Annotated in this window: 107 protein-coding genes, 1 pseudogene and 1 riboswitch (2 of these 109 running past the window's edge); of the genes and pseudogenes, 65 read left to right on the top strand and 43 right to left on the bottom strand. The window is 63.2% G+C overall.

Annotated elements, in window-relative coordinates:
* The 3 genes from OGV19_RS07275 to OGV19_RS07265 form a co-directional block, all read right to left on the bottom strand.
* On the bottom strand, positions 1-1,102 hold the 5' portion of the coding sequence (locus OGV19_RS07275) for an LLM class flavin-dependent oxidoreductase (RefSeq protein ID WP_264312755.1). The gene continues 86 nt to the left of window position 1, outside the view; only the first 1,102 of its 1,188 coding nucleotides appear in the window; the start codon lies at positions 1,100-1,102; its stop codon lies beyond the left edge, outside the window.
* A gap of 75 nt (positions 1,103-1,177) precedes the next feature.
* Positions 1,178-1,909 carry a class II aldolase/adducin family protein gene (locus OGV19_RS07270; RefSeq protein WP_264312754.1) on the bottom strand — a complete coding sequence of 244 codons (732 nt, stop codon included), beginning with the start codon at positions 1,907-1,909 and terminating at the stop codon, positions 1,178-1,180.
* Positions 1,910-1,936: 27 nt separating this feature from the next.
* Positions 1,937-2,992 (bottom strand): ABC transporter substrate-binding protein, encoded by a 1,056-nt coding sequence (locus OGV19_RS07265; protein ID WP_264312753.1) that lies wholly within the window; start codon positions 2,990-2,992, stop codon positions 1,937-1,939.
* Positions 2,993-3,371: 379 nt separating this feature from the next.
* Between OGV19_RS07265 and OGV19_RS07260 the strand changes: the two genes are divergently transcribed.
* From OGV19_RS07260 to OGV19_RS07240, 5 genes are all read left to right on the top strand, one after another.
* Positions 3,372-4,604, top strand: a complete 1,233-nt coding sequence (locus tag OGV19_RS07260; RefSeq protein ID WP_264312752.1) for an acyl-CoA dehydrogenase family protein — start codon at positions 3,372-3,374, stop codon at positions 4,602-4,604.
* A 126-nt stretch (positions 4,605-4,730) separates the two neighbouring features.
* Positions 4,731-6,506 carry an ABC transporter ATP-binding protein gene (locus OGV19_RS07255; protein ID WP_264312751.1) on the top strand — a complete coding sequence of 592 codons (1,776 nt, stop codon included), beginning with the start codon at positions 4,731-4,733 and terminating at the stop codon, positions 6,504-6,506.
* Complete coding sequence (locus OGV19_RS07250; protein ID WP_264312750.1) at positions 6,499-8,349, top strand: ABC transporter ATP-binding protein; 1,851 nt, start codon at positions 6,499-6,501, stop codon at positions 8,347-8,349. Before OGV19_RS07255 ends, OGV19_RS07250 begins: the two co-directional genes overlap by 8 nt.
* Before the next feature lie 129 nt (positions 8,350-8,478).
* On the top strand, positions 8,479-8,817 hold the full coding sequence (locus OGV19_RS07245) for a hypothetical protein (RefSeq protein WP_264312749.1): 339 nt from the start codon (positions 8,479-8,481) through the stop codon (positions 8,815-8,817).
* Between the two features lie 72 nt (positions 8,818-8,889).
* The gene (locus OGV19_RS07240) at positions 8,890-10,323 is read left to right on the top strand and encodes a MocR-like pyridoxine biosynthesis transcription factor PdxR (protein ID WP_264312748.1); all 1,434 of its coding nucleotides are present in this window, start codon (positions 8,890-8,892) and stop codon (positions 10,321-10,323) included.
* Here the strand turns inward: OGV19_RS07240 and OGV19_RS07235 are convergent.
* Both OGV19_RS07235 and OGV19_RS07230 read right to left on the bottom strand, forming a co-directional pair.
* Positions 10,316-11,512 (bottom strand): cyanate transporter, encoded by a 1,197-nt coding sequence (locus OGV19_RS07235; RefSeq protein ID WP_264312747.1) that lies wholly within the window; start codon positions 11,510-11,512, stop codon positions 10,316-10,318. The two genes, OGV19_RS07240 and OGV19_RS07235, sit on opposite strands and share 8 nt — an antisense overlap.
* Positions 11,509-11,967 carry a nucleoside deaminase gene (locus OGV19_RS07230; RefSeq protein WP_264312746.1) on the bottom strand — a complete coding sequence of 153 codons (459 nt, stop codon included), beginning with the start codon at positions 11,965-11,967 and terminating at the stop codon, positions 11,509-11,511. Before OGV19_RS07230 ends, OGV19_RS07235 begins: the two co-directional genes overlap by 4 nt.
* Positions 11,968-12,166: 199 nt before the next feature.
* Between OGV19_RS07230 and OGV19_RS07225 the strand changes: the two genes are divergently transcribed.
* Both OGV19_RS07225 and OGV19_RS07220 read left to right on the top strand, forming a co-directional pair.
* Positions 12,167-12,604 (top strand): carboxymuconolactone decarboxylase family protein, encoded by a 438-nt coding sequence (locus OGV19_RS07225; protein ID WP_264312745.1) that lies wholly within the window; start codon positions 12,167-12,169, stop codon positions 12,602-12,604.
* A gap of 123 nt (positions 12,605-12,727) precedes the next feature.
* The gene (locus OGV19_RS07220; protein WP_264313905.1) at positions 12,728-14,236 is read left to right on the top strand and encodes a catalase; all 1,509 of its coding nucleotides are present in this window, start codon (positions 12,728-12,730) and stop codon (positions 14,234-14,236) included.
* Here the strand turns inward: OGV19_RS07220 and OGV19_RS07215 are convergent.
* Positions 14,205-15,284, bottom strand: coding sequence for an AraC family transcriptional regulator (locus OGV19_RS07215; RefSeq protein ID WP_264312744.1), 1,080 nt, complete (start codon positions 15,282-15,284; stop codon positions 14,205-14,207). The genes OGV19_RS07220 and OGV19_RS07215 overlap by 32 nt on opposite strands.
* A gap of 168 nt (positions 15,285-15,452) precedes the next feature.
* On the opposite strand from OGV19_RS07215, the gene OGV19_RS07210 reads away from it, so the two are divergent.
* From OGV19_RS07210 to OGV19_RS07195, 4 genes are all read left to right on the top strand, one after another.
* Positions 15,453-16,637, top strand: coding sequence for an acetyl-CoA C-acyltransferase family protein (locus OGV19_RS07210; RefSeq protein ID WP_264312743.1), 1,185 nt, complete (start codon positions 15,453-15,455; stop codon positions 16,635-16,637).
* 13 nt (positions 16,638-16,650) lie between these two features.
* A complete protein-coding gene (locus tag OGV19_RS07205; protein ID WP_264312742.1) occupies positions 16,651-17,499 on the top strand; it encodes a 3-hydroxybutyryl-CoA dehydrogenase in 849 nt (282 codons plus the stop codon).
* A 12-nt stretch (positions 17,500-17,511) separates the two neighbouring features.
* Complete coding sequence (locus OGV19_RS07200) at positions 17,512-18,099, top strand: TetR/AcrR family transcriptional regulator (RefSeq protein WP_264312741.1); 588 nt, start codon at positions 17,512-17,514, stop codon at positions 18,097-18,099.
* 545 nt (positions 18,100-18,644) lie between these two features.
* Positions 18,645-19,580, top strand: coding sequence for an IS110 family transposase (locus OGV19_RS07195; RefSeq protein ID WP_264312740.1), 936 nt, complete (start codon positions 18,645-18,647; stop codon positions 19,578-19,580).
* Between the two features lie 163 nt (positions 19,581-19,743).
* Here OGV19_RS07195 and OGV19_RS07190 read toward each other — a convergent pair whose 3' ends face one another.
* From OGV19_RS07190 to OGV19_RS07170, 5 genes are read right to left on the bottom strand one after another with little or no spacing between them, the layout of a single operon-like run.
* Positions 19,744-20,121 carry a response regulator gene (locus OGV19_RS07190; protein WP_264312739.1) on the bottom strand — a complete coding sequence of 126 codons (378 nt, stop codon included), beginning with the start codon at positions 20,119-20,121 and terminating at the stop codon, positions 19,744-19,746.
* Between the two features lie 44 nt (positions 20,122-20,165).
* Positions 20,166-21,392 (bottom strand): hybrid sensor histidine kinase/response regulator, encoded by a 1,227-nt coding sequence (locus OGV19_RS07185; protein WP_264312738.1) that lies wholly within the window; start codon positions 21,390-21,392, stop codon positions 20,166-20,168.
* Positions 21,386-21,961: a chemotaxis protein CheB gene (locus OGV19_RS07180; protein WP_264312737.1), complete on the bottom strand. Its 576-nt coding sequence runs from the start codon at positions 21,959-21,961 to the stop codon at positions 21,386-21,388. Before OGV19_RS07180 ends, OGV19_RS07185 begins: the two co-directional genes overlap by 7 nt.
* Positions 21,958-22,779: a CheR family methyltransferase gene (locus tag OGV19_RS07175; RefSeq protein ID WP_264312736.1), complete on the bottom strand. Its 822-nt coding sequence runs from the start codon at positions 22,777-22,779 to the stop codon at positions 21,958-21,960. Before OGV19_RS07175 ends, OGV19_RS07180 begins: the two co-directional genes overlap by 4 nt.
* Positions 22,776-26,243: a response regulator gene (locus OGV19_RS07170; RefSeq protein ID WP_264312735.1), complete on the bottom strand. Its 3,468-nt coding sequence runs from the start codon at positions 26,241-26,243 to the stop codon at positions 22,776-22,778. Before OGV19_RS07170 ends, OGV19_RS07175 begins: the two co-directional genes overlap by 4 nt.
* Before the next feature lie 249 nt (positions 26,244-26,492).
* Here OGV19_RS07170 and OGV19_RS07165 point away from each other — a divergent pair, with 249 nt between their 5' ends.
* A complete protein-coding gene (locus tag OGV19_RS07165; RefSeq protein ID WP_264312734.1) occupies positions 26,493-26,843 on the top strand; it encodes a response regulator in 351 nt (116 codons plus the stop codon).
* 132 nt (positions 26,844-26,975) lie between these two features.
* Here OGV19_RS07165 and cobF read toward each other — a convergent pair whose 3' ends face one another.
* The gene (cobF, locus tag OGV19_RS07160) at positions 26,976-27,725 is read right to left on the bottom strand and encodes a precorrin-6A synthase (deacetylating) (protein WP_264312733.1); all 750 of its coding nucleotides are present in this window, start codon (positions 27,723-27,725) and stop codon (positions 26,976-26,978) included.
* A gap of 67 nt (positions 27,726-27,792) precedes the next feature.
* The gene (locus tag OGV19_RS07155; RefSeq protein ID WP_264312732.1) at positions 27,793-29,082 is read right to left on the bottom strand and encodes an OprD family porin; all 1,290 of its coding nucleotides are present in this window, start codon (positions 29,080-29,082) and stop codon (positions 27,793-27,795) included.
* 360 nt (positions 29,083-29,442) lie between these two features.
* On the opposite strand from OGV19_RS07155, the gene OGV19_RS07150 reads away from it, so the two are divergent.
* From OGV19_RS07150 to OGV19_RS07140, 3 genes are all read left to right on the top strand, one after another.
* The gene (locus OGV19_RS07150; RefSeq protein WP_264313904.1) at positions 29,443-29,802 is read left to right on the top strand and encodes a histone-like nucleoid-structuring protein, MvaT/MvaU family; all 360 of its coding nucleotides are present in this window, start codon (positions 29,443-29,445) and stop codon (positions 29,800-29,802) included.
* 221 nt (positions 29,803-30,023) lie between these two features.
* Positions 30,024-30,551, top strand: coding sequence for a lactoylglutathione lyase (gene gloA / locus OGV19_RS07145; protein WP_264312731.1), 528 nt, complete (start codon positions 30,024-30,026; stop codon positions 30,549-30,551).
* Positions 30,552-30,646: 95 nt separating this feature from the next.
* Positions 30,647-30,889, top strand: coding sequence for a hypothetical protein (locus OGV19_RS07140; RefSeq protein ID WP_264312730.1), 243 nt, complete (start codon positions 30,647-30,649; stop codon positions 30,887-30,889).
* An 83-nt stretch (positions 30,890-30,972) separates the two neighbouring features.
* On the opposite strand, the gene OGV19_RS07135 is transcribed toward OGV19_RS07140, so the two are convergent.
* On the bottom strand, positions 30,973-31,794 hold the full coding sequence (locus OGV19_RS07135; protein ID WP_264312729.1) for a shikimate 5-dehydrogenase: 822 nt from the start codon (positions 31,792-31,794) through the stop codon (positions 30,973-30,975).
* A gap of 163 nt (positions 31,795-31,957) precedes the next feature.
* Here OGV19_RS07135 and OGV19_RS07130 point away from each other — a divergent pair, with 163 nt between their 5' ends.
* The 3 genes from OGV19_RS07130 to pbpG all read left to right on the top strand — a co-directional run bounded on the left by OGV19_RS07130 (position 31,958) and on the right by pbpG (position 33,750).
* Positions 31,958-32,305 carry a hypothetical protein gene (locus tag OGV19_RS07130; protein WP_264312728.1) on the top strand — a complete coding sequence of 116 codons (348 nt, stop codon included), beginning with the start codon at positions 31,958-31,960 and terminating at the stop codon, positions 32,303-32,305.
* A 94-nt stretch (positions 32,306-32,399) separates the two neighbouring features.
* Positions 32,400-32,582, top strand: a complete 183-nt coding sequence (locus OGV19_RS07125; RefSeq protein ID WP_264312727.1) for a hypothetical protein — start codon at positions 32,400-32,402, stop codon at positions 32,580-32,582.
* Positions 32,583-32,823: 241 nt separating this feature from the next.
* A complete protein-coding gene (gene pbpG, locus OGV19_RS07120; RefSeq protein WP_264312726.1) occupies positions 32,824-33,750 on the top strand; it encodes a D-alanyl-D-alanine endopeptidase in 927 nt (308 codons plus the stop codon).
* 59 nt (positions 33,751-33,809) lie between these two features.
* Here pbpG and OGV19_RS07115 read toward each other — a convergent pair whose 3' ends face one another.
* A complete protein-coding gene (locus tag OGV19_RS07115; RefSeq protein WP_264312725.1) occupies positions 33,810-34,265 on the bottom strand; it encodes a hypothetical protein in 456 nt (151 codons plus the stop codon).
* Positions 34,266-34,462: 197 nt separating this feature from the next.
* Here OGV19_RS07115 and OGV19_RS07110 point away from each other — a divergent pair, with 197 nt between their 5' ends.
* The 9 genes from OGV19_RS07110 (at position 34,463) to OGV19_RS07070 (ending at position 42,035) form a co-directional block, all read left to right on the top strand.
* Positions 34,463-35,797, top strand: coding sequence for a lysine N(6)-hydroxylase/L-ornithine N(5)-oxygenase family protein (locus tag OGV19_RS07110; protein ID WP_264312724.1), 1,335 nt, complete (start codon positions 34,463-34,465; stop codon positions 35,795-35,797).
* Positions 35,798-35,965: 168 nt separating this feature from the next.
* On the top strand, positions 35,966-37,159 hold the full coding sequence (locus tag OGV19_RS07105) for a PepSY-associated TM helix domain-containing protein (RefSeq protein ID WP_264312723.1): 1,194 nt from the start codon (positions 35,966-35,968) through the stop codon (positions 37,157-37,159).
* On the top strand, positions 37,156-37,695 hold the full coding sequence (locus tag OGV19_RS07100; RefSeq protein WP_264312722.1) for a PA2404 family protein: 540 nt from the start codon (positions 37,156-37,158) through the stop codon (positions 37,693-37,695). Before OGV19_RS07105 ends, OGV19_RS07100 begins: the two co-directional genes overlap by 4 nt.
* Positions 37,692-38,009 (top strand): hypothetical protein, encoded by a 318-nt coding sequence (locus tag OGV19_RS07095; protein ID WP_264312721.1) that lies wholly within the window; start codon positions 37,692-37,694, stop codon positions 38,007-38,009. Before OGV19_RS07100 ends, OGV19_RS07095 begins: the two co-directional genes overlap by 4 nt.
* Before the next feature lie 29 nt (positions 38,010-38,038).
* A complete protein-coding gene (locus OGV19_RS07090; protein WP_264313903.1) occupies positions 38,039-38,608 on the top strand; it encodes a DUF6162 family protein in 570 nt (189 codons plus the stop codon).
* A 16-nt stretch (positions 38,609-38,624) separates the two neighbouring features.
* Positions 38,625-39,527, top strand: a complete 903-nt coding sequence (locus OGV19_RS07085) for a metal ABC transporter substrate-binding protein (RefSeq protein WP_264312720.1) — start codon at positions 38,625-38,627, stop codon at positions 39,525-39,527.
* Positions 39,524-40,270, top strand: a complete 747-nt coding sequence (locus tag OGV19_RS07080; RefSeq protein ID WP_264312719.1) for a metal ABC transporter ATP-binding protein — start codon at positions 39,524-39,526, stop codon at positions 40,268-40,270. The genes OGV19_RS07085 and OGV19_RS07080 overlap by 4 nt, the downstream gene beginning before the upstream one ends.
* On the top strand, positions 40,270-41,169 hold the full coding sequence (locus OGV19_RS07075) for a metal ABC transporter permease (protein ID WP_264312718.1): 900 nt from the start codon (positions 40,270-40,272) through the stop codon (positions 41,167-41,169). The genes OGV19_RS07080 and OGV19_RS07075 overlap by 1 nt, the downstream gene beginning before the upstream one ends.
* Positions 41,166-42,035, top strand: coding sequence for a metal ABC transporter substrate-binding protein (locus tag OGV19_RS07070; protein WP_264312717.1), 870 nt, complete (start codon positions 41,166-41,168; stop codon positions 42,033-42,035). Before OGV19_RS07075 ends, OGV19_RS07070 begins: the two co-directional genes overlap by 4 nt.
* A gap of 91 nt (positions 42,036-42,126) precedes the next feature.
* On the opposite strand, the gene OGV19_RS07065 is transcribed toward OGV19_RS07070, so the two are convergent.
* From OGV19_RS07065 to OGV19_RS07035, 7 genes are all read right to left on the bottom strand, one after another.
* Entirely contained in the window at positions 42,127-43,209 is a 1,083-nt protein-coding gene (locus OGV19_RS07065) for a DUF1615 domain-containing protein (protein WP_319026079.1), read from the bottom strand.
* Positions 43,206-43,757, bottom strand: a complete 552-nt coding sequence (locus OGV19_RS07060; RefSeq protein WP_264312716.1) for a hydrolase — start codon at positions 43,755-43,757, stop codon at positions 43,206-43,208. Before OGV19_RS07060 ends, OGV19_RS07065 begins: the two co-directional genes overlap by 4 nt.
* 57 nt (positions 43,758-43,814) lie before the next feature.
* A complete protein-coding gene (locus OGV19_RS07055; protein ID WP_264312715.1) occupies positions 43,815-44,534 on the bottom strand; it encodes a thioesterase II family protein in 720 nt (239 codons plus the stop codon).
* Entirely contained in the window at positions 44,531-44,752 is a 222-nt protein-coding gene (locus OGV19_RS07050; RefSeq protein WP_033698884.1) for an MbtH family protein, read from the bottom strand. The genes OGV19_RS07055 and OGV19_RS07050 overlap by 4 nt, the downstream gene beginning before the upstream one ends.
* 152 nt (positions 44,753-44,904) lie before the next feature.
* Positions 44,905-45,474 carry a DJ-1/PfpI family protein gene (locus OGV19_RS07045; protein ID WP_264312714.1) on the bottom strand — a complete coding sequence of 190 codons (570 nt, stop codon included), beginning with the start codon at positions 45,472-45,474 and terminating at the stop codon, positions 44,905-44,907.
* Between the two features lie 171 nt (positions 45,475-45,645).
* Positions 45,646-46,047 carry a hypothetical protein gene (locus OGV19_RS07040; RefSeq protein ID WP_264312713.1) on the bottom strand — a complete coding sequence of 134 codons (402 nt, stop codon included), beginning with the start codon at positions 46,045-46,047 and terminating at the stop codon, positions 45,646-45,648.
* A 124-nt stretch (positions 46,048-46,171) separates the two neighbouring features.
* A complete protein-coding gene (locus OGV19_RS07035; protein WP_264312712.1) occupies positions 46,172-46,465 on the bottom strand; it encodes a DUF1330 domain-containing protein in 294 nt (97 codons plus the stop codon).
* A 78-nt stretch (positions 46,466-46,543) separates the two neighbouring features.
* Here OGV19_RS07035 and ribBA point away from each other — a divergent pair, with 78 nt between their 5' ends.
* From ribBA to OGV19_RS07000, 7 genes are all read left to right on the top strand, one after another.
* A complete protein-coding gene (gene ribBA, locus OGV19_RS07030; RefSeq protein ID WP_264312711.1) occupies positions 46,544-47,665 on the top strand; it encodes a bifunctional 3,4-dihydroxy-2-butanone-4-phosphate synthase/GTP cyclohydrolase II in 1,122 nt (373 codons plus the stop codon).
* A gap of 235 nt (positions 47,666-47,900) precedes the next feature.
* On the top strand, positions 47,901-48,926 hold the full coding sequence (locus OGV19_RS07025) for a polyamine ABC transporter substrate-binding protein (RefSeq protein ID WP_264312710.1): 1,026 nt from the start codon (positions 47,901-47,903) through the stop codon (positions 48,924-48,926).
* Positions 48,923-49,840: an ABC transporter permease gene (locus tag OGV19_RS07020; RefSeq protein ID WP_264312709.1), complete on the top strand. Its 918-nt coding sequence runs from the start codon at positions 48,923-48,925 to the stop codon at positions 49,838-49,840. The genes OGV19_RS07025 and OGV19_RS07020 overlap by 4 nt, the downstream gene beginning before the upstream one ends.
* 6 nt (positions 49,841-49,846) lie before the next feature.
* Complete coding sequence (locus OGV19_RS07015) at positions 49,847-50,656, top strand: ABC transporter permease (protein ID WP_047581016.1); 810 nt, start codon at positions 49,847-49,849, stop codon at positions 50,654-50,656.
* Between the two features lie 17 nt (positions 50,657-50,673).
* Positions 50,674-51,822 (top strand): ABC transporter ATP-binding protein, encoded by a 1,149-nt coding sequence (locus OGV19_RS07010; RefSeq protein WP_264312708.1) that lies wholly within the window; start codon positions 50,674-50,676, stop codon positions 51,820-51,822.
* 113 nt (positions 51,823-51,935) lie between these two features.
* The gene (locus OGV19_RS07005; protein WP_264312707.1) at positions 51,936-53,243 is read left to right on the top strand and encodes a substrate-binding domain-containing protein; all 1,308 of its coding nucleotides are present in this window, start codon (positions 51,936-51,938) and stop codon (positions 53,241-53,243) included.
* A gap of 163 nt (positions 53,244-53,406) precedes the next feature.
* Complete coding sequence (locus tag OGV19_RS07000) at positions 53,407-54,474, top strand: TerC family protein (RefSeq protein WP_264312706.1); 1,068 nt, start codon at positions 53,407-53,409, stop codon at positions 54,472-54,474.
* 58 nt (positions 54,475-54,532) lie between these two features.
* Here OGV19_RS07000 and OGV19_RS06995 read toward each other — a convergent pair whose 3' ends face one another.
* Together OGV19_RS06995 and OGV19_RS06990 are read right to left on the bottom strand one after the other, a co-directional pair.
* Positions 54,533-54,931: a hypothetical protein gene (locus OGV19_RS06995; RefSeq protein WP_264312705.1), complete on the bottom strand. Its 399-nt coding sequence runs from the start codon at positions 54,929-54,931 to the stop codon at positions 54,533-54,535.
* Positions 54,924-56,321: a PAAR domain-containing protein gene (locus OGV19_RS06990; RefSeq protein WP_264312704.1), complete on the bottom strand. Its 1,398-nt coding sequence runs from the start codon at positions 56,319-56,321 to the stop codon at positions 54,924-54,926. Before OGV19_RS06990 ends, OGV19_RS06995 begins: the two co-directional genes overlap by 8 nt.
* 240 nt (positions 56,322-56,561) lie before the next feature.
* Between OGV19_RS06990 and OGV19_RS06985 the strand changes: the two genes are divergently transcribed.
* Positions 56,562-57,926, top strand: a complete 1,365-nt coding sequence (locus OGV19_RS06985; RefSeq protein WP_264312703.1) for an SPFH domain-containing protein — start codon at positions 56,562-56,564, stop codon at positions 57,924-57,926.
* 48 nt (positions 57,927-57,974) lie between these two features.
* Here OGV19_RS06985 and OGV19_RS06980 read toward each other — a convergent pair whose 3' ends face one another.
* A complete protein-coding gene (locus OGV19_RS06980; RefSeq protein WP_264312702.1) occupies positions 57,975-59,204 on the bottom strand; it encodes an acyl-CoA dehydrogenase in 1,230 nt (409 codons plus the stop codon).
* A 141-nt stretch (positions 59,205-59,345) separates the two neighbouring features.
* On the opposite strand from OGV19_RS06980, the gene OGV19_RS06975 reads away from it, so the two are divergent.
* Together OGV19_RS06975 and OGV19_RS06970 are read left to right on the top strand one after the other, a co-directional pair.
* Positions 59,346-60,272: a LysR family transcriptional regulator gene (locus tag OGV19_RS06975; protein ID WP_264312701.1), complete on the top strand. Its 927-nt coding sequence runs from the start codon at positions 59,346-59,348 to the stop codon at positions 60,270-60,272.
* Between the two features lie 185 nt (positions 60,273-60,457).
* Entirely contained in the window at positions 60,458-61,612 is a 1,155-nt protein-coding gene (locus OGV19_RS06970; RefSeq protein ID WP_264312700.1) for a cysteine desulfurase family protein, read from the top strand.
* Positions 61,613-61,646: 34 nt separating this feature from the next.
* On the opposite strand, the gene nfsB is transcribed toward OGV19_RS06970, so the two are convergent.
* Complete coding sequence (gene nfsB, locus OGV19_RS06965; RefSeq protein ID WP_264312699.1) at positions 61,647-62,300, bottom strand: oxygen-insensitive NAD(P)H nitroreductase; 654 nt, start codon at positions 62,298-62,300, stop codon at positions 61,647-61,649.
* A 103-nt stretch (positions 62,301-62,403) separates the two neighbouring features.
* Between nfsB and OGV19_RS06960 the strand changes: the two genes are divergently transcribed.
* Positions 62,404-63,327, top strand: coding sequence for a LysR family transcriptional regulator (locus tag OGV19_RS06960; RefSeq protein ID WP_264312698.1), 924 nt, complete (start codon positions 62,404-62,406; stop codon positions 63,325-63,327).
* A gap of 210 nt (positions 63,328-63,537) precedes the next feature.
* Here the strand turns inward: OGV19_RS06960 and OGV19_RS06955 are convergent, their stop codons facing one another.
* Positions 63,538-64,737, bottom strand: a complete 1,200-nt coding sequence (locus OGV19_RS06955) for a sugar transporter (protein ID WP_264312697.1) — start codon at positions 64,735-64,737, stop codon at positions 63,538-63,540.
* Between the two features lie 202 nt (positions 64,738-64,939).
* Between OGV19_RS06955 and OGV19_RS06950 the strand changes: the two genes are divergently transcribed.
* Entirely contained in the window at positions 64,940-66,256 is a 1,317-nt protein-coding gene (locus OGV19_RS06950) for a YncE family protein (protein ID WP_264312696.1), read from the top strand.
* 174 nt (positions 66,257-66,430) lie between these two features.
* On the opposite strand, the gene OGV19_RS06945 is transcribed toward OGV19_RS06950, so the two are convergent.
* Together OGV19_RS06945 and calA are read right to left on the bottom strand one after the other, a co-directional pair.
* Positions 66,431-67,366: an IS110 family transposase gene (locus OGV19_RS06945; protein WP_264309399.1), complete on the bottom strand. Its 936-nt coding sequence runs from the start codon at positions 67,364-67,366 to the stop codon at positions 66,431-66,433.
* 256 nt (positions 67,367-67,622) lie between these two features.
* Complete coding sequence (gene calA / locus OGV19_RS06940) at positions 67,623-68,675, bottom strand: vanillin reductase (RefSeq protein ID WP_264313901.1); 1,053 nt, start codon at positions 68,673-68,675, stop codon at positions 67,623-67,625.
* Between the two features lie 181 nt (positions 68,676-68,856).
* On the opposite strand from calA, the gene OGV19_RS06935 reads away from it, so the two are divergent.
* The 4 genes from OGV19_RS06935 (at position 68,857) to OGV19_RS06920 (ending at position 73,875) form a co-directional block, all read left to right on the top strand.
* Positions 68,857-69,762: an AraC family transcriptional regulator gene (locus OGV19_RS06935; protein WP_264312695.1), complete on the top strand. Its 906-nt coding sequence runs from the start codon at positions 68,857-68,859 to the stop codon at positions 69,760-69,762.
* Positions 69,763-69,868: 106 nt separating this feature from the next.
* Complete coding sequence (locus OGV19_RS06930; protein ID WP_264312694.1) at positions 69,869-70,375, top strand: sigma-70 family RNA polymerase sigma factor; 507 nt, start codon at positions 69,869-69,871, stop codon at positions 70,373-70,375.
* Positions 70,372-71,346, top strand: a complete 975-nt coding sequence (locus tag OGV19_RS06925) for a FecR family protein (RefSeq protein WP_264312693.1) — start codon at positions 70,372-70,374, stop codon at positions 71,344-71,346. Before OGV19_RS06930 ends, OGV19_RS06925 begins: the two co-directional genes overlap by 4 nt.
* Before the next feature lie 93 nt (positions 71,347-71,439).
* Positions 71,440-73,875: a TonB-dependent siderophore receptor gene (locus tag OGV19_RS06920; RefSeq protein ID WP_264312692.1), complete on the top strand. Its 2,436-nt coding sequence runs from the start codon at positions 71,440-71,442 to the stop codon at positions 73,873-73,875.
* 13 nt (positions 73,876-73,888) lie between these two features.
* On the opposite strand, the gene thpR is transcribed toward OGV19_RS06920, so the two are convergent.
* On the bottom strand, positions 73,889-74,434 hold the full coding sequence (thpR, locus tag OGV19_RS06915; protein ID WP_264312691.1) for an RNA 2',3'-cyclic phosphodiesterase: 546 nt from the start codon (positions 74,432-74,434) through the stop codon (positions 73,889-73,891).
* 158 nt (positions 74,435-74,592) lie between these two features.
* On the opposite strand from thpR, the gene lpxO reads away from it, so the two are divergent.
* The 9 genes from lpxO to OGV19_RS06870 all read left to right on the top strand — a co-directional run bounded on the left by lpxO (position 74,593) and on the right by OGV19_RS06870 (position 83,100).
* Positions 74,593-75,492: a lipid A hydroxylase LpxO gene (lpxO, locus tag OGV19_RS06910; RefSeq protein ID WP_264312690.1), complete on the top strand. Its 900-nt coding sequence runs from the start codon at positions 74,593-74,595 to the stop codon at positions 75,490-75,492.
* 97 nt (positions 75,493-75,589) lie between these two features.
* Entirely contained in the window at positions 75,590-75,934 is a 345-nt protein-coding gene (locus OGV19_RS06905) for a carboxymuconolactone decarboxylase family protein (protein WP_013973174.1), read from the top strand.
* A 77-nt stretch (positions 75,935-76,011) separates the two neighbouring features.
* Complete coding sequence (locus tag OGV19_RS06900) at positions 76,012-76,581, top strand: GNAT family N-acetyltransferase (RefSeq protein WP_264312689.1); 570 nt, start codon at positions 76,012-76,014, stop codon at positions 76,579-76,581.
* A gap of 403 nt (positions 76,582-76,984) precedes the next feature.
* Complete coding sequence (locus tag OGV19_RS06895) at positions 76,985-78,151, top strand: acetyltransferase domain-containing protein (protein WP_264312688.1); 1,167 nt, start codon at positions 76,985-76,987, stop codon at positions 78,149-78,151.
* Between the two features lie 28 nt (positions 78,152-78,179).
* Positions 78,180-78,379, top strand: a riboswitch (cobalamin riboswitch).
* A 125-nt stretch (positions 78,380-78,504) separates the two neighbouring features.
* Complete coding sequence (locus OGV19_RS06890) at positions 78,505-79,515, top strand: ABC transporter substrate-binding protein (protein ID WP_264312687.1); 1,011 nt, start codon at positions 78,505-78,507, stop codon at positions 79,513-79,515.
* Positions 79,515-80,531 (top strand): FecCD family ABC transporter permease, encoded by a 1,017-nt coding sequence (locus tag OGV19_RS06885; RefSeq protein WP_264312686.1) that lies wholly within the window; start codon positions 79,515-79,517, stop codon positions 80,529-80,531. The genes OGV19_RS06890 and OGV19_RS06885 overlap by 1 nt, the downstream gene beginning before the upstream one ends.
* Positions 80,528-81,316, top strand: a complete 789-nt coding sequence (locus OGV19_RS06880) for an ABC transporter ATP-binding protein (RefSeq protein WP_264312685.1) — start codon at positions 80,528-80,530, stop codon at positions 81,314-81,316. The genes OGV19_RS06885 and OGV19_RS06880 overlap by 4 nt, the downstream gene beginning before the upstream one ends.
* Positions 81,317-81,331: 15 nt before the next feature.
* Complete coding sequence (locus tag OGV19_RS06875; RefSeq protein ID WP_264312684.1) at positions 81,332-81,766, top strand: pseudoazurin; 435 nt, start codon at positions 81,332-81,334, stop codon at positions 81,764-81,766.
* Entirely contained in the window at positions 81,763-83,100 is a 1,338-nt protein-coding gene (locus OGV19_RS06870) for an OprD family porin (protein ID WP_264312683.1), read from the top strand. Before OGV19_RS06875 ends, OGV19_RS06870 begins: the two co-directional genes overlap by 4 nt.
* A gap of 49 nt (positions 83,101-83,149) precedes the next feature.
* Here the strand turns inward: OGV19_RS06870 and OGV19_RS06865 are convergent, their stop codons facing one another.
* Positions 83,150-83,473: a hypothetical protein gene (locus tag OGV19_RS06865; protein WP_264312682.1), complete on the bottom strand. Its 324-nt coding sequence runs from the start codon at positions 83,471-83,473 to the stop codon at positions 83,150-83,152.
* 132 nt (positions 83,474-83,605) lie between these two features.
* Complete coding sequence (locus tag OGV19_RS06860) at positions 83,606-84,103, bottom strand: GNAT family N-acetyltransferase (protein ID WP_264312681.1); 498 nt, start codon at positions 84,101-84,103, stop codon at positions 83,606-83,608.
* Between the two features lie 131 nt (positions 84,104-84,234).
* Between OGV19_RS06860 and OGV19_RS06855 the strand changes: the two genes are divergently transcribed.
* From OGV19_RS06855 to OGV19_RS06825, 7 genes are all read left to right on the top strand, one after another.
* Positions 84,235-84,714 carry a hypothetical protein gene (locus tag OGV19_RS06855; RefSeq protein WP_264312680.1) on the top strand — a complete coding sequence of 160 codons (480 nt, stop codon included), beginning with the start codon at positions 84,235-84,237 and terminating at the stop codon, positions 84,712-84,714.
* A gap of 87 nt (positions 84,715-84,801) precedes the next feature.
* A complete protein-coding gene (locus tag OGV19_RS06850; protein ID WP_264312679.1) occupies positions 84,802-86,379 on the top strand; it encodes a sensor domain-containing diguanylate cyclase in 1,578 nt (525 codons plus the stop codon).
* 136 nt (positions 86,380-86,515) lie between these two features.
* Entirely contained in the window at positions 86,516-87,292 is a 777-nt protein-coding gene (locus OGV19_RS06845) for a ParA family protein (RefSeq protein WP_264312678.1), read from the top strand.
* Between the two features lie 80 nt (positions 87,293-87,372).
* The gene (locus tag OGV19_RS06840; protein ID WP_264312677.1) at positions 87,373-87,780 is read left to right on the top strand and encodes a DUF2946 family protein; all 408 of its coding nucleotides are present in this window, start codon (positions 87,373-87,375) and stop codon (positions 87,778-87,780) included.
* Positions 87,781-87,848: 68 nt separating this feature from the next.
* On the top strand, positions 87,849-89,999 hold the full coding sequence (locus tag OGV19_RS06835) for a TonB-dependent receptor (RefSeq protein ID WP_264312676.1): 2,151 nt from the start codon (positions 87,849-87,851) through the stop codon (positions 89,997-89,999).
* A gap of 117 nt (positions 90,000-90,116) precedes the next feature.
* Complete coding sequence (locus OGV19_RS06830; protein ID WP_264312675.1) at positions 90,117-90,887, top strand: hypothetical protein; 771 nt, start codon at positions 90,117-90,119, stop codon at positions 90,885-90,887.
* Positions 90,888-91,034: 147 nt separating this feature from the next.
* Positions 91,035-92,372: an MFS transporter gene (locus OGV19_RS06825; protein ID WP_264312674.1), complete on the top strand. Its 1,338-nt coding sequence runs from the start codon at positions 91,035-91,037 to the stop codon at positions 92,370-92,372.
* Positions 92,373-92,491: 119 nt separating this feature from the next.
* Here OGV19_RS06825 and OGV19_RS06820 read toward each other — a convergent pair whose 3' ends face one another.
* The 3 genes from OGV19_RS06820 to OGV19_RS06810 form a co-directional block, all read right to left on the bottom strand.
* Positions 92,492-95,638: a CusA/CzcA family heavy metal efflux RND transporter gene (locus OGV19_RS06820; RefSeq protein WP_264312673.1), complete on the bottom strand. Its 3,147-nt coding sequence runs from the start codon at positions 95,636-95,638 to the stop codon at positions 92,492-92,494.
* Positions 95,639-95,654: 16 nt separating this feature from the next.
* Complete coding sequence (locus tag OGV19_RS06815) at positions 95,655-96,854, bottom strand: efflux RND transporter periplasmic adaptor subunit (RefSeq protein ID WP_264312672.1); 1,200 nt, start codon at positions 96,852-96,854, stop codon at positions 95,655-95,657.
* 73 nt (positions 96,855-96,927) lie between these two features.
* On the bottom strand, positions 96,928-98,163 hold the full coding sequence (locus OGV19_RS06810) for a TolC family protein (protein WP_413470113.1): 1,236 nt from the start codon (positions 98,161-98,163) through the stop codon (positions 96,928-96,930).
* Between the two features lie 222 nt (positions 98,164-98,385).
* Here OGV19_RS06810 and aroQ point away from each other — a divergent pair, with 222 nt between their 5' ends.
* Both aroQ and OGV19_RS06800 read left to right on the top strand, forming a co-directional pair.
* Positions 98,386-98,835, top strand: a complete 450-nt coding sequence (gene aroQ / locus OGV19_RS06805) for a type II 3-dehydroquinate dehydratase (RefSeq protein WP_264312671.1) — start codon at positions 98,386-98,388, stop codon at positions 98,833-98,835.
* Entirely contained in the window at positions 98,832-99,680 is an 849-nt protein-coding gene (locus OGV19_RS06800; protein ID WP_264312670.1) for a shikimate dehydrogenase, read from the top strand. The genes aroQ and OGV19_RS06800 overlap by 4 nt, the downstream gene beginning before the upstream one ends.
* Before the next feature lie 116 nt (positions 99,681-99,796).
* Here the strand turns inward: OGV19_RS06800 and OGV19_RS06795 are convergent, their stop codons facing one another.
* On the bottom strand, positions 99,797-100,312 hold the full coding sequence (locus tag OGV19_RS06795; protein WP_264313899.1) for a thioredoxin family protein: 516 nt from the start codon (positions 100,310-100,312) through the stop codon (positions 99,797-99,799).
* A 10-nt stretch (positions 100,313-100,322) separates the two neighbouring features.
* Complete coding sequence (locus OGV19_RS06790; RefSeq protein ID WP_264312669.1) at positions 100,323-100,598, bottom strand: DUF2790 domain-containing protein; 276 nt, start codon at positions 100,596-100,598, stop codon at positions 100,323-100,325.
* A 219-nt stretch (positions 100,599-100,817) separates the two neighbouring features.
* On the opposite strand from OGV19_RS06790, the gene OGV19_RS06785 reads away from it, so the two are divergent.
* The 4 genes from OGV19_RS06785 (at position 100,818) to OGV19_RS06770 (ending at position 104,158) form a co-directional block, all read left to right on the top strand.
* On the top strand, positions 100,818-101,558 hold the full coding sequence (locus tag OGV19_RS06785; RefSeq protein ID WP_264312668.1) for a response regulator: 741 nt from the start codon (positions 100,818-100,820) through the stop codon (positions 101,556-101,558).
* Positions 101,555-102,841, top strand: a complete 1,287-nt coding sequence (locus tag OGV19_RS06780; protein WP_264312667.1) for a sensor histidine kinase — start codon at positions 101,555-101,557, stop codon at positions 102,839-102,841. The genes OGV19_RS06785 and OGV19_RS06780 overlap by 4 nt, the downstream gene beginning before the upstream one ends.
* A 186-nt stretch (positions 102,842-103,027) precedes the next feature.
* Complete coding sequence (locus tag OGV19_RS06775; RefSeq protein ID WP_264312666.1) at positions 103,028-103,648, top strand: ferric reductase-like transmembrane domain-containing protein; 621 nt, start codon at positions 103,028-103,030, stop codon at positions 103,646-103,648.
* 15 nt (positions 103,649-103,663) lie between these two features.
* Positions 103,664-104,158 carry an HvfX family Cu-binding RiPP maturation protein gene (locus OGV19_RS06770; RefSeq protein WP_264312665.1) on the top strand — a complete coding sequence of 165 codons (495 nt, stop codon included), beginning with the start codon at positions 103,664-103,666 and terminating at the stop codon, positions 104,156-104,158.
* Between the two features lie 50 nt (positions 104,159-104,208).
* On the opposite strand, the gene OGV19_RS06765 is transcribed toward OGV19_RS06770, so the two are convergent.
* The 6 genes and pseudogenes from OGV19_RS06765 to OGV19_RS06740 form a co-directional block, all read right to left on the bottom strand.
* Positions 104,209-104,907, bottom strand: a complete 699-nt coding sequence (locus OGV19_RS06765; protein WP_264312664.1) for an HvfC family RiPP maturation protein — start codon at positions 104,905-104,907, stop codon at positions 104,209-104,211.
* Positions 104,888-105,724, bottom strand: coding sequence for an HvfB family MNIO-type RiPP peptide maturase (locus tag OGV19_RS06760; RefSeq protein WP_264312663.1), 837 nt, complete (start codon positions 105,722-105,724; stop codon positions 104,888-104,890). Before OGV19_RS06760 ends, OGV19_RS06765 begins: the two co-directional genes overlap by 20 nt.
* Positions 105,725-105,805: 81 nt before the next feature.
* A pseudogene (locus OGV19_RS27645) lies at positions 105,806-106,282 on the bottom strand (calcium sensor EFh); the annotation flags it as partial.
* The gene (locus OGV19_RS06750) at positions 106,279-106,839 is read right to left on the bottom strand and encodes a DUF4174 domain-containing protein (RefSeq protein WP_264312662.1); all 561 of its coding nucleotides are present in this window, start codon (positions 106,837-106,839) and stop codon (positions 106,279-106,281) included. The pseudogene OGV19_RS27645 and the gene OGV19_RS06750, both read right to left, overlap by 4 nt.
* 233 nt (positions 106,840-107,072) lie before the next feature.
* A complete protein-coding gene (locus tag OGV19_RS06745) occupies positions 107,073-111,584 on the bottom strand; it encodes an NEL-type E3 ubiquitin ligase domain-containing protein (protein WP_264312661.1) in 4,512 nt (1,503 codons plus the stop codon).
* Between the two features lie 81 nt (positions 111,585-111,665).
* Positions 111,666-112,232, bottom strand: the 3' portion of a protein-coding gene (locus OGV19_RS06740; RefSeq protein ID WP_264312660.1) for a DNA polymerase II. It continues 1,794 nt past the right edge of the window; the window shows 567 of its 2,361 coding nt (coding positions 1,795-2,361); its start codon lies off the right edge, out of view; its stop codon occupies positions 111,666-111,668.

The following is a 112,232-nucleotide window of genomic DNA, read 5'->3' as shown; positions in this document are numbered from 1 at the left end:
GCAGATCGGCCACCCGGTGGGCTTCGTCGATCAGCGGGAAGCCCGACAGGATGAACGCCGAAGTGCCCTGAGCTTCGTATTCGCGAATGCGCTCGGCCACCTGTTCGGCGCTGCCGACCAGGTAAGTGCCAGCCGCCGGGCCGAGGATGTTGAAACCGAACAGGCTCGGGCCCAGCCATACGTTGGGGTAGATCTCCAGCTCACGGGCGGTGGGCAGGCGCCCGGCGCGAATGCTGTCGAGGTTGCGCTGGATGCGCGGGTCGTCGCTGACGTAGGTGTCCAGGGTCTGCCCCGCAGGCAGCTGGCGCTCGATGGCCGCCCGAGCGGTGGCCAGCGAGGTGCGCTGCAGCAGGCGTTCGGCGTGGGCCCAGGCTTCTTCTTCGGTCTCGCGCACGATGACTTGCAGGCGCGTGCCATAGGTCAGCTCGCGGCCGATTTTTGCAGCTTCGGCAGCCACCCGGCGGAACTTGTCGCCGAGTTTTTGCGGGGTATCGGCAAAGCTTAAGTAGACGTCGAGCAACTGCACCGAATGGGCCACGCCGGGTGCCGAGGTGCCTGCGCCCCACAGCGGGATACCGGGCTTCTGCTTAGGCGGGTGCCAACCGCCCAAGGGGTGGCTGGCCGCCGTGGGCGACCGTGGCGAAAGTTTGACGTAACGACCGTCGTAGCCCGCCGTTTCGCCGGCGTAGAAGCCCTGGAATGCTCGCCAGTATTCCAGGCTGAAGTCGTAGCGTTCATCGTGCGGGTAATGTACGCCCAGCGTGGCCAGGCCGGCGTCGTTGCCGTTGACCACATTGAACAGCAGGCGGCCGTTGGAGAACTGGTCGAAGGTCAGTGCCCACTTGGCCAGCACCGCAGGGGACAATTCGCCCGGGTGCTGGGCGACCAGAAAGCGCAGGCGCGACGTGGCGTCGATCAGGGCGGCCGACACGGCGAGGCTTTCGTTGGGGCTGGAGCCGAGCAGCGAGCCGTAGAAGCCCAGGCGATCGGCGGCGATCGCCAATTGCTTGAGGTGCTCGAAGTCGGTTTTCCAGCGGCCTTCGGGCTCCCAGGGATAGGGGCCGTCGGGGGTGGTGAGGTACCAGAGGATTTTTACTGCCATGGGGGGATTCCTTGAGCTGGGTGAGGTGTTGCCCTTTAGGCCTCTGGGGCTGCTGCGCAGCCCCCAACTATCGAATCAGCTACGCCGATCAATGCCAGGTACCAGCCCCAGTTCGATAGCGCGCTCATACAACCCACTCATCTTCCACTGCTGCGTCAGCACCCCTGGCCCATAGGGCCGCGAACCGCCCAACGCGTCGGCCAACAGTTGAATCTGCGCGCCCTCTTCCAGCAACAGGATGAACTCGGCCGTCGCACGCAGCCCCTGCTTGCCCCAGACGGTGGACCCACCATTGGCTTCAAGAATCGCCAGGTTGAACGGGTTTTCGGCAATCTTGTCGAGGATGAAGTCCACCTCGGCCTGGCGCCGGTCGATGTACACCGGCAGCTCCCGCGCCAGCTGATAGCGCTGCACCGGCACGTAGTGAAACGGCAAGGTACGGTGGGTCTGCGCCCAGGCGCCGAGGTAGGGGCTGTGCACGTGCGAGATCGTGGTGATGTCGGCGTGGGTCTGGAACAGCTTGGTGTAGCGCCCTAGCCCGCCTTTGCCCTTGCCGACGATGACGTTGCCGGAAAAGTCGGTCACGGTGGGTTGCAGCGGTTTGCGGTGGTTCCACGGGCCGCCGTAGTTCACCGACACCAGCAGCTCTTCACCGGGCACACGCTCGATGAAGCCGACGGTGCCATTGGCGGTGATGGTGTTGGTCTCGCGGAACACGGTAAACGCGGCTTCGGCTTCGGCGACCACCTGGTCGATGAAGGCTTGCAGTTCGGCAGTGACGGGGCGTTCGTTGATCAGTACGGTCATGTTCAATCTCCGGGTGCGGATGCAAGGTCAGGCGCGGCGCTGGGCCAGCAGTTCATGGGCAGCCTGCAAAGGCCGTGGGTCGACCCAGTCGGCGATGCTGAAATCGGCTTCGAGGAAGCCATGCAGGTAGAGAAAATCCTTTTGCGTGCCGAGGAAAGCCAGGCGCTGCTCGGACAGGTCCGGCGCCAAGGTGGTGTGGAACGCACCTCGGTAGGCTTCGGCCACGCCCTGGCTACCGGCGCGGGTCTCGTCTTCGAGGAAGCTGTTGAGCGCATCGCGGTTGCCGGCCGCCCATTCGGCAGCGCGCAGGGTTTGGGCCAGGAAGCGCGCCACCAGCTCGAAATGATTGTCGAGCAGGCTCTGGTGCACGGTGATCGGCCTTGGCGTGCCGTTGTTGATGCGGTGGCGCGGGTCGGGCAGCAGGTCGAGGTCGACGCCCACCACCAGGCCCAGGCGCCGCGCCGCATCGGCAGCGGCCGCGCCCTTCACGTAGACGGCATCGACTTCGCCGCGCACCAGGTAGTCAAGGCCGGACCACAAACGCTGCAGGCCCAGTTGCGGGGTGGCGGCGCTGGCCTGGTCGAGCAGCGCCACTTCCACCAGTTGCACGTCGTCCAGGTGCAGGCCGGCCGAAGCCAGCGCGCCTTTGTAGCCGTGCAGGCTCATGGCGCGGGCGATGCTGCCGGGGCGGCTGTCGCCCCAGGCCGGCAGGGCCAGGCGTTTGCCGCGCAGGTCGGCAGCGCTGCGAATGCCTGCGTCCGGGCGCACCAGGATGGTTTGCCATTCTTCGATCCAGGTCAGGCCGATCAGCCGGCTCGGCGAGCCTGCGGCACGGGCGGCCAGGGCCGGTACGTTGCCGCCTTCGCGAAACAGCCCCGGCAGTTGGTGATCGTAGTGGTGATGGCCGAGCTGACGGGTTTCCTGCAGGGTCGAGACCGGCAGGCCATCGCGGGCGAATTCTTCATCCAGCCAGCCCAGCTTGTAGGCGATGCCCGAAGCGGTGGGCACCGGGCAGCGGGTAAACCAGATGCGCTCCAGGGCGGTGGGATCGTCTGTTGGCGTTGCGGCAGTAGCGAGTGTCATGGGGTGGCTCCTTGGGCGTCGTGAAAGCACCATTGCAGCGTGCGTGCCAACCGCTGGAGGCCTTGATTTACGGCGCTTTCGTAGTCGCCCGCAGGTGCTGGGTGCTGGGCACGGAGCAGGATTGCGTGCGAGGTGCTGCCAGATCAGCAGGCGGGCTGCTGCTGGGGCAGCACGTTCGGCGCAAAGCAGCGCAGCATGGGGCCTGGCGACTCATGGCAAAGAACTTGCTCAAGGCTGTGGGACCGCGGTGTAGCCATTCGCGGGCAAGCCCGCTCCCACAGGGCCTTTCACTGCCGTTGAAAACGGCACCGAACCGGAGGGAGCGGGCTTGCCCGCGAAGCAGGCGCACTGGCCCTTGAAGACCTTTGCGAGACGACCCATGAGCGCCATCGAACCCAGCCCCACCCACCGCCTGACCAGCGAAGCCGAAGCCATCGCCGCCGCCCGCGAGGTCGCCGCACAGATCGCCGTGCTCGCCGCCGACCCCGGCAACAACGGCCAGCTGCCACGCCGCCAAGCCGACCTGCTGTCGAGCAGCGGCCTCACCGCCATCGCTGTACCGGCCGAATTCGGCGGCCTCGGCGCCTCGGTGCAGACCATCGTCGAAACCGTGCGCCTGATCTCCACCGCCGATGGCGGCGTTGGCCAGTTGCTGCAAATTCACAACGTGATGCTGCGTGGCATCTACACCAGCTACGCCACCGAGGTGCGCGACCGCCTGATCGCCGACGTGCTGGCCGGCAAGCGCTTTGGCAATGCCCTGGCCGAAGTCGGCGGCAAGAACAAGTTCGCCCTGAAAACCCGGGTCGAGCGCCGCGCCGATGGCGAGCTGGTGCTCAATGGCAGCAAGTTCTACTCCACAGGCTCGTACCTCGCCGACTGGATCTCGCTGACGGCTGCCAGCGAAGACGGCGGTGTTGGTGTGCTGTTGCACCGTGACACCCCTGGGCTGACCCTGGTCGATGACTGGCAGGCCTTCGGCCAACAGAACTCGGTGAGTGGCACGGTGAACTTCGACGACATCGTGCTCGACGAGCGCTACCTGTCGCGGCGCAACGGACCGATGAAACGCACGGGGCTGACCTTCCCGCAGATACTTCACGCCGCCATCGACACCGGCATCGCCGCCGGCGCCCTGCAGGCAGGTGTGGACTACCTGCGCGAGCATGCCCGGGCCTGGGTGGAAAGTGGCGTGGAGCGCGCCAGCGATGAGCCGCACGTCATTCGCCAGATTGGCGAGTACGCGGTGGCCCTGCGCGGTGCCGAGTCGGTACTGCGCGATGCCGCGCGGGTGTTCGATGCGCACGAAGGCGACCCGGAGGACAAAGCCCTGCAGGACGAGCTGATTCTCTCGGTGGCCACCGCCCGCGCGCACTCCGATGCGGCGTCGCTGAAGATTTCCAGCGACCTGTTTTCGCTGCTCGGGGCCAGTGCCTCGTTGAGCAAGTGGAACCTCGACCGCTTCTGGCGCAACGCCCGGGTGCACACCACCCATGACCCCATTCGCTGGCGGCTGCACAACGTCGGCAACTACTACCTCAACGGCGCCGACCCAGGGGAGTACACCGCCGTGCTCAATGCCAAGGAAACCCAGGGCGCAACGCGCCGTTGAACCTAGTCCAGGGGCCGCTGCGCGGCCCATCGCAGGCAAGCCAGCTCCCACAAGTCTTACACCTTACCTGTGGGAGCTGGCTTGCCTGCGATGGGCTGCGTAGCAGCCCCAGTACCGAGCCTCTACATGAATCACCCTCTTCTTCGCGCCTTGGCCATCTACCGTGAAATGCCCTGGCGCTTCGCGCTCGTCACCGCTTTGTACATCGCTGGCAACCTTGGTCTGGTCTGGCAGCAGTGGCTGATCGGCCATGCGGTGGACGATGTCAGCGCCGGCCGCGCCGTAGTACGCCTGCCCGAGGGCGGCCTGGATGCCACCGTGGCCTGGCACTGGCTGTGGCTGCTGCTGGCCATCGCCTTCGGCCGTGGCGTGCTGCAATACGCTGCGGCGGTGCTGTCGTTGGTGCTCAGCCAGGCCCTATTGACGCGCTTGCGCGAACGCATCCTCATCCAGGTCCAGCGCCTGCACCTGGGCTACCACTGGCGCCATGGCATGGGTGAACTGGTCACCCGCACCACGCGCGATGCCGACAAGGTGCGCGATGCGCTGATCACCTTCTGGCGGCAGATCATCGAAACGCCCCTGGTGGTGATGGCCGCCGTGGGGCTGCTGAGCTGGTACGACCCCCTGCTCGGCCTGGTCCCGCTGCTGCTGACCGGGGCCGGGCTGTGGCTGTTCGTGGTGCAGACCGATCGCCTGGTCACGCTTGATCGCGCCGTGGGCGCCGCCTACGACCAGGTCAGCCAGGATCTGGCCGAAGGCATCGGTGGTGTGCGGGTGATCAAGGCGTTCGGCCTGGAGGGCCAGCGTATCGAGCGCTTCGCCCGCCAGGTCGGTGTGTTCACCGGCCACGCGCGCGCGGCCCTGGCCTATGCCAGCTCGCGCATCCCGCTGCCCCAGGCGGTAGTCGCGCTGGGGCATGTGTGGATCCTGGTGTACGGCGCCCATCGCGTGGCAGCGGGCACGCTGGGCATCGGTGAGTTGGTCACTTCGCTGTTGGTCGCGACCACGCTGGTGTTCCGTATCGAAGGCATCGGCCGGGTCATGCAGACCTTCGCCGATGCCCGCGCCAGTGCCGAGCGCATCTGGCAACTGTTGGACGAGCGGCCGGCGATTATTAGCGGCAAGGCGACCCTGCCGCCAGGGCCTCTGGGGCTGAAACTGGCCCAGGTGCGCGTCGGCTCGCCAGCGGGTGAACGCGACATCCTGCACAACTGCTCGCTGACCTTGCAGCCCGGCGAGGTGGTGGCACTGGTGGGTGCCACAGGCACCGGCAAGAGCCTGCTGGCCAGCCTGCTGCCGCGCCTGGCCGACGTGCAAGGCGGCGCCGTGCTGGTCGGCAGTGATGCGGCGGGTTGGCAGGATGTGCGCGCGCTTGACCTGGCCGACCTGCGCCGGCGCGTGCAGGTATTGGCGCAAGAAAGCTTTCTGTTCTCTGACAGCCTGGCCGCCAACCTGCGCCTGGCGGCCGCCGATGCCAGCGCTGCACAGCTACGCGAAGGGCTGCGCCTGGCCGCGGCAGAAGATGTACTCGAACGCCTGCCCCACGGCCTGGACACCCCGCTGGGCGACCGTGGCGTGACCCTCTCCGGCGGCCAGCGCCAGCGCCTGTGCCTGGCCCGCGCGTTGCTCGGCGCACCGGACATCCTCTGCCTGGACGACGCCACCAGCGCGCTGGATGCCCTGGGCGAGCGCCAGGTGCTGGACAACATCCGCCGCCTGCGCGGCGGTGCAGGCCAGGGGCCGACTTTGCTGCTGATCACCAGCCGCCTGTCGACCCTGCTGTTGGCCGACCGGGTGCTGATGCTGGAAAACGGCTGCATCAGCGCCAGTGGCAGCCATGCCGAATTGAGCGCGAACAATGCCCACTACCGCGACCTGCTGGGGATCGACCATGAGTAATGCACCCAACAAGACCCCCAGCGATATCGAGATCGAGCAGCACCTGGCGCGCCAGGCCCTGGACCGTGGCATGTTCCACCGTCTGCTGCCGCTGCTGCGGCCCATTCGCCGGCAGATCCTGGCGGTGATCGGCATCGAACTGCTGCTGGTGTTCACTGTGTTCCTGCGGCCCTGGTTCGTGCGCGAGCTGCTCGACAAGGGTTTGGTAGCCAGCGCCGATCACTGGTTGCTGGACGAACGCCTGGTGCTGTGGCTGGGCCTGGGTTTGGCGGCCAGCTGGCTGGGGCGCTTCTTGCTGGCGGGCGTGTCGCAGTTCATTGCCGGGCGTGCGGCGATCCGCGTGCTCAACGACCTGCGGGTGAAGGTATTTGCCCATGTGCAGGCGCTGTCGGTGAGCTACTTCGACCAGACGCGCGCCGGGCGTATCATTTCTCGCGCCGACCGTGATGTCGATGCGCTCGAGCCGTTGTTGGTGCAAGGCCCGCCAGAGCTGCTCGGTGCCTTGCTGCGCTGCGGCCTGGCGGCGGTGATGCTGTGGCGCATCGAGCCGAGTTTCTTCTACAGCCTGGCCGCCACGGTGCCGTTGCTGGCCATCGCTACCTGGCGTTTCAAACGGGTTTCGCAACGCAACTGGGCCAAGGTCGCCGAACAACGCAGCCGTTTCACCGCGCACCTGGTCGAGAGCGTCAGCGGGGTGCGGCTGATTCAGCAATGCGGCCAGGAGCAGAACAACCAGGCGCGCTACCGGCGCCTGCTGGAAGACTTCAACCAGGCACTGATCCACGGCAGCCTGCGCGCCGGCTGGTTTGCACCGTTCACCGCACTGCTGAGCACCGCGGGCATGGCGGTATTGCTGCTGGTAGGCGCCCATGGCCTGGCCGAAGGCAAGGTCAGTGTCGGCCAGGTGGCCGAGAGCCTGTTCTACGTGTTTCTGTTCCTGGGGCCGTTGCAGGAGCTGTCGGACCTGTTCGAGCGCTATGCCACCGGCAGTGCGTCGGCGCAGCGCATCTTCCTGCTGCTTGACACGCGCCCGCAGGTGCTCGACCCCGCGTCACCCCGCCCGCTGGCCAGGGCACACGGCCAGGTGGACTTCGAGCGGGTGGGTTTTGCCTATGCCCCGAACAGCCCGCGCCCGGTGATTGATGGGCTGGACCTGCATATCCGCGCCGGGGAAGTGTTGGCCATCGTCGGCCCGTCCGGGCATGGCAAGAGCACCCTGGTGCAATTGCTGACGCGCTTCTACGAGGTGCAAAGCGGCGCCGTGAAACTGGACGGCATCGACCTGCGTGAACTGGCCCAGCATGACCTGCGGCGCAACGTCGGCGTGGTGCTGCAGGACAACGTGCTGTTCAGCGGCAGCATCCTCGACAACCTGCGCCTGGCCGCGCCGGACGCCGACGATGCGCGGCTGGTGGCGGCGGCCCGCGAGCTGGGGGCCGACGAAGTGCTCGAACGCCTGCCCGAGGGCTATTACACCGAAGTCGGCCCGCTGGGCGCGCACCTCAGTCACGGCCAGCGCCAGCTGGTGTGCCTGGTGCGCGCCTACCTGGCCGACCCGGCGGTGCTGGTGCTCGACGAGGCCACCTCGGCGGTCGATGTGCACACCGAACGGCGTATCCAGCAGGCATTGCGGCGGCTGTGCCAGGGGCGCACGGCGATCATCATCGCGCACCGTCTGGCGACCATCCGCGACGCGGATCGGATCGCCGTGGTCCGCCATGGGCGGGTGGTGGAGCAAGGGGCGCATGCCGAGCTGATTGGCTGCGCAGGGGCTTATGCGGCGCTGTATGACGCCTACCTGCGCAGTGCCGGGGAGGTTGTGGCCGAAATGGCCGAGGGATGATGGGCTGCGAGATCGAGGGGTTAAGCCGACTGCTTCGGAAATATCCCACAACATCCTCAGAAACACCCTACTTGTGGCGATTAACAGGGGAAAACATGATCGGCACTGGATGACCCTGAGGAAGCCCCCATGCACCTGAGCGCGCGTACCACTGCCGAACTGCGCCACACCCTGCGCGAACTGCTGGCCCACGAAGTCTGCAACCCCGATGACGACCCGCACCTGTCGGGGGTGCTGTTCTTCTGCGCCACCGATGAGCGCACCCGCCAGTTGATCGAACGCATCGAACTGCTGGCCAGCGAGGTGTTCTTCGATGCCAGTGGGCGTGCCATCAGCCACAGGATGCGGGCCGTTGCGGTCGAAGGGGTACGTATCAAGCAAAAGCACAAGGCGCAGGCCGATGAGACGGTGATACGCATTGCACTGCCCGACAAGGGCTACATCACCGTGAGCACAGCACGCCTGTAACGGCGTTGCATTTGCACTGTGCGTCGAGTTGCGATCCGCTATCCTCAGCATTCCCCTGCTCCGGATCGTTTCATGGAACTGCATATCCGCCTGGAAGGCCGCAAACGCCTGGCCGACCAGCTCTACCAGCAACTGCGCGCGGGCATCGACAGCGGCCACCTGGCCGCTGGCACCCAGCTGCCACCCACCCGCTTGCTGGCCGAACAACTGGGCGTGTCACGCAAGACCGTGGCCGAGGCCTATTCGCGGCTGACCTACGACAACCTGCTCAGTGGCGTGGTCGGCCGCGGCACGTTCATCACCCCCAACCAACCCTTGCGCGCCAATGACGTGCCCGCCATCCCCCTGGCCGCTGCCGCATCCCTCGAACGCTGGCAGCAGCGCGCTACCGTGCTCGGCAGGCGGCAACTGCAAGCACCGTCGCGCTATGACTTCGTCGGCGGCGCTTCGAGCAAGGCGCAGTTCCCCTTCGACCAATGGCGCAGCTGCCTGAACTACGCCTTGCGCCGCAGCCAGCGGCATCCCGAGCGGCAATTCTCCGCCCAAGGCCTGCCTGAGCTGCGCGAAGCCATCGCCCACCACATCGCCTACGCCCGCGGCGTGCATTGCAGCGCAGCGGACGTGCTGGTGTGCAATGGCGCGCAACAGGCACTGGACCTGATTGCCCGGGTGCTGATCGAACCGGGTTGCCCGGTGGCCATGGAAGACCCGGGTTATCCACCAGCACGTCAACTGTTCCAGGCCTTGGGCGCACACCTGCAGTCGGTACCGGTGGATGATGAAGGGATGTGCGTCGAGCAGATCGCCGACGGCACACGGCTGATCTACGTGACCCCCTCGCACCAGTTTCCGTTGGGCATGCCGATGAGCGAACCGCGCAGGCGGGCCTTGCTGGCACGCGCCGCCGAGCTGGGGGCGTTGATCATCGAAGACGATTACGACTGCGAGTTTCGCTACCAGGGGCCGCCCGCCGACGCCCTGCAGCGCCTCGACCGGCATGGCCTGGTGGCCTACGTCGGGACCTTCTCGAAAACCCTGCTGCAGGAGTTGCGCCTGGGCTATGCCGTATTGCCGCCCGCCGTGCTGCAGGCCGCCTGCGTGGCCAAGCACCTGAGCGACTGGCACAGCCCGACCTTGCTGCAATGGGCGCTGGCGCGCTTCATCAGCGAAGGGCACCTGAACAAGCACATCCGCCGCTGCCACGACGTCTACAGTGCCCGCCGCGAGCGCATCCTCGCCCGCCTGGACGACGATCTGGCGCCTTGGTTCAGCGCCGTGCCGGCCAGTGCGGGTTTTCATCTGAGCGCGCTGGCCAAACCTGGGGTCGATGTCGAACTGCTGGCCAACCTCGCTCGCAAGGTGGAGGTCGGCCTCTATTCGCTGGCACCGTTCTTCAGTGACGTGCCCGTGCGCTCCGGGCTGCTGCTGGGCTTCGGCGCCATCGAGTTGCTCGATATCGACCCCGCGCTCGACCGCGTTCGCGATACCCTGCAACGCCTCAGCTGACGGGCGCCGCCTGGCCGTTTGGCGCCCGCCGCGCCAGGGCGGTGGCGTAACCGCGTGGTGCAAAACACGCCGTCACCAGCAGCATCGCCAGCACGGTAAGGGTCAACAGCGCCCACGACGCCTGAAAATCGCCACTGACGTCGCGCAGCCAGCCGGTGATGTACGGCACGATGCCGGTGATGATAAAGCCGACCCCCTGGACAAACGCTGCCAGGCTGCCGGCCTCGGCCGGCGTTTTCAGGTGCTCCAGGGTCAGGGTCAGGCTCTGGCTGAAACAGGCGCCCAGGCCAAAGCCGATCATCGCCACCCACAGCCCCATGGACAGCGTGGGCGCCAGCAACAAGCCAAGGAACCCTGCCAGCTGGATCGACAGCGCCAGCCACAAACCAGGCCGGCGATCCACCCAACGCCGCAGCAACAACGGCAAACCCAGCGCGCCCGCCACCTGGAAGATCGTCATCAACCCTACCAGGTCGCCGCCGCCCTGGGCGGTACCGCCATGCTCCAGATGATAGGCAGGCAGCCAGGCAACCATGCTGGTGTAGCCGCCATTGATCAGGCCGAAGTACACCGCCAACAACCAGGCACGCCGCGTGCCGAACCAATGCCCGCCAGCGGCACCTGCCAGCTTCGGCGCGTCCTGCCGTGGCCGCAGCAGCGTCCAGGCCAGCACCGCCAGCAGCGCCGGTATTGCCCAAACGCCCAACCCTGCCTGCCAATGGCCGAAGTACCCGCTGATATGCGGCCCAAGCACCGCCGCCAGGCCGCCGCCACTCATCAGCGCCGCAGCATATATGCCCATGGCACCCGCCAGGCGGCCGGGGAACCAACGATTGACCAGCCCCGGCATCATGCCCTGGACCACCGCTACGCCTAGCCCGGCAACCACCGCGCTGGCAATCAGTGCCCAGGCGCTGTCCAGTTGCAAGCGCCACAGGCAAGCCAACGCAATGGCCACAAGGCCGCCTAGCATGCCGCCATGTTCGCTGATCCAGCGCCGCAGCCAGGGTTGCAACAACGGCACCAGGCCCATGCACAGCACCGGCAGCGCGGTCAGCAACGCCGCCTGCTGGTACCCAAGGCCCGTGCTGGCGCGCATGGGTTCGAGCAGCGGCCCGATGCTGGTAAGAATCGGCCGCAGGTTCAATGCCAGCAGCATCACCAGCAACAGATTCAAGGCAGCACTCATTGCGCGTTAGCCTGTTGCCACTCAAGGTACAGGTCGGCTTCGCCGCTCGGCTTCAGCGCCCGCAAAGGCAGACTCTGCTGTTGCGGCGGGCGCGCCATCTGCGCATACACTGCAGCCGTGGACAACCCGTAAGGCTCGCCTTCATCGTTCCCATAGGCAAACCAGGCACGCTCAATACCGCACAGGTGCATGGCCGCCAGGCACATTGGGCACGGGTGACCGCTGGCATAGATCTCGGCGCCGTCCAGGCGAGCCTGGCCCAGGGCCTGGGCCGCCTTGCGGATGGCCTGCAACTCGGCATGGGCAGTCGGGTCCTGGGTGCTGTGGATCTCGTTGACCGCGCGCGCCAGCACACGCCCCTGATGCACCAGCACGGCACCAAAGGGCCGGCCACCGGCCTGAATGTTGGCGCGGGCCAGATCGAGCGCTTCGCGCATGTAGCGTTCTTCGGACATGAATCGGTTCTCCTGTTGCAAGACCTGGCCATTATCCCGGCTTACCGGCCTTGGCAGAAATGAAGAGATTGGATGCACGTCAGTGGACACCTGAATGGCCCTATTGGCCCCCCGGTAAACGATGCGATTGGCTATCGGGGCGGTCGATGGAAAGCGCTAAGGTAGCGCCCTGTCCGCCTCACACTTTCTGGAGATCACCATGAACACGCGCATCGAATGGGCCAAACACGCACCGGAAGCCTACAAAGCCATGGTCGGCCTGGAACAGGCCCTGGCCAAGAGCGGCCTGGAAAATTCACTGCTCGAACTGGTACGCCTGCGCGCATCGCAAATCAACGGCTGCGCTTACTGCGTCAACATGCATGCCAATGACGCACGCCAGGCCGGCGAAACCGAAGCCCGGTTGCAGACACTGAGCGTATGGCAGGAAACCGCCTATTTCACCCCCCGCGAACGCGCCGCGCTGGCGTGGGTAGAGAACCTGACCCGCCTGCCAGAGCGCGGTGCCCCACAGCCGGAATACGAGGCGCTGCAAGCGCATTTCGAACCGCAGGAAGTGGTCAACCTGACACTGGCCATCGCCACCATCAATGCCTGGAACCGCTTCGGCGTCGGCTTTGCGATGGTGCCGGTCTGAGCAAGCGGTGAAAGGTCCCACAGGACGAAGTGAGCTCCCCTACTGCGTCCTACCTGTGGCGTTACTAGTATCGGGCACTCGAACAACAACCGAGTAGCCCCGATGAGAGTAACCCGCCCACCCATGCGCAGCCTGCCCCTGCTGTGCGCAGCATTTTTTGCCAGTGCTCATCTGCAAGCCGCACCGCTGACCCGCGACAACGGCGCGGCCGTTGGCGAGAACCAGCATTCACAGACCGCCGGTGCTACCGGGCCCACGCTGCTGCAGGATGTGCAGTTGATCCAGAAGCTGCAACGGTTCGACCGTGAGCGCATTCCTGAACGTGTGGTACATGCTCGCGGTACCGGCGCTCACGGTGAGTTCACCGCCTCCGAGGACCTACGCGCATTGACGCAGGCCCCGTTATTCACCTCAGGCGAGAAGACCCCGGTATTCGTACGTTTCTCTTCCGTGGTACACGGCCTGCATTCTCCGGAAACCCTGCGCGACCCACGTGGGTTCGCCACGCGCTTCTACACCAGTACCGGCAACTGGGACCTGGTGGGTAACAACTTCCCGACCTTCTTCATCCGTGACGCGATCAAGTTCCCGGACATGGTCCACGCCTTCAAGCCAGACCCGCGCACCAACCTCGGCAACGATGCGCGGCGCTTCGATCTGTTCTCGCACATGCCCGAGGCTACACGCACTCTCACCCTGCTCTACTCCAACGAAGGTACGCCGAAAAGCTATCGGCATATGGATGGCAACAGTGTGCATGCCTACAAGTTCGTCAATGCCGAGGGTGAAGCCACTTACGTGAAGTTTCGCTGGAAAAGCCTGCAAGGTCGGGAAAACCTCGACCCCAAGGCCGTCGAACAGATTCAGGGCAAGGACTTCAACCACATGACACAAGACCTGGTCACCGCTATCGGCCGTGGCGAGTTTCCCAAATGGGACCTCTATATTCAAACCCTGCACCCCAATCAACTGGCTGGCTTTGACTTCGACCCGCTGGACCCTACCAAAGTCTGGCCGGATGTACCCGAGCGTCGGGTCGGCCAGATGGTGCTCAACCGCAACGTTGGCAACTTCTTCCAAGAAACCGAACAGGTGGCCCTGGCCCCGTCCAACCTGATCCCAGGCATCGAGCCGTCCGAAGACCGGTTGTTGCAAGGCCGACTGTTCTCCTACGCCGATACCCAGATGTATCGGGTTGGGGCCAACGCCAATAGCCTGCCCATCAACCAGCCGCGAGCTGCCGTCAACAACAGCAATCAGGATGGCGCGCTCAACCCTGGTCGGTCCAATGACATGGTCAATTACCAGCCAAGCCGGCTGCAGCCGCGCAGCACCAGCGACCTGGCCCGGACAAGCCAATTACCGCTAAGCGGCACGACCCAGCAGCAGGGCATCGCCCGCGAACAGAATTTCAAGCAGGCCGGCGAGCTGTATCGCGCCTATTCCAAAAGCGAGCAGCGTGACCTGATCAATAGCTTTGGCCAGTCGCTGGCAGCGGCCGATGATCAGAGCAAGCACATTATCCTGTCCTTCCTGTACAAGGCCGATGCCGCGTATGGCGCCGGAGTCACCAAGGTGGCAAACGGCGATCTGAAGCGGGTCAAGGCACTGGCGGCGAACCTGCAGGATTGATGGCTTTTACAGGCCCTGTGGCCGGCTTGCCGGCAGCAGGGCTGCTTGCCAACCGTACTCTGTAACTCCCGGGGCTTTGCCCAGTCCATTTCTTGAACGCCCGGTGAAACGCGCTGGGCTCCTGAAACCCGGCCTGCTCGGCCACCTCGGCGATGCTCAGTAGCCCTTCGCGCAGGTGCTCGAAGGCCATCGCCCGGCGCACTTCGTCCTTGATCTGCTGGTACGAACGCCCTTCCCGCTCCAACTGGCGGCGGAAGGTACTGGCGCTGATACCCTGCAACTGCGCCAACGCCGCCAACGTCGGCCATTGCCCGTAACGCCGTGCGCGCAGGTGGCGGTAGACGTCGGCCACCAGGCCGTTCTGGTTGCGAAAGCGAATCACCAGGCCTTGGGGGGCGCTGCGCAGGAAGGCCTTCAAGGCCGGCAGGTCCTGCACCACCGGCAGGCGCAGGTAGGCACTGTCGAACTCCACTTCGGTGCGCCCACTGCCCAGGCGCAGGTCCGGCCCCCACAGCAACAGGTCATCGTCCTGGGCCGGGCGCGACACCGCAAGCTCAGTGCGGTCGATGCCGATACGCCGCCCCGCCAGCCAGCACAGCAGGCCGATCATCAACACCAGGTAGGTTTCCTCGGCATACACCCGGGTCAACGGGTCGGCAATGCTCGACTGCACGCTGATCACCGCCCTGGCGCCACGTACCGTAAGGCTGCCGCGCAGGTCGCGCAGGAACAGGCCAAAGCCACCCATGCACTGACGCAAGGCTTTTTCCAGGTTCGGTTCGTGAATCACGCCACGACAGATCAAGGCAAAACTGCCCGGCGGCATACCGTGGCTGTCGAGGCGGAAGAACTCGTCGTCCAGCAGCTCGATCAGGGCCAGCCACAGCTGGGCGAATGCCTTGGCCGGCACGCGGGCCTGGGGCTGTTCGAGCAGCTGTGGATCGATGCCGACCGCACGCAGGTGCGCATCGCGCACGTTCGGGCGTTCGCGCAGGGCATGAAGCATGGCCTCAAGGAAGTACACGGCGACTGTATCGCTATCGCGCATGGCGGATTTCGCTGTCTATGCTGAGTGGCAAAAAGTGCCAGGTTGATTGAACAGATCCGGCATAGGCTCTGGCAGTGCCTTTGCCTAGACTCGGATGATCGAAGGGATCGCCGGCCATTCTCGCAGAGCCGGGCCCGGTCCCGCCACGCCTTCGCAATCGGAGCCCTTATGAGCAGCGCAGAAATCTACGTCGTCAGTGCCGTCCGTTCAGCCATTGGTGGCTTTGGTGGTTCTCTCAAGGACCTGCCACTGGCCGACCTCGCCACCGCCGTGGCCCGTGCCGCCATCGAGCGTTCGGGCGTGGATGCCGGGCAAATCGGCCATGTGGTGATGGGTAGCGTGATCCCCACCGAGCCCCGTGATGCCTACCTGGCCCGGGTGGCGGCGATGAACGCTGGCATCCCCAAGGAAACCCCTGCCTTCAACGTCAACCGCCTGTGCGGCTCGGGCTTGCAGGCCATCGTCTCAGCCGCCCAATGCCTGCTGCTGGGCGACACCGACGTGGCCCTGGCGGCCGGCGCCGAGTCCATGAGCCGCGGCCCTTACTTGCTGCCACAGGCACGTTGGGGCGCGCGCATGGGCGACCTGCAAGGCATCGACTACACGGTCGGCGTGCTGCAGGACCCCTTCGAACACTTCCACATGGGCATCACAGCCGAAAACGTCTCGGCCAAACACGGTATTACCCGTGAAATGCAGGACGAACTGGCCCTGACCAGCCAGCGCCGCGCCGCGCGCGCCATTGCCGAAGGCCGCTTCACCAGCCAGATCGTCCCGCTGGAACTGAAAACCCGCAAAGGCAGTGTGCAGTTCAGCGTCGACGAACACGTGCGTGGCGATGTCACCGCAGAGCAGTTGGCCGCGATGAAGACCGTGTTCAAGAAAGATGGCACCGTCACCGCCGGCAACGCCAGCGGTATCAACGACGGCGCTGCCGGCCTGGTGCTGGCCAGCGGTGACGCCGTGCGCCGCCTGGGCCTGAAGCCGCTGGCACGCCTGGTGGCCTACGCCCATGCCGGCGTCGAACCCGAACTGATGGGCCTGGGCCCGATCCCTGCGACCCGCAAGGTGTTGGAAAAAGCCGGCCTCAACGTCCACGACCTGGACGTGATCGAGTCCAACGAGGCCTTCGCCTCCCAAGCCTGCGCCGTGGCCCGTGAGCTCGGCTTCGACCCGGAAAAGGTCAACCCGAACGGTTCGGGCATCTCCCTCGGCCACCCGGTCGGCGCCACGGGCGCGATCATCGCTACCAAGGCCATCCATGAGCTGCACCGCATTCAGGGCCGTTACGCCCTGGCCACCATGTGCATCGGCGGCGGCCAAGGCATCGCCGTGGTCTTCGAGCGCGTCTGAGGGAAACTGACACATGAACATTGAACACATTGCCGTAATCGGCGCAGGCACCATGGGCAACGGCATCGCCCAAGTGTGCGCGGTGGCGGGTTATCAGGTGCTACTGGTGGACGTGTCCGATGCTGCGCTGGAGCGTGGCGTGGCGACCTTGAGCAAAAACCTCGAGCGCCAGGTCAGCAAAGGCACACTCGACGCCGACAAAGCACAAGCCGCAAGAGCTCGTATCCGCACCAGCACCGACTATGCCCAGCTCAATGGCGCGCAGCTGGTGATCGAGGCGGCTACCGAAAACCTGCAGCTCAAGCAGCGCATTCTTCAGCAAGTGGCGGCCAACGTTACCGCCGACTGCCTGATTGCCACCAATACCTCGTCGCTGTCAGTCACCCAACTGGCCGCGAGCATCGAGCACCCTGAGCGCTTCATCGGCGTGCACTTCTTCAACCCGGTGCCAATGATGGCTCTGGTCGAGATCATCCGTGGTCTGCAGACCAGCGACAGTACCTATGCCCAGGCCTTGCTGGTGACCGAGAAGGTGGGCAAGACACCGATTACCGCCGGCAATCGCCCGGGTTTCGTGGTCAACCGCATTCTGGTGCCGATGATCAACGAAGCGGTCTTCGTGCGCCAGGAAGGCCTGGCCAGTGCCGAGGACATCGACACCGGCATGCGCCTGGGCTGCAACCAGCCGATTGGCCCGCTGGCACTGGCCGACCTGATTGGCCTGGATACCCTGCTGGCGATCATGGAGGCCTTCCATGAAGGCTTCAATGACAGCAAGTACCGCCCTGCCCCGTTGCTCAAGGAAATGGTCGCGGCCGGTTGGCTGGGGCGCAAGAGCGGCCGCGGTTTCTTCACCTATTGAGGAGCGAGTGCCATGCCCCCGGTCAACGCTGCAATGCGCTGTGCCAGCTTTGAAGAGCGACGTGACCAGGCCATGGCGCTGTTTGCCGAAAAGGGCTTCGGCCAGGTCAGCATGCGTGAACTGGCAGCCCATATAGGGTTGACCGCGGGCTCGCTGTATCACCATTTCCCCAGCAAACAGGACCTGTTGTACGACTTGATCGAGGAGTTGTATGAAGAGCTGCAGGCAACGCTAGACCAAGGCCGCCGCGCCATGGCCCGTGGCACATCGGCGTTGTCTTGCCTGATCGCGGCGCACTGGCAGTTGCATGCCGAGCGGCCTTTGCAGTTTCGTCTGGCAGAGCGTGACTTTTGCTGTTTGAGCGAGGCGCAACAGGCGCGCCTGATGCTACTGCGTAGGCGTTACGAAACGGGGGTGCTGCACCTGATTGCACCGCGGGCAAGCCTTAAAGGCGAAGCGCTGGCGGCGACCGCGCATGTACTGGCGACGTTGCTCAACCAGTTGCCAGGGCTGCTGCAGGCACGGCGCCTGCCGGAAGGCGAAGGGCTGGGACTGATGGAGAGCCTGCTGCTGGGGGGCATTGAGCGAACCCTACGCTGACCTTCGCGCTTTTGGAGCAGCCTTGTGCTGCTCCCATAGAACAAAACTTGACGCATTGATTCAGCAGCAACTCTGTGGGAGCGGGCTTGCCCCGCGAACACCGGCGAAGCCGGTGCCATGCTCCGCGTGGCCTCATTCGCGGGGCAAGCCCGCTCCCACAATGACCCCTGTTCTCTGCGTGACAGCGCAACCCCAAGAGGCGGGGCAATCTCTCATAGAAGAAAAGTTAACGCTTTGATTTAGCAGCAAACCTGTGGGAGCGGGCTTGCCCCGCGAACACCGGCGAAGCCGGTGCCATGCTCCGCGCGGCCTCATTGGCGGGGCAAGCCCGCTTGTGTCTTGGAGAGGGAATAGAATCTGAAGTGAGAGCGGTGAATGGCAAGCTGATAGCCCGAGGTGCCCAGAGCACGTGTGGGAGCAAAAGCTGCCATCCACCGTTCCACTTTGGCGAGAGCCCGAACAGTTGGATGAGGGGCGTAATCTCGAATCACAAGCGTGGGCCAAGCCAAAGCGCTCTCACTCCTTGAGTTTAAGAGGGTTTGGCCATGTCTTCCTCTGTCGGCATCGATGTTTCCAGTGCCACACTTGCTGTTCACATCCGCCCTGAGGGGGTGAACTTCAGTGTTTCCAATGACTTGAAGGGATTCCAACTGCTCGTCGAAAAGCTTGGCGGGTATGCAGTTTCAATGGTCTTGCTCGAAGCTACCGGTGGCTACGAGTGCAATGTCCTCAAAGCGCTGCAGGATGCCGATTTTCCGGTTTGCCGGATCAATCCCAGTCGTGCCCGGGACTTTGCCAAGTCGATGGGTAAACGCGCCAAGACCGATCCCATTGACGCAGCTGTTTTGGCTCACCTGGCTGAAGTTATGCCCCCACGGCCTTGCCAGGTGATGACACCCGAGCGGGCCTTGCTGCGCGAACTGCTTATGCAGCGGGATCGCTTCGTCCAACAGCGCGACGATGACAAGCGGCGCCTGAAGCAGGCGCGGGCTCCCAGTGTTTGTTTGCGGTTGGAACAACACATCGCCTATCTGAAGGGTGAAATTCAAGCGCTGGAACAAGAGATCGCACAGCAGGCAGCAGCTTTGCCTGATGATCGGGTTAAACAGCTCACTCAAGTCAAAGGAATTGGTCTGATTACTGCCGGAAAGCTGATGGCCTTGCTGCCAGAGCTGGGCCAGGTGGATAAGAAGGAAATTGCCGCCTTGGTCGGTGTTGCGCCGTTCAATCAGGACAGCGGCAAGCAGTCGGGCAAGCGTTCAATCTGGGGGGGACGCTCACAAGTCAGGCGGGCGCTCTATATGGCCTGCTGGGTGGTGATACGGCACAACAAGGACTTCTGCGAGCGCTACAAAGCACTGCGAGCCCAGGGGAAGTGCGCGAAAGTATCGGTGGTGGCGTGTATGCGAGTATTGATAGTGAGGCTAAATGCGATGCTCAAGACCGGAACGCCCTGGAAGGAGCAAATAGCTCATTCGTAGGAGCAAGCCTTGCTGGCGATGCCCGGCACAGCCGGGCCTGGGGCGCTACGCGCCCCATCGCCGGCAAGGCCAGCTTCCACAAGAAGACAGTTGCTCCCACATGACCACTGTTACCCCAAGGGCCTGGGCAATCGCCTACACAAAGACGGCGTATGGGCCAGCCTCAGCGCAGCAGCGCCTGGATCTGCTCATGCAGGGTATCCAGGTCGAACGGCTTGGCCAGGATCGGCGCCTTGCGCGCGATCGGGCTGCCCGATTCAAGAATCTCCGCCGGGTAGCCACTGATGAAGATCACCTTCAGCTCCGGTCGCAGCTTCACCGCAGGTTCAGCGATCTCTACCCCGGAAATGCCCCCTGGCAAACGAAAATCGGTGACCATCAAGTCCAGATGTGGCTTGCTTGCCAGGATCTTGAACGCTTGCTCACCGTCTTCAGCCACCAGTACGTGATAGCCCTCACCGGCCAGGTAATCGCGCAGGATCATGCGAATAACCGGTTCATCCTCGACCACCAGCACCACATCTTGTGCATCTTCACTCATGATAACGCCTTGAAATGCTTACAGTTGGCCATCTGACCCCAGGCTTACGCGGAGGTTGCCCGCACCTGGTCGTTTTGTTCTTCGTACGTTGCAAGCGGCAATTGCAGGGTGAATGTGGCACCCTCGCCTTCCTCGCTGTCCACCAGAATCCGCCCACCGTGGGCGTGGACGATCTGCTCGGAGATGTACAGCCCCAACCCTAACCCACCACTGGCCTGCTGGGCAGCGACCCGCTCGAACTGCTGGAAGATCCGCTGCTGGTTGGCCGCGCTGATGCCGATACCGTGATCCTGCACCTGCACCCAGGCCATGCCGTCCTGGGCGAACACACGCACCTGCACCGCTTTGCGCTCGCCGTAACGCAACGCATTGGACAACAGGTTGGCTACCACTTGTTCAATCCGAAATTCATCCCACTCGCCGCGCAACGCCTCGCAGCGCTGCAGCGCGATATGGGTGTCCAGCGCCGTTGCCTGGGCCGTGAAGTTTTCCACCAGGCCACGCACCAGTTGGCCGATATCGAACACCCGGGGCCGCAGCGACAACTTGCCGGTGCGAATGCGCGAGACGTCGAGCATGTCCTCGATCAGGCGTATCAGGCTGTTGATCTGCCGCTCGTCACGCTCGACCATGGCCTGCAGCTTGTCCGCGCTGAAGGCGTCCAGGTTGCCCCGTGCCAGGTGCATCTTGCGCAGCTGGGTTTCCAGGATCAGGCCGTTGAGTGGCGTACGCACCTCGTGGGACACGATCGACATGAAATCGTCACGCATGCGCACTGCATGCTCCAGCTCGCCCCGCGCCAGCTGCAGCTGGCCCAGCAATACCTCCTGCTCCTGGCGACTGCGCTCCAGGGCTTCCAATTGCCGGCCAAGGACCTTGCGCTGGCGGAACAGGTCGACGAATACCGAGACCTTGCTTTTCACCGCCAGGGTATCGAGCGGCTTGTGCAAAAAGTCCACGGCCCCGCTCTCATAGCCTTTGAAGGCGTAATTCATCTCGCGCCCCGCCGCACTGACGAAAACGATGGGGATGTTCTTGGTCTTGTCGGTGCCACGCATCAATTCGGCCAGCTCGAAGCCATTCATGCCGGGCATTTGCACATCAAGGATGGCCAGCGCAAATTCGTGCTCGAGCAGCAGCGACAATGCGGCTTCGGCAGACTGCGCCTGGTGCACCTCGCGGTCTTCGCCCTGGATCAGGGCATCGAGCGCCAGCAGGTTTTCCGGCAGGTCGTCGACGATCAGCAGTTTGGCGATGGTGTGGCTTAGCATGCGCTGGTTTCCAGGGTCGCGAGCAACTGCCCGATACCACTCAGAGTAAGGATATGGTCAGGCTGGTGCAGGGCCAAAGCGGCTTCCGGCATCAGCGCGACCTGTGCGTCGCGAGGGTCCTGGACAATCGTGCGGCCCCCATTGTTGTTGATGTAAGCCAAGCCCGCGGCGCCGTCTTCGTTGGCGCCGGTAAGCAGTACGCCCAGCAGGCCGCTGCCGTAGGCATCGGCCGCCGACATGAACAAAAAGTCGATGGCCGGGCGCGAGAAATGCACCGGTGCTTCCTGGCTCAGCGACAGCGTCAGGTCGTGCTCCACCGAGAGGTGATAGCCCGGCCCCGCGACATAGATCTGCCCGGCGCTGATCCGTTCCTTGTCACAGGCCTCGTGCACGGGTCGATGCAAGCGCCGCTGCAACACCTCAGCCAGCTGGCTGTGACGGCTGTCCGGCAAGTGCAGCACACATAGCACCGGGAGGGTGAACGCCGTCGGCAGTGCACCCAGCACCTGGAACAATGCCGCCACCCCGCCAGCCGAGGCGCCAATCACCACCGCACGGACGCCGTTCATGATTTGCGGTAGATCCGTTCGGGCTTGACCAGCGGCTCGAAGCGCTCGCAGTAGGCCGAAAAATCTACCGATTCCTTGCTGCCCAACACCAGGAACCCCCGGTGGCAGAGGGACTCATGGAACAGCCCCAGGGCTCGATCCTGCAGGTCCTTGTTGAAGTAGATCAGGACATTGCGGCATGACACCAGTTGGGTTTCGGAAAACACGCTGTCGGTGGCCAGGCTGTGGTCGGCGAAGGTCACGTTATCCCTCAGGGTACTGTCCATGATGGCGTTGCCATAAGCGGCCGTGTAGTACTCGGAGAAGTCGCGGCGGCCACCGGCCTTGCGGTAGTTGTCTGCGTACTCACGCATGCTCTGCATCGAGTAGATGCCCTGCTTGGCCCTGTCCAGCGAATGCGGGTTGATGTCGGTAGCGTAGATGATGGTGCGTTCGAGCAGGCCTTCCTCACGCAGCAGGATGGCCATGGAGTACACCTCTTCACCGGTGCTGCAACCGGCGATCCAGATCTTGATCGACGGCCAGGTCCGCAGCAGCGGCACCACCTCGTTGCGCAGGGCAAGGAAGTGGCTCGGGTCGCGGAACATCTCGCTGACCGGGATCGTCAGGAACTGCAGCAACTGCATGAACATGCCCGGGTCGTGCAGCACGCGCTCCTGCAGCGCCGATACCGTGAGGCAGTCGAACTGGCGCAGCGCATGAAGAATCCGGCGCTTGATCGACGCGCCGGAGTAATTGCGAAAATCGTAGCTGTACTTGAGGTAGATCGCCTCAATCAGTAGCCGGATCTCGATGTCGGTATTACGTTCGCTAGTCAAATTCGCTCCAGTTGCGGCAGCCAGACGCGGATCAGCGAAAACAGCCGGTCCAGGTCGATCGGTTTGGCCAGGTAGTCATTGGCGCCAGCCTGCAGGCATCGCTGCTGGTCATCCTTCATCGCCTTGGCGGTCACGGCAATGATCGGCAGCTTGCGCCAGCGCGCTTGCTGGCGGATCAGACGGGTCGCCTCGAAACCGTCCATCTCCGGCATCATCACGTCCATCAGCACCAGGTCGATATCGTCGTGCTGCTCCAGACGCTCGATGGCTTCGCGCCCGTTGCGGCCAATCTCGACAATCGCGCCCTTGTGCTCCAGGGCGCTGGTAAGGGCGAAGATGTTGCGAACATCGTCGTCCACCAGCAACACCTTGCGGCCTTCGAACACTTTGTCGCGGCTGCGCGCGGTCTTGAGCATGCGCTGACGCTCGTTGGACAGCTGCGATTCGACCTTGTGCAGGAACAGCGTCACCTCGTCGAGCAGGCGCTCCGGTGAGCGGGCGCCCTTGATGATGATCGAGCGCGAGTACTTGAGCAGGTCGGTTTCTTCTTCGCGGGTGAGGTTGCGCCCGGTGTAGACGATCACCGGCGGGAATGAACGGATATCCTCGGCAGTCATGCGTTTGAGCAGCTCGTTGCCGAGCATGTCGGGCAACTTGAGGTCGATGATCATGCAGTCGTAGATGTTCTCGCGCAGCAGTGCCAGGGCGTCCTGGGCCATGGCCACGGCGGTGATCTCGACGTCATCGTCGCCAATCAGCCGGGCGATGCTCTCGCGCTGCAGGTCATCATCCTCCACCAGCAGGATGTGCTTGAGCTTCTGAGTCAATTTGGCTTCCAGGCGCGCGAATACCTCCTTGAGCTCTTCGCGGCTGGTGGGCTTGACGGCGTAACCCACAGCGCCCATGTGCATGGCCGCCTCGACGCGGTCTTCCACCGAAATGATGTGCACCGGGATATGACGGGTACCGGGCAGCGCCTTGAGCCGCTGCAACACGGTCAGCCCGGAGTGGTCGGGCAGGCGCATGTCCAGCAGGATCGCATCCGGAATGTACTGGGACGCCAGCTCGAAGCCTTCGTCCGCGCCCTGGGCCACCAGGCAGCTGTAACCCAGCTCGTGCGCCAGGTCGAAGAGGATGCGGGCAAAGTTCGGCTCGTCTTCGATCACCAGGATGCAGCGGTTGTCGAAGGGGGCACGCTCGCGGTCGTCGCTGAAGGCCGGTGTCGGGCGTTTGGGCGCTGGCGCTGCGGTAGCCTGCGGTGCCGGCGGCAACGCATCGACTGCGGGGCGCAGGCTGTGCTGCTCGACTTCATCGGTTTCGGCTTCGTAACGTTCCGGCAAGATCAGGCTGAACACACTGCCCTGGCCGGGGCTGCTGTCGACGCTGATCTGCCCGCCAAGCAAATGCGCGAGGTCACGGGAGATGGACAGGCCCAGACCGGTACCGCCGTAGCGGCGATTGCTGGTGCCATCAACCTGATGGAAGGCGCCAAAGATCGCCTGCTGCTGATCAGCGGCAATACCGATACCGGTATCGCGTACGGAGAACACGATACCGGTGCCGGCCTGGAAGCTGACGTTCATGCTGACTTCGCCACGTTCGGTGAACTTGATGGCGTTGGACAGCAGGTTCTTGAGGATCTGCTCCAGGCGCTGGCGGTCGGTGAACAGGGTGACCGGCACCCGCGGCTCGACCTTGACCTCGAAGGCCAGGCCCTTGTGCCCGGCCAGGGGCTGGAACATGCCACGCAAGCCTTCGGCCAGGCGCTCGACCTGGGTGGTCTCGGGCCGCACTTCGAGTTTGCCGGCTTCGACCTTGGCGATGTCGAGAATATCGTTGATCAGGTTCAGCAGGTCGTTACCGGCCGAATAGATGGACTCGGCGAACTTCACCTGCTCTTCGCTGAGGTTGCCCTCGCCGTTTTCCGCCAGCAGCTTGGCCAAAATCAGCGAGCTGTTGAGTGGCGTGCGCAGCTCGTGGGACATGTTGGCGAGGAATTCGGACTTGTACTTGCTGGAGCGCTGCAAGTCGTCGGCGCGAGCCTGCAGCTCTTGCTGGGCCTGGCTCAGCTCGTCGTTCTTGCGGTTCAGAGCGTCGGTGCGATCAGACAACTGCTCGTTGGTCTGCTCGAGTTCAGCCTGCTGGGTCTCCAGGTGGGCCTGAGACTCCTTGAGTACGCGTGATTGCTCTTCAAGCTCTTCGTTGGCGGTTTTCAGCTCTTCCTGCTGCACTTGCAGCTCTTCGTTCAACTGTTGGGTCTCGGCCAGCACTTCCTGCAGACGCTGGCGATAACGCGCACTTTCGATGGACATGCCAAGGTTGCCACCGACCCGTTCCAGGAACTCATCATCGCGCTCCTGCAAGGGGCGCAGGAAGCCCAGTTCGATCACGCCGTTGATCTGCCCGTCGTCTGTGGCGGGCATCAGCAATGCGCTGCGCGGCAGGCCGCTGCCAAGGCCAGAGCTCAGGCGATAGTAGTCTTCGGGCAAATCATCGAGGCGCAACAGCCGCCCTTCGCGCATGGCCTGGGCCAACAAGCCATCGTGGTCGCCCTTGATCTGCTCGCGGGCCTGCTCCTCGGCACTCAGGCCATAGCTGGCCACACGCACCAGTCGGCCGTGTTCGTCGCGCACATACATGGCGCCCACTACACAGCCCAGGTAGGTGGCGAAAAAGCGCAGGATGTTGTCGCCGAGCATGGGCAGGGTCAGTTGCCCCAGCACCTGCTGGGCCAGCTGGGTCTGGCCGTTGCGCAACCAAGCCTGATGCTCCAGGCGCTGGGCCGCACGTTGCTGGGCCTGAAGGTTTTCGTCGTAGCTGGCCGACAGCGCCAGCAGGTCCCGGCGCCCAAGGTAGGCCAGCAAGGCGCTGAGGCCGACGATGAACAGCACGAAGGCCGAGATCGCGGTCACAGTAACCGAGCTTACTTTCTCGTTACGGGCCATGCGCAGTTGCTGTTCCGTGCTGATCAGGCCGTCGAACTCCTTGCGGATCTCGTCGGTGATGCGCTTGCCCCGCCCGTTGCCGATCGATTCCTGGTAGTTACCCTGACTACGGCGCAGGGTGATCATCTCGTTACCGAAGTCGTTCCAAGCCTTCTGCAGGGCCATCAGCCGGTCGATACGATCGACCTGCTGCGGGTTGTCTTCGACCATGCCGCGCAGGCTCTGCAAGCTGCCGAGCACTTTCGGCTTGGCCACCTCGTAGGGGTCGAGAAAGCGTTCGTCGCCGGTGATCAGAAAACCGCGCATGCCGGTTTCCATGTCGATCGACAGCTTGACCGTTTCGTTGGCGTTGCCGATTACCCGATCAGTATGCTCGACCCACTGCATCGCCGAGAGCAGGTAGTTGATCACCGCGACAAAAGCCACTGCGCCCAAAAGGCCCACCCCAAGGGGAAGGCCGACGTTGCGGCTCAACAGCTTGCGGAAGCTTCGTTGGTCCATCGAGGCTGCTTGAATCATGAGATAACGCCCGAGCGAAGAAAGTCCATTAAGAAGTGTGGCGGAAAGACCCTTGTAATTGTCTGCCGCTGCGCTCACCGGTAATAGCGAGTCTAACCAGCTTTACCGGGTCTGGCAGGGCATTTAGCCAGCATTTGAAGGCTGGGTTTGCCAATCGTTCCATCTGATTGCAAGGATCGGTATCCTCGGGAACTTCTGCCGTCGACGGGCGTACAGAATAAAGACATTCATTTTCACAGGATCCGAACCATGTATCTTCTGGTAGTCGAAGACGACGACATCGTACGCATGCTGATGGTCGAAGTGCTCGACGAGTTGGGCTACAAGGTGATCGAGGCAGAAGACGCCGGCGCAGCACTGCGGGTGCTCGAAGACGCGTCGCAGAGCTTGGCGCTGATGATGACAGATGTAGGCCTGCCCGACATGCGCGGCGAAGAGCTGGCGCAACGCGCACGCGAACTCCGTCCGCTGCTGCCGGTGCTGTTTGCCAGTGGCTATGCCGAGAATGTCAGTGTGCCAGATGGCATGCACCTGATTGGCAAGCCATTTAGCATCGAACAGTTACGCAACAAGATGACCGAGGTATTAGGTAAGGCCTGATATCAGTGTGGCGCCTTTCGCGGGCAAGCCCGCTCCCACACTGTTCTCTGCATGACAGCGCAACCCCAAGATTTGTGGAGTTCCTGTGGGAGCGGGCTTGCCCGCGAAGTGGCCAGTACACGTTCCGCCCAACTACAGCTCCCTGCGCAACAGGTAGGTATCCATGATCCACCCCTTGCGCAACCGCTCACGCTCACGCACTTCTAGGATCTGTGCCTTCACCGCCTGCAACGGCCCAGCAATCAGTACCTCATCCTCGGTGCCCAGGTACGCACCCCAGTAAATCATCAACGCCGGGTCATCGAGCTGGGCAAACGCGCACTGCCCGTCAAGCATCACCACCACGTTGTCGATGCGGCCCTGCCCGGCCAGGCGTCGCCCCGGCAGCACGGTCAGTGGCTCGCCGATACGGTTGAGCGGCACCTGATGACGAGCCGCCAGGGCCTGCACACTGCTGATGCCGGGAATCACCTCCAGGCGCAATGCCAGGCCGCCTGCGCGGACAAGGTCGAGGACGCGCAAAGTGCTGTCGTACAGGCCAGGTTCGCCCCACAACAGAAAGGCGCCAATATCGCCGACACCCATCTCATCCTCGATCATGTAGGCATAAAGTGCGGAGCGCTGCCGGTGCCAGTCCTGAACCGCGCCCACATAATCCACCGCCTGGCCATCCCGGGAAGGGTCAGCCACCTGCACCAGCCGGTAGCCGCCTTCGGGTCGATAGCGTTCGAGAATCATCTTGCGCAAGCGCACCAGTTCGTCCTTCTCCATGCCCTTGTCGAGCACGAAGAACACGCTGGCGCGGCGTAGCGCCTCGACCGCTTCGTAAGTGATCTGACGCGGATCACCCGGGCCGATGCCAATCAACAACAGGTCTTTCATTGCCCTGCCCTTTGCCGCTACCGGTGGTCATTGTCGACCAGCCACCACTGTTTGGCAAAGCCACCCGCTATAAGAGGGAGAAGTTGTAACTAACAATGACCCGGGTCTCGTCCATGTCACGCGCCCACTTCTCATAGTTGCTGCGATAGGTGGAGTTACGCAAACGCACGCTAACATCCTTGAAGGTGCCACTTTGCACCTGGTACTTGAACTCGGTGTCGCGCTCCCATTCCTTACCTTCGGCCGTGCTGCCCGGGACCTTGATATGGTCGCCATTGATGTAACGGGTGAAGAAGGTCAGGCCGGGCACACCCAGTGCCTTGAAGTCATAGTCATAGCGCACTTGCCAGGAACGCTCTTGGGCGGCGGCGAAGTCGTTGACCTGAGCGTAGTTGACCAGGTACGGGTTGCTGCCATCCAAGTAAGGCATGGCACTGTCGCCATACATGCGCTGCCAGCCGGCGCTGACCTTGTGGCCACCCAGGCTGTAACCGAGCATGCCGCTAAAGGCGCGGTGGTCGATTTCACCGGCACGGGCATTGCCGATGTCATCACTCTTGATCAGGCGCAAGTCAGCCGACAGGCTGCCCACCGTCAGCGGCTGGCTGGCCACCAGGCCGAGGAAATGCTGGCGATAGATGTTTTCCAGCTTGGCCACCTGGTACTGGCCGCTGACACGGTCGTTGAAGCGGTAATCGAGGCCTGCCAAGTCAAAGTGGTCGGCTTCGATGTCGCAGGCATAGCGCTTGTTCTTGCAGTGCACGCGAATGTCCTGGCGATCGGTGGAATCACGCGCGGTGTACTTGTTCAGGCGGGCCAGGGTGAACTTCAGGTCACGCACTTCTTCGGACGTGAGCATGGCGCCATGAAACATCGTCGGCAACAGGCGGCCATCGTTGTATTTCAACAACGGTACATCGGGCATCATCGATCCATATTTGAGCACGGTGTTGGACACCTTGACCTTCGCCGCCAGGCCCATCTTTGCGTACTGATCGGCCGAGTGCCGCGGGTCATGGCCAGAAGAAGGCAGCAAGCCGCTGTTACTGTCCGCCGGGCTGGAGTCGAGCTTGACGCCAAACATGCCCAGGGCATCCACACCAAACCCTACTGGCCCCTGGGTAAACCCGGACTGCACATTGAGGATGAAGCCTTGCGCCCACTCTTCGCGCTTGGATGCGCCCTGGCTGGAACTGCTGTGGCCATCACGAAAGTCCCGGTTGAAGTAGACAGTGCGCGCCTCGACCTTGGCGCTGCTGTCTTCAAGAAAACCGGCGGCCTGGGCATTGACGCCGGCAGACAAAAGGAACAAGCCGGCAACACGGCGCCCAAGGGCGTGAGGAAGGGGGGCAAACATGCGTGGAAATATCCAGAAAGAAAGGCAAAAAACAACCTGCAGCAATCACCTGCTGCGGTACTGCGACACGCTCGAACAGTGGCCAAGCATCATCTGAAATGATCGCGCAAAGGCTCTACAACGGGCTATTGGACCTTGGTCTAGACCGAGACGCCACGGCCTTCGCAATCGCTAAAAAATACCGCCCGAAAAACGCGTAAAGTTCCGCGCTTACTTATAAAAAGTTTGCAGTTTACCCAGTAGCAACGAATGACTACACTCGATATCAGCGAACAGCGGAACCCACCCCCGTGGCCGGCGTTTTGTTCTACTTCAATGTTCGTCACGCCCTGCCACGAAAGACGTACAGGAGTGATTACAGTGTCCAGACTTGCAGAGTTTCGTGCTGCCGAAAAAGCGCTTCAGGAACAAATGGCTCAACTGGAAGCGCTGAAAAAGGATGCCGGCCTGAAACGCGAAATCGAATTCGAGCAGAAACTAGTCGGCCTGATGAAAAGCTATGACAAGGGTCTGCGCGATATCATCGCCATCCTCGATCCCAAGGCTGCAACCCGTGCCACCAGCACAGCCCCCAAACAACAGCGGCGCCCGCGCGTGGTCAAGGTTTACGAAAACCCACACACCGGCGAACTGATCGAAACCAAAGGCGGCAACCATCGTGGGCTGAAGGCCTGGAAAGAAGAGTACGGCCCCGCCACGGTAGAAAGTTGGGTACGCTGATGAAACGTCCACATGGGCTTCACACTTTTTTCACAAGCGCTGGCTCAGTATCGAGACAGCTAAAGGACTAGCGACCCCACGCGCCCGCACATGCGGGCCTCTATTCAAGCGCCCTGCCTCGTGCAGGGCGCTTTCATTTGCGCAATCGCTTCACTGCCGTATCATGGCCAGCCTGTCCGTTTCGCCGGCGCCTCGCGCCCGGCCCCGTCTCAGGAGTTCCCATGAGCCTGCACGATCTGCAAACCCTGCCTGGCGTCACCGCGCAGCCGGATGCCGCCACCTCCACATTCGTTTTCAACCACACCATGCTGCGGGTCAAGGACATCGAGAAGTCGCTGGACTTCTACACCCGCGTGCTGGGTTTTCGCCTGGTAGACAAGCGCGACTTCCCGCAAGCCGCCTTCAGCCTGTACTTCCTGGCCCTGGTCGACCCGGCGCAGATTCCTGCCGATGATGCCGAGCGTCACCAGTGGATGAAGTCGATCCCAGGTGTACTGGAGCTGACCCACAACCACGGCACCGAAAACGACGCCGATTTTGCCTACCACAATGGCAACACCGACCCGCGTGGTTTCGGCCATATCTGCATTTCGGTACCGGACGTGCGCGAAGCCTGCGCGCGCTTCGAAGCACTCGACGTCCCCTTCCAGAAACGCCTGGCGGATGGACGCATGAATCACCTGGCCTTCATCAAGGACCCGGACGGTTACTGGGTCGAAGTGATTCAGCCGACCGAACTCAAAGGCTGAAGCTCAACGCTATGCGCTCGTCGGGCCGGGAACTCCCGGCCCCTTGCTGTGGTATATGAAAGTAACGGTTTCATAAGCACAGCGAGGTAAGGACGATGCAATCTCTTTACTGTGAACACCGCAAGTACACGATCACCGCCAGCGTGATGCCCCACCCCGACTCCCCCCTGCCCTATGCCGCCGGGTGCCTGATCACCGATCCTGAAGGGCATACCAGCAAGCGTATCTCGATGCCGATGACATTTTTCTCAGACCTTGAGAACGCCCAGCACGTGTCGCTGGCCCATGGCCGTGCGCTGGTGGATGAACAACTGGACAAGGGCCACAAGGCGTTCTGATTTCCATCAGCACTAGGCTTTTGCGTGTACCCCACGGCTTCTAGGGGCAGTGGGGTCCCCGCGAAGAGGCCAGTAAAGACGACCTAGACATCCCGGGCATAAGCCACCGCAGCCTCCACCTGCCCCCGCGTCGGCCGCACGCCGGTATACAGCACGAACTGTTCCAACGCCTGCAACGCAATCACCTCCAGGCCCGTGATTACGGGTTTGCCCAATGCCTGCGCGCGGCGAATCAACGGCGTCTGCGCCGGCATCGCCACCACATCGATTACCCGCTCGGCTGCTGCGATGGCGTGTTCGGAAAACGCCAGCACGTTGGCCTCTGGCCCTCCCGCCATGCCGATCGGCGTCACGTTCACCAGCATCGGCGGGCACAGCTCACCGAGCTCGGCCACCCACCGATAACCACAGACATCCGCCAATTGCCGCCCCGCCTGCTCATTGCGCGCCACGATCATGCCCTGGGTGAACCCCGCGTCACGCAAGGCGCTGGCAACCGCCTTGGCCATGCCGCCACTGCCGCGCAGGGCAAAGGCGGTGGCCGGGGCCACCCGATGCTGTTCCAGCAATTGGCGCACGGCCAGGTAATCGGTGTTGTACGCCTTCAGATGGCCAGCGGTATTGACCAGCGTGTTGACCGACTCGATTGCCGCAGCGGACGAGTCAACCTCGTCGACCAGGGCCATGCAGGCCTCCTTGTAAGGCATCGACACCCCACACCCGCGAATACCCAAGGCACGAATGCCTGCCACCGCCGCGGGCAGATCGTCAGTGCTCATGGCCTTGTAATAGAAGTCCAGGCCCAACTGCTGGTAGAGGTGGTTGTGGAAACGCACGCCGAAGGTACCGGGCCGCCCGGCCAGAGAAATGCACAGCACCGTGTCTTTGCTGGGAGTTGTCGACATAACCTGCTCCGTTTTCAGAACTGAACCGTTTATGCAGCGTAACAGACACCACCACTGGTCGTCCCTTACACAACCTTTACCATTCCCCTGTGCTCAGCTGACAGAGACAACGGTCATAGTAATTAGGACCCCACCTGAGGGGCTGCCTTGCGAGGACGTTTTCATGAACCGTCACATTCCCGTAATCGCCCTGCTGGTCGGTGCCCTGGCCATCAGCGGACAAGCTGCTGCCCATGGTGGCCATGGTGGTGGCGGAGGCTGGTATGGCCCAGGCCCGCTGTTTGGCGCGGCGGTCGTGGGTGCCGTCGTGGGGGCAACGGTTTATGGCGGGCGCGATCGCACCGTCTATGTGGAGCGTCAGCCCGTCTACTACGCGCCACCACCGGTCTATGTGCAACCGCCACCCGCACCGGTGTATTACCAGCCCTATTACGCGCCGGCCCCGCCACCCCCAGGGTATCGCACCTACTACGGCCCGCCCCCGGTGTATTACGGCCCGCCACGCTGGTGATCGTTGATAAAACTAATGAGCACTATCGAGCACATTGATTTCAAACCGCTGAGGCTGCTGCGTAAGGTAGAGCCATGTTTCACAGGAGGTCCCCATGGCCACTTTCCAGATCATGTCCGTTGTCGGCAGCGCCGTCCCCCCTTCACTGCGTCAGCAGGGCCTGCTGGCGTGCTGGTACCTGATGCGCAACGGTGAAGCCGTAAGCGGCCCACTGATGACTCGCGCCTCGGCCCAGGCCCTGGCCGATCAGTTGCAGCCAGATACCCTGGTCGCTTGACCGTATTTGTTGTGCGTTGCTCCCTACGCCCCTTCTGGCCCGCCGTTTGGCGGGTCTTTTTTGTCCGCACAATCCGACGAGTGGGTCTTGGAGAACCGATCCAGCATGAAGCTTTTTTCATTTCGACAGGTCGGTTAAACAAGCAATCGACAGCTGTTAAGCCATACTCCAGAATGCAGCGGTTTTTTGGGGGAAAACCCTTGCACAGCCAACGACATACCAACCTTTAGTGAGCCTCAACGTGAAAACATCCCTGTCCATCCTCAGCCTGCTGCTGTTGCTCACAGGTACCGCGACCCTCCCGTCGACTGCTGCTGCACAACCCCCGGCCCAGGTGCAACGCGACCCGGCCAAACTGCACCTGGCCTCCGGCAGCGCGCTGTTGATCGACCTGAACACCAATCAGGAGCTGTATTCCAGCCACGCCGACCGCGTGGTACCCATTGCATCGGTCACCAAACTGATGACAGCGATGGTGGTACTGGACGCCAAGTTGCCGATGAATGAAATGCTCACCATGACCATCGCCAACAACCCGGAGATGAAAGGCGTGTATTCGCGCGTGCGTCTGGGCAGCCAGCTGGACCGCCGCGAGACGTTGCTGATCACCTTGATGTCTTCGGAGAACCGTGCGGCCAACACCTTGGCCAACCACTACCCAGGCGGTTACCCGGCGTTCATCAAGGCCATGAACGCCAAGGCCCGCAGCCTGGGCATGGCGCACACCCGCTATGTCGAGCCGACTGGCCTCTCGACGCAAAACGTCTCTTCCGCCCGCGACCTGTCCAAACTGCTGATGGCGTCGCGCAAGTATCCGATGCTGAGCGAGCTGTCGACCACGCGTGAGAAGACTGTGGCCTTCCGCAAACCCAACTACACCTTGGGCTTCCGTAACACCGACCACCTGGTGAACAAGAGCAACTGGGACATCAAACTGACCAAGACCGGTTTCACCAATGAGGCTGGCCATTGCCTGGTGCTGTTGACCCGCATGGACAACCGCCCGGTGGCCATGGTGATCCTCGATGCCTTCGGCAAATACACCCACTTCGCCGATGCCAGCCGCATGCGCCAGTGGCTGGAAACCGGGGCAGCCAAACCGGCGCCGGCGGTGGCCATGCAGTACAAGGCTGACCGGCAGATCAAGGGGCGCCTGGCGGCCGAGTAAGCCAGCGCTTGTAGGAGCAGCCTTGTGCTGCTCCTATGTCAATAAACAGCGCCGGTCAGCTAGGCCTGGGTACTGACCATCCCGCCCGCACTGCTGCCACCGCTTTCTTGCAACGCTGTGAGCAACTGCGCAGTCGCTTGCATGATTTGCCCGGTAAGCGCGGCGATGCTCGCCTGCTTGGCGCTCACCGCTGCAGCCTTGGTTGTCTCATCCATCTTCGTCGCCATCACAGCCGCCAGCTGTTTCTGCTCTTCAGCCAGCTGCTTTTGCAGCTCTTTGATCATTTCGCGCAACTGCTGGACAGCCGCCGACTCGCCGCTGCTCTCGCCACCCTGCGCGGGCTGCGCCTGGCCTCCACCGCCAACCTTAAAGGTATCGCCGCTGATGCTCACCGGCCCGCCTTTCTCGCTTTGCTCGGCCTGTTTTGCCTGCTCGCGCTCAGCGGCTGCCGTGGCGCTCAGCGCCTGGGCGGACACACCATTGATATGTAGGTTGCTCAAAGATATTGCTGTCATGCCGATTCCCTGCCTTAGGTGAGTCCCTGCCTTGACCCCCTATCGGCCGCCTGCCGCAGTTCTTTAACCAGCGGCGACAAAACCCGCTACCCCTACCAGTAAATTCCCCCCCGCTTGGCTCGTTCCAACACATGTACTTGCGCAGGAGCCGGAGCCCCGGCGGGCGTCCACATTCGACCATTCAGGGAATCGCAGCCATGAGCCAGTCCTCAAACCAGGAAACAATCAAAGATCTGATCGGCGTGGGCTTCGGTCCTTCCAACCTGGCCTTGGCCATCGCCCTGGAAGAGCTCGCACAGTCCCAGGGCCACGCCCTGGACGCGCTGTTCATCGACAAGCAGAAAGACTACCGCTGGCACGGCGAAACCCTGGCCACCCAGAGCGAGCTGCAGATTTCGTTCCTCAAGGACCTGGTCTCCCTGCGCAACCCGACCAGCCCTTACAGCTTCGTCAATTACCTGCACCAGAAGCAGCGCCTGGCCGACTTCATCAACCTCGGCACCTTCTACCCCTGCCGCCTGGAGTACAACGACTACCTGCGCTGGGCCGCCGAACACTTCGCCACCCAGGCGGTGTATGGCGAGGAGGTGGTGCGCATCGAGCCGGAAGTGAGCGCCGGCCGGGTCGAGCACCTGCGCTTGGTCTCGCGCGATCAGCAAGGCCGCGAATACAGCCGTCGCACCCGCTCGGTGGTGGTCGGCAGCGGCGGCACGCCGAAAATCCCGGAAAAGTTCGGCGCTTTCAAGGATGACCCGCGCGTCTTCCACCACTCCCAATACCTGAGCAGCCTGAACAAGCTGCCCTGCACCGAAGGCAAGCCGATGCGCATCGCGGTGATCGGCTCTGGTCAGAGCGCCGCCGAGGCATTCATCGACCTCAACGACAGCTACCCATCGGTCAAGGTCGACATGATCCTGCGCGGTTCGGCACTCAAACCGGCCGACGACAGCCCGTTCGTCAACGAGATCTTCTCCCCGGGCTACACCGACCTGGTCTACAACGAGCCGGCCGATCAACGCAGCAAGCTGTTGGGCGAGTACCACAACACCAACTATTCGGTGGTCGATCTGAACCTGATCGAGCGCATCTACGGCATCCTTTATCGCCAGAAGGTTGCGCACCAGTTCCGCCATAACGTCCTGTGCCGACGCCAGGTGGAAGCGGTGGTGGCCACCCGCGAAGGCCTCGAACTGACCCTGCGCGACCTCGCTACCGGCCAGCAGCAGACCCACCGCTACGATGCGGTGATCCTGGCCACCGGCTACGAGCGCCGCTCGCACCGCGACCTGCTGGCACCGCTGGCAGGCTACCTGGACGACTTCAGCGTCGATCGCAACTACCGGGTACTGGCCAGCCCAGACCTGCAGGCGTCGGTTTACCTGCAAGGCTTCTGCGAGAACAGCCACGGCCTGAGCGATACCTTGCTCTCGGTGCTGCCCGCCCGCGCCGCCGAAATCGGCCAGTCGCTGTACCAGGACCTGTCGCGCCTGAACGGCCGCCCGCAGCCGGCCGTGGCCTTGACCCGCGCCTGATTGCCCGCCTCTACCAGCCGGCCTGACGCCTCGCGCGCAGGCCGGCTTGCGCATTCTGAAACATTTGCTTGCATTTAAAACGGCAGGATTTCCATTCTCATTCGTCTTTATAGGTGCAGCCCTCTTGGTTGGGCATAAGCTCGACCACCCATTTCAGAAGACGATCAGATGGCCAAATCACCGAAAAAATCCAAATCCAAGTTGTGGTTCCTGGTCCACAGCTGGCTCGCCCTACCGATCTGGTTCTTTGTGCTGATCGTCTGCTTTACCGGCATGCTCGCCGTGGTCAGCCAGGAGATCGTCTGGCTGGCCAACCCGGACGTGCGCGCCAGCAAGCCGGACGGCGATGCCGAACGCCTGAGCTACCAGCAAGTGCTTGATGCCCTGCACAAGGCCGAACCCGACATGATCGTGCATTCGTTGAGGCAGCCCGACGGGTCGCACTTTGCCCTCAACGCCGGCGTCACCTTCCCCGACGGCACCACCCCGACGCTCTACGTCAACCCTTACACCGGGGCGATCCAGGGCAAGAGCCCGGACTTCAACTTCGAAGCCTTCACCCGTGCCTTGCATGGCTGGTGGCTGGTGCCCTTCACCAGTGGCTTCAGCTGGGGCTGGTACCTGGTCTCTATTCTCGGCCTGCCAATGCTGGCTTCGCTGGTCACAGGCCTTGTGGTGTACAAGAAGTTCTGGAAAGGCTTTTTCAAGCCAGTACGCACCGGCCATGGCTCGCGTATTTTCTGGGGTGACCTGCACCGCCTGGCCGGGGTCTGGTCGATCTGGTTCATCGCGGTCATTTCCATTACCGGCACCTGGTTCCTGATCCAGGCCATCCTGTCCGACAACAATATCAGCATCTCCACCGAACCGATCGTGCCGGTGATCGCCCGTGAAGAAGTGCCGCAAACGGTAGACGGCAGCCCGGCCCCGCGTATCGACATCGACGAGGCCGCGCGCATTGCCGGGTTGGCGATCCCGGGCCTTGAGATCGCCTTCATTTCGCTGCCCTCCACGGCCTACAGCCATGTCGAAATGGGTGGGCGCGGCTGGTATCCGCTGATGTTCCAGACCGCTTCGGTCAACCCGTACACCAGCAAGGTCGACAGCCAGTTCCTGCTTAGCGACCGCTCCACCCTGGAGTTTGTCACCGAGTCCATGCGCCCCTTGCACACCGGCGACTTTGGCGGCCTGGCGATCAAGCTGATCTGGTTCTTCTTCGGCCTGATCCTCACCTTGATGGTATTCAGCGGCCTGCTGATCTGGACCAAACGCACCGCCCAGGCGACCGCCGCCGCCCTCAAGCGCAGCGAGCGTGCGCCACGCGCGGCCAGCCGCGAAACCACCGTGGAGATCCACCCATGAGCCAGGCCCAGACCCTGCCCGCCAGCCCACTCAAGCAGCTGTGGCTGAAATGGCGTTTTCACCTGAACATTCTGCTGATCCTCATCCCGCTTGGCTTCATGCCCAAGTACTTCGCCGACGCCAGGCTGTTTCGCGGCGACGCCGGGCTTGGCGTGAACGCGATCAGCGACATCCAGGTCGGCCCCTACAGCCTGGATCTGGCCGAACTGCGCGACGAGGCGCCACGCGCCGACGGCCCGGCTGGCCACTTCAAGTCGTTCAACGCCTCGCTGTGCAAGGCCTGCATCAACGACGTCAAGGCTGTCTACCTGCGCATCGGCAAGCCGCGCAGCCTGCGCGCCGCCGGCACCATTTTCTTCGGTGCGCCGTATCGCATGGGCACCAACCTGCCGATACCGCCACGCACCCAGCCTGATGCACACATCTGGATCACCCTCGAAGGCTGGGACGGCAGCATGCACCAGGCTTCGGTCCCCCTGGCCAAGGCATCGCCCGCCACCGTGGCCTGGCTCGCGAAACAAGGAGGCAAGAAATGAAACACCTGATGCGCAGGCTCGCCCTGCCCTTGCTGGTATTGGTCGCCGGCCCCGCCCTGGCGCACAACCCGATGTGCGAATGCGAAGAGGTCGCCAACGGCCAGGTCAAATGCACTGGCGGCTTTTCGGACGGCAGCGGCGCCCCGGGGGTGACCCTGGATGTGATCGGCTACGACGAGCAGGTGCTGGTCGGCGGCAAGCTGGGCGATGACTCGACCCTCACCTTCAAGCGCCCCGACGGTGAGTTCTACGTACTGTTCGATGCAGGCCCTGGGCACGTTGTCGAAGTCGACTACGCCGACATTGGCCAGTAATGAAGAGCCCAGCAATGAACAGCCCAACCATAAGCCGCACCCAAGTGGTACGCCCGGCCGGCGCCGGGCACGAAACCCTGTACGTGCTGCTGACCAGCCTGCTGATCGTGGTGCTTGCCGCCACGGTGGTGATGCTGCGTGGCGAACGCGAGGACGAGCAGACCATCGCCAGCCACCAGATCGACGCCCGCCGCGACCTCACCGCCGCCGAGCAGGGCCTGTACACCGATTTGCGGGTGGCCTTCGACGAGATCCAACTGCTGCGTGAAGAAAACGCCGCCGTGCCCAGCGTGCAAACCCTGGCCGACGAAGGCCTGCCACCCTTCGTGGTCGATGCGGGCAGCCAGAGCCGCGGTGGCCACCAGTGGTCGTGGCTGGCAATAGGCGCCTATCTGGGCCGCAGCCAAGCCCCACAGGTGGCAGGCAGCCTGTTGCTGATTTTGCCTGGCGACAGCAGTGGCCAGGCGGATGTCTGGCTACGTCGCGACAGCGCCGCCGTCACCCCGGACGACCTGGGCCACGCTGCCCTGATCGCCGCCGGCTGGCAGCAGGTGGTCAGCCACTACGACGCCGGGGTCACCCGCGAACACCGTCACTGAACCCAAGGACTCCCCCATGTTCCGCTCCGCCCTCGCCCTGCTCCTGGCCATCGCCCTGCCGGCACTGGCCCTGGCCGATAACGGCAAGCCATTGCGCATCGGCATTACCCTGCACCCGTACTACAGCTACGTGAGCAACATCGTCGGCGACAAGGCCGAAGTGGTGCCGCTGATTCCGGCGGGCTTCAACCCGCATGCCTACGAGCCGCGGGCGGAAGACATCAAGCGCATTGGCACGCTGGACGTGGTGGTACTCAACGGCGTCGGCCATGACGATTTCGCCGACCGCATGATCGCCGCCAGCGAGAAGCCTGGCATCCACACCATCGAGGCCAACCAGAACGTGCCATTGCTGGCGGCCACCGGTATCGCCGCCCGGGGCGCCGGCAAGGTGGTCAACCCGCACACCTTCCTGTCGATCAGCACCACCATTGCCCAGGTCAACAACATTGCCCGGGAACTGGGCAAGCTCGACCCGGACAACGCCAAGCTCTACACGCAAAACGCCCGCGCCTACGCCAAACGCCTGCGCGCCCTGCGTGCCGAAGCCCTGGCCAAGGTCACCGAAGCCCCCAGCGCCACCTTCCGCGTCGCGACCATCCATGCGGCCTACGACTACCTGGTGCGTGACTTCGGCCTGGAGGTTACCGCAGTGGTCGAGCCGGCCCACGGCATCGAGCCCAGCCCGGCCCAGCTGAAAAAGACCATCGACCAGCTCAAGGCGCTGGACGTGAAGGTGATCTTCTCGGAAATGGACTTCCCGTCCGCCTATGTCGAGACCATTCAGCGCGAGTCTGGCGTGCGCCTGTACCCGCTGACACACATTTCCTACGGCGACTACACCAAGGAGAAGTACGAAGTGGAGATGAAGCGCAACCTCGACACCGTGGTCCGCGCCATCCAGGAGAACCGCGCATGACCGCCGCCGCTCACCTCGATGCGTGCAACGGGCCACGCATCGAGTTCGCCGGCATCGACCTGACACTGGGCCGTACCCGCATTCTCGAACAGGTCACCTTCAGCGTGACCGCCGGCAGCGTGCATGCGATTGTAGGCCCCAACGGCGGCGGCAAGAGCTCGCTGATCAAGACCCTGCTCGGGCAGATGCCGCACCAGGGCCAACTGACCCTGCACTGGCCGAGCGCCCATGAAGTGATCGGCTACGTGCCCCAGGCCCTGGAGTTCGACCGTGGCCTGCCGATGACCGTGGACGACTTCATGGCCGCCATGTGCCAGCGCCGGCCCGCCTTTCTCGGGCTGTCGCGCCGCGTGCAACCGGCTATCGATGCCGCGCTGGCCCGGGTCGGCATGCTCGACAAGCGCAAACGGCGCATGGGCGCGCTGTCTGGCGGCGAACGCCAGCGGGTGCTGCTGGCCCAAGGTTTGATTCCCGAGCCGCAACTGCTGGTGCTGGATGAACCCATGTCAGCGCTCGATGAAGCGGGCATCCAGGTGTTCGAACAACTGCTGCAGGGCTGGCGTCAGTCCGGCACCACCGTGCTGTGGATCGAGCACGACCTGCAAGCCGTGTTGCGCCTGGCCGACCGGGTCACGGGCCTGAGCCGTCAGGTGCTGTTCGACGCCCCACCCGCACAGGCCCTGACCCCTGAGCGTCTGCTCAGCCTGTTCTCCGTTCACCCGCGCAGCGAGAGCCTTGCCTGATGAGCTTTGAAGCATTCCGCCAACTGGTCCAGCAATGGGCCAACGCCGGCTACCTGCCCGAGGCACTGGCCTACGGTTTCGTGGTCAATGCCCTGCTGGCCGGGCTGATGATCGGCCCGGTACTGGGCGGCCTGGGCACCCTGGTGGTGGTCAAGCGCTTTGCCTTCTTCTCCGAGGCCGTTGGCCATGCCGCGCTCACCGGGGTTGCCATCGGCATCCTGCTGGGCGAGCCGTATACCGGCCCCTATGGCAGCCTGTTTGGCTACTGCCTGCTGTTCGGCATCCTGCTCAACTTCCTGCGTAACCGCACCGGGCTGTCGCCGGATACGCTGATCGGCGTGTTCCTGTCTGTGTCCCTGGCCCTGGGTGCAAGCCTGCTGCTGATGCTGGCGGGCAAGATCAACGTGCACATCCTGGAAAACGTGCTGTTCGGCTCGGTGCTGACCGTCAGCGCCCAGGACCTGGTGGTGCTGGGTGTTGTCGCGGTACTGGTGCTGGCGCTGGCCTTGCCGCTGTACAACCGCATCATGCTGGCCAGTTTCAACCCGCAGCTGGCGGCCGTACGCGGGGTGGCGGTGAAGACCCTGGACTACCTGTTCGTGGTGCTGGTGACCTTGGTCACCGTGGCCTCGGTAAAGGTGATCGGGGCCATCCTGGTCGGTGCGCTGCTGGTGATACCGGCTGCCGCCGCACGCTTGGTCAGCCAGTCGCTCAAGGGCTTTTTCTTCATATCGGTGCTGATCGCTACGCTAAGCACCCTGCTGGGCATTCTGCTGCCGATTGTCTGCGACCTGCCGGTGCCCTCTGGCGCTGCGATCATCCTGGTCGCCGGTATCTGCTTCGCCCTGGCCGCGCTGGCCCGCGCCCTCGTTCCACGCCTGCAAGGAAACCCGGCATGAACCTGAAACAGCTGACCTTGGCACTGGCCCTGGCGGGCCTGCCCTCGCTCTCTTTTGCCACACAAGTGCTGACCACCCTGCCCGTCACCCACAGCCTGGCCACGGCCCTGCTCGACGGCACCTCGGTACAGCTCAAGCGCGCAGCACCCGCCAACCTGCCGGCCAGCCGCCAGCCGTCCTACTTCAGCGGGCGCGGCGCAGCGACCCTGGAAAAAGCCGCGCAACAGGCCGACGCCGTGATCGGCGTGCGTTCGATCTGGCGAGACGACCCGCTTTACCCGATGGCCCGGCGCAGCAATATCCGCATCGTTGAAATTGATGCGGCGCGGCCGGTGGACGGTGCCTTGCCAGGGATTGCGGTGACCGGTGACGACGCCTACGGTGCCTACCCATGGCTGAACCCGACCAACCTTGGGCGTATGGCCGATGTGGTCGCCAATGACCTGGAGCGGTTATCGCCGGCTGACAAGGCGAAGATCCAAGGGAACCTCGCGGGCCTTAAGCGCCAGTTGCTGGAGTTGACGGCCAACAGCCAGACCCAGCTGGCCAAGTCCGACAACCTGACGGTGGTCAGCCTGTCCGAGCGCTTGGGCTACCTGACCAGCGGGTTGAACCTGGATGTGGTGGAGCAGGCGCTACCGGCCGAGGGCAAATGGGATGCGGCGGCGCTCAAGGCGCTGGAGGAAAACCTGAAAAGCCAGGACGTGGCGCTGGTGCTGGACCATCGCCAGCCGGAGCCGGCGGTGGCTGAGGTGATCAAGGCCGCCGGGGCGAAGTTGCTGGTGGTGGACAGCGATGCCGATGATGCGGTGGCCGGGTTGAAGGCCAGTGTTGAGCAGGTGGTTGGGGCATTGAGCGAAAGCTGATGCTGTCTGTACCGGCCCTTTCGCGGGGCAAGCCCGCTCCCACAGTTGTGTGGGCTTGCCCCGCGAAGAGGCCCGCACAGGCAATCAACATTCAGCGCCTCATGCACCGCTGATAACGCTCATCCACCCGGCCTGCGAACCACGCGGTGGTCAGCTTGCGGGTAATCTTCGGGCTCTTCAGCTCGATCCCCGGCAATACCGCCCGCGCGACCGGTTTGCCAGCCGCCGCATCCGCCAGCTCGAACACACCGCGGTACAGCTTGCTGTCTTCAAAGGCCAGGCTGTCACCCGATTCCAGCTGGCTGCGAATCTGCGGGTTGCGCAAACCCAGCTTCAGCCCCAGCTTGCGCGCTGCAAGCTCAGTGGTACCGGGCATGATCGCGCCGGGGGCAATCAGGTCACCGTCCAGCGCCAGGTCAGCACCCGCCACCTTGCTCAGCGCCGCCTGGAATGCCGCATTGCGGCTGGCGTACCAGCCTGCGTTGAAATCCGCGAAGCGGTACAGCTGGCGATCATAATGCACTGGGTAGCCCAGCAGGTGGGCGATGCCGAAATACATGCCGCCACGGCGGCTGAACACTTCCTGGCGGATCGTGCCGTCATAGCTGTAGGGGTAGTCCTTGGCATGCTTTTCGGCGAACTCGATGCTCACTTGCATCGGCCCGCCGGTGTGCACCGGGTTAAGCCCGCCGAGCAATGTCTTGCCCAGTGGCAGGCGGGCGATGACTTCGTCGAACAGCGCGCTCAGTTGCTTCTCGCTGCGCACCCCTTGCAGCCGTTGCTGATAGGTCTGGCCGTTGCCGGAGGGCGTTTTCAGCGCGCCATCCACCAGCAAGCGGGGGATGTGCAGGCGCGCGGCGCGGCGGTCGATTTCTTCGCGGGCGATGCGCCCGAGGTTGGGTACCTGCGGGTCGGCGTTGAAGGTCGACTCCTGCTCAGTCACCGCCAGTACCGCACACAGGTTGCTCTTGCTGGGCGCAATACGCTGGGCTTCGAAGGCCTGCTGAATGTCCTTGGCCCAACCTGTACGGTCCTTGGCCTGGGCGGGCAACAACCGCAACAGCTGGGCGCGCACCTTGGCAGGGTCTGCTTCAGGTTCTTCTTCAAGACGCCCAGCGCAGCCTTGCAGCAGCGCCAGGGCCGTCAGCGCCGCCGCCAGTAACCGAGCGTTCAGGGCTGCTCACCGACCAGGTAGGTCTTGCTGATATGGCGGAACTGCGGGTGGCTAGCGCTGCCCATCAGCTCGAACAGCACCATCTCGCGGGTCACGATGTGCGCCCCTGCTGCCCGCATGCGTGCCAGCCCTGCGGCCTTGCTCGCCGTAGTGCGGCTGTCGCAGGCATCTTCGACCACGAACACCTGCTTACCCAACGCCAGCAGGCCGAGCACAGTTTGCAAGACGCAGACGTGGGTTTCCATGCCACAGACGATCACCTGATCACGTGCCATCAGGCTGGCCGGCAGGCACTCGGCGGCCACACAGGAGAAATGGGTTTTTTCCACCACTTCGGCAGCGGGCGCCGCCGCAAGGAGCGCTGCAACGGTATGGCCAAGCCCCTTGGGATACTGCTCGGAAATAACCGTCGGCAGTTCCAGATCGGCAGTCGCCGCCAACAACCAGCGCGCCCGGGCACGTGTGCCTTCGGGGTCGCTCATGGCGCCGATGAGTTTTTCCTGGATGTCGACGACCAGCAACGTGGCCTTGTGTGGATCGATCAGCATTGTCTGCCCCTTGCCTGGGAAAAGGCCTAGCCTCCCCCAGGCAAGCGGTGACGTCAATCAGGCAGAAAGCCGATGCGGCTCAAGCGACGCAGCCAGCACGCCGAGCACGCGGTCTTCGTGTTCGTGGATGAAGAAATGGCTGCCGGGGAACACTTCCAACGAAAAGTCGCCCAGGGTTTCCTTGCGCCAGGCCAGCAGTTGCTCCTCGCTGGCCCGATCATCTTCGCCGCCCAGCACGTGCAGTGGGCACTGCAACGCTGGCCGCTGACGGTAGGCGTAACGGCCGCACAGCAAGAAGTCAGCGCGCAGGATCGGCAAGGTCAGGCTCATCAGCTCGGCGTTGCCCAGCACTTCCTCTGGCGTGCCGTTGAGCTCGCGCAACTCGCTGATCAGCTCATCGTCGCGCTTGGGCTCGCGCCAGTTCTTGCCGTCGTAGTCTTCACGCCGGGTGGGTGCAGCGGTGCCGCAGGCGAACAACGCCAGCGGCGGCGGGCAACCCAGCGCCTGCAGCTCATGGGCCAGCTCGAAGGCCAGCAGCGCGCCCAGGCTATGGCCGAGCAATGCATAAGGCGCGCTAGCCGCCAAGCGCTGCTCGGCCGCCAATTGCCGGGCAAGCGCCTGCATGTCGGTCTGTAGCGGCTCCGCCATACGCGCGCCGCGCCCGGGCAGTTCCACGGGCCGCACCTGCAGCCAGGCCGGCAGCTTGCGCCGCCAGCGGCTATAGACCATGGCGCTGGCCCCGGAATACGGCAGGCACAGCAGGTTCAGCGCTGTCACTGGGCTGCAGCTTCGGCCATCTTCTGGCGCAGGCTCAGCGGGCGCATGTCGGTCCAGACCTCGTCGATGTAGGCCAGGCAGTCTTTCTTCAGGCCGCTCTTGCCTACCGCACGCCAGCCAGTGGGGATTGCCTTGTAGTCGGGCCAGATCGAGTATTGCTCTTCGTGGTTGACCACTACCTGGAACTGGATATCGTCGCGGTCGAAAACGGAAGTCATTGCCTGTCTCCTTGAGTGATAGGTGCCGGTACGCGCTTGGCGTAGGACGGTTCTCAAATAGACGTAGGAGGTGCTGGAAAAATTAGGGGTTTGAAAAGAGGGACCTGCCAGGGGCTTGGCTTGGGCGGAATGTAACGGGTGCCCCTAATCGGTTATTCATGCTCAGCTGCCAGCATGGACCGCAATTGAAGAACATGCTCTGGCGATAGCCCCACCGCTGCAAACACTTCGCAGGTGAAACTAACAGGTGCAGTACCGGGTGCCGTGATGATTCGATCCGCAGCCTTGGCGCGTGTACCGCTCTGGTAAAGCGCCTCCCCTTTATAGTGGGCGGCATTCTGTTTCAGGTAATCAGCACTGTTCGAGGTATGCGGTGTTGTATCGAGAAGGCCTGCCCTCGCCAGTGCCAACGTGCCCCCACATATTCCAGCGATTGTCGCCCCCGCGAACCGGCTAGCTCGAAGAAAGTCGCCAATGTCCGGTGCTTGCGGCTGTTCCCAGCCCATGCCGCCAACAATGACGACTGCATATGGCTTCCATTCCAAACACTGTTGCAAACCACTGTCCACCGTGACCGCCAGCCCGCCCTGCGAGTGGAACTGCCCCGGAACAGGGGCAAAAAAACGGACATCAATGCCGTAAAACGGTGATGCGGTTCCTGCTATGAAAGCATATTCCCAATCAGCAAAACCGGGTGTCAGTACCAAACCTATGCGTGACATCTGTCAGCGTCCTCCTTGAAACCCGAAACCATAAAGCGCCAACACCTCACTCAGGGGCATATTCCCTTGAGGGTGCTGGCCGATGTGGCGGGAAAATGACCGAGATGAATCGATTGCTCGCCAACGCCATTACAGCCCTCACGTTGCGGGCCGCCCTTTGGCGTACACCCTTCAAGCATCGCGCAGCAGATCATAGGCATCCAGCAAGCGGAACGCCACCTGCGGATTACGCTCCAACCCCCGCCGTATGGCCGCCGGTATCAATTGCCGAGTCTTGCGGCACAGCCCCGGTTGGTCGTCCAGTTCGATGACGATACCGCGCATGGTCCGCACCTCGTTGAACCCCGGGGCAATGCGCACACGAATGCCCAGGTTCTCGTACATCCGTTGCTGCAAACGCTGCAGGTCGTCCAGGTCCTTGAGGTTCTCCAACCGCTCGAGCAGGCGCTTTTCTTCCTGACGGGTGAGCATAAGGATGCGCTGCGCCGCCGCCGGGTGCTCGGCCAGGTGCTCGCGGCCGCAGTTACAGGCGCCAGGGGGGCAAGGTTGGCGAAGGTTGGGTGGTAGGCTCATGGGGCAAGCATAGCCTGTACCGGCCCCTTCGCGGATACGCACACGCCCGATCATTTCATCCGTGGCGTCCGCCCTTCCAGCAGGCTTACCAAGCGCCCATCGGCCAGCGCCTTCATTGATCAGCTCAAAACTCGATCCCTTCGACGATGATCACCTCAGCCTTCGCCACACCCTGGCGATGGCTGCACGCTTCTTGGTACAGCGCGGACCGATAACAAGCCACCGCCTGCTCATACGAATCGAACGCGATCACCACACTGCGCTGCGGCGTCGGCCGCCCTTCCATCGCCTCGCTACGCCCACCCCGAGCCAGAAACCGCCCGCCAAACGCAGCAAAGGCGGCAGGCGCCCGCTGGGTGTACTGCTGGTACTGCTCAGGGTCAGTCACGTCCACGTGGGCGATCCAATACGCTTTCATCCGCTGCTCTCCTGCCACAAAAAATTTTATGTATGATGGTATACCATAATAATCATCCCATCACAGCGAGCGTGCAACATGGCTTTCAACAGCATCGAAGAACTCCTTGAGGACTACCGGCAAGGCAAGATGGTCCTGCTGGTGGACGACGAAGATCGGGAAAACGAAGGCGACCTGCTGATCGCCGCCGAACGCTGTGACGCCCAGGCCATCAACTTCATGGCCCGTGAGGCGCGTGGCCTGATCTGCCTGACGCTGACCGACGATCATTGCCAGCGGCTGGGCCTGGAGCAGATGGTCCCGGCCAACGGCAGCGTGTTCAGCACGGCCTTCACCGTGTCGATCGAAGCGGCCACCGGCGTCACCACCGGCATTTCCGCCGCCGATCGAGCGCGCACCGTGGCGGCGGCCATGGCGCCGAACGCGCGGCCTGAAGACGTGGTGCAGCCAGGGCATATCTTCCCCCTGCGCGCCCGCGAAGGCGGCGTGCTGAACCGCGCCGGCCACACCGAAGCCGGGTGCGACCTGGCGCGCTTGGCTGGCTTCACACCGGCCTCAGTGATCGTCGAAGTGCTCAATGACGACGGCACCATGGCGCGCCGCCCGGACCTGGAAATATTCGCCGCCAGGCACGGCATCAAGATCGGCACCATTGCCGACCTCATTCACTACCGCCTGAGCACCGAGCAGACCCTCAAACGCATCGGCGAACGCGAACTGCCCACCGTGCACGGCACCTTCCGCCTGGTCACCTACGAAGACCGCATCGAAGGTGGCGTGCACATGGCCATGGTCATGGGCGACATCCGCCGCGAGCAACCCACCCTGGTGCGTGTGCATGTGATCGACCCACTGCGCGACCTGGTCGGCGCCGAATATGCAGGGCCGGCCAACTGGACGCTGTGGGCGGCGCTGCAGAAGGTCGCCGAAGAAGGCACTGGCGTGGTGGTGATCCTGGCCAACCACGAATCTTCGCAGGCGTTACTTGAACGGGTGCCGCAGCTGACCCAGCCGGTGCGGCCTTACCAGCGCGGGCAGTCGAAGGTGTATTCGGAAGTCGGGACTGGTGCACAGATTCTGCAGGATCTGGGCGTGGGCAAGTTGCGCCACCTGGGGCCGCCGCTGAAGTATGCGGGGCTGGCGGGGTATGAGCTGGAGGTGGTGCAGAGCATACCGTTCGAGCCGGTGACGGTCAGCTGACACAGGGCTCTGTAGGAGCGGCAGCCTGATGACGGCGGAGTGATGGCCGGTCGCCTTCCCCTCTTGCCAAAAGTTTGGAATACCATAATATGATATCCCGTAGACCTTAAATCTTCAGGCCGGCACCTACACTCACAATCGGCCACCGACACTTTGTTTTAGCTGCTCCCCGAATACTGTTGGCGGGCGCACCAAAAGCCCCGCCTCGAATAACAAAAGCAACGAGGGCGTAACCATGCTGTTGAGCAAACGTGTAACCGCAGTGCTGTCCGCCAGCCTGCTGACCCTGGCATGTCAGGCCGCACAGGCCGCCGACAGCCTGAACTTCGTCAGCTGGGGCGGGACCACCCAGGACGCCCAGAAAGAAGCATGGGCCGTACCCTTCAGCAAATCGACCAACATCAAAGTCGTCCAGGACGGCCCAACCGACTACGGCAAGCTCAAGGCCATGGTCGAGAGCGGCAATGTGCAGTGGGACGTGGTCGATGTCGAAGCCGACTTCGCCCTGCGCGCCGCCAGCGAAGGCTTGCTCGAACCCCTCGACTTCAACACCATCCAACGCGACAAGATCGACCCGCGCTTCGTCTCCGACCATGGCGTCGGCTCGTTCTTCTTCTCGTTCGTGCTGGGCTACAACGAAGGCAAGCTCGGCGCCAACAAGCCGGTGGACTGGACCGCGCTGTTCGACACCAAGACCTACCCTGGCAAACGTGCCCTGTACAAGTGGCCGAGCCCCGGCGTGCTGGAACTGGCCCTGCTGGCCGACGGCGTCGCGCCCGACAAGCTCTACCCGCTGGACCTGGACCGCGCCTTCAAGAAGCTCGACACCATCAAGAAAGACATCGTCTGGTGGGGCGGTGGCGCCCAGTCGCAGCAACTGCTGGCCTCGGGTGAAGCCTCGCTCGGGCAGTTCTGGAACGGCCGCGTCTACGCCCTGCAGCAAGACGGTGCGCCGGTTGGCGTGAGCTGGAAGCAGAACCTGGTCATGGCCGATTTCCTGGTCATCCCCAAAGGCGCCAAGAACAAGGACGCGGCCATGAAGTTCCTGGCCAACGCCAGCAGCGCCGAAGGCCAGGCCGAATTCGCCAACAAGACCGCCTACGCGCCGGTGAACGTCGACAGCGTGGCCAAGCTTGATAAAGACCTCGCGCAAAACCTGCCGACAGCCTACGCCCAGGATCAGGTCACGCTGGACTTCGCCTACTGGGCGAAGAACGGTCAGGCCATCGCCGCGCGCTGGAATGAGTGGTTGGTCAAATGAAAGTCGCCATCAACGCCCTGCACAATGCGCAAGGTGCCCCGACGGGCACCGGCGCCCCGGGTACGGCCCCCCGCCGCGCAAGCCTGGGCCAACGCTGGAAAGGCAGCCGTAACCTGCTGCCTGCCCTGCTGTTCCTTGGCCTGTTCTTTTTCGCCCCGCTGATCGGCCTGTTGTTGCGTGGCGTGCTAGAGCCGGTGCCGGGCCTGGGCAACTACGAGCAGTTGTTCGCCAACTCGGCTTATGCACGGGTGCTGTTCAACACCTTCTCGGTCGCTGGCGTGGTCACCCTGATCAGCGTACTGCTGGGCTTCCCGCTGGCCTGGGCAATCACCCTGGTGCCCAACGGCTGGGGCCGCTGGTTGCTGAACATCGTGCTGCTGTCGATGTGGACCAGCCTGCTGGCACGCACCTACTCGTGGCTGGTGCTGCTGCAGAGTTCGGGGGTGATCAACAAGGCGTTGATGGCCATGGGTATCATCGATACCCCGCTGGAAATGGTGCACAACCTTACCGGCGTGGTGATCGGCATGAGTTACATCATGATCCCGTTCATCGTGCTGCCACTGCAGGCGACCATGCATGCCATCGACCCGATGGTGCTGCAAGCCGGGTCGATCTGTGGGGCCAGCCCATGGACCAATTTCTGGAAAGTGTTCCTGCCGCTGTGCCGCTCGGGGCTGTTCTCGGGGGCGTTGATGGTGTTCGTGATGTCGCTCGGTTACTACGTCACCCCGGCCCTGCTCGGTGGCGCGCAGAACATGATGCTGCCCGAATTCATCATCCAGCAGGTGCAGTCGTTCCTCAACTGGGGCCTGGCCAGCGCCGCCGCCGCACTGCTGGTGCTCATCACCCTGGTGCTCTTCTATTTGTACCTGAAGCTGCAGCCGGAATCCCCGGTCGGCAACGCGAGGTAATCCGCCATGCTCCTGTCACCCAATGCCATGGGCCGCCCGCTGCGTACCGGCCTGTACCTGACCACCGGGGTCATCGCCGCCTTCCTGCTGCTGCCGGTGGTGTTCATCGTGCTGCTGTCGTTCGGCTCCTCCCAGTGGCTGGTGTTCCCGCCACCGGGCTGGACCTTCAAATGGTACGGCCAGTTCTTCTCCAACCCCGAGTGGATGGATGCGGCCCTGGCCAGCCTCAAAGTCGCCGTGCTCACCACAGTCGCCGCGGTACTGCTGGGCCTGCCCACCGCATTTGCCCTGGTGCGCGGCCGCTTCCCCGGCCGCGAGATGCTCTACGGCCTGTTCACCATGCCGATGATCGTGCCGTTGGTGATCATCGCCGTGGCGGTGTACGCGCTGTTTCTCAAGCTTGGCTACACCGGCACGCTGTTCGCGTTCGTGGTCAGCCACGTGATCGTCGCCCTGCCCTTCACCATCATCTCGATCATCAACTCGCTCAAGCTGTTCGACCAGTCGATCGAAGACGCCGCGGTCATCTGCGGGGCCTCGCGCCTGCAGGCGATCTTCAAGGTGACCTTCCCAGCCATCCGCCCCGGCATGATCGCCGGCGGCCTGTTCGCCTTCCTGGTGTCGTGGGATGAAGTGGTGCTCAGCGTGATGATGGCCAGCCCCGACCTGCAGACCCTGCCGGTGAAGATGTGGACCACCTTGCGCCAGGACCTCAGCCCCGTGATAGCGGTGGCCTCGACCCTGCTGATCGGCCTGTCCCTGCTTGTGATGATTATTGCCGCCGCCCTGCGCCGGCGCACCGAAGTCAACGCCTGAGTGCCCGGAGAACAACAATGAGTGCAGTGATCAAAGACAACGCGCACAACCAGACCCTGGTCAGCCTGCGCGGCCTGAACAAGCACTACGGCGACTTCACCGCCGTGGACAACCTGGCCCTCGAGATCCAGGACGGCGAGTTCCTCACCTTCCTCGGCTCCAGCGGTTCGGGCAAGTCCACCACCCTGTCGATGCTGGCCGGTTTCGAAACCCCGAGCAGCGGCGAGATTCTGGTCGAGGGCCAGTCGCTGGTGAACGTACCGCCGCACAAGCGTGATATCGGCATGGTGTTCCAGCGCTACTCGCTGTTCCCGCACCTGAACGTGCGCGACAACATCGCCTTCCCACTGGCCATCCGCAAGCTCGGCGCCGCCGAGATCAACAAGCGCGTCGACGCCATGCTCAAGCTGGTGCAACTGGAAAAATTCGCCCACCGCAAGCCCTCGCAAATGTCGGGTGGCCAACAGCAACGCGTGGCGATCGCCCGGGCGCTGGTCTACGAGCCACGCATTCTGCTGATGGACGAACCCCTCGGCGCCTTGGACAAGAAGCTGCGTGAAGACCTGCAGGATGAACTGCGCCAGCTGCACCGGCGCTTGGGGATCACCATCGTCTACGTGACCCACGACCAGGAAGAAGCCATGCGCCTGTCCCAGCGCATCGCCATCTTCAGCCACGGCAAGATCGTTGGGCTGGGCAGCGGTTACGACCTTTATCAGAACCCGCCGAACGCATTCGTCGCCTCGTTCCTGGGCAACTCAAACTTCCTGCGGATCAAGGCCAGCAGCAATGGTGCGGGCAGTTTCGAGGGCCAGCCGGTGGCAATCCGCCTGACCGCAGGCTTGGCTGCCGACCAGCAGGCGCTGATCATGGTGCGCCCGGAAAAGGCCCTGGCACTGACCGCTGCCCAGGCGGCGGCACAACCCCTGCCAGCCGGTTGGAACGAAGTCCGTGCCAAGGTGGCCGAGGTGCTGTTCCTGGGTGAAAGCCAGACGTGCCACGTGGTCACCGCAGGCGGTACCGAGATGACCGTGAAGGCGCTGTCTGCGGCAGGCATGCCGATGCAGCCGGGGGATACCGTGAGCGTGCGCTGGGCGGTGGCCGATGCGTGTATCTATACCGAGTGGGCGGAGAGTGACCTGAGCAAGTCGGCAGGGGCGCACTGATTCGACTCGCCCGATAGTGGGCCAGCCCCTGGCCTACTATCGCCCGGCTGTCACATTTCTATCACGCCACCGTCGTAATCTGCCGGGCAACTCTTTGCCACAGGTAGCCCGGCATGCCCCGCCTGCTGCTCCTTCTGCTTGCCGTGCTACCGTTATCGGCCCTGGCCGAGTTCGCGCACTTGCGCGTGCAGGGCTCCAATACCATCGGTGCCGCTCTGCTACCCGCCCTGGTTCAGGCGCAATTGCGCTCGCAGCAGGCAACTGCCATCGAACAGGCGCCCGGTGTGCACGCCAACGAAACCGTCATCACCGCCCGCGACGTTCGCGGGCAACCGTTGCGTATCGACATCGCCGCCCACGGTTCCAGCACCGGCTTCGCGGCGTTGGGCCGGGGCGAGGCCGACCTGGCTGCCGCTTCGAGGCCGATCAACGACGCGGAAGTCAAGCAACTGCGGGCCCTTGGCGATTTGCGCGCAGCCAGCGCCGAACAGGTCATCGGCCTTGATGGCGTGGCGGTGATTGTCCACCCCGACAACCCGCTGCCGCAACTGACCACCCAACAACTGGCGCAGATTTTTTCGGGGCAGGTCCAGCGATGGGACGCGTTGGGCATTGCGGGCGGCGTGATTCACCTGTACGCCCGCGACGATCGCTCCGGCACCTTCGAGACTTTCAAGGCACTGGTGCTCGACCCTCATCGAGGCGAGCTGTCGGCCCAGGCCCAGCGCTTCGAGTCCAGTGACGAACTTGCCGAACGGGTCAGCGCCGACCGCCAGGCTATTGGCTTCAGCAGCCTGGCAGCGGTGCATGGGGCCAAGGTGCTGGCGGTAGCCGAGGGGGATGCAGCGGCCATGCTGCCGCAGCGTTCGCAGGTGGCCAGCGAGGACTACCCGCTGTCGCGCCGCCTGTACTTCTACCTGCCAGCCAATGCCAAGCCCCAGGCCAGGGCCCTGGCAGAATTCGCCCAGAGCCCTGCCGGCCAGGCCATCGTCGCCCAGCTGGGCTTCGTCTCGCAGCAGGTCAAGGCCCAGCCTGTCCCCCCCCAGGCCGATATGCCGCCGCGCTACCGCACGCTGGCCCAGCACGCGCAGCGGCTGAGCGTCAACTTTCGCTTTCAGGAAGGCAGCGCCAGCCTCGACAACAAGGCCTTGCGCGATGTACAGCGGGTGGCCGAGTACCTGCGCCAGGCCGGCAAGTTGCACAGCAAGGTGGTGCTGGTGGGCTTTGGTGACCCCAAGGAAACACCGGGGCGCGCGGCGCTGCTTTCACGCCTGCGAGCGCTGGCGGTGCGCCGCGAGCTGGCACGCGATGGCGTGGACGTGCTGGAGGTGACCGGGATGGGCGATGAGCTGCCGGTGGCAGGCAATGACCAGCAACAAGGGCGCTTGCGCAATCGGCGGGTGGAAGTGTGGGTGTATTGAGGCGCCTTCACATCAGGCAAAGAAATGTAACAGGTCGGCGTTCGGCATCCCACGCAAAGGGGACTAGGCTCAAGCCTATGTGATACCGGGCCCCTCTGACGGCTGCCAAGCCGCCATGTCGGATCACTGTTGCCATGCAACGTCGACAATCAAGGAGGGGCTCATGACAGCTCTGCACACATTTCTCACCACCCCGTTTCTCGGCACCAGCACCTGGTTGTGGCTGGTGTTCATGGCCATCGTCATCGGTTTGCTGGTGCTCGACCTGGGCGTGCTGCACCGCCAGGACCGCGAGATCGAAATGCGCGAGAGCCTGTTGCTGTACTCGGGCTATTTCAGCGTCGGTGTGCTGTTCGGTGCCTGGGTCTGGTTCGAGCTGGGCGCGCAGTCGGCGTTGGAGTTCTACACCGGGTTCCTGGTCGAGCAGTCGCTGTCGATGGACAACGTGTTCGTCATGGCGATGATCTTCGGCTTCTTCGCCATCCCCCGCCGCTATCAGCACCGGGTATTGTTCTGGGGCATTCTGGGTGTGGTGTTCCTGCGGGCGATCATGATCGGCGTAGGTGCGGCGCTGGTGCAGAACTTTGAATGGGTGTTGTACCTCTTCGGCGCCTTCCTGCTGTTTACCGGGGTGAAGATGGCGCTGTCGAAGGAAGACAGCAACCCGGACCTGGCCAACAACCCGATTATCAAGTTCGTGCGCCGGCACATGCGGGTTACCGACCAGATCCATGGCTCGCACTTCTTCGTGCGCCAGACACCGCCCGGGCAAAGCAAGGCGCTGCGTTATGCCACGCCGCTGTTTTTGGCGCTGGTGCTGATCGAACTGGCCGACCTGGTGTTTGCCGTGGACAGCGTGCCGGCGATCTTCGCCATTACCCAGGACCCGTTCATTGTCTACACCTCGAACATCTTTGCCATTCTCGGTTTGCGCTCGCTGTACTTTGCCTTGTCAGCGTTGATGCACCGGTTTATCTACCTCAAGTATGCGTTGGCGTTGGTGTTGATCTTTATTGGTTGCAAGATCTTCTACCACGGCATGGTGGGCAAGGTGCCGGCGTTGCTTTCGTTGGGGGTGACGTTTGGGCTGTTGCTGGGTGGGGTGGTGGTGTCGTTGGTCAAGACGCGGGGGGGTAAGGTGGCAACAGAGGGCAATCCGCTGGAGCACACCGCCACTGAAAAAAACACTGCGATCAAGGCTACAGACACGAAGCATAACTCTGTCAGTTAAGACGATTTTCGCGGCGGTGCGCCGCGAAGAGTGTTGGTATGAAAATTAAAATACTCACTTACTGCTTGGAAAGCTCAAGAAGCAAAGTGAAAATCGCCATCCCCACAAAACCTATAGCGGTCAGCCATAAAGACACTACAAGTCGACGCCTTAGATTGGGCGGAAATTCGTTTAGCTCATCCGCACTCAACTGCCCACGACGCAAGGCCAACTTTGGAAAAACAAAAAGCCAGCCAATAGCGCATATCAAAAGCATCCTCCATTTTATAGTGGAAGCACCCCAAGTTACCTTCAGAGCCTCCACATGAGGATCGCTCGTGATCGCAGAGCATACAACGTGATAATCTCGACTCAAAGTAGTGTACGCAATGACAGCAACACCCACCATACTGATTAAAAAAGGCACAACAAGAAACAGCAGCTTTACAATGGCGGGCCAGGCATGAATGTCAGTCATCTGACACCTCATGGAGAAACTCCCCCGTATATTCGCCGGCTAGTTCTCCAAGTTTGCTGCCAGCTAGGCCACCGCCCCCTACTACTAAAATGCCGCACAGCGGAGCCGCTACACCCACTGTGCTCACGGTAAAGCCAACACACAATGTGCCAACCGCTGCAGTGGCCAGTATCGGACCTACCACGCCACCACCGACGCCCCCGCTGAATTTTCCGGCTTCTACGAAACGGGCTTTTCTGCATTCCTCTGTGCTGCCTGCCTGGCAGACCTCTCTCACATTGAGGTACGACGAAGCACCACTCAGTCCAATTGCGGCATTCCCACCGTGTTTGAGGTACTTGGAGAGTTTCGCCACTTTATCGAGATGCGTCGCATAACCCGGTATCTGCCCCGCTCCACCCGCCTTCGACCAATGGTGCACAAGGCTTTTGGTCGAAATATTCAGACTCTTTTTCAGGCGTTCATAACTGCCCAAGTTCAGCTGTTTGTTAAGCAATGCCGCCTTCAACTGTCTATCCAATTGCTGCAGCAACTGACGCCGCGACGCAAAGAACGCTCGACTGTTCAAGTGCCCATGCCGCAAAAACTCACGCTGATGCAATTGCTCGATCTGGTTCAAGGTTTCCCGGACCTGTTTCAACCCTTGATCCAACATGTCCTTGCCCACGCCCATCGACTGGCTCGCATTACTGAGCAAGCCCGCTATCTCGGCCTGGTGCTGCATCATGAAATCCGATTCGGCAAAATCAAGCACCGCCAACGCGTGCCGGGCATCCTGGGCCGCAGCCATCAGCTTGGCTTCCTCATGGGTACAGGCATCGCCGTTGTCAGGGTCACCAATGACGAATATTTCCCCAGCCTTGAATCCATGAACGAAGGTAGGGTTGAGCCGCTGCAAACGGGAGATCGGCAAGGTGGCGTCCTGCTCGGACAACTGCAGCAGAACCTGGGAAAACGACATGTTTCTGGGAACCACATAGAAGCCCGGCTCCATTGACCCCGACAAAGCAGTCACTGCCCCTTGCGAGAAGTTGTCTGCTTGAGCACCGGCCGTTGGCACAATAGACATCACACGGTTAGTCGCGAACGTCCGGATGGGTGACGGAACCTCATCCAACGGCGCCACGACCCGGTTACTGCCAGACGGACAACCACAATCCACCAGCGCCCCATCCATGGCCACGGCATGACCGTCGGAAATGAAGTGCCAAACGCCTTCCGCGACGGTGCCTTCACCGCCACAGAGGGGACAGGGTGTTGTTCTGTCTCCCTCCCTGAGCACCCTGCGGCCATTGCTCAAATAGCCGAGACCTGTAGCGATGCAAACAGCGCCAGTCGTGGTGGCATCACCGTCTACCGCCTGACCTTTTCCACCCAGGTTGACACGCATCGGCAAGTTCCCTGTGCATAAGTGAGGTGGCGAAACCTAACAGCTGCAACAGGGCTTTTACTGCCAGAACGTGAAAACCAGACGCTTCTTACAAGAACTGATCACTTTACTTACAGAATGCTCTTGAGAATATTCCATGCGCCCAGAATGAAACGTTCCTACGACCCCCGCCAACATTCCTGATTGTCTGGTCACCTCACTCTTTGCCAGCATGCGAGTTCCCCAGGACAAGGAGTTCCCATGCAAAAACCTCAAGTACCTGACCTCCGCCAACTTCGCATTAACCGCAAGGTGGTCGCCGCAGTTGCCATCCCAGTGCTCTTCGTCGGCGCTCTCGCGGCATTGTTCAACGCCGTGTTGTTCTACAACGAAGCAGGCCAGATGACTCATGTACGGACAATCTTCGGTGAAGAAAAAGTTGTTGAAGATGTAGGCTACGCAACCAAATGGTTTGGTCGCAGTACCGTCTGGCGTCGGACCATCGGTGTGCAGTCGGCCCTGCAGGTGGACGGCCAGGACGAGGCCCGCAGTGGCCACCCTTCAGTAACGCTGGAAAACCTGCCCATCGTGTTTCTGGGCAACGTCGACGCCAAGGCCGAATTCAGTACCCAGTTTCGCCTGCCATCGGGCGATGACTTCCTGAAGATCGCCCAGGAGTACCGCACACCGGACAACTTCCTGCAGCGTGCACTATTGCCGGCGGTCAAAGAAACGCTGCAGGCCACCGCTTCGTTGATGAGCGCGGATGACTATTACGCCGGTAACCGCAGCCACTTCGGCGCCGAATTCGAAAACCAATTGCGCAATGGCCTGTACCTGACCAGCCGTAAGGAAATCCGTGTGCAGCGCGACCACTTTCCGGCTCAGACAGCCATCCTCCAGTCCGGTACGGAACAGGGTAACTTTGGCGATAACTCAGCGACCCGTTTCGTCATCGAGAAGAAGCTCGACAAAAACGGCCAGGAACTGCGCAAGCAGCAACAGTTCCGACTGTTCGGCGTCGAAGTCGTCGAAGTCGTCGATGCTCGGGTGACGCATATAGACCCCAATCCGCAATATCAGCAACGCATGGTTCGGGTGCAGCAGGCATTGGCGGAACTGGCGGTGGCTCGGCAGAACAGGCTCAAGGAGGAAGAGGAAAAGGAACTTGTCTCTGCCCGGGGAGCCAAGGATGTCGAAGCCAAGCGCCAAGAAAGCCTGCGGGAACAGATCGAACGCACCACGGCCGCCGAGACAGAGAAGCAACTGACACTGATCAACGCGGAGCGAGAAAAACGGCGAGCCGAGATCGACAAGCAGACCGCTGAACTGTTACGTGACAAGGCCCGGGTAAATGCGGAGGCCACCCGGATTACGGCTGATGCCGAGGCGCATGCCCGTGAGGCATCGATCAAGGCCGATGGCGCCCTGCAAACCAAGCTGGATGCACTGGTGCAGATCAATCGCGTCTGGGCCGATGCGGCGGCGCGAGCCCCGGTACCCCGTGTGATGATGGGCGGTGGGACAGAAAGCGGCATCGGTCGCCAAGATGAAATGAGCAAGCTCATGAGTGTGCTGGCGGTAAAGGCTGCCAAAGACCTGGTAGTGGATCTCAAGACACCGTGAGCCGTTGATGGCCTTCTCGCCGGTAACCCAGCAAAAAGGCCATCACCTTCACCTGGAACTACGCAACATCTCCACCGGCACATACTTGCCGATCTCATATTTGCCGATCGCCGCCCGGTGCACTTCATCCGGCCCGTCGGCCAGGCGCAAGGTGCGCTGCATGGCGTACATGTACGCCAGCGGGAAATCACCGCTCACCCCGGCGCCACCATGAAGCTGGATCGCCCGGTCGATTACCTTCAAGGCCACATTCGGCGCCACCACCTTGATCTGGGCGATTTCGCTGCGCGCGACCTTGTTGCCAACCGTGTCCATCATGTACGCCGCCTTCAGCGTCAACAGGCGTGCCATGTCGATTTCCATGCGCGAGTCGGCGATCTTGTCGACGTTACCGCCCAGGCGAGCCAAAGGCCGGCCAAAGGCCGTGCGCTCTACCGAGCGCTTGCACATCAGCTCCAGTGCCCGCTCAGCCATGCCGACCGAGCGCATGCAGTGGTGGATACGCCCTGGCCCCAGGCGGCCCTGGGCGATTTCGAAGCCCCGGCCCTCACCCAGGATCACGTTCTCATAGGGCACGCGCACGTTCTCGAACAGCACCTCGGCATGGCCATGTGGCGCATCGTCGTAACCGAACACCGGCAATGGCCGGACGATCTTCACGCCAGGCGTGTCGGTCGGCACCAGCACCATCGAGTGCTGCTGGTGGCGTGGCCCTTCGGGGTCGGACAGGCCCATGAAGATCATGACCTTGCAGCGCGGGTCACAGGCGCCGGAAGTCCACCATTTGCGGCCATTGATCACCCATTCATCGCCATCACGCACAGCGGTGGCGGCCATGTTGGTGGCATCCGAGGAAGCTACGTCCGGTTCGGTCATGGCGAATGCCGAACGGATTTCGCCGCGCAGCAAAGGCTCCAGCCACTGGCGTTTCTGCGCCTCGCTGCCATAGCGCACCAGCACTTCCATGTTGCCGGTGTCCGGTGCCGAGCAATTGAACGGCTCTGGCCCGAGCAGCGAGCGGCCCATGATCTCGGCCAGTGGCGCGTATTCCAGGTTGCTCAGCCCGGCGCCGTACTCCGACTCGGGCAAGAACAGGTTCCACAGCCCCTCGGCGCGGGCCTGGGCCTTGAGCTCCTCCATGATCGCAGTGGGTTGCCAGCGGTCGCCCTCGGCGACCTGACGCTCGAACACCGCTTCGGCGGGATAGACATAAGCATCCATGAACGCGGTGACGCGCTCGCGCAGTGCCTGGACCTTGGGCGAATAGGCGAAATCCATCGGGGGCTACCTTCGAGGTTCGTAGAACATGGGCCAGAGCCTAGAGCAGCAAGCACCCATCCACCTAGTCTATTTTCCGCGTGTATAAACATTCATAACCGATATATGATCGGGCAATAATTCCAACAATGAGCGGCGCACATGAACCTCAGCAAGGTCGACCTCAACCTGTTCATCGTCTTCGACGCGATCTACACCGAAGCCAACCTGACCCGCGCCGGGCAAATTGTCGGCATCACCCAGCCGGCGGTCTCCAATGCCCTGTCGCGACTGCGCGAAACCTTCAACGACCCACTGTTCGTGCGTACCGCGCAAGGCATGGTGCCCACGCCCATGGCCCAGAACATCATCGGCCCGGTGCGCAACGCCCTTGCCCTGCTGCGCACCTCGGTACAGGAAAGCCGCATTTTCAACCCGCAGCAGGCCAACAAGACCTTCCGCATCAGCATGACCGACCTGACCGAAGCGGTGATCCTGCCGCCGCTGTTCCAGCGCCTGCGCCGCCTGGCCCCTTCGGTATTGATCGAAAGCTTTCTGTGCAAACGTCGCGAAACCACCAAAGAGCTGGCGGCCGGGCGCCTGGATTTCGCGGTCGATGCCCCTTTGAACACCGACCCGCAGGTGCGCCACGTCAAACTGATGCAAGACCGCTATGTCTGTGCCCTGCGCCAAGGCCACCCGCTGGCCGACAGCAAACTGACCCTGGACAGCTACCTGGGCATGACCCACATCCATATCTCCAGCCGGCGCAATGGCCTGGGCTACGTGGACCTGGCCTTGGGCAAGATGGGAGTGCAGCGCAAGGTCGCCTTGCGTTCACAGCATTACCTGATGGCCTCGCAAGTGTTGCAGCAGACTGACATGGCGATGACCGTCCCCGAACGTTTCGCCCGCCGTCATCAACTGCGCTACCACGCATTACCTGTCGATGTGCCGGCGCTGGAAACGCACCTCTACTGGCATGAGAGCACTGACCAGGACCCCGCCAACCGCTGGATGCGCGAGCAGATCATCGAGTTGTGCGAACGGGTGCTAGCGGAGGAAGAACGCGCGCTGGCGCCCGCCTGATGTTGTTGGTGCGCGGTTAATGCCGGGCTTGTGGAGAATTTTTTTCTCCACCTATCGGCAGCATTAGAAGATTTTTCCCTCAAGGCGCAAACCAACCAAACAGAAGGCAAAAACATTTGAGTGTGGGCCCGGTACGCTTACTGCAACGATCACCGCATCCAACGTGACAGACACGGACCCGCCTCATGCCCAGCGCCCCGCTCTACTTCGACTACGCCGCCACGACCCCCGTTGACGACCGGGTCATCGAAACGATGCTCGCCTGCCTTGGCCGCCAAGCCAACTTCGGCAACCCCGCATCCAGTGGCCATGCTTATGGCCAGGCTGCCCGCAATGCAGTGGAGCAGGCGCGCCAACAGGTGGCTGAACGCGTCGGCGCCCGCGCCGATGAACTGGTGTGGACCTCAGGCGCTACCGAGTCCAACAACCTTGCACTCAAAGGCATCGCCCAGGGCATCGGCCACCCAGGCCACCTGATCACCAGCCAGCTGGAACACAAGGCCGTACTCGATACAGTCGCTGAACTGGAGCGTCAAGGCTGGGCCATCACTCGCCTGGCAGCAGATGCGGCCGGCCTGATCCAGCCCGATGCCGTGCAGGCGGCATGGCGTGCCGATACCCGCCTGGTCTCGCTGATGGCGGTCAATAACGAACTGGGCACCGTGACCGACTTCGCAGCCATTGGCGAGCGCGTGCGTGCACAGGGTGCGCTGTTGCATGTGGACGCGGCCCAGGCGGTGGGCAAACTGGCCATTGACCTTGCCCAAATGCCGGTGGACCTGATGTCGTTTTCGGCCCACAAGGTCTACGGCCCCAAAGGCATCGGCGCACTCTATGTCGGGCCGCGTGCCCGCCAGCTGATGCGTGCGCAGATGCACGGCGGCGGCCATGAGCACGGGCTGCGTTCCGGCACCCTGGCGACCCACCAGATCGTCGGCATGGGCAGCGCCTTTGCCTTGGCCGGCCAGCCGGGCGACAGCGAGCACCAGCGTATCGAGCAGCTGTCCCGACGGCTGCGCGACGGGTTGCTGGCCTTGCCCGCGGTAAGCCTCAACGGCTGCGCTACGCAGCGCATTGCGCACACCTTGAACCTGTGTATCGATACCCAAGGCTTCAACAGTGCAGCGTTGGCCAGTGAGTTGGCGTTGTCGACCACGTCGGCCTGCAATTCGGCGAGCAACGCAGCATCGCATGTGCTGCTGGCACTGGGGTTGGATGAAAGCCGGGCACGTAACAGCGTGCGGTTGAGTCTCGGACGGTTCAGCACCGAGGGTGAAGTCGATAAAGCGATCGAGGTGTTTACCAGGGTAGTGGCAGCGGCATCAGCGTCGTTATGGTGAAGCCGGCTGCTCCTACAGGTGTAGCGAAAAACGCTCAGAGGAAGGTAAACACGGTCGAGGCTGGCAACCGCGACTTGTTCAGCCCTGCATTGAAATCACCCTCGCTCCGATAGCCAAGGCTCAAGATCACCACACTGGTGAAGCCCTGCTCGCGCAGCCCCAGCTCGGCATCCAGCAGCTTGCTGTCAAAGCCTTCGATCGGCGTTGCATCAAGGCCATGCGCCGCGGCACCCAGCAGCGCCGTGCCGAAGGCCAGGTAGGTCTGCTTTTCCATCCAGTGCTGCACGTCTTTCTGGTCGAAGCGGTGCAGATCGACGTAGTGACGACGGCTTTGGTTCTGTGCGGCGCGGGCCTGCTCGTCGCGAAAGCGGCCATTGGCGGCTTCCTGTTCGAGCACCGCGTCCAGATGGGCCTCGGTCATCTCGGTGCGCGTGCAGAATACGATCACATGGGATGCATCGAGGATCTTCGGCGAGTTGTAGGCAAAACGCTCATGGGTGCTCTTGGCGAGCCGGGCCTTGCCCTCTGCGCTGTCGGCGACGATGAAGTGCCAAGGCTGCGAGTTGACCGACGACGGGCTGTGGCGCAGTTGCTCAAGCAACGCATCGATGGTGGCCTGGGGAATGCGGCGCGAGGCGTCGTAAGCTTTGGTGGTGTAGCGGCGCTTGGCCAGGGAAACGGTATCCATGCAACAACTCCTGGAGTGAGAGGGGATTTGTTGCGCATCTTATCTTTCCTGAAAAAAAGAAAAACCGGCACAATGCAGCAACACTTTCATCCCAGGAGTGAAAATGCTGCGTATTGCTGACCTTGAACTGTTCGTACGCAGCAGCATGCTGGGCAGCTTCACCGCCGCCGCCCACGAGGCGCAACTGCTGCCGGGCCAGGTGGCCGCCGCGATCAAACGCCTGGAGCGTGAGCTGGACGTACGCCTGTTCGCGCGGACCACCCGTAGCCTGCGCCTGACCGCCGAGGGCGAGCTGTACTTGCCGACGGCGCAGAACGTGCTGGACAGCCTGCGCCAGGGCCGCGAGGACCTGCACGGCAACGCCAGTACCTTGCGCGGCACGTTGCAAGTCTCGGCACCTTCGGACATGGGCCGCAACATGCTGCTGCCGTGGCTGAGCGCCTTTCGCCGCGAGCACCCGGCGCTGCACCTGCGCTTCTTCCTGTCCGACCAGATGGCCGACCTCAATCGCGACCCGGTAGACATCGCCATCCGCTATGGCCTCAATCAGGATGCCAACTACATCGCCCTGCCCCTGGCCAACTGGAACCGCCGGGTACTGGTCGCGGCCCCCGACTACCTGGCACGCCATGGCCGCCCGCTGACACCAGAGGCCCTGCACGACCATGCCTGCCTGCTGTACATGCAACAGAACCGGGTCTATGACAAATGGCGAGTGGGCAACCGCACCGTGCAGGTGCGCGGGCCGCTGGTCAGCGACGACGCCGACGTGATCCGCCGCCTGGCGCTGCTCGGTGAAGGTATTGTCTACAAGTCGTGGCTGGACGTGAGCGCCGACATCGAGGCCGGTGAACTGGAGATTGTCTTGCCGGAGTACCTGGGTGAGCCGACACCGGTCACATTGGTCTGCCCGCACCGCAAGCAACTGACCCCGGCAGTCACGCAGTTGCACCTGTGGCTGCGCGAGCGCTTCGAGGCGCTGCGGCCCCGGCTGCTGAACAAGGGCTGCACAATCGTTCCAGACTGAAACGGAGGCTTGCGCTAATGGACACCCGCTCGGACAAGCCTGTGGTTCAACCGGGGTTGGCGGGGATGGTGCGGGTGTCGGCTTGGGCGACGCTGCTTGGTTGAATGTGATGTTGGCTGTACTGGCCTCTTCGCGGGGCAAGCCCGCTCCCACAGGTACCCCACTGTTATTGAATACAGTGCGGCCCCGCGAAGAGGCCAGTACAGGCAATCAGGCGCCTAAAGCCTCACGGAACCGCCGGTTACTTGCCACCGCCAGCACCAACCCGACTACCGCCACACCGCCTCCGACCAGGCCGATATGGGCCACATCCATCTGGCTGCTGACAATACTGCCCAGCAATGCCCCACCACCAATACCGATGTTATAGATGCCCGAGAACAAGGCCATGGCCACGTCGGTGGCATCGGACGCCAGCTTCAAGGTCTTGGACTGCAACGACAGGCTGAAGCTCAGGATTGCTATACCCCAGAACATGCTCAACGCGGAAAATGCATAGAAGTTGCCCGACAGCGGCAACAGCAACAGCAGGCAAGCCGCCAGCAGGCCGATCGAGCCCACCAGAAAGCCCTGGGGGAACCGCTCACTGTAACGGCTGAACAGCACCGAGCCGAACACACCGGCGCCACCAAACAGCAGCAGCACCAACGTGGTCCGCTCGCCGCCGATTTGCGCCACGTGCAGGGCGAAGGGTTCAATGTAGCTGTAAGCGGTGAACTGTGCGGTGATCACCAGCGTCACCAGCAGGTAGGTGATCACCAGCGCCGGGCGCTTGAACAGGATCGGCAGGCTGCGCAGCGAGCCGGAATTCTGGCTTGGCAGCAGCGGCAACGACTTCATCAGGCAGAGCATGGTGGCCAGTGCCACCCCGGCAATGCTGAGGAACGTCACGCGCCAGCCCAAGGCTTCACCTACCACACGCCCCAGCGGGATGCCCAGAACCATAGCCAGGGTAGTACCGGTGGCCAGCAGGCCGAGTGCCTTGGCCTGTTGGCCAGGCGGCGCCACACGTACAGCCAGCGATGCGGTGATGGCCCAAAACACGGCGTGGGCCAGGGCGATGCCGATGCGGCTGACCAGCAGCATGGCAAAGCTCTGCGACAGCCACGACAACAGGTGGCTGACAACGAACACCAGAAACACGAACAGCAGCAAGCGCCGACGCTCGATGTTGCGGGTCAGCAGCATCATCGGCAGCGACGCCAGGGCCACGACCCAGGCATAGATAGTCAGCATCAGGCCGACCTGGGCGGTGCTCATGTCGAAGCTGCGGCCAATGTCGCTGAGCAACGCCACCGGGACAAACTCGGTGGTGTTGAAGATGAAGGCCGCCAGGGCCAAGGCAATCACGCTCAGCCAGCTGCCGCCACCGGTGGTCGGCGGCAAGTCGGTGGGGATGGGTCCGTTCATGGGTGGAATTCTGTGCTCCGCAGGCATGGCGAAAAGACGCGCGTCAGGGGCCAAGTATCGGCCGCGCTGAGGCACGGGTTTGTTATTGGAAGGAATGCCGGCATGGTACGCGTCAATACCGGGCCTCACAACCGGCGGCACATTGCGGGTACCATGCGCGCTTTGTGTGAACGGCAAGCGGAACAAGGAGCCCGATCCGCCCATGGACAAGCAACAACCCCAGCAGCAGTGGCAGCAGGCGGTCACCGCCTACGCCCAGGCCATCAACCGCTACGTCGCGCAAGGCAGCGCCCACGGCTGGGACAACCTCGAAGAACCACAGCCCGCAGCCACCGAGCACTTGCTCGATGCCTGGCACGCCGCCCTGCAGGCGATCAACCGCCCGGGTGTCGACGAACAGCAACGCCAGGCCTTCCGCGCGGCCTGGCCGCCTGCCCACCTGCCGCTGGTACCCCTGCTCGAAGCCCACGGGCAAGGCATCAGTAGCGTCCTGCTGCTGGAGGATGGCAGCCTGCTCGCGCGCATTGGCATGCCCTATGAGAAGGGCCAGGTGGTACGTATCGATCAGCACAGTGTGATGCCGGTCATTGGCACTGACCACTTCGGCCGTTGCCCGCAGCGCCGCTACTTTGCCCTGGCCAACGCCGAGGGCGTGCGCGTGACCGATGGCTGGGGCGGCCCACAGGTCGCCCGGCTGCCCTGGCCCACCGGGCTGGAGGGGCTGCCGGCAGGTTACCCCTTCGAACCCTTGGACCTGCCGCCGACGCCCACCACCCTGGTGCCTTTCGCCCAGGGCCAGCGGGTACTGCTGGTGAGCGCCGAGGGCATCTTTTTGCTGGCGGCCGAGGGTGCTACCCGGCTGCTGCCGCGCCAATCGCAAGTCCTTGAAGAGCTGGCCGAAGGCACCGACCCGGACGATATCGCCCTCGGCCTGGCCATGGAGCATGGTGCGGTGTCGCCGGATGGGCGCCTGATCGTGGTCGGTGAACAGAGCAGCCGTCATCTGGTGCTCAATGAGCAGTTGGAGGAAGTGGCGCAGGTCGGCCCAGGCGGCGAGTACCCGCACTTCGCCCTGTTCAACCGCAGCGGCGACCAGTTGATCGTCAATGCCTGCCACTTCTACAACGGCGGCACGCTCGGGGTGCGCGTGGCAGACCTGCCGGGGCTGGATACCGACTACTACAGCGATGACCCGCGCACCCCGCGGCTGCAGGATGGGGCGCGGGTTTACGCAGGGGTCGCAGGCAACGGCGAGTACATCATCGGTGATGCCTACGGCTACTTGCGGGCCTTTGGCGAGGATGGCACGGCGCATTGGCAGCATTACCTGGGCTCGACCATCAGCGCCATGGACATCAGCGCGGACGGGCGCACACTGGTTGCGGCGAGCCATGCTGGGGTCATTTCGGTGATTGCGCTGGGCAGTGGGCGGCCTGAGTGGCAGATCGGTACCGGTGAGCATGGCGAGGTGCGGCGGTGGTTGTTCTGGAAGGGGTGGGACAAGGCGCTGGCCTGGTAGATCTGCACCGATTTCTTCGCGGGCAAGCCCACTCCCACAGTTGCCCCACTGCTCTCAGGCAGGGTGTAGAGCCTGTGGGAGCAACTGTCTTCTTGTGGAAGCTGGCCTTGCCGGCGATGGGGCGCGTAGCGCCCCAGGCCCGGCTGTGCCGGGCATCGCCAGCAAGGCTTGCTCCTACGAATGAGCTATTTGCTCCTTCCAGGGCGTTCCGGTCTTGAGCATCGCATTTAGCCTCACTATCAATACTCGCATACACGCCACCACCGATACTTTCGCGCACTTCCCCTGGGCTCGCAGTGCTTTGTAGCGCTCGCAGAAGTCCTTGTTGTGCCGTATCACCACCCAGCAGGCCATATAGAGCGCCCGCCTGACTTGTGAGCGTCCCCCCCAGATTGAACGCTTGCCCGACTGCTTGCCGCTGTCCTGATTGAACGGCGCAACACCGACCAAGGCGGCAATTTCCTTCTTATCCACCTGGCCCAGCTCTGGCAGCAAGGCCATCAGCTTTCCGGCAGTAATCAGACCAATTCCTTTGACTTGAGTGAGCTGTTTAACCCGATCATCAGGCAAAGCTGCTGCCTGCTGTGCGATCTCTTGTTCCAGCGCTCGAATTTCACCCTTCAGATAGGCGATGTGTTGTTCCAACCGCAAACAAACACTGGGAGCCCGCGCCTGCTTCAGGCGCCGCTTGTCATCGTCGCGCTGTTGGACGAAGCGATCCCGCTGCATAAGCAGTTCGCGCAGCAAGGCCCGCTCGGGTGTCATCACCTGGCAAGGCCGTGGGGGCATAACTTCAGCCAGGTGAGCCAAAACAGCTGCGTCAATGGGATCGGTCTTGGCGCGTTTACCCATCGACTTGGCAAAGTCCCGGGCACGACTGGGATTGATCCGGCAAACCGGAAAATCGGCATCCTGCAGCGCTTTGAGGACATTGCACTCGTAGCCACCGGTAGCTTCGAGCAAGACCATTGAAACTGCATACCCGCCAAGCTTTTCGACGAGCAGTTGGAATCCCTTCAAGTCATTGGAAACACTGAAGTTCACCCCCTCAGGGCGGATGTGAACAGCAAGTGTGGCACTGGAAACATCGATGCCGACAGAGGAAGACATGGCCAAACCCTCTTAAACTCAAGGAGTGAGAGCGCTTTGGCTTGGCCCACGCTTGTGATTCGAGATTACGCCCCTCATCCAACTGTTCGGGCTCTCGCCAAAGTGGAACGGTGGATGGCAGCTTTTGCTCCCACACGTGCTCTGGGCACCTCGGGCTATCAGCTTGCCATTCACCGCTCTCACTTCAGATTCTATTCCCTCTCCAAGACACAAGCGGGCTTGCCCGCGAAGAGGCCGGTGCAGATTAACGCCAGGATCAGCCCTGCAATGTCGCCATGTCGATCACAAAGCGGTACTTCACATCCCCGGCGATCATCCGCTCATAAGCCTGGTTGATATTGCGGATATCGAGCATTTCGATGTCGCATCGGATGCCGTGCTCGGCACAGAAATCCAGCACTTCCTGGGTCTCGGCAATGCCGCCGATCAACGACCCAGCCAGCACCCGGCGCTTGAGCACCAGATTGGCCGCGTGTACCGCCGGCTCGATCGGTTCGATCAGGCCGACCAGAATATGCACGCCATCGAACGTGAGGGTTTCAAGGTACGGATTGAGGTCGTGCTGCACCGGAATGGTGTCGAGCAGGAAGTCGAAACGACCGGCAGCAGCACGCATCTGCTCGTCATCCGTGGACACGATTACATGGTCGGCGCCCTGGCGGCGGGCTTCCTCGGCCTTGGCCTGGGAGCGCGTGAACAGGGTCACTTCCGCGCCCAGGGCCTTGGCCAGTTTGATGCCCATGTGGCCCAGGCCGCCCATGCCGAGGATGCCGACCTTGTGGCCCGGCCCCACGCCATGGTGCTTGAGCGGCGAGTAGGTGGTGATGCCGGCGCACAGAATCGGCGCTGCGCTGGGCAGGTCCATGCCAGCGGGGATACGCACCACAAAGTGCTCGCTGACCACGATGCTGCTGGAGTAGCCACCCAGGGTATTGCTGCCATCGACCCGGTCGGGGGTGGCGTAGGTCATGGTCGGGCCTTCCAGGCAGTATTGCTCCAAATCCTTGGCGCAGGCCTCGCAGTGGCGGCAGGAGTCGACCATGCAACCAACGCCCACCAAGTCGCCGACCTTGTGCGCGGCCACCTTGTCGCCCACTGCAGTGACGCGACCGATGATCTCGTGGCCCGGCATCAGCGGGTACACGGCGATGCCCCACTCGTTGCGCGCCTGATGGATGTCGGAGTGGCACACGCCGCAGTACAGGATCTCGATGGCGACATCGTCCGGGCGCGGGCTGCGACGCTCGAAGGTCATGGGAGCCAGAGGGCTGGTCGGGGTTTGGGCGGCATAACCAATGGCGGTGTACATGCAGGACCTCGCAGAGAAGTGAAACGATTCAGGCGGCGCATTTTGCGCGCCATGCCCCGCCTCGCCCACCGCAGATTCTCCGGCATCCATGCACGATTCTCCGGACTTACCGGCAAGCATCTGACGCTAGGCCTTCAATCTGCGATGATGCCACTGTCTGATTCTCTGCCCCAGGTTCACCATGCAGCTCACCCGCCATGTCGACGCCAACGCCCCGCTCTGCGCGCTGATCCGCCGCCTCGCCACACGCCCAGGCTTCGTCCCCACGCACCTGCCCCAGGTTCAGGTGCTGAGCTGGGACCACTATGTGGCCAGCAGCCCGCAAATCTACGAGCCGAGCCTGATGATCCTGGCCCAGGGCAGCAAACTTGCGCGCCTAGGGCCCCGCACCCTGGAATACGGTGCGGGGCACTACCTGGTCCAGGCGCTGTCGGTGCCGTTCATGTGCGAAACCTTCGCCACCGCCGAGGCGCCACTGCTGGGCGTGGCGGTAGACATTGACCGCAGCGTGCTCGGTGAGCTGGTGCAAAGCATGGACCTGGCGCCAGATGCCGCGGTACAGGCACAGACCCCGCAATCGATGACCTCGGCGGCCCTGGATGCGCCGATGCGCGACAGTGTCGAGCGGCTGCTGCACTGCCTGCAGGACCCGCTGGACGCCAAGGTGCTGGGGCCTGCGCGGGTGCGCGAAGTGCTCTATACCGCGCTACGCGGCCCGCAGGCCGGGGTGCTGCGGGCGCTTGTCGAGCAGCAGGGGCACTTCGCCCGCATCGGCGCCGCCCTCGCCCACCTGCGCGAACACTACACCGAGCCGCTGAGTGTCGAGGCACTGGCGGCGCGCGCCAACATGAGCGTTTCGACCTTCCACGAAAATTTCAAGCGCTGCACCGACATGGCGCCGATGCAGTACCTCAAGCGCCTGCGCCTGCTCAAGGCGCAGCAGATGCTGATCGGCGAGGGCCTGGGGGTGGCGCAGACGGCGCATCGGGTGGGGTATCAGAGCACTTCGCAGTTCAGCCGCGAGTACAAACGCCAGTTTGACCGTAGCCCGGGGGATGAATCGGCCTACCAGAGCTTGCCGGTTTAGGCCTCAGCACTGCGCCAGGTACGTGAGGCGTGCAGCGCTCTTGCTAGCCAGCAAACGACCCAGTTACCATTGAGAACGATTCACACTCACAACTGGATGCCAGGCGTTGGACAGCACATCGACCCGCAAGCTGGGCTTCTTCTTCAGCGACCATCACCGCTGGCTGCTCCAACACATCTTCAAACGTCTGCGTAATCGCGCCGACGCTGAGGACACCGCAGCCGAAGCGTTCTGCCAGATGCTGGGCGCACGGGTAGACCCGGACAGCATCCAGCAACCGCGCGCCTACCTCTCGACCATCGCCCGCCGGCTGATCTTTGACCGGCACCGCCGCCGCCAACTCGAGCAGGCCTACCTCGATCGCCTGACGCTGTTACCTGAGCCGGTCGCCCCTTCGGCCGAAGAGCAACTGCTGCTGATCGAGGCATTGGTGACCATCGACCAGGTGCTGGACGGCCTGCCCGCCGTGGTCAAGGCCACCTTCCTGTTCAGCCAGCTGGACGGCATGAGCTATGTCGACATCGCCGCCCGGTTGCAGATCAGCGAACGCACCGTCAGCCGCTACATGAAGCAGGCCCTGCGCCAGTGCTACCTGTGCGAGGTACACGCATGAACGCCAGGCGCCTGGACCCGATCAGCGAGCAAGCTATCGACTGGATGGTCGCGCTCAAGGCCGGCACACCTGACGACGCCCTGCTGCAACGGCTGAACCACTGGTTGCGCCAGGACCCCGCTCACCAACAGGCCTGGGACCGTTTGCAACAGCGCCTAGGCAGCCCCTTTGCCGCACTGCGCGCGCTGGACCAGCGCGCCCCAGGGCATGCCGCCGAAGCACGCCAGGTATTGCTCGCCCCCACCCATTCCCGGCGCGAGGTGCTGGGTGCCCTGGCGGGCATGGGCGTCGCCGCGGGTGTACTGTGGAGCGGCTGGCGCAGCGACGCGGCACAGAACTGGCTGGCCGACCTGCACACGGCCAGCGGCGAGCGGCGCAGCTTCACCTTGGCGGACGGCAGCCGCCTGAGCCTCAACAGTGCCAGTGCCGTCGACCTCTATTTCGATGCCAACCAACGCCTGCTGGTGCTGCGCCGTGGCGACGTGTTGATACAGGTTGCCCCAGACCCGCACCGCCCCCTGCGCGTGCGCACTGCGCAAGGGCAGGTGCAGGCGCTGGGCACCCGTTTCCTGGTGAGCCAGGAGGCATCCGCCACCCGCGTTGTGGTGCTGGAGCACAGTGTCCGCGCCAGCCTGCCCAATGGCCGCTGGCTAGACCTGCAACAAGGGCAGGCCGCGCTGCTGCGTGGCGATGGCATCCAACCTGTAACCGGCGAGCAACAACAACGCGCAGCCTGGCTGGAGGGCCGCCTGGAAGTGCTCGACGAGCCCCTGCACGCGGTTATCGATGCCCTGCGTCCGTACCAGCGTGGCTACATACGGGTAGCACCGGCGGTACGCGACATGCGCGTCCAGGGTGTATTCCCGCTTGACCAGCCACAGCAGGCACTGGCCGCTCTGGCAGAAGCCCTGCCGATCAAGGTCGAGCCGTTCGGCCCGTGGCTGATGCTGATTGGTCCTGAGCAGGGGTGAAGAAATTTTTGTGAAAATCATTCGCAAGCGTGTCCGGTTTTCATTTCTCGCCCCACCTATCTCCTGACAAGTCACTTCATTCGGGAGAATTCTGTGCTCAACCTCTGGCCCCGCGCCCTGCCCCTCGTCGTTGCCCTGAGCAGCCTCAACGCCCATGCCCAGGTGCAGACCCTGGCGTTTGACCTGCCACCCGCCAGCCTGGCCACCACCCTTAACCGGATTGCCAGCCAGAGCGGCTACATCATCGCGCTGGAGCCGGCGCTGGTGCGCGGCAAGCAGGCGCCAGCCGTCGTCGGCCAGATGAGCGCCGAGCACGCCATGCAAGCCGCCTTGGCCGGCAGCGGCCTGCAATTGCGGCTCACCAGCAGCGGCCATTTCAGCGTCGCCCCGGCAACCCCTGAGAGCGACGCGCTGGAGCTTGGCAGTACCAGCATCACTGACAATTACCTGGATGCCACCAGCGAAGGCAGCGGCTCATACGCAGCCCGCGCGGTGACCCTTGGCAAAGGCACGCACAGCCTCAAGGAAATCCCTCAATCGGTGACGGTGATTACCCGTAAACAGCTGGACGACCAAGGCATCACAGACCTGCAGGACGCGCTCAACCACACCACCGGGATCGTCGGCGCGCAGGGCATCGGGCCAGGCGTGGTGGTGACTTCGCGCGGCTTCCAGATCGACGACTGGCAGTACGACGGCGTGCCGATCCCGCGCAACAACTACTCGCTGGGTAACTGGGCGACCCAGGACCTGGTGTTCTTCGACCGTGTCGAGGTACTGCGCGGCGCCTCTGGCCTGCTGCAAGGCACCGGCAGCCCCGGCGGCGCGATCAACCTGGTGCGCAAGCGTGGCCAGGCCACCCCAACCGTCACCGTCACCGGCAAGGCCGGCTCCTGGGACCACTATGGCCTGCAACTGGACGCTGGCGGCCCGCTGACCGCCGACGGTCGGGTGCGCGGCCGGATCGTTGCCGACGAGGATCAAAGCGACAGTTTCATCGACTACCAATGGAGCAAGTCGCACTCGCTGTATGGCGCGCTGGACATTGACCTGAGCGATGCCACCACCGTGGGTGGCGGCATCAGCTACAACCGCCAGCAGTCGCGACCGCTGCTGCGTGGCATCCCCCGCTATGCCGGCGGTAAGCCAGTCGATTTGCCCCGCTCGACCTTCACCGGTGCCCGCTGGAACCGTGCCGAAACCGACGTGACCACCTACTACCTGGACCTTGAGCACCGCTTCAACGACGACTGGGCGTTCAAGGCCGCCGCCGTGCGCATGGACGAAACCAACACCTCCACGCACCAGCGCGTGCAGTCCTCCGTCCAGGGCGTGGCGCCCGACGGCAGCGGCATCACCTATGCCGACTGGATCACTGACTTTCACAACACCAAGCTAGGCCTGGACATGAACGTGGTGGGCCACTTCGACACCGGCCCCCTGGCCCATGAAATCACCGTCGGCGGCAACTATTCCAAGCTGACCTCGGACGACGCCTATTGGCGCAACTTCGACGCCTCTGGCGACACCCTCTTCGACATCGACCACGACCGCCCGGAACCCAGCCGTGACAGCCTGTTCGACGGCGAGCGCGCGCGCGCCAACAAGGCCAGCTATGACATTCGCCAGAAAGGCCTGTACGGCGTCTGGCGGGTCAAGCCGACCGATGACCTGACCCTGATCGTCGGCTCGCGGGTCAGCTGGTTCGACTACAGCTGGGACTCGATCGACTTCGACAGCCGCACCGACCCTGGCACCCGCTTCCCCACCAGCCGCATGACCGAGTCAGGCGAAGTGACGCCCTATGCCGGCTTCGTCTACGACCTGACCCGCGAATGGGCCTGGTACGCCAGCTACACCGATGTGTTCGTGCCGCAGACAGAACGCGCGGTCGGCAACGTGCCACTCAAGCCTGTGATCGGCAGCAACTATGAAACGGGCCTGAAGGGCGAACTGCTGGACGGCCGGGTCAACGCCTCGCTGGCGCTGTTCCGCTACGACCAGGAAAACCGCGCGGTCAGCGACCTGGCGTCGGGCTTGGCCTGTGATGACAACTTCTGCTCCACTGCGGCGGGCAAGGTCCGTAGCCAGGGCATCGAGGCCGAGATCAGCGGCGAAGTGCTCAGCGGCTTGCAACTGTTTGCCGGTTACACCTACAACACCACCAAGTTTCTCGACGACCCGGATGACAAAGGCCGCGTGTTCAGCCAATGGACACCCAAGCACATGCTGCGTGCCTGGGCCGACTACACCCTGCCGCTGGACGGCCAGCGCTGGAGCACCGGCCTGGGCTTTACCAGCCAAAGCCACACCCTGGGCTATGAGCGCACCTACACAGTGCCCGGCTACACCGTGTGGAGCGCGCGCCTGGCCTATCAGCTGACGCCGGAGGTGAACCTGGCGGTCAACGCCAACAACCTGTTCGACAAGAAATACTGGGTCGCAGGCTTCAACCAGCTCAATGGCAGCAACAACTACGGCGAACCGCGCAACTTCATGTTGACGGTCAAGTACACGCCAGAGCTCTGAAGTTGAGCACGCGTCACTCGGTCAACGGCCATTGCGCAAGCGGCCAGTAAACGCCCTTGCGCGATTCGTACAGGGTGAAATGCCGCGCGGCAAGGAAGAACTCCGGGGCCGTAGCGGCTTCCGGCGGCTGGCCGCGGTAGTCCCTGGACAAGGTCAGGTGCGGGCGGTATTCACGACTCGCCGCCCCCACCCCCAGTGGCAGCAGCGCTTGCTGCAAGCCATAGACCAGCTGCAGCAAGGCCGGCGGCGTTTGCTGCGGCTCGAGCACCAGTGCGCTGGCGCGCGGCCACGCCTGCAAGCGGTCAAGCAACAGGCGCGGCGCCGTGGCCGGGCGCTTCAGCGCGTCCACTGCGGCACAGATCGCCGGCACTTGGGCGGTGTCCACGTCGCCAAGAAACAACAACGTCACATGAAAGTTGTCGGCCGGTACCGGCTTGCCGCTACGCAGGTTCAAACTGCGCCGCCACTGGGCCAGCGCACGGCGCTGGGCATCGCTGACTGGCAAGGCAAAAAACAGCCGCTTGAAGGGGGCGCCACTGGGGCGAACGTCCTGAACCATGTGATCTCCTTGGCATGAATCGTTTGCGCAAGCTATAGGCCATTACACCTAAGTCGCGCCGTCGTCATGTAACAATAAGTACAAACTACCCCCATGATTGTTTATGCTGGCGAGCTTATGCCATGGCGCATGGCCATTTTTTCGACAAGTAAACGTCCATGAAAATTGCACTCGTACTTATCTTCGTTCTCTCGATCGCCTATGTTCACCTGCGCGGTCGGGTTCGCCACAAGCTGACCCGTCAGTTGGGCGACCACTCCAGTTTCCTGGCGCCGGTCAACAGCTTCCTTTACCTGTTTTCCAAGCACCCGGCCAAACCTTACCTGCCGGTCGAAGCTTTTCCCGAGCTACAGCCGCTGCAGGATCACTGGCAGGAAATTCGTGCAGAGGCGCAACAGCTGCTGCACGTCGGTGAGATCAAAAAGTCCGACAATTACGATGATGTTGGCTTCAATTCATTCTTCAAGACTGGCTGGAAGCGCTTCTACCTGAAGTGGTACGGCGAAAGCCACCCTTCGGCAATGACCCTGTGCCCGCGTACCACCGAGTTGCTGCAAGGCATCGGCACGGTCAAGGCGGCGATGTTCGCCACCCTGCCACCGGGGGCCAAGCTGGTGCGCCACCGCGACCCGTACGCCGGTTCCTACCGCTACCACCTGGGCCTGGACACGCCGAACGACGACGGTTGCTACATCGACGTGGACGGCGAGAAGTACTCGTGGCGCGACGGTGAGGGTGTGATCTTCGACGAAACCTACATCCACTATGCGGCCAACACCACCGAGCACAACCGCATCATCCTGTTCTGCGATGTCGAGCGCCCGCTCAAGTACCGCTGGACAACCGCGTTCAACCGCTGGTTCAGCCGCAACGTGATGGCGGCCGCCGCCGCACCTAACGATGCCAACGACAAGACTGGCGGCATCAATCGGCTGTTCACCCGCATCTACAAGATCCGCGAGCGGGGCAAAGCGCTGAAAAAGCGCAACCGCATGCGCTACTACCTGGAAAAGTGGGCGGTGGTGGCAGCGCTGGTGCTGGTGTTCATCTACATCTGATTCATCGCTGCCTGTGCCAGTTGCACAGGCAGCAGTTGCCCCGCCCTTTTTGGTCTAGCCTGAAAGCTCCACTCGCAACCACCCTAAGGTGAAGACGATGAGCATGATGGACTGGGACGCCTACCGTAAGCAGTTGATGGCCGGCATCGGCGATCTCAAGCAGTTGTCTCCCGACACCGTGGCCGGTTACATGACCGCCAGCGGCGCGGGCGCCAAGACCAACCACCTGGACGCCAAGACTCGCGAACTGATCTCCCTCGCAGTGGCCGTGACCACCCGCTGTGACGGCTGCATTGCCGTGCACTCGCAGCAAGCGGTCAAGCACGGCGCCAGCCGCGAAGAGATTGCCGAAGCCCTCGGCGTGGCGGTGGCGATGAACGCCGGCGCCGCCCTGGTGTACTCGGCCCGCGCCATGGATGCGGTGGGCAAGGCCAACGGCTGAGCACACGCGGCGCGTCGCCCTTGCGCGACAGCGCCGCGCCACCCAGACTTGGCGGTCCAGCCATTGCAGGAACCATCATGATCCACATCCGCCCCATGACGCTTGAGGACTTCGAGCGCTTCTGGCCCACCTTCCAGGCCATTGTCCAGGCCCGCGAAACCTACGCCTTCGACCCTGCCCTGAGCTTCGAACAAGCCCGCCAGTTATGGCTAGAGCTGCCCCTTCACACCTGGGTGCTGGAGGACCAGGGCGAACTGCTGGGTTCCTACTACCTCAAGGCCAATGCTGCAGGCCCGGGTGCCCATGTGGGCAACTGCGGTTACATGGTCTGCGAGGCTGCACGTGGCCGTGGCGTAGCACGTTTGATGTGTGAGCATTCGCAGAAGCAGGCGCGTCAGGAGGGTTTTTTGGCGCTGCAGTTCAATTCGGTCGTAGCCACTAATGAAGTAGCTGTGGCGCTGTGGCACAAGCTCGGCTTCGAAACGGTCGGCCGCCTGCCCAAGGCATTCCGACATGCCCGGCTAGGGTTGGTGGACTGCCTGGTGATGTACAAGTGGTTGGCGGATGAGCCGGTGGTCGAAAAACCGCCGCTGTTGATCGGGCGCAAGAATATCGAGGCCAGGATTTCGCGGCGGCGGGGGCGTTAGCCGTCAGCACAAGTACCCCGGTGCGCATGGTTTGAGGTTTGTGGCGCCTATGAGATCGAGCGCCGCCCGCGCGGCGCATCGCGACGCAAGGCCGCTCCCACATCTGTTTCGGGCCAGTGAGGCCTGTGAAATCTGCGCGCGACCGCCTTGTTTGTCTGACTCGATATCAAGGTGGGCACCAAAGGGCCGCGCGCCCATGTCACAGGAATAATTGGCCCGAAACAAATGTGGGAGCGGCCTTGCGTCGCGATGCGCCGCGCGGGCGGCGCTCGATCTCATAGGCGCCAAACCACTCAAGCCATGCCCCCAAAGCCCCACCCCCTCTAAAACCCCATTGCTGACCATCCCATTAAGGTTATAAGATAACGTTTCATTTGACATCCATTCCTACCAGCGACTTCCCATGACTAGCGCCAGCGCCACCCCCACCGTGCTCAACCAGCGCCTGCAGAGCATCGATGCCCTGCGCGGCCTGGTCATTTTGTTCATGCTCCTGGACCACGTCCGCGAGACCTTTTTCCTGCACCGCCAAGTCAGCGATCCGATGGCCATCGACGCCACCGACCCGTCGTTGTTCTTCAGTCGCACCCTGGCCCATTTGTGCGCGCCGGTGTTCGTCCTGTTGACCGGCCTTTCTGCCTGGCTGTTTGGGGAGAAATACCAGGGCCGCAGCGACGTCTCGGCCTTTCTGTTCAAACGTGGGCTGTTCCTGGTGGTGCTGGAGTTCACCCTGGTCAACTTCGCCTGGACCTTCCAACTGCCACCCAGCGTGATCTACCTGCAGGTGATCTGGGCCATCGGGGTTAGCATGATCGCCCTGTCACTGCTGGTGTGGTTGCCACGCACGGTGCTGATCGCCCTGGGCGCAGTCATCGTCGCCGGCCACAACCTGCTCGACAGCCTGCACTTCGGCGCAGAATCGGCCCTGCACGTGCCGTGGGCAATCCTGCACGACCGTGGCTGGCTGACGTTCTCCGATAACCTGCGCCTGCGCACCTCGTACCCCGTGCTGCCCTGGATCGGCGTGATCGCCCTGGGCTACGGCCTTGGCCCCTGGTTCGCCCGTGGCAGCGACGCGGGCCAACGCCAGCACAAGCTGTTGCTGGCCGGGGTGATCGCGCTGCTCGGTTTTGTCGTGCTGCGAATGCTCAACGGCTACGGCGAAGCGCCCTGGAGCGGGTTCCCGAGCTTGACGCAGACGCTGATGAGCTTCTTCAACATCACCAAGTATCCGCCGTCGTTGCTGTTCCTGGCCCTCACCCTGGGCAGCGGCCTGCTGCTGTTGCGCGCCTTCGAGCGCGCCGGCCGGCCCCGCTGGATCAGCGCCCTCGCGGTTTACGGCGCAGCGCCGATGTTTTTCTACCTGCTGCACCTGTACGTGCTGAAGCTGCTTTACCTGGCCTGCGTTGCCCTGCTCGGGCACAACCAGGGGGATTATTTCGGCTTCGACGGCATCAGCGGCGTGTGGCTGGGCGCGGCGTTGCTCGCAGTGTCGCTGTACCTGCCGGTGCGCGCTTTCGCACGGCTGAAGGCACGTCGGCGTGACATCACCTGGCTGAAGTACTTCTGAAAAGCGTTTTCACCCGGCGGCCCGATGGTCTACCATGCGGGCCGCCGGTTTCCACCACGGAATTAATAGGGAATCCCAGGCCCGTAGCAACGGGCCAAACGGAACTGCCCCCGCAACTGTAGGTGCCGAGCCTGCTCCATCAATGCCACTGGATCAACTCATCCGGGAAGGCTGGAGCCGGGCCAGGACGCACCAGTCAGGAGACCTGCCGGCAACATTTCACCAACCGGCGGGGTGTCCGGGATGGCCATCTCCACCCTTTCTGGGTGCTGCCCCCTGCCCTGCGCAAGGGGCTCGGCGATGCCTGTCCGTGCGTTCATTCCGTGAACCCTTCGATAGGAGATCGCCCCACCATGCTGCCCCGTCTTGCCGCCCTGATCGCTGGCCTCGGCCTCACTGGCCTGGCCCAGGCTGCCACCACCCACTACCCGCTCACGGTGGACAACTGCGGCATGCCACAGACGTTCGCCCACGCCCCTGAACGCGCAGTGACGATCGGCCAGGCCGGCACCGAGATCCTCTATGCATTGGGCCTGGGCGACAAGCTGGCCGGCACTTCACTGTGGTTCAACAACGTACTGCCCGAATACAAAGCCCTGAACGACAAGGTCGAGCGCCTGGCCGATAACGACCCAAGCTTCGAGGCCGTGGTGGGCAAGCGCCCGCAACTGGTGGCGGTACAGTTCGAATGGATGGTCGGCGCACAAGGCGTGGTGGGTACCCGCGAGCAGTTCGACGAGCTGAAGATCCCAACCTACCTGCTACCGTCGGACTGTGAAGGCAAGGACAACCTGGTAGGCGCCGATGGTACCCGTCTGCAGGCGTTCCAGGTCGACAGCATCTACAAGAGCGTCAACCAACTGGCCGAAATCTTCGATGTGCAGGACCGCGGTGCGGCCCTGAACCGCGACCTCAAGGGCCGCCTGGACAGCGCCAAGGCGCAGCTGGCCGGCAAAGACCTGTCCAACACCTCGGCGCTGTTCTGGTTTTCCAGCGCTGACCTCGAGATCGACCCCTACGTGGCTGGCCGCCAAGGGGTCGCCGACTTCATGCTGCGAACCCTGGGGGTACGCAACGTGGTCGAGTCCACCGAAGAATGGCCGACCGTGGGCTGGGAAACCCTGGCCAAGGCCAACCCGACCTGGCTGATCATCGCCCGCATGGACCGTCGCCGCTTCCCGGCAGACGACTACCAGAAAAAACTCGAATTCCTGCGCAACGACCCGGTAACCCGCCACATGGACGCGGTGAAGAACGACCGCATCATCGTCCTCGACGCCGATGCCATGCAGGCCGGCATCCGCCTGTTCCGAGGCCTGCAAACCCTGTCCACAGCGTTCGCCAGCGGCAAAGCAGCCCAGTGATGAGCCGCCTGTTTGCTTACAGCGGCCTGGCCCTGGCAGCCGTGTGCGCTGCACTGCTGGCCGGTACCGCGATCGGCGAGAGCAACCTGGCGCCGAACGTGGTCTATCAGGTGCTGGCCAATCATCTGTGGCAGGCCGGTTACCCAGTCGATCCGATCGACGCCGGTATCGTCTGGAACTACCGCCTGACCCGCACCCTGGTCGCCGCGGCCTGCGGCGCCGGGCTGGCCACCTGTGGCGTAATCCTGCAGGCGCTGCTGCGCAACCCGCTGGCCGAGCCTTACTTGCTGGGGTTGTCCGCCGGCGCCTCGACCGGCGCGGTGCTGGTCGGCCTGCTGGGGCTGGGCAGCCTTGCGCTGAGCATGTCTGGGGGGGCCTTCATCGGTGCGCTGGCGGCCTTCGCGCTGGTGTTGGTGCTGGCCCGCGCTGCGGGGCCAAGCAGCAACAATGCCCAGGTGATCCTTGCCGGGATCGCCGGCTCGCAGCTGTTCACAGCCCTTACCGCGTTCCTCATCACCAAGTCGGCCACCGCCGAGCAGGCGCGCGGCATCCTGTTCTGGCTGCTGGGCAACCTCAGTGGCGTGCGCTGGCCGTCGGTATGGCTGGCACTGCCGGTGGCGCTGTTCGGATTGATGGTGTGCCTATGGCATCGCCGCGCGCTGGATGCTTTCACCTTCGGCGCCGACTCGGCGGCATCGCTGGGGATCCCGGTGCGACGTACCCAGCTGCTGTTGATCAGTTGCGCCGCGCTGGTGACCGCGGTGATGGTGTCCATCGTCGGCGCCATCGGCTTTGTCGGGTTAGTGATTCCCCATGCCCTGCGCCTGCTGCTCGGGCCGGGGCATAGCCGCCTGCTGCCTGCCAGCGCGTTCGGTGGCGCATTGTTTCTCATCACTGCGGACATCTTGTCGCGCACGCTGATCCCAGGCCAGGTGATCCCGGTGGGCGTGGTCACCGCGCTGATCGGCGCACCGGTGTTCGCGCTGATTCTGATCAGCCGGCGGGGGCGCCCATGACCGTCATGGCCAACCTGCAAATAACCCCGCTTGCCTGTCAGGGCCTGGGGTTGCAGCTAGGCGGTAGCACCGTGCTGCGCGACATCGACCTAAGCGTCATCAAGGGTGAAACCCTGGGCATCGTCGGCCCTAACGGCTCTGGCAAATCGTCCCTGCTAAAACTGCTGGCGGGCCTGCGCAAACCGGGCAGCGGCCATGTCGAACTCGTGGGCGAACCCCTGGCGCAGCTGCCACGCCGGCGCATTGCCCAGGCCCTGGCGTTGGTCGAGCAGCAGGCGGATACCGCTGACGCAATCAGCGTGTACGACGCAGTTGCCCTGGGCCGCACGCCCTGGCTGTCGGCCTTGGCGCCGTTTTCCAAGCAGGACCGTGCCATCGTCGAGCAAGCCTTGGCCGACCTTGACGCCCTGCACCTGCGCACGCGCCTTTGGCATTCGCTTTCAGGTGGCGAACGCCAACGTGTGCACATTGCCCGCGCCCTGGCCCAACGCCCTCAGGTGCTACTGCTTGACGAGCCGACCAACCATTTGGACATCCAGCACCAGCTGAGCCTGCTGCAACAAGTACAGGCGCTGCCGGTCACCACCCTGGTGGCCCTGCACGACCTCAACCAGGCACTGACCTGCGACCGCGTCGCGGTGCTCGACCAAGGCCGCCTGGTCGCCCTCGGCAAGCCGCTCGACGTGCTCACCCCCGAGCGCCTGCTGAGCACCTTCGGCGTGCACGCCCACTGCCTCACCGACCCCTTCGACGGCGCGCGCATTCTGCGTTTTCGCGCCCCCTGAACCAGGAAGTTCACCATGCTGTTGCGCCCTGTCGCCCTGCTGCTCGCCAGCACCCTGTTTGCCCCTGCCGCGCTGGCAGAGGTGCACGAAGTGAAGATGCTCAACCGTGGCACGGAGGGTGCGATGGTCTATGAGCCGGATCACTTGCGCATTGCAGCCGGTGATACGGTGCGCTTTGTGCCGAGCATGAGTGGGCACAACGCAGCCAGTGTGCCGGGGTTGCTGCCGCCGGGGGCGCAGGCGTTCAAGAGCAAGTTGAACCAGCCCTACGAGCACACCTTCAGCGTACCGGGCATGTACGGTATCCAGTGCATTCCGCACCTGGCGATGGGCATGGTGATGGTGGTCCAGGTGGGTGATGCGGCGCCCGCCGAATTGCCTGCCAGCCTGCCTGCTCGGGCGAAAACCCGCTTTGAGGTGCAACTGAAAAAACTGCAGGCCGGGCAATGAGCCGCCTGTTGCTGGCCCTGCCTCTGGCAGGGCTTGCCCCCTTCGCATTGGCTGACTCCGCCCAGTCCCTGAGCAAGGGCTTTGTCGAAGACGGTAGCTGGAGCCTGCTTAACCGCAGCGTGTTCGACCAGCGCGAGTACAAGCATGGCGGGCGCAACGGAAGTGGGCGCAATGCCTACAAGCCGCGCAGCGAACGTAACGGCAACGCCGAAGAATGGGCCTATGGCCTGATGGGGACGTTGCAGTCTGGCTTCACCCAAGGCCTGATTGGCGTAGGTGTCGATGCCCATGCTTACCTGGGTGTACAGCTCGACAGCGGCGGCGGGCGTGTCGGCAAGGCGCGTCTGCTGGGCGTCGACAATGACGGGCACCCGAAGCATGAATACAGCCGAGCGGGCGCAGCATTGAAGATGCGGGTATCGAACACCGTACTGTCCTACGGCGAGCAGCGGGTGAAGACCCCGGTGTTCAGTTCGTCCGACAGCCGCCTGTTGCCTGAGACCGCCACCGGCTTTTTTCTCAGCAGCAACGAGATCGACACGCTGCGGCTGGTGGCCGGTCACTTCAACGAGAGCACAGACCGCAACGCCTCCAGCCACAACCAGGGCTTCGTGGTGAACTACTCCAATGGCCGCCAGGGCACTAGCTTCGACCTGGCGGGCGCAGTCTGGAACCCCAGCGCAGCACTCAGCGCCAGCCTGTATACCTCGCGCTACGAGGACAGCTGGAACCAGCACTACCTGGGCAGCACCCTCACCCACGCCCTAGATGAGCGCCGCAGCCTGAGCCTGGACCTGAACCTGTACCGCACCACCGACACCGGCAAGGCGCTATCCGGGCGCATCGACAACACCACCTGGAGCCTGGTCTCGCGTTACAACCAGGGGCCGCACGGCTTTAGCCTGGGGTGGCAGCAGGTGGACGGCAATACACCGTTCGACTATGTGACGCGCGGCGCGATCTTTATTGCCAACGCCGTGCAGATGTCGGACTTCAACGCGCCGAACGAGAAGTCATGGCAGGCGCGGTACGACCTGAACATGGGCGCCTATGGGGTGCCGGGGCTGAACCTGACGGCGCTGTATGTGCGCGGGTTCGATATCGATGGCACGCATGTCGACCCCACCGGCGGGTATGCGTACCTGGGCTATGGCAAGGGCGGCAAGCATTGGGAGCGCGACCTGGAGGCGCGGTATGTGGTGCAGAGTGGCAAGGCCAAGGGGACCACGTTCTCGGTACGCCATAACGCACATCGCGGCAACACGGCGCAGGCGGAGCTCGATGGCGATCAGGTTCGCCTCGCGGTCGAGTGGCCGTTGGGTGGGGGGTTCTGACAGGTTTTCAGGCCAGTGTCGGCGATGGGCTGCACAAGCAGCCCCGGGGTCAGGGTGCTACAGCGGATGGCGCCTGCAAACCCCACTCGGCTTTTTCTTGCGCGGTCATGGAGGCGAGCACTTCGCCAAACGTCTGGTCCAACTCCCCACTGACATTGCCGAAGGCCTTGTAGTTGGTCAGCAGGTAACGCTTCACGGTCCTGGGCCAGCGCCCTTCCTTGTGCGCCGCATTGATGATGCCCTTGGCGTCGTGACGCGTGGCGCCCCGCCACAATTCCATCAGCCTGTTTTCGAAGTGGCCGAACGACCATGGGTCCCTACGGTCCTCGAATTCGTCCAGCAGCTTGAGCTTGTACAGGGCCATGTGTGGCATCGGCGTATCTCCCTCTGGTGCGTTGGTTAAACGTTGAGAGAGAAGGTAAGCAAGCAACTGCGCTTTTGAAATGAACGCGTTGAACACTGCAAAGCCGCTGCTGTAGGCGACTTCTGACAGATTACCGGGGCCTCATCCCAGCCGCAGTTGCATATGCGTGGTTTGCCACACGGGGTCTTGCTCGACATCGATCACCACGAACCCTTGGCGCTCCCAGAATGCAATGGCGCCTGGCAAGAAGGGGTGCGTGTGCAGGTACAGGCATTCGACGCCCGCTTGCTCGGCGGCCTGGCGCAATGCCGCGAACAACGCCGCGGCAAGCCCCTGTCGGCGATACCCCGGCAACACGAACAGGCGCACCACCTCGACCACCCGCATCGGGTGATAGTGAAGCTGTGCAAAACGGTGGTCATAGGGCACATAGCCAATCACAGCAACCCGCTGGCCCTGATCACGGGCTTCGAGAAACAGCCCCTCGCCGTCCAGGTACGTCTCAGCGAAACGGGCCAGGTCATTGGGCAACGGTGCTGCGCTGAGCATGGGGAAGAGCGCGCGGCGGGCGGTGTCGACGAAAACCACGACTTCATCGATGGCATCCCGTGGGACGGGTTGGATGATCCAGTTCGGCATGGGGCGTGCGTGCAGTGAATTGAGGGCACAGGTTCTAACCCAGCTGGCGGCCCAAGGCAAATTCAGGGGTCGTCTCGGCCAGGGTGACCTCGCTATAATCGCAGGTCTTCACCGCCCACCCAGGCCACACCATGCCCCGCCTCCAGATGTTGCTGCTGCCACTGCTACTGACCGCCGCCCTCGCCGCCTGCGACCAGAAACCCTCCCGCGAAGAACAGATTCTGGCAAAGCTGCCCCTGCAGGACGCCTACGAGCACAACATCGACCGCATGGCGTCGCTGCTGTCCCAGGCCCACCCGCAGGTGCCCGAAGCGAGCATCCGCGATGTGCTGCGCAAACACCTGACGGTCGACGACCAGCGCCAGGACTTGTTCAAGCTCTACAGCGAGAAGAACTTCACCGACGCCGAATTCGCCAGCATCGTCGAAGCCACCCAGGATCCGGCCAAGGCCCGCGCCCTGGAAGCGACCGAGGCCGGCAAACGCCTGAGCGACAAGCTGACCGCCCTGATGCGCGAAACTGCCCGCGACGCGAAGGTGCAGGCACTGGCCGAGCAGCGCATGCAACAGGTCGAGGATGAGCTGGATGCACTGGAAAAATCAGGTTCGTGATCGACGCTGCACGCGGCTGCGGCGACAATAGTCCACTCCACCTATAAGCAGCAGGCTTATACCCTTTTCGTACCAGTGAGGTCAGGATTGCCACACACCAAGCACGGATTGCGCCTGGATCTACGCTCGCTCATTCTGATTCTCTGCGCCCTGACCGCCTTGGTCATGCTGTGCGCCAGTTATTTCGCCAGCTATCGCGTTCAACGCCAGTTGCTGATCGACCATGCCCTTGAGGCTAACCGGGTGTATGCGGCGAAGCTTGCGTCCATCACCGAGACGTTCATCGCCAGCGCCTTGCAGCAGTTGTCTTTCAGCGCCGGCGTGCAAGCTCACCAATTGGCTGATGCCGCCGCGCTGCAGGCGGAAACCGATCGCGTGTTGTACCAGGGCCTTGCCTTCAACTCGACGTTCGTGGTCGATGCCGACGGCATCCTGCGGGCCGTTTCCCCTGCCGCGCTGCATCACTACGTGGGCACCAAGGTACAGTCACCCGGGGTACAGGAAGCCCTCCACGAACGTAGGCCACTGGTTTCAATCCCTTACCTGTCGACCGCCAACAACCTGGTGGTGGCGCTGTCGCAGCCGATCTTCGATAGCAATGGGCGCTACCTGGGTTACGTGGGCGGCAGCCTGTACCTGCGCGAACGCAACATCCTCAACAGCCTGCTGGGCGAGCACTTCTACAAGGACGGCTCGTACCTGTATGTGGTCGATCGCAACCGTCGCCTGCTGTATCACCCGGACAGCCAGCGGGTCGGCACGGTGGTGGAAGGCAACGCGCTGATCGATCAACTGGCGACACTGGACAGCGGTACTCGCCAGCTGACCAACAGCCAGGGCGTGGCAATGCTGGCGGGCTTCGCCACAGTGCCGAGCGCGGGCTGGGGGGTGGTGGCGCAGCAGCCGCTGGCGCAGACCGTGGCCCCGCTGAGCCACCTGGTGCTCAACGTGGTCGGCACCTCCGCGCCACTGGCACTGGTGGGCAGCCTGCTGCTGTGGTGGCTGGCGATGACCATCGCCCGGCCACTCTGGCAGTTGGCGGCCGGGGCCAGGTCCATGGACCGCGCGGGCACTGCCGAGCGCTTGCATCGGGTGCCGGCCTGGTACTTCGAGGCGGCCGAGCTCAAGCGTGCGCTGCTGTTCGGGCTCAACTTGCTGCAAGAGCGCATCGGCCGGCTCAACCGCGATGCCCAGACCGACCCGCTGACCGGGCTGGGCAACCGCCGCAACCTGGACTTCAGCCTGTCGCTGCTGGAAGTCGAAGGGCGGGCATTTTCGGCCATCGTGCTGGATATCGATCATTTCAAGCGGGTTAACGATGCGCATGGGCATGACGTTGGTGACCAGGTGCTACGGCGGCTGGCCGAAGTGATGCGCCGCTGTTGCCGCGAGGGCGACCTGCTGTGCCGCACAGGGGGCGAGGAGTTTCTCATGCTGCTGCCGGGGGCCAACCTGGAGGTTGCCGCAGCGGTGGCGGAGCGGCTACGCGTGGCGGTGCAGGATACGTCGGTCGAGCCGGTGGGAGCGGTGACGGTTTCGCTGGGGGTCGCGCATTGGCCTGGCACCGCCGGCAGCGGGCCTGGCGATACGTTGAGCAAGGCGGACCGCGCGCTGTACAGCGCTAAACAGAGTGGGCGCAATCGGGTGTGCATCGAGCCTGCATGACGCTGAAAACCAGCACCGGCCCCTCTACGGCAGGCCCGCAGCATGAGTTGTTACAAGCCTTGTCATAAAACTGTCGTGTTTCAGTCATAGGATTGACCCCAACCTGACATTTTCACTCTTCATGGATGAGCGTCTCATGCGTCGTGTGGTTTTCAATCAGAAAGGTGGCGTGGGCAAGTCGAGCATCGCCTGCAACCTGGCCGCTGCCAGTGCCGCTGAAGGCTATCGGACCCTGCTGGTAGACCTCGACCCGCAAGCCAATGCCACGTACTACCTGACCGGCCTGGTCAATGACGCCATCCCCTCGGGCATTGCCGACTTCTTCCGCCAAACCTTGTCATCCGCCACCGCGCACGGCAAGAAGCCCCGTGTGGCAATTACCGAAACCCGCTACAGCAACCTGCACCTGATCACCGCCAGCCCCGACCTCAGCGACCTGCAAAGCAAGCTGGAGAGCAAGTTCAAGATCAACAAATTGCGCAAGCTGCTGGTAGAGTTGGCCGAAGACTACGAGCGGATCTACATCGATACGCCGCCAGCGCTGAACTTCTACACCTTCAGCGCCCTGGTGGCTGCCGAACGCCTGTTGATCCCGTTCGACTGCGACAGCTTCTCGCGCCAGGCGCTGCACAGCATCATGGCCGAGGTAGAAGAGCTGCGCCAGGACCACAACCCGTCGCTGCAGGTGGAGGGCGTGGTCGTCAACCAGTTCGCCGGGCGTACGGCACTGCATCAGACCCTGGTCGATCAACTGCGTGGCGAAGGGGTGCCGGTGCTGCCGGTGTACCTGAGCAGCTCGATCAAGATGCGCGAGTCGCACCAGGTGTCGGTGCCGTTGGTGCATCTGGCGCCGCGGCACAAGCTGGCCTTGGAGTTTGCCGACCTGCTGGATGTACTGGAGCGGGCGGCCTGACCCCACGGGGTGCTTTGCACCCCAGCATTTTGCGTCATCAGGGCTACCCGCCCCCTCATTCGGGTGATAGATTCGCCGCCATGAAAACCACCCGGCAGACCCGCACGCTGACCGCCTGGACGCTCTATGCCTGCGTCCTGTTCAGCCTATTGCTGTGCGGCCTGCACCACGGCCAGATGAGCGGCCTGCGCCTGGCCGGCCTTGAGGGTGGTTTCTGTTCGATCAGCAGCGACCATGGCCCGGCCATCGACCTGGAGCCTGCCGGTGGCGACCAGCACATGGCCCAGCTCGATTGCCCGGTGTGCTCCTCGTTCGGCCTGGCGGTGCCGCTTGCCCACACCGGCTGGGCCTTTATCCCGGCCCAGGCCGGGGCCAGCTCGCCCATTGTCGTGCGCAGTTGGGCACAGCCACCACCGCGCTACCTACGCCCTGCCCTCAACCCCCGCGCCCCACCTGCTGCTCTTCCCGCCGCCATTCTCTTCGCCTGACCTCGACCGGGCGCGCCTGCGTGCGCGCTGGTGGTCAGCCATGACCTTTGCGTGGAAGACACGACAACATGATCCGCAAGACCTCACTGGTGCTCCTCATGGGCACTTGCACCTTCGCCTGGGCCGACAACGCCCCGGTTGAACTCAACGCCACCACCATCGACGGCGAGCGCGACGCCCCCTCCGGCGTGCAACTGGACGAGCCGATCCGCACCGGTTCGCGCCTGGGCCTCACCGCGCGGGAAACCCCGGCGTCGGTCAGTGTCTCGGACCGCCGCCTGATCGAGGCGCACGGCGCCAAGGACAGCCAGGACGTGATCAACGCCATGACCGGCGTCAACGCCTCGGCCAACCCCGGTTATGGCGGCTTCGTCGCCTACCGTGGCTTTACCCAGAACCAGGTCACCCAGCTCTACAACGGCATCAACCTGGGCTACAGCAGTGCCACCCGGCCAGTGGATGCCTGGGTACTCGACCGGGTCGAGCTGATCGGTGGGCCGTCCTCCTTCCTGCACGGTGCAGGCGCGGTGGGCGGTTCGATCAACTACATCACCAAGCTTGCCAGCCGCGATCAGCAGATCATCGACGGGCGTGTGCGCTATGGCAGCTTCGATGACGCGGAAGTGGCCTTCGGCATCAATCAGGCACTGGCCAGCAACCCCGCCGATGCCCGCCACTTCATGCGCCTGGATTTCAGCCGGAGCCAGGGCAATGGCTACATCGACCGCAACCAGCGAAACACCGACAGCCTGGCGTTTTCGGTGCTCAGCGATTTGGCGCCCAACCTCACCCACACCTTGGCGCTGGAGTATCAGGAAGACCACGAAGACAGCCCGTACTGGGGCTCGCCGATCCTGCCGGGGCGCAGCACGATGAAGATCGACAAAAGCCGCCGCTTTGAAAACTACAACGTCGCCGATGGCCGCTACGAACAGCGCGTACGCTGGCTGCGTTCGATCCTCGATTACCAGCTCAGCGACAGCACCAGCGTGCAAAACACGCTGTACCACTACAACGCCCAACGCGACTACCGCAACGTCGAACGCTACAGCTACACCGCCAATGGCAAGGTGCAGCGCAGCAGCCCCTACCTGCAAAGCCACGACCAGAACCTGTTGGGCGATCGCATCGAGTTGCGCCATGACAACACACTGTTCGGCTTCGCCAGCCAATGGTCGCTGGGGCTGGAATACTCGCGCATGCGCCAGACCCTCTACCCAACGTCGAGCAGCTGGAGCGACGTCGTCGACCCCGACCATTTCGACCCGGGCAGTTTCGACGACATCCCTGGGGTAAATGCCGGCCTGACCAAACAGCGTCGCCACGAAGTCACCAACCGCGCGGTGTTTGCCGAGAACCGCCTGCAACTGACCGACCGACTGGCCTTGCTGACCGCCCTGCGCTACGACTACCTGGACATGCAAGTGACCAACTACGGCGCGGTTTCCCCCACGTCGCCGGCGTTTTTCGAACGCCGTTGGGAGCCGCTTTCCGGGCGCATCGGCCTGACCTACGCGCTGACGCCAACCGCCAGTGTGTACGCACAGTACAGCAGCTCAGCCGATTTGCCGGCCGGCTCGCTGGCGGCGGCGACCTATTCCAACGTGGGCTTGTTCGACCTGTCCAAAGGCGAGCAATGGGAAGTCGGCAGCAAGTTCGATTTCCTCGACGGCCGCGGCGCCGCCACGCTGGCGCTGTACCAGATCGTGCGCAAGGACTTCGCCGTGCGCGATTCCAACGATGCCAACCTGACGGTCCAGGCAGGTCAACAGACCTCACGCGGTGTCGAGCTGTCCGGGCGGCTGCAGGTCACCCCGAAACTGCTGGCCGAGGCCAACTACGCCTACGTCGATGCGCAGTACGATACGTTCAACGAAGCGGTCAACGGCGTGTCGGTATCACGCAAGGGCAATGCGCCGGTCAACGTACCGGCCAACGTCGCTAACCTGTGGCTGACCTACAGCTTCACATCCGCGTGGTCGGCGGGGGTCGATGGGCGCTACGTGGGCTCGGTGTACGCCGACAATGCCAACACCCTCAAGGCACCGGCCTACACACTGTTCGGAGCCTTCGCCCGCTACCGGCTGGATGAACACACCACGGTGACTGGGCGGGTGCGCAACCTCACCGACGAGGTGTATGCCAAACAGGCCTACAGCTTCCAGTACTACATGGGCGCGCCGCGTACCTTCGAGGTGGCGCTGGATATGCGCTTCTGAGCGAACGGCTCTGCCACGGGGGTTATCCCGTGGCAGAGCCGCCAGTGATAAGCTCCCATGTTCATGATTCGCCGGCTCACGAAGACACCCGGCTACCGCTTCAGCAAGGAAGTTCACGTGTTCAAGATTCTGCCCCCCGCGCTCCTGAGCGCCGCCCTCGTTACGCTCGTCGGCTGCCAATCCTCCCCCTCTGCCGACAGCCAGATAAAAGCCGATGCCCAGGCCTTCAAAACCTTCACCGTCGACATGCAGCAAGCCTTGCAGCGCAGCATCGCGCTGGCCCCGACCGGCGAGCAGATTGGCGCCGTCACCCTGCAAGTCACCTTCGACCGGCAGAGCGCCCCGGTGGCCTGCAAGGCCAGAAAAGCCCCCCTCAAGTACGGCGCGCTACTGCCCGCCGATGTAATGCCCTCCGACCATCAGGCGTTGGCGAACCTGGTCGAAGCACTGTGCTGGAAAACCATCTACCCGGTCGTGCCAGCGGCGCTGTTCAACGGCGAAGACACGCTTGAGGTGCGCGCACCGATCGTCGTCCAGTTGCCACGCGCGATTCAGGCCCCCGGCACCGCCCGCCATCGGGCCATTGCCCAGCGTGAGTACTTCTGGCAGCAACTGCTGCGCGATCAACCGGTCACCAGCATCGGCAAGGCTTCAGTGTTCTACCAGGCCAATACCCAAGGCAAGGTCGAGGGCTGCCTGGTGCAGCTTTCCCCGAACCCGCTGCGTGAAGACGCCTTCCGCCTGGACGGCAACCTGCAGGCGCAGCTCAACAGCCGTTGCATGAAGCTCGACCTGAGCCAAATGCCAGGCTTCAGCCCCAACGAGCAGGGTAAGGCCGAAGGTTACAGCGAGCTCGACTATGCGCCGTGGAAGGTGGGCCGGCAGTAGCCGCCTGGTTGAAACAGGCATCCCAATGTCGCCCTCGACGAAGCCCCTGCGGGCGCTCACCGATCTACTGGCATACACAACAATGAGGGCGCGGCCCGACCGCGCCACGTTCATTCAGGCTGCCAATGGAATCCGGAGAGCTCCTATATGTCCGCACCTCATGAGGTATCCCCCGCCACCCTGCGCCGGGTGATCGCCGCCTCGGCCATTGGCAACTTCGTCGAATGGTTCGACTTCGCCGTTTATGGCTTTCTCGCCACCCTCATCGCCAGCCAGTTCTTCGCCAGCGAAGATGCCAGTGTGGCCTTGCTCAAGACCTTTGCCGTGTTTGCCGTGGCGTTTGCCCTGCGCCCGCTCGGCGGCATCGTGTTCGGCGCGCTGGGTGACCGCCTTGGGCGCAAGCGCATCCTGTCGCTGACCATCCTGCTGATGGCCGGTTCCACCACCTTGATCGGCTTGTTGCCGACCTATGCCAGCATTGGCCTGGCGGCCCCCGTACTGCTGACCCTGGCCCGCTGCCTGCAGGGCTTCTCGGCGGGGGGCGAGTACGCCGGTGCCTGCGCCTACCTGATGGAACATGCGCCCAACGACAAGCGCGCGTTCTACGGCAGCTTTGTCCCAGTCTCGACCTTTTCTGCCTTTGCCTGCGCGGCGGTGATCGCCTATGGCCTGGAAGCGAACCTGACGGCCGAGGCGATGAACGCCTGGGGCTGGCGTGTGCCATTTCTGATCGCCGCCCCGTTGGGGTTGGTGGGCCTGTACCTGCGCTGGCGCATGGAGGAGACCCCAGCGTTCCGCGAAGCCGTCGCCCAAGGCAAGGAGCACGAGCATTCGCCCCTCAAGGAGACCCTGCGCAACCATGGCCGAGCCATCCGTAACCTGGGGGCGTTCATTTCGTTGACGGCGCTGTCGTTCTATATGTTCACCACCTACTTTGCCACCTACCTGCAACTGGTCGGCAACCTGACCCGCGCGCAGTCGCTGCTGGTGACCACCGTGGCCTTGCTGTTCGCCGCCATCGGCTGCCCGCTGGCCGGGGCGTTTTCCGACCGGGTGGGGCGGCGCAAGACCATTGGCTTCACCTGCCTGTGGGTGATGATCTGCGTGTTCCCTGCGTATTGGCTGGCCAGTTCCGGTTCGCTGTCCGGGGCGCTGCTGGGGGTGATTCTATTGGCGGTCGGTGCACTGTGCAGTGGCGTGGTGACTGCGGCTTTGCTGTCGGAAAGCTTCCCGACCCGGACCCGCTATACCGCCTCGGCAATCACCTACAACGTGGCCTACACGCTGTTTGGCGGCACTGCGCCATTGGTGGCGACCTGGTTGATCGGGCAGACCGGCAGCAGCCTGGCGCCGGCGTTTTACCTGGTGGTGATTGCACTGGTGGCGCTGGTAGGCGGGTTGGCGTTGCCGGAGACGTCGCGGATTTCGTTGCATGATGAGGCCGGCGTCGACAGCGTGCGGCCAGGAGCCCGTAGCAGCGTTTGAGGTTTGGGGGCTGCTGTGCAGCCCTTCGCAGGCAAGCCAGCTCCCACAGGGACCGCGATAGCCAGAAAAAGGCGCGGCACCTGTGGGATGCGAAGGGCCGCACAGCGGCCCCGGCATTATCAGCCTTCTTCCGCCTCTTCGCGCCGATACGCCCACTGGTACAACGCCGGCAACACCAGCAGCGTCAACGCCGTGGACGACAGGATCCCACCAATCACCACGGTCGCCAGCGGCCGCTGCACTTCAGCCCCGGTCCCCGTGGCCAGCGCCATCGGGATGAACCCCAGCGACGCCACCAGCGCGGTCATCAGCACCGGCCGCAAACGCGTCAGCGCGCCCTCCTCGACCGCCATGCGCAAGGTGCGCCCGTCCTCGCGCAGGCTGCGGATAAAGGCAATCATCACCAAGCCATTGAGTACCGCCACCCCCGACAGGGCAATAAAGCCCACCCCGGCAGAAATGGACAACGGAATGTCCCGCAACCACAGCGCCAGTACGCCACCGGTCAAGGCAAACGGAATACCGGTGAACACCAGCAAACCATCCTTGAGGTTGTTGAACATCATCAGCAACAGCGCCAGGACCAGCAGCAAGGCCACCGGCACCACCACCTGTAAACGCTCCGCCGCCGACTGTAGCTGCTCGAACTGGCCACCCCAGCGCGTCCAGTAACCGGGCGGGACCTGCACCTGCTCGATCAGGGTCTGTTCGGCTTGCTGCACAAACGAGCCGAGGTCGCGCCCGCGCACGTTGGCACTGACCACCACCACGCGCTTGCCATCCTCGCGGCTGACCTGGTTCGGCCCCAGTTGCAGGTTCAGTGACGCGACCTGCGACAGCGGGATGAAGCCGATCTGGGCAGCACCGGCCGCACTGCTGGCCGGCACCGGAATCAGCAGGCTGGAAAGCCCGTCGACATCGGTGCGCAACGTCTCGGACAGGCGCACCACCATGTCGAAACGTCGGTCGCCTTCATACAGCGTGCCTGCCGTGCGGCCGCCCACGGCAATGGCGATGGCGTCCTGCACATCGCCCACGTTCAGGCCATGGCGGGCGGCCTTGTCGCGGTCGATTTCGATGGTCAGCACCGGCAGGCCCGTGGTCTGCTCGACCTTGACCTCCGAAGCCCCCGGCACGGTCTGCAGGCTGCTGGCGATCTGCGCAGCAGTCCGATTGAGCACGTCCATGTCATCACCGAACACCTTGACCGCCACGTCACTGCGCACGCCCGAGATCAGTTCGTTGAAGCGCAGCTGAATCGGTTGTGACAGCTCGTAGTTACTACCCGGCACACTGGCTGCGGCGCGCTGCACTTCGGCAATCAACGCCTCGCGCGGCTTGCCCGGGTCGGCCCATTGCGCGTGCGGGCGCAACATGACGTAGGCGTCGGAGATATTCGGCGGCATCGGGTCCGAGGCGATTTCGGCGGTGCCGGTACGGGCGAACACCCGCTCCACCTCCGGCACCTGGGCAATGATCGCCCGCTCAAGGCGTTGCTGCATGTCCACCGACTGCGACAGGCTGGTGCCTGGCACGCGCAGCGCTTGCAGGGCGAAGTCGCCCTCGCTGAGGCTCGGGATGAACTCGCTGCCCATGCGGCTGGCCATTACCCCGGACAACAGCACCAGCGTCGCCGCACCGGCGAACGCCAGCTTGCGCCGGCCCAGCACCCAGCCCAGCACCGGCGCATAGCGCTGGCGGGCGGTACGCATGACCAGGCCTTCCTCTTCCTTGACCTTGCCCGTCACGAACAGCGCAATCGCCGCTGGCACGAACGTCACCGAGAGGATCATGGCGCCCAGCAGGGCGATGACCACGGTGAACGCCATGGGGTGGAACATCTTGCCCTCGACCCCGGTCAAGGCAAAGATCGGCAGGTACACCACCATAATGATCAACTGCCCGTAGATCAGCGGGCGGCGTGCTTCACGGGCGGCGGCGAACACTTCATGGAAGCGCTCGGCGCGGGTCAGCATGCGGCCGTGGCGCTGCTGGGCATGGGCCAGGCGGCGAATGGCGTTCTCGACGATCACCACCGCACCGTCGACGATGATGCCGAAGTCCAGCGCGCCAAGGCTCATGAGGTTGGCGCTGACCTTGTTGCTGAACATGCCGGTGAAGGTGAACAGCATCGACAACGGGATGACCATGGCGGTGATCAGCGCAGCGCGGATGTTGCCCAGGAACAGGAACAGCACGGCGATGACCAGGATCGCACCTTCGATCAGGTTTTTCTTTACCGTGGCGATGGCTTTTTCGACCAAGTTCGTACGGTCATACACCGTCACCGCGAGCACACCCTTGGGCAGGTTGCGGTTGATGTCGACCAGCTTGGCTGCAACCGCCTGGGACACCGTGCGACTGTTCTCGCCAATCAGCATGAACACCGTGCCCAGCACCACCTCACGGCCATTCTCGGTGGCCGCCCCGGAGCGCAGCTCTTGGCCCAGGCCAACCTGGGCGACGTGGCTGACGCGTATCGGTGTGCCATCGACGCTGGAGATGACGATGTTGGCGATGTCTTCGGCCGAGTCCAGCTGGCCCGGTGCACGAATCAGCAGCTGCTCGCCATTGCGCTCGATGTAGCCTGCCCCCACGTTGGCGTTATTGCGCTCCAGCGCCGCGATCAGGTCATTGAGGGTGAGTTTGTAGGCGGCCAGGCGCTTGGGCTCAGGTGCGATCAGGTACTGCTTGGCATGGCCGCCGATGCTGTTGACCTCGGCCACCCCGGGCACGTTGCGCAACTGCGGTTTGATGATCCAGTCCTGGATGACGCGCAGGTCGGTCTGGGTGTACGGCGTACCGTCGTCCTTGAGCGCGCCCTCCTCGGCCTCGACGGTCCATAAAAAGATCTCGCCAAGCCCTGTGGAAATCGGCCCCATCCCCGCCTCGATGCCAGCGGGCAACTGCTCACGCGCCACTTGCAGGCGCTCGTTGACCAGTTGGCGGGCGAAGAACAGGTCGGTGCTGTCATCGAAGATCACCGTGACCTGGGACAACCCCGAACGCGACAACGAACGGGTCTGCTTGAGGCCAGGCAAGCCGGCCATGGCCGTCTCGATGGCGAAGGTGATGCGCTGCTCGGTCTCCAGCGGCGAGTAGCCGGGCGCGGCGGTGTTGATCTGCACCTGGACGTTGGTGATGTCCGGTACTGCGTCGATTGGCAGTTTCTGGTAGCTGTGGATACCCACAGCAGCCATCAGCACCACAGCAAGCATGACCACCAGGCGCTGCTCGATGGCGAATTGGATCAGGCGTTCGAACATGGATGCGTTCCCGGTTTCAATGGCTGTGCTCGGCAGAACCTTTGCCAAGCTCCGACTTGAGGACGAAGCTGCCGGCGGCGGCAACCTGGGTGCCTGCAGCCAGGCCGGCGATAACCTCCACCTGGCCGGCGTCGCGACGGCCAGTCTGGACCGGGCGCGCTTCGAAGCCTTGCTCGGTACGGACGAACACCACCGTCTGCGCCTCCCAGGTCTGCAGGGCGCTTTCCGGCACCACCACGGCGGCGCTGGCACGCTCGACGCTGACCGCAATGTTCACGAACAGCCCAGGGCGCCAGGCACCGTTGGGGTTGGCCAAGGTAGCGCGCACGGTGGCCGCGCGGTTTTGCTCACCCAGCAGGCTGCCAACATAATTGACCGTGCCTTCTACCTCAGCCCCCAGGTCCGGGGCACTGACGGTGACGCTGCGCCCGGTGACGACCCTGCCCAAGTCGCGCGGGGCGACAGCAAAGGTGGCCCAGACTCGGCTCAGGTCGGACAACGTGAAGGCATTGCTGGTCTCATCGACCACCTCGCCCACGGTCAGGTGCTTTTCCACCACCACTGCATCGAAGGGTGCGCGCAGCTCATAGCGGTTGCCGGCGCCAGCGGGGCCGACTGCCGCGACCTTCTGCCGGGCGTTTGCCAGGGCAATCTCGGCCTCTTGCAACGCCTGGCGAGCTTGCAGGTAATCCTGCTCGGCACTGATGCGTTCCTGCCACAGCTGTTGCTCGCGCTGGAAGGTCAAACGTGCAAGTTCCAGGCGGCGCTGAGCGGCCTGCTGTTCGCTGCGCAGGTCGGAAATCTGCTGGCTGGCGATCACCGCCAGCACCTGGCCGCGCTTTACCGCCTGGCCTAGGTCGGCCTGCACCGACTCCACCACGCCAGGCACACGGGGCACGACATGCGCGGTGCGGTCTTCATCGAAACGAATTTCACCCGGGAAGTTGATGGCAGTGCCCAGTTCACGGGGCCCGGCGGCCGCCAACTGCACGCCGGCCGCCTCGATCTGGGCGCTGGACAGGTGCAATTGGCCCTCTTCGTCTTCGTGGTCTTCACCGGCCTGCTCGGCACCGTGGCCGTGGCTGTCTTCGCCATGCTCGTCATGCTGGGCTTCACCGCCTGTGGCCTGGCCGAGGTTGCCGGTCCAGGCCAGGCCACCGAGGCCGAGCACGGCCAGAGCGGCCGCCAGGATGGCGATCTTGCGTGGGTTATCCATTGTTGCTCCTGCTGTTCGTATTGTTGCTCAAGCCAGTGGGTCCGCTGCGATGGGCCGCGCAGCGGACCCTGATTCACAAACCGCCCTCAAGGTCGCCATACATGCGCTCGACCTGGGCCCGCGCATCGATCGCCGAGGCCAGTGCATCCAGGTACAACCCGCGCGCCTCAATCAGCGTGCGTTGGGCGTCGAGCACATCGAGGAAGGCGAACTTGCCCATTTCGAAGCCGCGGGTGGCGGTGTCCACCGCCTGCTGCGCCGAGGGCAGGATGGTGCGGTCGTAGGCCTGCACGTCCTGCATGGCGGTGGCCCACTGGCTGAGGGCGCTGCGGGTCTCGCTGCGCAAGCGCAGTTCGACGGCGTTGCGCAGGTCGCGTGCCTGGTCGGCACGCCGTGCAGCGACCAGCACGTTGCCCTGATTGCGGTCGAACAACGGCAGAGGCATGGACAGCCCGACCACATTGACCCGCTCGCGGTCTTCGCGGCTGTATTGGCTACCCAGGCTGACGGTAAGGTTGGGTATGCGCTGGGCCTTTTCCGAACCCAGCGACGCTTCGCCTCGCTCGACCTGCGCCGCCGCCAGGCGCCACTCGACGGTCTGCGCGACCCTGTCGAGCAGGGCCTCGGCCTTGGGCGCGGCACCCGGCGACAGAGTGCTGGCCTGCAGGCGGTCGAAGGTCGCCAGCGGGCTGCCCGTCAGCCGCGCCAGGGCCTGATAGGCCATGCTGCGCTGCGAGGCGGCGCGGCGCACTGCAGCCTGCGCCTGGGCTAGCTGCACCTGGGCGCGTGTGGTTTCCACCGGCGACGCCTGACCGGCCGTCACGCGCCCTTGCACCACGCGCAGCCCGCGTTCTGTCAGTGCCTGCGACTGCTGCGCCAGCTCCAGCGCCGTCTGCGCTCGCAGGGCTGCGTGAAAGGCCTGCACCACATCGGCGCGCAAGCTGTTGCGCTGCCGCTCCAACTCAAGCTGGGCAATGCTCTGGCCGGTACCGGCCACAGCGATACGCGCCCCCCGCTTGCCACCGAGTTCTAGCGGCTGGCTCAGGGTGACCGTGGTGGTGCGGGTGTCGCGGCGAGTGTCCTCGACCTCCCAGGACAGCTCCGGGTTGGGCATCAACCCAGCCTGGCGCCGCTCGCCTTCGGCGACACCGATTTCACGGCCTGCAGCGGCGAGTTCCGGGTTCTGCGCGAACGCAGCGGCAAGCGCTTCGGGCAAGCTCAGGCTGCCACTGGCCTGGGCTGTGCCAATGGCCGCCAAGAATAGGCTGAGCAAGGCGATCTTGCGGGGGATGGCATGGGTGCGGAGCACGAACAGGTCCTCGTCGGCGAGCGTTGGCGAGGGACTGTAGGGCGGCGTGCTTATCGGGGCGGTGGCGTAAACATTACAATTCTGTCATCTGGCATGGCCGACCATAGCGCAAATCGTCCGGTTATCGCCCACTATCCTGCCGCAGCACCTTCATGCAATTGACGAAACTAACCAGGTGGTACAAATATAAGCGCATCCAAAAACAACAAAGTGATGCCTTTCATGAAGCCCCTTATTCTTGTGCTGAACGGCCCTAACCTGAACATGCTGGGCACCCGCGAGCCAACCCAGTATGGCCGCGAGACCCTCGCCGACCTGGCCCAAGGCTGTGCCGACAGCGCCCTGGCCCACGGCCTGGACATCGAATTTCGCCAGACCAACCACGAAGGCGAACTGATCGACTGGATCCACGCCGCCCGTGGCCGCTGCGCCGGTATCCTGATCAACCCGGGTGCCTGGACCCACACCTCGGTGGCCATCCGTGACGCCTTGGTTGCCAGTGAGTTGCCCGTCATCGAAGTGCACCTGTCGAACGTGCACAAACGCGAACCCTTCCGCCACCTGTCGTTCGTCTCGTCGATCGCCGTGGGTGTGATCTGCGGGCTGGGCAGCCATGGCTATCGCCTCGCCCTGAGCCATTTCGGGGAGATGTTGCGGGAGCAGACAGCATGAGCGAACAGGCCATCCTCGCCGGCCTGATCGGCCGTGGTATCCAACTGTCACGCACCCCGGCGCTGCACGAGCATGAAGGTGACGCCCAGGCGCTGCGTTATCTCTATCGCCTGATCGATGCCGATCAGTTGCAACTGGACGACAGCGCCCTGCCCGGCCTGCTCGATGCAGCACAGCAAACCGGGTTCACCGGGCTCAACATCACCTACCCGTTCAAACAGGCGATTTTGCCGCTGCTCGACGAGCTGTCCGATGAAGCGCGTGGGATTGGCGCGGTGAACACCGTGGTGCTCAAGGATGGCAAACGGGTTGGCCACAATACCGACTGCCTGGGTTTTGCCGAAGGCTTGCGCCGCGGCCTGCCGGATGTGGCACGCCGACAGGTGGTGCAGATGGGCGCCGGAGGTGCCGGCTCGGCGGTGGCCCATGCGCTGCTGGGCGAAGGGGTCGAACGGCTGGTGCTGTTCGAGGTGGACGCTGCGCGGGCGCAAGCGCTGGTCGACAACCTTAACGCGCACTTCGGCGCAGGCCGCGCGGTGCTCGGTACCGACCTGAGCGCGGCATTGGCCGAAGCAGACGGGCTGGTCAATACCACGCCGGTAGGCATGGCCAAGCTGCCGGGGACGCCGTTGCCGGTGGAACTGCTGCACGAACGGTTGTGGGTGGCGGAGATCATCTACTTCCCGCTGGAAACCGAACTGTTGCGTGCGGCGCGGGCGCTGGGCTGCCGGACACTGGATGGCAGCAACATGGCGGTGTTCCAGGCGGTCAAGGCGTTCGAGCTGTTCAGTGGGCGCGAGGCCGATGCGGGGCGGATGCAGGCGCACTTTGCCAGTTTTAGCTGAGTCGGCAGCGGCCCTTTCGCGGGGCAAGCCCGCTCCCACAGCTGCCATGTGTTGCTGAGGCAGGCACTGATCCTGTGGGAGCGGGATTGCCCCGCGAAAGGTCCGGCACAGGCGCATCAACCCTTTTCATCCAGCAAGGCCTTCAACACCTGTTCCTGCCCGGCGTAATCCCCCTCGCCGAAATGCACATGGCGCACCTGCCCTTTGCGGTCGACAAAATAGTGCGCCGGCCAGAACTGGTTGCCCCAGGCATTCCACACCTGGTGGTCGTTGTCCACCGCCACCGGGTAAGCGATCCCCAGCGTGGCCACCTTGTCACGCAAGGTGGCCACATCATGCTCGTAGTCATACTCAGGCGTATGCACACCCACCACGACCAGCCCCTGGTCGGCGTAACGCCGTGCCCACGCATTCACATGCGGCAGGCTGCGCTGGCAGTTGATGCAGTCCCAGGTCCAGAAGTCCACCAGCACCACCTTGCCTTTGAGCGCCGGCGCATCCAGTGGCGGGGAATTCAGCCATTGGCTGGCGCCCGACAGCGAGGGCATGGCGCCGTAACTGTCGCGGGCCTCCAGGTAACCGGCAAGGCCCAGGCCTGTCAGGGCCAGCGCAATGCCACCCACCTTGAGCATCAGGCGGCGATCAATTCTCATGGCAGCCGCCGGTGGCATAGGAGCGGTACTCCACGCTCTGGCGCTGGCCCTTGGAATCGAGGTAGTCCATGCGGGTGTTGACCAGGCCGCAGGTGGTGCTTTGATCATCCTGCACCGACAGGACTTTCTTCACATCCAGATGATCACCGTAGCGGTACTGCATGACACTGGCATCGCTCATCGGCGAGGGGGCGGCCTGGGCGGCAATGGCGCCGAGGCTGAGCACGGCGAACAGGCTGGCGCTGGCGAAGGTTTTGAGGTTCATGACAACTCTCCTGTGTAACGCTTGGGGTGGGGAGTATTGCTCCCCGGTCGAGAGCCATTACACGTCCGCCTGGTATCCCCTCTGTGTCAGCCGAGCCTGTGATCTGCTTCCTGCTGTATCCCGTTCAGCACCAGATACACTGCAATACAAAACCGCGCAGGCAAGCACGATAACGCTCGGTACACTGCGCCCATCCCACCCCACACAGGAACGCTGCGCATGGAACACGTCGATCACATCCTGATCGTCGACGACGACCGCGAGATCCGCGAACTGGTCGGCAACTACCTGAAGAAGAACGGCCTGCGCACCAGCATCGTGGCCGATGGGCGGCAGATGCGCGCCTTTCTCGAAGCCAACAGCGTCGACCTGATCGTCCTCGACATCATGATGCCCGGCGACGATGGCCTGTTGCTGTGCCGTGAACTGCGCGCCGGCAAGCACCGCAACACCCCCGTGCTGATGCTGACTGCACGCAACGACGAGACCGACCGCATCATCGGCCTGGAGATGGGCGCCGACGACTACCTGACCAAGCCTTTTTCCGCGCGTGAACTGCTGGCCCGCATCAATGCCGTATTACGCCGCACGCGCATGCTGCCGCCCAACCTGACCATCAGTGAAAGCAGCCGCCTGGTAGCCTTCGGCCAGTGGCGCCTGGACACCACCGCGCGCCACCTGCTCGACAGCGAAGACACCCTGGTGGCCCTGAGCGGTGCAGAATACCGGCTGTTGCGTGTATTTCTCGACCACCCGCAGCGGGTGCTCAGCCGCGAACAACTGCTCAACCTGACCCAGGGCCGCGAAGCAGACATTTTCGACCGCTCCATCGACCTGCTGGTCAGCCGATTGCGCCAGCGCCTGGGTGACGACGCCCGTGAACCCAGCTGCATCAAGACCGTGCGCAGCGAAGGCTACGTCTTTTCACTGCCGGTGCAACTGCTTGAGTCGCCCTCATGAAATGGCCACGGACCCTCGCCTCACGGCTGGCACTGATCTTCTTCACAGGCCTGGTGCTGGCCTATGGGCTGTCGTTCGGCCTGCAAGCCTACGAGCGCTACATCAGCAGCCGTTCGATGATGCTCAACAACCTGGAGCAGGACGTCGCCACCTCGGTGGCCATTCTCGACCGCCTGCCCGCAGCCGAACGCGCCGCCTGGCTGCCGCGCCTGGAACGGCGCACCTACCGCTACCACCTTGACCATGGCCAGGATGGCCAGGCGATGCCTACCAGCGACCCGCCCATGGCCGCCGAATCGATCGTCAAAGCCATCGGCGACGACTATCGCCTGACCTTCCAGGAGATCCCAGGCCCGAATACGCATTTTCAGGTGCACTTGAGCCTCGCCGATGGCGCCCCCCTGACCGTTGACGTCACCCCGACCCCCGTACCGGTTGCCCGCTGGCTGCCGGTAGTACTGCTGATCCAGCTGGCCTTGCTGTTGCTGTGTACCTGGCTTGCAGTACGCCTGGCCATCGGCCCGCTCACCCGCCTGTCGCAGGCGGTGGACAACCTCGACCCAGACAAGCCCAGTGTGCAACTGGACGAAAGCGGCCCGCGCGAGGTGAAGTACGCCGCCGTCGCCTTCAATGCCTTGCAGGCGCGTATCGCGGCCTATCTCAAGGAGCGCATGCAGTTGCTGGCGGCGATTTCCCACGATCTGCAAACCCCCATCACCCGCATGAAGTTGCGGGTCGAAGTGATGGATGAGGGGGTCGAGAAAGACAAGCTGTGGCACGACCTGGATGCCATGGAGCATCTGGTACGCGAAGGTGTCGCGTATGCCCGCAGCATGGACATCAACACCGAGGCCCGGTGCCGGATCAACCTCGACGCCTTCCTCGACAGCCTGGTGTTCGATTACCAGGACAGCGGCGCCCAGGTCGAACGCCACGGCAACGCCGAAGGCCTGCTGGAAACCCGCCCGCATGCGTTGCGCAGGGTCCTGGTCAACCTGGTGGACAATGCCCTTAAATTCGCCGGCAAAGCACAACTGGAGGTCAGCCGTGAGCAGGGCTGCACCAAAATCCGAGTACTCGATGACGGCCCAGGTATTCCGGAAGATGAGCTCAATGAAGTGCTCAAGCCCTTTTACCGGGTAGAGAGCTCGCGCAACCGCAGTACCGGGGGCACCGGGCTGGGGCTGGCGATCGCTCAGCAATTGACCCAGGCCATGGGGGGGCGATTGACCCTTAGCAATCGCCAGGGCGGCGGGCTGTGTGCACAAATCGAGCTGAAATGAACCGCGCCGCCAAGCCAGCGACCTGATCTGCACCGGCTTCAAAATCTGCGCAGTTCTGCTAGCAAGCGCCGTCTTACGTAACCGATAGCTACAGTCCGATACACTGCGTCGCATTCTCCGACACACTGGTGATACCCCACCCCCGCACACTCCCGGTCACACAACGACAACCCGGGAATTGCAACAATGAAACCCCTCACCCTGCCCTCTGGCTGGAAGCTGTTTACCGCCCTGGCCGGTTTGACGCTGGCAATGACTGCCGTGGCGCTGGCCGCCAACCCACCCGGCCCGGACAGCCTGCGCGCGGCTATCCGGGCCACCGCTCGCAGCTCCTTCGCACTGTTTCTGATTACCTTTCTGGCTTCGTCGCTGGTCACCTTTCTGCCCGGCTCCGGTAGCCGTCGCCTGGTGCGCGAGCGGCGCTACCTGGGCCTGGCCTTCGCCTTCTCGCACACCGTGCACGGGCTGTTGCTCTACCGCTATGCGCAGCAGTTTCCGGATCTGTTCTGGAGCGATCGCACAGCCACTTCCAGCCTGCCGGGCACAATCGGCTACCTGTTCCTTGCGTTGCTCACCCTGACCTCGTTCAAGGCCCCGATGCGCGTGCTCGGCGCGAATACCTGGAAGGCCCTGCACTGCATCGGCATGTGGGTATTGGCCGGGGTGTTCTGCCTGTCGTTCTACAAACGCATCCCGATGGCTGGCTGGTACCCGGTGGCCTTCGCCCTGATGTTCAGCGCCATCGCCTTCAAGCTCACCGCCAAACTGGCCCTGCGCCAGCGCCGCACTACCACCGCCCTGTCCTGACACGAGACGACCACCATGACAACCCTTACTCGCACTTTCAGCCACATTGACCGTATCGGGAATTGGAGTGCCGACCTGCCACTGCGCCTGTTTCTGGCCTGGGAATTTTTCGAGTCCGGCCTGGAGAAACTCCATGGCGCCAACTGGTTCGGCGACCTGCAGTCCAGCTTCCCGTTCCCCTTTAGCGCACTGCCGGCAGAACTGAACTGGCAACTGTCGATGTGGGCCGAGCTGATCCTGCCTTTGCTGCTGTTGCTGGGCCTGGGAACACGCCTGGCCTCGGCCGGGCTCATGGTCATCACGGTGGTGGCCATCGCTGCGGTGCATTGGCCGGCACAGTGGTCAAGCCTGGCGGAACTGGCACAGGGGTATGCCATCACCGACCAGGGTTTCGGCAACTTCAAGTTGCCCCTGATCTACCTGGTGGCGCTACTGCCCTTGCTGCTCAAAGGGGCCGGCCGCCTGAGCCTTGACCGCTGGCTTGAAGCACGGCTCGCCGCGAGGGCTTGAACCGCAAAAAAAAGGGCTCAGGGCCGATTGGCCCTGAGCCCTTTTTAGTTTCAGCATGTCCCGATGACAATGCCTTGCGCGCGCAAGCTTTCCAGCAAAGCCAGGCCTTGCTCTTGATCCCCTCCCAGTGCTTGCAAACGCTGCTGGCCGGTCCCCCTCACCTCTGCCAACAAGCGATAAGCCATGGGCGCAAGGCGAGCGAAGCGCACCTGCAACCCGGCGTCACGGTACACCAGCAGCAACGTGGGCACCTCAGGCGCTTGCTGGGGCTGATAGCCAGGGCCAATACGCTCGACCGGCCAGCGGTAGGCCAACACCCTGGCCGTACACGACAGCAGCGGTTCACCCAGCAGCAGGTCGCCTTGTGGGTCATGGGCCGGGTCTTGGGCATCGCTCAGGTAGAGCTGGGCTTCGACCCACTCGTAATGGGCAAGCTCAAGCTGCCACGGGGCATCGGGCTTGATCCCCTGGAGGTAGTCGATGAACGCCTCGGCGATCTCGGTGAATAAGGGGGTCTGGCTGCGATAGTTGGCATAGAAATCACGCACCCGGGCATGCCAGCACGCCTCGCCCAGGGTTTGCCGCATCACCGGGAAACTGCCGGCCAACAAGCCTTCGATAGCGCCGTAGAACAGCTCACGGTAAACCTTCAAACGGCGCGCCTCGATGCCAGGCGGCGGGGCATGCCGGGCGGGGTCGCGCAGGTGCCGCGCCAGGGTGAACTGCTGTTCACGCAACACTTCGCTCATGCGCCACCTCCTGCTGTACAGCACGGATGCGGGCCGTCTCTTCGAGCAGTTCGGCCAACGGCGGATAGTTGAAGTCACGCTCGAGCACCGTCGGTTTGGCGCCGAAGCGTATGCAGGCAGTCGCGAACAACGACCAGACGTCCTCCTTCACCGGTGCTCCGTGGGTATCGACCTTGAGGTCGTGGGCCTCGTCATAGTGCCCCGCCACGTGCATGCCGGTAACCCTGGCCTGCGGCAGCCCGTGCAGGAACGCCTGCGCATCGTAAGCATGGTTACAGGCGTTGACGAACACGTTGTTGACGTCCAGCAGCAGGTCGCAATCGGCTTCGTCGAGTACCGCACAGATGAACTCCAGCTCGCTCATCGCCTGGTAGGGCGCCGCGTAGTAGCTGATGTTTTCCACGGCGATGCGCCGCTGCAGGTGGTCCTGCGCCTGGCGAATCCTGGCGGCGACATGATGCACTGCCTCTTCGGTGAAGGGGATCGGCATCAAGTCGTAGAGGTGGCCGTCATCGCTGCAGTAACTCAGGTGTTCGCTGTACAGCCGTACCCGATGACGATCGAGAAACTGCCGGGTCTGATCCAGAAAGCCTCGATCAAGCGGCAGGCTGCCGCCAAGGGACAGGGACAAGCCATGGCAGGTCAGCGCAAAGCGTTCACTCAGTTGCGCCAGGCCTTGGCCATAGGCCCCGCCGACACCGATCCAGTTTTCCGGCGCACACTCGAGAAAGTCCACTGCGCCCTCTTCAAGGGCCAACAACTCGGGCATCAGGCCACGGCGCAGGCCAAGGCCTGCAAACAAGGGTGAGGTAGTCATCGATAAGTATCCGCCACATGCAAAACGCCCCGCCTGACCAGCAGGAGGGGCGTTGTGTCATTCCAAGGGTTGAAGTCAGGACTTACCGGTCACCGAGGCATCACCTGCCTTGTCTGCGGCTCCACACTTACCTTCACCGCATTTACCTTCGCCATGGCTGGCCTTTTTGTCGCCACCGCATTTACCTTCACCGCACTTGCCTTCCCCCTGGGTGGCCTTGTTGCTGCCGCCGCACTTGCCTTCGCCGCATTTGCCCTCGCCGTGTACCTTGGCCGACGCCAACTGATAACCCTGGGACAGGGGCTCGACAGCGAATGCGCTGCTGCCAAAGGCCATGCTGCCGAGCAGGGCGGCGCCGAGCAGGCCGAGGTTTTTACGTGCATGAGTCATGGTGTAGCTCCACTGTGGTTGGGAAGTGGAGCCATTAGGCCGGGCGGGTGTGTCGAGGTTGTATCGCCGAAATCGGCATTTTGTACATGAATAGGTCTGTTGGCGTGCAGGATACAGTGTGATACACAGCCCCCGCCCCTGCGACCAGAGGCGGGGGCTGGCTGTCAGTCCTCCAGCGGCTTGGGCGGCGCTGCAGGCTTGGCGGGTTTAACCGGTTTCGCAGGTTTGCTGTCCTTACCCTTGGCTTCAGGTGCTGCCGCTACAGGCTCCGGTGCAGCCACGGCCTTCTCGCTCGCCGGCAGATCATCGACCGCCTTGAGGATCGCCTGCGGGTCGATCGGCTCGCCCGTCGCGTCATCCTTGAGCATGTGCCGTTCACCGTCCTTGCCAACGAGGATCACTTTGGTGCCTGCGCTTGCACCCAGTTTGAGTTCGCGGATCAGCGCCATGGTGGTCTGCTGCTCAAGGTTCTTGTCTTCGCGCTTGCCCACCATTTTGGCCACGCTGTACAGCACCAGGCTGCGCTCCTTGAAGGCCTTCTGGATCTGCGGGTCTTCCAGGGCTTTATTCAACCCAAGTAACGTCGGGTCGGCTGAACTGGGGGCGATGATCACCAAAGGCCGTGCCTTGCCCAATTCCTTGGCCAAAGGCGCATCGCTGTCGGCGGCGAACAGAGGACTGGTGACGGCGAGCAAGGTGGCGAGGGTCAGTGACCGGACGAGCATACACATCTCCTTAATATCTCGATAAACCAATGACTACAGATCACGGAGAAAAATCCGATCTGGAGCCTAAACCACTTCAAACATCCGGTGGTCAGGGAAAAGTAACTGGCAATTTCCAGTCATGCCTCAGAACTGGATGACGACCTTTTCCGAAAAGGCCATCTTTTGAGTGAGCATAGTCCAAAGCCACTGGAGGGAAGACTGCGCGATGCCGCCTGCCAGTGGCCGGTACGTCACACGTTGATGCCCGCATCTGCCGGCCCGGCCTCCAATGCCGCCAGCGTCAGGTCGAGCATCAGCCCGCGCCGAGCGGCACGCTGCGCACCAAGAATCGCATCAGACTCTGCCTGCCTGGCCTCGTCAGTCAGTGCCTCGTCGTCAAGCACACGATCGAGACGGCGCCGGAACGGCCTGTCGACCTGAGCGAAGCGCGCCGGCTGAGCACGTTCCAGGTGCGCCTGCCAGAACGTTCGGTCTACCAGCGAGCGTGCGACTTCTTCCTGCGTCTCGGCTTCAAGCACTTGCGCCTGGGCCCGTGCAAGGTGCGCTTCAGTGACACCTGCCAGGGCGCGAAAACTCATGTCACCCACTGCGATGGGCAAGTTCAAGCGGTCACGCAAGCCAAGGCGATAAGCGAGCCCCACTTCACTCTCATCCGGGTTGCCACCACGATTAAGAATGTCTCCCACAGCCAGCCGGTCAACTTCATCCAGGCGCCACAAACGCCGCCCCAACGTAATCAACGCTTGCTCCGTGTTGCCTTGTTCAGCGGCCCGGGCCTGCCACACCAGCACATTCAGTTCAAGATTGCTCAGGCACCAGGTAGCGCCGTCCTGACACCCCCACTCGTCATTGGCGATATCCAGCAAGGCATCGCGCAGGGCCGGTTCCTTGGCCATCGCCTGCAACAAGGCAAGTACCCGCTGGGCGAGGGCTTGTGCGTTGATGTGGTAATCCGCAGACTGCAGCAGTTGCTGCAGCACTCGGAAGAAGCGATCAGCTGCATCCCCCACATCCACCGACTCCCAGGCCGCCAGCAGCAGGCCACGAAAGCGCGTCCCGACAGCATCCCCCCATACCTCCCGGGCATGCTCAAGCTGCTCGCGAAGCAGCGTCTCGTCCAGCGCGACAGCAGGCGCCATGAGAGCCCCCTGCAGACGCACCAGCTCAGCCTCCTCCAGTGGGTTACCGGCCAGCCTGATACGCCGCCGTAGCCCCGGCGCCATTTGATAGAACCACGGCGGGATCTCCCTGATACGGTTTTCGCGCATGTCCATGAAAATCAGGCTCGAACGATTGGTCACGCCGTGGGGAAAGTGCGTCAGGCCAGTGTCACGCAAGTTCAACCAGCGCAGAGAGGTCAACCCACTCAAGGTAAAGGTGCGGCCCAATGGGTTATGGGACAAGTCGAGGTAGCACAGCGTTGTGGAGCTTGCCAACGTAGCGGCTTGGCTGGTGGTCAACACGATCCGATTGTGGGTCAAGGTCAGCTGACGCAACGCCTGCATTTGCAAAAGCGGCTGCGGTATTCGCGTCAAGAAATTTCCGCCCAGATCCAGCATGCGCAGACGCGGAAATGCAAGCATGAAACTCGCGGGAATTTCCTGCAATTCCATGCGCAGCAGGGATACATCGGAAACATGGGCAAAGCTGACCTGCGCCGGTATTTCCGGTAGCCCACCGGGCCTCATGTTGTACAGGACCATGCGGTAGTTCTGATCGGTATCGAGGTGCGTTTGCCCGGCGTCGGTCGTGCGCCGCCAACAATCCAGCAATGTGCCGCGCATGCAGTCCCGGTCTTCCCTTACCTCGCCTTCGGCCTCCCCGACCCACGCTTCCAGGCTGTTGCGCAACACCCTGTACTCTGCGCGCAGCTCGGCCAATACTGTTTCCAGATTACGCCCCGAGCGCCGAACATTGTCGCTCCATATCGCCACCTGCTCATCACTGAAGGAGGGGAACAGTTCACGCACGGTTACCGCCAATGCCCTCTGTGGCCTGCCCGGGCCACCCGAGTTACGCCCACCCAAGGGGTAACCTAAGCGGCCATCGGCCAAGCGCTGCGGGAGGCGGAAGATGCCTGGGCGCTGGGCGCCCAGCAAACCTTGGATTTCGGCGCGTCGTTTCAGGGCTTCACGCCCCAACAAGACCCTGAGGTTATGGGCGAAGGGGTCGCCAACCTGCATGGCCGTGCGCTGTTGCGCCGTGTAGGCCGCGACCAGCACCTCGAACAACTCGCCAGCTTCACCTCGCCGCGCCCCTTGAGCATCAAGCAATTGAAAGGTGCCATTGTGGTGCACGAGGTCGAATGCCTGTGCGCCGTCTACGGTCGCTGACAGCAGCGGCCCGGCGAGATGGCCTTCGAACAAACGCCAACGCACCCCTTGCTCAGCGCCAGGCAAGTACTTGAGCAGCCCCAGTACGACGCGAGCCAAATCGGCGTTCTGTGGGGTATCCAGGAACAACGCTTCGAACACGCGAACCCTGCGGATGTCCGAGACGCTGTGCCTGGCTGCTTCGGCCAGGTTCAATGGCACCCGCCCACTTTGCAACAAGCGTCGACGATCGTCCCCGCTGGCCGCGGCCACCAGTGCCTGCGCGGCCCGGCAATGCAAGCCAGGGAACACTTTGCGCAGCAATGCACTTGCGGGGCTGTCGCTGGCCTGCACCGTTTCATACAGGTTCCCCAGCAAATGACGACGCTGGGCCCAGACCAGCTCGGCCAAGGCCTGGTCCGACACACCCTCTGCCCCTGCCAGGCGCCGGGCATGCTGGAGGACAGTGGCATCTTGCACTCGCTCACCCGCACGCAAACGGCTGATCAGCTGACGAATCCGCTGGTCGAGCCGGGAGCGTTCGGCACTGTCGAGCATGCCGGGTTCTGGCGCACGGCCATACACATGCATGGCCCGCAGATGATCCGCACTCAGCTCATGAAAACCCAGGACTTGGTCGATCTGCTCGTCCGTCATGCTATCCAAGGGTGCGCCAAATCGACGGAACATGCGGTGGGGGTCGTCCCATTGCGCTGGCTGCTCACTCCAGACTCGCCAGGCGCCAGCGCCGTTGTGACATAACGCAGGCCCATTCCCACCGCGCGGACGAAGCTGCCACTGGCCATCCTTGGCGGGCTCGATCACCGGGTAGTAGTGCCCCTCCATTTCGACCCATGCCTGGCCGCTTTGACGTCGAATACCCAGCGCATCCTGAGCGGCCGCAGTACTGGGTGCGACACTGCGATAAGCTGCCAGGTCCTGCTGCCAAAGCTTGCTGCTACCGTCTTCTAGCCGCGCAGGCAGCATGGCATCGACCACCGCTGAACGTGCCCACAACCGCCGCGCCACGGTCACCCCCGCCACTGTGGCTGCGAGCGCTGCAAGGTCAGTCGCGACGTTGGTCAGATGGTCGAGTGCTTCCTGAGCATCGCCGTCATGCAACGCTTCGACGCCGTGGTACACCTCGCCCAGCACCTCCCAGACGGTCACCGCCAGCATAGCCAGCCCCAGGCCCGGAACAAAAAACGACGCCAGGTTGAGCAGCGCCCAGCCTTCAGCAACCAGCCGTTCGTCATGAGCGCGCTGCACCTCACGGTCGAGCCGGGCCACCGGCACCACGATCATCGCCGCGTCCTCTTTGATCTGGCGGATGCGCGACTGCGCAAGGGCGTTGAACAACGGTGAAGGGTAAGCCTGCAGATGGGGTTTCAGGTCACGACTGGCCCAGGCCGGCAGATCGTCAAAAACCGGGATCACCGAGGCAAAAAAAGCTTGGCTGTCGCGTCTTGGCACGAAGCGCCTGAAAAACCGCTGGTACGACTTGACGCGCAAGCGATGGCCCAATGCTCGATTAAGTGCCTTGAGGTCTTCGAACGCACTCCAGGGCGCCACCGGGTCACCCGGTACATGCATCAGCAAGCGACGCGTGGTGTTGAACAAGGGGCCTTGGTCGATTACATCAAGCACCACGACTTGCTCAAGCGCGCACCCAAGCAAGCTCAGGCGCTTGGGCACCACCAGGTCACCGGCCAAGCGCAGCACCTTGCCATCAAGGCACATGCCCACCAGCAGTTTCAGCTCGCTGGCATCCAGCACGCCGTCCTGCCTGGCCTTGTACCCATCTACCAGCATGGCGTAACGGGTTGCATCCACCAGCATCGACACAATGCGCTTCTCGTCATTGGCAGGCTTCAGGACCGCATCCAGATGACGTTGGTAGCGCGCCCCCAGGTCCAGCTCGCGGCACAGCGCGGCGAATGCGACAGCGGTGGGAGGTTTAGGCTCGCCCGAGCGTGGCACCAGCAGCCTATTGCCCACAGGCTGGCCGCCTGAGCTGGCCTGTTCGGCAGTAAAGTTACGCAGAACCACCTCAAGCAGTGGCTTTTCCTCATACACCACTTCTGTCAGGTGAGCCCCTACAGGCTGAGTGTTGATCACCGGTTCCCGGCGCCCTTCGAGAAAGGTCAGTCGGCGCACGTTGTAGGTGAACGCATAGCGCTCAGTGAGCGCCTTCTGAAGCGCCGAAGCGACGAAATCTTCGATATCGTCGATTTTCCCCAGCAGCGTGCTCAGCTGCTGACGACACGCGAGGCTCTTGGCCAGTGCATGACTGATCTTGGGCAACTGATCGACCGGCGCTTGTCGTAGCCAACGGGGTAGGCGCTTACCGATGATGTCGTCCTGAAACGCTTCGCTGTCGCGCTGCCGCGTGTCCGGGCGCGGCTCACCCGACGATTGTGTAGTGCCCATGCTCAAAGCCTCCTGACCAATAAAGAGGGCCAGCCTAGGCAGCAGAGGCTTTGCGAGGCGCTAGATAGGTAACGCCCGCTATCAGAACAATGGCAACTGGCGGCCCGTCAGCGCCGCGAAATCATCCCCGACAAAGGGCAAGATGGCATCGGCCACCGGCTGCAACTGGCGGCTCAGGTAGTGCTCGTAGTCGATTGGCGCCTGCAGGCTTTCCAAGGGTTCAGGGCCGGCAGTGGTGATCAGGTAGCTGATCCAGCCACCGTTCTGGTATTGCCGGGGGCGCCCGAGACGGCTGTTGTATTCATCGGCAAGGCGCGCAGCACGCACATGGGGCGGTACGTTCCGCTGGTAGTCAGCCAGCGGCCGGCGCAAGCGCTTGCGATAGACCATCAGTTCATCGAGTTCGCCGGCCAGGGTTTGCTGCACGTACTGACGCACATAATCACGGTAGGGTTGGCCACGGAAGATCCGCCCGTACAACGCCTGCTGGAACTGCCTGGCCAACGGCGACCAATCGGTGCGTACCGACTCCAGCCCTTTGTACACCATCTCCTCGCTGCCGTCGGCGCGCTGCACCAGGCCGGCGTAGCGCTTCTTGCTGCCTTCTTCGGTACCGCGAATGGTCGGCATCAGGAAGCGTCGGTAATG

Source organism: Pseudomonas putida (assembly GCF_025905425.1).
Lineage (GTDB): Bacteria > Pseudomonadota > Gammaproteobacteria > Pseudomonadales > Pseudomonadaceae > Aquipseudomonas > Aquipseudomonas putida_AF.
The sequence above is the reverse complement of the archived record's forward strand: the minus strand, read 5'-3'. Positions and strand labels throughout refer to the sequence as shown.

What these genes read in the sequence shown, in the direction of transcription:
- OGV19_RS07270 (WP_264312754.1), bottom strand. Translation starts at nt 1,909, where the DNA reads ATGACCGTACTGATCAACGAACGCCCCGTCACTGCCGAACTGCAAGCC.
- OGV19_RS07265 (WP_264312753.1), bottom strand. Translation starts at nt 2,992, where the DNA reads ATGACACTCGCTACTGCCGCAACGCCAACAGACGATCCCACCGCCCTG.
- OGV19_RS07260 (WP_264312752.1), top strand. Translation starts at nt 3,372, where the DNA reads ATGAGCGCCATCGAACCCAGCCCCACCCACCGCCTGACCAGCGAAGCC.
- OGV19_RS07255 (WP_264312751.1), top strand. Translation starts at nt 4,731, where the DNA reads ATGAATCACCCTCTTCTTCGCGCCTTGGCCATCTACCGTGAAATGCCC.
- OGV19_RS07250 (WP_264312750.1), top strand. Translation starts at nt 6,499, where the DNA reads ATGAGTAATGCACCCAACAAGACCCCCAGCGATATCGAGATCGAGCAG.
- OGV19_RS07245 (WP_264312749.1), top strand. Translation starts at nt 8,479, where the DNA reads ATGCACCTGAGCGCGCGTACCACTGCCGAACTGCGCCACACCCTGCGC.
- OGV19_RS07240 (WP_264312748.1), top strand. Translation starts at nt 8,890, where the DNA reads ATGGAACTGCATATCCGCCTGGAAGGCCGCAAACGCCTGGCCGACCAG.
- OGV19_RS07235 (WP_264312747.1), bottom strand. Translation starts at nt 11,512, where the DNA reads ATGAGTGCTGCCTTGAATCTGTTGCTGGTGATGCTGCTGGCATTGAAC.
- OGV19_RS07230 (WP_264312746.1), bottom strand. Translation starts at nt 11,967, where the DNA reads ATGTCCGAAGAACGCTACATGCGCGAAGCGCTCGATCTGGCCCGCGCC.
- OGV19_RS07225 (WP_264312745.1), top strand. Translation starts at nt 12,167, where the DNA reads ATGAACACGCGCATCGAATGGGCCAAACACGCACCGGAAGCCTACAAA.
- OGV19_RS07220 (WP_264313905.1), top strand. Translation starts at nt 12,728, where the DNA reads ATGCGCAGCCTGCCCCTGCTGTGCGCAGCATTTTTTGCCAGTGCTCAT.
- OGV19_RS07215 (WP_264312744.1), bottom strand. Translation starts at nt 15,284, where the DNA reads ATGCGCGATAGCGATACAGTCGCCGTGTACTTCCTTGAGGCCATGCTT.
- OGV19_RS07210 (WP_264312743.1), top strand. Translation starts at nt 15,453, where the DNA reads ATGAGCAGCGCAGAAATCTACGTCGTCAGTGCCGTCCGTTCAGCCATT.
- OGV19_RS07205 (WP_264312742.1), top strand. Translation starts at nt 16,651, where the DNA reads ATGAACATTGAACACATTGCCGTAATCGGCGCAGGCACCATGGGCAAC.
- OGV19_RS07200 (WP_264312741.1), top strand. Translation starts at nt 17,512, where the DNA reads ATGCCCCCGGTCAACGCTGCAATGCGCTGTGCCAGCTTTGAAGAGCGA.
- OGV19_RS07195 (WP_264312740.1), top strand. Translation starts at nt 18,645, where the DNA reads ATGTCTTCCTCTGTCGGCATCGATGTTTCCAGTGCCACACTTGCTGTT.
- OGV19_RS07190 (WP_264312739.1), bottom strand. Translation starts at nt 20,121, where the DNA reads ATGAGTGAAGATGCACAAGATGTGGTGCTGGTGGTCGAGGATGAACCG.
- OGV19_RS07185 (WP_264312738.1), bottom strand. Translation starts at nt 21,392, where the DNA reads ATGCTAAGCCACACCATCGCCAAACTGCTGATCGTCGACGACCTGCCG.
- OGV19_RS07180 (WP_264312737.1), bottom strand. Translation starts at nt 21,961, where the DNA reads ATGAACGGCGTCCGTGCGGTGGTGATTGGCGCCTCGGCTGGCGGGGTG.
- OGV19_RS07170 (WP_264312735.1), bottom strand. Translation starts at nt 26,243, where the DNA reads ATGATTCAAGCAGCCTCGATGGACCAACGAAGCTTCCGCAAGCTGTTG.
- OGV19_RS07165 (WP_264312734.1), top strand. Translation starts at nt 26,493, where the DNA reads ATGTATCTTCTGGTAGTCGAAGACGACGACATCGTACGCATGCTGATG.
- cobF (WP_264312733.1), bottom strand. Translation starts at nt 27,725, where the DNA reads ATGAAAGACCTGTTGTTGATTGGCATCGGCCCGGGTGATCCGCGTCAG.
- OGV19_RS07155 (WP_264312732.1), bottom strand. Translation starts at nt 29,082, where the DNA reads ATGTTTGCCCCCCTTCCTCACGCCCTTGGGCGCCGTGTTGCCGGCTTG.
- gloA (WP_264312731.1), top strand. Translation starts at nt 30,024, where the DNA reads ATGAGCCTGCACGATCTGCAAACCCTGCCTGGCGTCACCGCGCAGCCG.
- OGV19_RS07140 (WP_264312730.1), top strand. Translation starts at nt 30,647, where the DNA reads ATGCAATCTCTTTACTGTGAACACCGCAAGTACACGATCACCGCCAGC.
- OGV19_RS07135 (WP_264312729.1), bottom strand. Translation starts at nt 31,794, where the DNA reads ATGTCGACAACTCCCAGCAAAGACACGGTGCTGTGCATTTCTCTGGCC.
- OGV19_RS07130 (WP_264312728.1), top strand. Translation starts at nt 31,958, where the DNA reads ATGAACCGTCACATTCCCGTAATCGCCCTGCTGGTCGGTGCCCTGGCC.
- OGV19_RS07125 (WP_264312727.1), top strand. Translation starts at nt 32,400, where the DNA reads ATGGCCACTTTCCAGATCATGTCCGTTGTCGGCAGCGCCGTCCCCCCT.
- OGV19_RS07115 (WP_264312725.1), bottom strand. Translation starts at nt 34,265, where the DNA reads ATGACAGCAATATCTTTGAGCAACCTACATATCAATGGTGTGTCCGCC.
- OGV19_RS07110 (WP_264312724.1), top strand. Translation starts at nt 34,463, where the DNA reads ATGAGCCAGTCCTCAAACCAGGAAACAATCAAAGATCTGATCGGCGTG.
- OGV19_RS07105 (WP_264312723.1), top strand. Translation starts at nt 35,966, where the DNA reads ATGGCCAAATCACCGAAAAAATCCAAATCCAAGTTGTGGTTCCTGGTC.
- OGV19_RS07100 (WP_264312722.1), top strand. Translation starts at nt 37,156, where the DNA reads ATGAGCCAGGCCCAGACCCTGCCCGCCAGCCCACTCAAGCAGCTGTGG.
- OGV19_RS07095 (WP_264312721.1), top strand. Translation starts at nt 37,692, where the DNA reads ATGAAACACCTGATGCGCAGGCTCGCCCTGCCCTTGCTGGTATTGGTC.
- OGV19_RS07085 (WP_264312720.1), top strand. Translation starts at nt 38,625, where the DNA reads ATGTTCCGCTCCGCCCTCGCCCTGCTCCTGGCCATCGCCCTGCCGGCA.
- OGV19_RS07080 (WP_264312719.1), top strand. Translation starts at nt 39,524, where the DNA reads ATGACCGCCGCCGCTCACCTCGATGCGTGCAACGGGCCACGCATCGAG.
- OGV19_RS07075 (WP_264312718.1), top strand. Translation starts at nt 40,270, where the DNA reads ATGAGCTTTGAAGCATTCCGCCAACTGGTCCAGCAATGGGCCAACGCC.
- OGV19_RS07070 (WP_264312717.1), top strand. Translation starts at nt 41,166, where the DNA reads ATGAACCTGAAACAGCTGACCTTGGCACTGGCCCTGGCGGGCCTGCCC.
- OGV19_RS07060 (WP_264312716.1), bottom strand. Translation starts at nt 43,757, where the DNA reads ATGCTGATCGATCCACACAAGGCCACGTTGCTGGTCGTCGACATCCAG.
- OGV19_RS07050 (WP_033698884.1), bottom strand. Translation starts at nt 44,752, where the DNA reads ATGACTTCCGTTTTCGACCGCGACGATATCCAGTTCCAGGTAGTGGTC.
- OGV19_RS07045 (WP_264312714.1), bottom strand. Translation starts at nt 45,474, where the DNA reads ATGTCACGCATAGGTTTGGTACTGACACCCGGTTTTGCTGATTGGGAA.
- OGV19_RS07040 (WP_264312713.1), bottom strand. Translation starts at nt 46,047, where the DNA reads ATGAGCCTACCACCCAACCTTCGCCAACCTTGCCCCCCTGGCGCCTGT.
- OGV19_RS07035 (WP_264312712.1), bottom strand. Translation starts at nt 46,465, where the DNA reads ATGAAAGCGTATTGGATCGCCCACGTGGACGTGACTGACCCTGAGCAG.
- ribBA (WP_264312711.1), top strand. Translation starts at nt 46,544, where the DNA reads ATGGCTTTCAACAGCATCGAAGAACTCCTTGAGGACTACCGGCAAGGC.
- OGV19_RS07025 (WP_264312710.1), top strand. Translation starts at nt 47,901, where the DNA reads ATGCTGTTGAGCAAACGTGTAACCGCAGTGCTGTCCGCCAGCCTGCTG.
- OGV19_RS07020 (WP_264312709.1), top strand. Translation starts at nt 48,923, where the DNA reads ATGAAAGTCGCCATCAACGCCCTGCACAATGCGCAAGGTGCCCCGACG.
- OGV19_RS07015 (WP_047581016.1), top strand. Translation starts at nt 49,847, where the DNA reads ATGCTCCTGTCACCCAATGCCATGGGCCGCCCGCTGCGTACCGGCCTG.
- OGV19_RS07010 (WP_264312708.1), top strand. Translation starts at nt 50,674, where the DNA reads ATGAGTGCAGTGATCAAAGACAACGCGCACAACCAGACCCTGGTCAGC.
- OGV19_RS07005 (WP_264312707.1), top strand. Translation starts at nt 51,936, where the DNA reads ATGCCCCGCCTGCTGCTCCTTCTGCTTGCCGTGCTACCGTTATCGGCC.
- OGV19_RS07000 (WP_264312706.1), top strand. Translation starts at nt 53,407, where the DNA reads ATGACAGCTCTGCACACATTTCTCACCACCCCGTTTCTCGGCACCAGC.
- OGV19_RS06995 (WP_264312705.1), bottom strand. Translation starts at nt 54,931, where the DNA reads ATGACTGACATTCATGCCTGGCCCGCCATTGTAAAGCTGCTGTTTCTT.
- OGV19_RS06990 (WP_264312704.1), bottom strand. Translation starts at nt 56,321, where the DNA reads ATGCGTGTCAACCTGGGTGGAAAAGGTCAGGCGGTAGACGGTGATGCC.
- OGV19_RS06985 (WP_264312703.1), top strand. Translation starts at nt 56,562, where the DNA reads ATGCAAAAACCTCAAGTACCTGACCTCCGCCAACTTCGCATTAACCGC.
- OGV19_RS06980 (WP_264312702.1), bottom strand. Translation starts at nt 59,204, where the DNA reads ATGGATTTCGCCTATTCGCCCAAGGTCCAGGCACTGCGCGAGCGCGTC.
- OGV19_RS06975 (WP_264312701.1), top strand. Translation starts at nt 59,346, where the DNA reads ATGAACCTCAGCAAGGTCGACCTCAACCTGTTCATCGTCTTCGACGCG.
- OGV19_RS06970 (WP_264312700.1), top strand. Translation starts at nt 60,458, where the DNA reads ATGCCCAGCGCCCCGCTCTACTTCGACTACGCCGCCACGACCCCCGTT.
- nfsB (WP_264312699.1), bottom strand. Translation starts at nt 62,300, where the DNA reads ATGGATACCGTTTCCCTGGCCAAGCGCCGCTACACCACCAAAGCTTAC.
- OGV19_RS06960 (WP_264312698.1), top strand. Translation starts at nt 62,404, where the DNA reads ATGCTGCGTATTGCTGACCTTGAACTGTTCGTACGCAGCAGCATGCTG.
- OGV19_RS06955 (WP_264312697.1), bottom strand. Translation starts at nt 64,737, where the DNA reads ATGAACGGACCCATCCCCACCGACTTGCCGCCGACCACCGGTGGCGGC.
- OGV19_RS06950 (WP_264312696.1), top strand. Translation starts at nt 64,940, where the DNA reads ATGGACAAGCAACAACCCCAGCAGCAGTGGCAGCAGGCGGTCACCGCC.
- OGV19_RS06945 (WP_264309399.1), bottom strand. Translation starts at nt 67,366, where the DNA reads ATGTCTTCCTCTGTCGGCATCGATGTTTCCAGTGCCACACTTGCTGTT.
- calA (WP_264313901.1), bottom strand. Translation starts at nt 68,675, where the DNA reads ATGTACACCGCCATTGGTTATGCCGCCCAAACCCCGACCAGCCCTCTG.
- OGV19_RS06935 (WP_264312695.1), top strand. Translation starts at nt 68,857, where the DNA reads ATGCAGCTCACCCGCCATGTCGACGCCAACGCCCCGCTCTGCGCGCTG.
- OGV19_RS06925 (WP_264312693.1), top strand. Translation starts at nt 70,372, where the DNA reads ATGAACGCCAGGCGCCTGGACCCGATCAGCGAGCAAGCTATCGACTGG.
- thpR (WP_264312691.1), bottom strand. Translation starts at nt 74,434, where the DNA reads ATGGTTCAGGACGTTCGCCCCAGTGGCGCCCCCTTCAAGCGGCTGTTT.
- lpxO (WP_264312690.1), top strand. Translation starts at nt 74,593, where the DNA reads ATGAAAATTGCACTCGTACTTATCTTCGTTCTCTCGATCGCCTATGTT.
- OGV19_RS06905 (WP_013973174.1), top strand. Translation starts at nt 75,590, where the DNA reads ATGAGCATGATGGACTGGGACGCCTACCGTAAGCAGTTGATGGCCGGC.
- OGV19_RS06900 (WP_264312689.1), top strand. Translation starts at nt 76,012, where the DNA reads ATGATCCACATCCGCCCCATGACGCTTGAGGACTTCGAGCGCTTCTGG.
- OGV19_RS06895 (WP_264312688.1), top strand. Translation starts at nt 76,985, where the DNA reads ATGACTAGCGCCAGCGCCACCCCCACCGTGCTCAACCAGCGCCTGCAG.
- OGV19_RS06890 (WP_264312687.1), top strand. Translation starts at nt 78,505, where the DNA reads ATGCTGCCCCGTCTTGCCGCCCTGATCGCTGGCCTCGGCCTCACTGGC.
- OGV19_RS06885 (WP_264312686.1), top strand. Translation starts at nt 79,515, where the DNA reads ATGAGCCGCCTGTTTGCTTACAGCGGCCTGGCCCTGGCAGCCGTGTGC.
- OGV19_RS06880 (WP_264312685.1), top strand. Translation starts at nt 80,528, where the DNA reads ATGACCGTCATGGCCAACCTGCAAATAACCCCGCTTGCCTGTCAGGGC.
- OGV19_RS06875 (WP_264312684.1), top strand. Translation starts at nt 81,332, where the DNA reads ATGCTGTTGCGCCCTGTCGCCCTGCTGCTCGCCAGCACCCTGTTTGCC.
- OGV19_RS06870 (WP_264312683.1), top strand. Translation starts at nt 81,763, where the DNA reads ATGAGCCGCCTGTTGCTGGCCCTGCCTCTGGCAGGGCTTGCCCCCTTC.
- OGV19_RS06865 (WP_264312682.1), bottom strand. Translation starts at nt 83,473, where the DNA reads ATGCCACACATGGCCCTGTACAAGCTCAAGCTGCTGGACGAATTCGAG.
- OGV19_RS06860 (WP_264312681.1), bottom strand. Translation starts at nt 84,103, where the DNA reads ATGCCGAACTGGATCATCCAACCCGTCCCACGGGATGCCATCGATGAA.
- OGV19_RS06855 (WP_264312680.1), top strand. Translation starts at nt 84,235, where the DNA reads ATGCCCCGCCTCCAGATGTTGCTGCTGCCACTGCTACTGACCGCCGCC.
- OGV19_RS06845 (WP_264312678.1), top strand. Translation starts at nt 86,516, where the DNA reads ATGCGTCGTGTGGTTTTCAATCAGAAAGGTGGCGTGGGCAAGTCGAGC.
- OGV19_RS06840 (WP_264312677.1), top strand. Translation starts at nt 87,373, where the DNA reads ATGAAAACCACCCGGCAGACCCGCACGCTGACCGCCTGGACGCTCTAT.
- OGV19_RS06835 (WP_264312676.1), top strand. Translation starts at nt 87,849, where the DNA reads ATGATCCGCAAGACCTCACTGGTGCTCCTCATGGGCACTTGCACCTTC.
- OGV19_RS06825 (WP_264312674.1), top strand. Translation starts at nt 91,035, where the DNA reads ATGTCCGCACCTCATGAGGTATCCCCCGCCACCCTGCGCCGGGTGATC.
- OGV19_RS06820 (WP_264312673.1), bottom strand. Translation starts at nt 95,638, where the DNA reads ATGTTCGAACGCCTGATCCAATTCGCCATCGAGCAGCGCCTGGTGGTC.
- OGV19_RS06815 (WP_264312672.1), bottom strand. Translation starts at nt 96,854, where the DNA reads ATGGATAACCCACGCAAGATCGCCATCCTGGCGGCCGCTCTGGCCGTG.
- aroQ (WP_264312671.1), top strand. Translation starts at nt 98,386, where the DNA reads ATGAAGCCCCTTATTCTTGTGCTGAACGGCCCTAACCTGAACATGCTG.
- OGV19_RS06800 (WP_264312670.1), top strand. Translation starts at nt 98,832, where the DNA reads ATGAGCGAACAGGCCATCCTCGCCGGCCTGATCGGCCGTGGTATCCAA.
- OGV19_RS06795 (WP_264313899.1), bottom strand. Translation starts at nt 100,312, where the DNA reads ATGCTCAAGGTGGGTGGCATTGCGCTGGCCCTGACAGGCCTGGGCCTT.
- OGV19_RS06790 (WP_264312669.1), bottom strand. Translation starts at nt 100,598, where the DNA reads ATGAACCTCAAAACCTTCGCCAGCGCCAGCCTGTTCGCCGTGCTCAGC.
- OGV19_RS06785 (WP_264312668.1), top strand. Translation starts at nt 100,818, where the DNA reads ATGGAACACGTCGATCACATCCTGATCGTCGACGACGACCGCGAGATC.
- OGV19_RS06780 (WP_264312667.1), top strand. Translation starts at nt 101,555, where the DNA reads ATGAAATGGCCACGGACCCTCGCCTCACGGCTGGCACTGATCTTCTTC.
- OGV19_RS06775 (WP_264312666.1), top strand. Translation starts at nt 103,028, where the DNA reads ATGAAACCCCTCACCCTGCCCTCTGGCTGGAAGCTGTTTACCGCCCTG.
- OGV19_RS06770 (WP_264312665.1), top strand. Translation starts at nt 103,664, where the DNA reads ATGACAACCCTTACTCGCACTTTCAGCCACATTGACCGTATCGGGAAT.
- OGV19_RS06765 (WP_264312664.1), bottom strand. Translation starts at nt 104,907, where the DNA reads ATGAGCGAAGTGTTGCGTGAACAGCAGTTCACCCTGGCGCGGCACCTG.
- OGV19_RS06760 (WP_264312663.1), bottom strand. Translation starts at nt 105,724, where the DNA reads ATGACTACCTCACCCTTGTTTGCAGGCCTTGGCCTGCGCCGTGGCCTG.
- OGV19_RS06750 (WP_264312662.1), bottom strand. Translation starts at nt 106,839, where the DNA reads ATGCTCGTCCGGTCACTGACCCTCGCCACCTTGCTCGCCGTCACCAGT.
- OGV19_RS06745 (WP_264312661.1), bottom strand. Translation starts at nt 111,584, where the DNA reads ATGGGCACTACACAATCGTCGGGTGAGCCGCGCCCGGACACGCGGCAG.